We start from the raw sequence: 115,343 nt of genomic DNA, 5'->3' as shown, positions 1-115,343 counted from the left end.
GACGCGGAGACCATCGAGGCACGGCTACTGGACTGTGATCTGAATGTCGCTTTTGTCCTTGCCGTCAAGGCAAATGTAGCCCACGGGTTACCACTGTCCCAGCCGGACCGGATGGCGGCCGCGGGACGGATCATCGCCGCACATCCGCAGTGGTCGGACCGGGCGGTGGCGGCGGCGACCGGTCTGTCGGACAAGACCATCGCGCGGCTCCGGGACCGCACCGGCCAGGGGGCGGCGCAGCCCGCCGCCAGGCTGGGCCGGGACGGCCGGCTCCGCCCGCTCGACAGCGCCGCCAAACGTCGCCGGGCGGCCGCGATGATCAGCGACGAGCCCGACGCGGGGCTGCGCGCGATCGCCCGCGCCACCGGGCTCTCCCTCGCGACGGTGCGCGACGTGCGGCAGCGGGTCGGACGCGGCGAGGATCCCGTACCCGAGCGGTACCGGAACGGTCCGGACGGGCCCGGGCCGTCCGCCGCGTCCCTGTCCTCGTCCCTGTCCTCGTCCCCGGCAGGGTCCGCGCCGGTGCCGTCGTTCGGCGACGAGCTCCGCCCGCCCACCGGCGACGAGACGCACTCGGCCGCGGGGCGTCCCGACCCGCCGGTGCCGAGATCCGACCTGGGCGCCGAGCGGCGGACCGCGTCCGCGCAGGAGCCGCAGCCGGTCATCGACGAGCCGTCGCGCCGCTCCCCGGGCGCGCAGCGACCCCGGCACGCCGACCTCCCGGTCGACCGGCACGAGGTGCTGGCCCGGCTGCGGAACGATCCGTCCCTGCGGTTCAGCGAGACCGGACGGCAGACCCTGCGATGCCTGCACCGCTACACCGTGGACGTCGAGGGCCTGGAGGGGTTGTGCCGCAACCTCCCGGACCACTGCGCGCCGGTCATCGCCGATCTGGCGCTGAGCTGCGCCACCGCGTGGACCACGCTCGCCGAGAGACTCCGCCAGCGAACCGAATGATGAGCGTGATCATGTTGAAGTGCTTATCGTCCCCCCGCGGCGCCGCCCGGCTGCTGCCGTGGGGCGCCGGGGCGGTCGCCCTGACCCTCGTCGCGTCGCTCGCCACACCATTCGCCGCCGCCACGCCGGGATACGCCCAACCTGTCATCGCCCTGGGTCCCCGGGCGGAGCCGACGGCCGTCGGCTACGGCGGGGCCGCCTCGACGGTCGATCTCGACGCGAGCCGCACCGCGATCGGCGTGCTCGAACGCGGCGGCAACGCGATGGACGCCGCTGTCGCCGCGTCCGCGACACTCGGCGTCACCGAACCGTACGTGGCGGGCCTCGGCGGAGGCGGTTTCCTCCTCTACTACGACGCCAAGTCCCACCGCGTGCACACCTACGACGGGCGGGAGACGGCGCCACGGACGATGGGCGAGAAGGCGTTCGTCGACCCCGCGACAGGCCGTCCGCTGCCCTTCCCCGAGGCGGTGACCAGCGGCCTGTCCGTCGGGGTCCCCGGCACCCCCGCCCAATGGGACCGGATGCTGCGCGAGTTCGGCACCCGCCCGCTGCCCGAACTGCTGCGGCCCGCGATCGACGTCGCCGAGCGCGGCTTCACCGTCGACCAGGAGTTCCGCGACCAGACGCAGGCGAACGCCGACCGCTTCCGCGACATCGTCCCGACCCGCAAGCTGTTCCTGCCCGGTGGTGAGCTGCCCGTGGTCGGCTCGACGTTCCGCAACCCCGAACTCGCCGCGACCTACCGGGCGCTGGCGCAGAACGGCGTCGGGTGGTTCTATCGTGGACGGCCCGCCCGCGAAATCGTGGACACGGTGCGGCGGCCGCCGGTCGACCCCGCGTCCAAGCGCGTCGTCCGGCCCGGGCTGATGGGGACGGACGACCTGGCGCGTTACCGGGCGCTGAGCCGCGACCCCGCGCACGTCACCTATCGGGGTGCGCGGGTGTACGGGATGGCGCCGCCCTCGTCCGGTGCTACGACGGTGGGCGAGGCGCTCAACATCATGGAGAACGTGCCGGTGCCGCGCGCCGACCCCGTCCAGGCGACGCACTCGTATCTCGAAGCGTCACGCCTCGCCTTCGCCGACCGTGGACGGTACGTCGGCGATCCCGCGTACACGGACGTGCCGGTCCGCGAGTTGCTGTCCACCGGGTTCGCCAAGGAGCGGGCCTGCCTCGTCGACCCGGCGCGCGCGGCCTCGTCGCCGGTGCCGCCGGGCTCCCCGGACGGCGACTACCAGAAGTGCGAGCCGTCCCGGAGGCCCGGGACCCCGACGACCTACGAGGGGCCGCAGACGACCAACCTCGTGGTCTCCGACAAGCACGGCAACGTCGCGGTCTACACCGTCACGATCGAGCAGGTCGGCGGCAGCGCCCTGACCGTTCCGGGACGGGGGTTCCTGCTGAACAACGAGCTGACCGACTTCAGCCCCGCGCCGCCCGCGGACGGGTCGCCCGACCCGAACCTGCCCGCCGGAGGGAAGCGGCCCCGCAGCAGCATGGCGCCGACCCTGGTGGTGCGGCACGGTCGTCCGGTGCTCGCGCTCGGGTCGCCGGGCGGCTCGACGATCCCGACGACGGTATTGCAGATCCTGATGAACCGGCTCGACCTCGGCATGGACCTGCCCGCCGCGGTGGCCGCGCCCCGCGCCACCCAGCGGAACACGCCCGTCACCTACGCCGAACAGGAGTTCATCGACCAGTACGGCGCCGCGTTGAAGGAGCGCGGGCACACCGTCCAGCTGTTCCTGGAGCACGGCCCGGCGGCGGTGATCGGCGCCGCCACCGGTCTGGAACTGCTGGGTGGCGGCAGGGTCCAGGCGGTGGCGGAACCGGTGCGCAGGCACGGCGGCAGCGCCCTGGTGGTGCGGCCCGCCACCGGCCCGCACTGACACGGCCAAGTCGCGCTAGTCCCGGGGAGTTGGCGCGGAGCCGCTGGACACCGGGTCCCCGGACGGCGCGATCTCGGCGTCCAGGTCGCGCGTCTCGATCCGCCGGGGGATCGCGAACAGCCCCGCGAACACGACGAGCATCATGCCCGCGCCGTAGCCGACGGTGATGGCGAACCCGCGGGCGAAGTTGTGCCCGTTGGCCTGCTCGCCCGTGCTGGTCAGCAGCTCGGCCAGCCGCCGGTCGCCGCTCGGGCTGCCCGTCCGGCAGCTCGCGGGCACCGCCGTCGGGTCGGATGCCCCGGACCGGTCGCGCACACACGTGCGGAACTGGGCCACGACGCGTTCCTGCGCGGCGGGTGGCAGCCCCTCGGCGGTGAGGTCGCGACGCAGGGCGGGGACGGTCTCGTCCACGCCGTGGTCGGCGTTGTCGTCGATCCAGCCGAAGAACAGGACGCCGGACAGCGCGACGCCGAGGGCCATCCCGACCTGCTGGATGGTGTTCAGCACGCCGGACGCCGACCCCGCGTCCCGCCGGGGCACCCCGGTGAGGATGGCGTCGACCATCGGCGCGACGACCAGCCCGAACCCGAAGCCGGAGACGGCCAGGGGCACCAGCATCTGCCACGAGTGGATGGTGAGCTCGCGGTCGGCGATGACCCAGGCGTAGGTGGCGAACCCGATGGCGTTCAGGAGCGCGCCGGTGAGCAGGACGCGGCGTCCGAACCGGGGCGTGAAGACCTGGACCGACAGGCCCGCGCCGGTGGCTCCGCCGAAGGCGAAGGCGAGGGACGTGAGCCCCGCGTGCAGCGGCGTCCAGCCGAGGCCGACCTGCATGTAGAGGGTCCACACGAAGAAGAAGCCGCCGAGCACCGTCCAGAACAGGAGCCACACCGACATCCCGGCGGTGAAGGCGCGCGCCCGGAACAGGCTGAGCACGATCACCGGTGACCCCTTCGTCCGGCCGTGCCAGCGCTCGTACAGCACGAACGCGGCCAGGACGGCGGCGGCCCCGCCCATCAGCGCGAACGACCAGGCGGGCCAGCCGAGGGCGCGCCCCTCCATCAGCGGGTAGACGAGCATGAGGATGCCCGTGACGCTCAGCAGCACCCCGACCAGGTCGAGCTTCGGCGCGGACGGCGACTTCGACTCCGGGACGGTCGCCCACGCCACGATCAGCGCCGCGATGCCGATCGGCACGTTGACCAGGAAGATGGAGCGCCAATCGAGGCCGCCCGGGTTCCACTCCAGGAGCAGCCCGCCCGCGACGAGCCCGGCGGCGGACGCCGACCCGAGGACGCCGCCCCAGATGCCGAGCACCTTGCCCCGCTCCTCGGTCGGGAACGTGGCGTGCATGATCGACAGGATCTGCGGGACCATCAGGCCCGACATGGCGCCCTGGAAGAACCGGGCGCCGATCAGGAAGTCGATGTTCGGGGCGACGCCGCAGAGCAGCGAGGCCACGGTGAACCCGGTGACGCCCACCTGGAACATGCGTTTGCGCCCGTAGGTGTCGCCGAGCCGTCCGCCGGTGATGAGGAGCGCGGCGAAGCCGAGGACGTACCCCGCGATGACCCATTCGACCTTCGCGTACTCGGCGTCGAGGTCTTCGAGGATGGTGGGGATGGTGACGTTGACGATGGTCACGTCGAGCAGGTCCATGAAACCGGCGACCAGGAGCACGCACAGCGCGATCCACCGCCGTGAGTACGGGGCGGAAACGCCCGTCCCGTCAGGGGTCATGGCTGACTACCTCCGGATGTCGTGAGTCGTTGGCCGCTGTCACATCACGCGTCTTCGGTACGTCATAGATGTGACGTCCCGCGACCGAGGAATGTGACCGTGGACCAGAGCGAACGGCTTGCCCATCGGTTCGAGACCCACCGGCCCCATCTGCGGACGGTGGCCTACGGCATTCTCGGGTCGGTCAGTGAGGCCGAGGACGCCGTGCAGGAGGCCTGGTTCAGGCTCAGCCGCACGGACACCGAGGCCGTCGACAACCTGGGCGGATGGCTGACGACCGTCGTCGCGCGGGTGTGCCTGGACATGCTGCGCAGGCGCCGGACGAGGGGCGAGGAGCCGATCGGCCTCGCCGTCCCCGAGCCGATCGTGACGGGGGTGGACGGCGGCACCCCCGAGGAGGAGGCGCTGATGGCCGACTCCGTCGGGCTCGCCCTGATGGTCGTGCTCCACGCGCTCACCCCGGCCGAACGCCTCGCCTACGTGCTGCACGACATGTTCGGCGTGCCGTACGACGAGATCTCCACCATCATCGGACGCACCCCGGGCGCGGCCCGGCAACTCGCCAGCCGCGCACGCCGCCGGATCCAGGAGTCCAGGCTGTCTCCGGGGGAGTGGGGGCCCGTCCCCCGACAGGGGAGGGGCCAGGTCGCCTCGGGTGAGGCGGTGGCCCCGCCGGGCGGCGCGCGGCCCGACCCGGAGCTGTCCCGCCGCCGTGAGGTCGTGGACGCCTTCTTCGCCGCCGCCCGCGACGGTGATTTCGATGCCCTGCTCGGCGTGCTCGATCCTGACGTCGTGCTGTACGCCGACCACGATCCGAACGCCGTGTCGCGGGGCGGGCCGATGAAGCTGTGCGGCGCGGAGGACGTGGCGCGGCGGGCGCTGGGCTTCGCGAGTTTCGCCCAGTTCGCGCACCCGGTGCTCGTCAATGGGGACGTGGGCGTCGTCGTGGCGCCGCATGGAATTCCGTTCTCGGTTCTTGGTTTTACGGTGCGGGAGAGGAGGATCGCGAGAATTCATGTGTTCGCCGAGCCCGCGCGGTTGCGCCGACTCGGTGTGGTCACCTCGATTCCCCGATAGCGAATCGGGGCCGCGCATTTCGGCCGTGCTGAATATGCCGTGCCGAATAGGCCGTGCCGAACATGCCCGGTGTGCGTGGACGGTGTGCTCGCGAAAAGTCGCTCATTGTGACATTCTCTGAGCGGCCCGCACCGTGCGCCCCGAGGTGAAAAGTATTCACCTTGGTGGCGGACGCTCCGTGTTTCTGCCCGGATCGCCCCTGCGCGACTGCGGGGATGGCGCAGTTGAACACCCGTGATATGTCGATCATCGGCGCCCGATCTTCGGGACGGTTCTCTCATCCGGGACATCTCACCCCCTCACCCTCGGCGCCCTCGGCGTCCCGCGAATAAGCGTGCCCGAAGACCCTCGCATGATGTGGACCCTTGCAAGGATGAGCTTCCGTGTCGTACCAAGAAAAGCGCAAAGCAGTAAAAAGTCGGGCTCTGGTCGGTTTGCCGAGACTGGTGGAACTGATCACCGCGGTGAGCGGCCTTCTCGCCGAAGAGCCCGTCCTGACGCCGTCGTGAGTCGGACAGAGGGAACGGTGAAATGCGCGATCTTGATGCGGACGTCATCGTCGTCGGAGCGGGGCCGACCGGGCTCATGCTCGCCGGAGAATTACGTTTGGCAGGCGTGTCCACCATCGTCGTCGAACGGTTGGCCGAACCGATGCGCGAGTCCCGCGCCCTCGGCTTCTCCGCCCGGACGATCGAGGAATTCGACCAGCGCGGACTGTTGCCCCGCTTCGGCGAGTTGCAGACGATTCCGATCGGCCATTTCGGTGGCCTGTCCATCGACTATCGAGTGCTGGAGGGCGGCTCCTACGGCGCGCGGGGAATTCCCCAGTCGCGCACCGCGGCCATCCTCGCCGACTGGGCGACCGGGCTCGGCGCCGAGGTGCGGCGCCGCCACGAGCTGACCGGGCTGGACGCGGGCGACGCCGGAGTCGAGCTGGACCTCGCCACCCCCGACGGCCCGCGTCGCCTGCGCGCCAAGTACGTGGTGGGCTGCGACGGCGCGCGCAGCACCGTCCGCGCGTGCGCCGGGATCGACTTCCCGGGCACCGAACCCGTCATCGAGATGTGGCTCGCCGACGTCGCGGGCCCCCGGCTGCGTCCCCGGTTCTCCGGCGAGCGGGTGCCCGGCGGGATGGTCATGGTCCTGCCGCTCGGCCCGGACGTGAACCGCGTCGTGGTGTACGAGCGGGCCGCCGAGCCGCGCGCCGACCGGACGGCCCCGTCGTTCCCCGAGGTGGCCGCCGCCTGGGAACGGCTCACCGGCGAGGACGTCCACGACGGGAAACCGCTGTGGGTCAGCTCGTTCACCGACTCCAGCCGCCTCGCCGCCGAGTACCGGCGGGGCCGGTTGCTGGTCGCGGGCGACGCCGCCCACGTCCACATGCCGATCGGCGCGCAGGGGATGAGCGGCGGCGTCCAGGACGCGGTGAACCTCGGCTGGAAGCTCGCCGCCGAGATCCACGGGCACGCCCCGCCCGGGCTGCTCGACACCTACCACGCCGAACGGCACCCGGTCGGCGCCCGCGTCGTCGCCAACACCCTCGCCCAGCGGCTGCTCTACCTCGGCGGCGACGACATGGAGCCGGTGCGGGACGTCTTCGCCGAACTGCTGGAGTACGAGGCGGTCCGGCGGCACCTCGTCGGCATGGTGACCGGGCTGGACATCCGCTACGACGTCGGGCCCGGCGACCATCCGCTGCTCGGCCGCCGTGTCCCGGACCGCAAGCTGGTCGGCGCGTTCACCGAGCCGGGCCGCTCTCCTGTGGGGGGACGACCCCCCACACCCCCCGGAACGAACCGGACCTCGATCTTCGAATGCCTGCACGCCGGACGCGGCGTCGTCCTCGACCTGGCGGGCGACGACGCCGTCGGCGCCGCCGCCACGCCCTGGTCCGACCGGGTCGACGTCGTCTCGGCGGCGATCCATCCGGTCGGCGCGGGCGATCCGCTCGCCGCCGCCGACGCCGTGCTCGTCCGCCCAGACGGCCACGCCGCCTGGGTGGCGGCGGCCGGGTCGGGCCCGGACGGCCTGACCGACGCCCTCGCCCGATGGTTCGGGCCCTGCTGACCTGCTGACCCCCCGGACGCTGACTCCCGAGACGCTGACTCCCGAGACGAGGACATCATGCCGATCCTTTCCCCGCGCGACTCCTGCCTGACGGTTCTCAACCTGTTCACCACCGACTCCCGCGACAAGCAGGACCGTCTGCTCCAGGAGATGCGGACGATCGTGAACGCCGCCGCGTACGAGGGCTGGATCTCCAGCACCGTGCACAGCGGCAGCGACAAGCCGGGCACCGCGAACCTCATCCAGTGGCGCGGCGAGGGCGACGTCCACCGCCGGTACGCCGGAGACGAGTTCAGGCACCGGACGGTCCCGCTGTTCGAGGAGATGACGACCTCGATCAGGCTGCTGCGCACCGAGGTGGCCTTCACCGGACGGCACCCGTCGAACGGTGGGGCGACGGAGGTGTCGCCGGACCGCGACGACCACACGGTCATCGAGCTGTTCGGCGTCGAGCGGGAGAACCTGGCCGACCTGGTGTCCGTCCTGGAGCGGTCGCACGACTGGCTGGTGGACGAGCCGGGCTACCGCTCCCTGTCCGTCCTGCGCGGTGTCGGCGCGGTGGGCCTGGACGGCGACTTCGCCGTGCGCTACTCGCAGTGGGACGGCGAGGGTTCCTACGAGGCGTTCCGGTCCCGTCCCGACGCGGAGTGGTCGGCGGCGCGCACGGAGACGCGCGACAAGCTCCGGTCGCTCGCGACGTTCCTGGAATGGAACACCTACCGCGTCGTCCACACCCGCTCGGCCGGGCAGTAGCCCGCGGCCTGGAACGGGAGGAGAAACGCATGCCGCCGAAGGTGCCGCCCGCCCGGGTCGTCCGCGCGGTCGAGGCCGTGAGGGCCGGGGTTCAGGGCGTCGACCGGCGCCTTGTCCCGGGGCCGATCGCGCTGCTGGAACTGGTCATGGGCTCGATGGTCACGCAGGCCGTGTACGTCGCCGCCCGGCTCGGCATCGCCGACGCCGTCGTCGACGGCCCGTTGACCGTGGCCGAGATCGCGCGCCGGGTGGACGCCGACCCGGACGCGACGGGACGCCTGCTCCGGCTGCTCGGGGGCTACTCCGTCTTCGCGGAGCGGCCGGGCGGCCGGTACGGGCAGACCTCGATGTCCGCCGCCCTGCGCGCGGACGCGCCGATGTCGATGCGGGGCATGGCCCTGCTCATGGGCGGCTCCGTCCACTGGGAGGACTGGGGGCACCTGGAGGACGCCGTGCGCACCGGCGAGCCCGTCGTCCCGAAGCTGCGCGGCATGGGCGTCTACGACTACCTGGACGCGAACCCGGAGTTCGCCGAGGTGTTCAACGCCGGGATGGGGAACCTGTCGAACCTGGAGACCGACGCCGTCGCCGCCGCGTACGACTTCACCCGGTTCGGGACGATCGTCGACGTGTTCGGCGGGCGCGGCGCGCTGCTGGCCGCCCTGCTGCGCCGCGCCCCGAAGGCGCGCGGGATCCTCGTCGACGAGCGGGCGCCGGACCTGGCCGCGACCGGCCTGTTCCGCGAGGCCGGGGTCGAGGACCGGTGCGAGATCGACACGACCGGCCTGTTCGAGGTCCCGCCGTCCGGCGGGGACGCCTACGTCCTCAAGCACATCCTGCACGAGTGGCCGGAGCCGAAGGCGCTGGAGATCCTGCGGAACATCCGCGGCGTGATCGGCCCCGACGGACGGCTGCTGATCATGGAGTTCGTCGTGCCGGAGGGTGGCGGACGGCATCCGGCGAAGCTCGTCGACCTGTGGCTGATGCTGCTCATCGGCGGCCGGGAGCGCACGTCCGTCGAGTACGCCGGGTTGCTCGCCGCCGCCGGGTTCACCCTCACCCGCGTCGTCGGCACCGCCTCCACCGTCTCGATCATCGAGGCCCGCCCCTCCGGAAACGGAGCGCCCTGACATGGGCGGTACCGATACGGACGTCATCGTCGTGGGCGCCGGGCCGGTCGGCCTGATGCTGGCCGGTGAGCTGCGGCTCGGCGGCGCGGACGTCGCCGTCTACGAACGGCTGGACGCCCCGAGCGGGCAGTCGCGCGGCCTGGGCGTCACGGCGCGCGCGGCCGAGGTGTTCCGGCAGCGCGGCCTGCTCGCCCGGTTCGGCGAGGTGGAGACGAGCCGCCAGGGCCACTTCGGCGGCATCCCCCTGGACTTCGGGGTGCTCGAAGGGTCGCACTTCGGCGTCCGGGGCCTCCCGCAGGACCGGATCGAGCGAATGCTGGAGGACTGGGCCCTGGAACTCGGCGCCCACGTCCTGCGCGGCCATAACGTCACCGGGCTGCGCGCCACCGACGACGCGGTGACCGCCGTCATCGACGGCCCGGACGGCCGCGTCGAACGGACGGCCCCGTACCTGGTCGGCTGTGACGGCGGGCAGAGCACCGTCCGCCGGGCGGCCGGGTTCACCTTCCCCGGCACCGACGCGACCCGCGAGATGTATCTGGCGGACGTCGCCGGACGCGGCATCCGCCCACGTCCCACCGGTGAGCGGGTCCCGGGCGGCATGGTCATGTCGGCTCCCCTGGGCGACGGCCTGGACCGAATCATCGTCTGCCCGCACGGGACGCCCCCGCCGTCCGCCGGGCAGCGGACTCCCGGCTTCGCCGAGGTCGCCGACGCCTGGGAGCGGCTCACCGGCGAGTCGCTGCACGGCGCCGACGCGCCCTGGGTCAGCTCCTTCACCGACGCCACCCGGCACGTCACCGAGTACCGCCGGGGCCGGGTGCTGCTCGCGGGCGACGCGGCGCACGTCCATCTCCCGGCGGGCGGGCAGGGCATGAGCGTCGGCGTCCAGGACGCGGTGAACCTCGGCTGGAAGCTGGCGGCGACGGTCGCGGGCCACGCCCCGGCGGGCCTCCTCGACACCTACCACGCCGAACGACACCCGGTCGGCGCGCGCCTGCTCCGCAACACCCGGGCGCAGGGAACGCTCTACCTCGGCGACGCGGAGATCGAGCCGCTCAGGACCGTCATGGGCGAACTCATGCGGATCCCGGAGGTGGGACGCCATCTGTCCGGCGTGGTGAGCGGGCTCGACATCCGCCACGACGTCGGACCGGGGGACCATCCGCTGCTCGGGGCGCGGATGCCCGACCGTCCGCTGATCCTGCCGGACGGCCGCCGAACCCGGATCTTCGACCTGCTTCACCAGGCGCGCGGCGTGCTCGTCACCACCGACCGGACGGGACGGGTGAACGCCCAGGCCGCCGCCTGGACGGGCCGCGTCGACATCGTCACCGCGGACTGGCCGGAGACCGACGACGACCCCTGGCCCCGCACCGACTCGGCGCTGATCCGTCCGGACGGGCACCTGGTGTGGGCCGAGCCGGGCGGCGGCGACCTGGACGCGGCGCTGCGCCGCTGGTTCGGATGCGCACCCACATCGCAGAAGGGCGAACGATGCATAGCACTCTGATCGTCGCGCGGATGGACCCACGGCACGGCGACGCGGTCGCGGACCTGTTCGCCGAGTTCGACGGCGGCGAGATGCCGGGGCTCATGGGCACCCGCCGCCGCGAGCTGTTCACCTACAACGGCCTGTACTTCCACCTCCAGGACTTCGACGACGAGCACGGCGGCGACCGCATCGGCACCGTCGCGTCCCACCCGGCGTTCGTGCGGATCAGCGACGACCTCAAGCCGTTCATCGCGGCCTACGACCCGGAGACCTGGCGGTCCCCGGCGGACGCGATGGCGACCCGCTTCTACCACTGGTCCGGGGCGTAGCCGCGCGGCGGCGGCACCGGAAAGGGAGTCCACGCATGACGCGGCGAGTGGTCATCACGGGCAGCGGCGTCGTCGCGCCGGGCGCCATCGGGACGAAGGAGTTCTGGGGCCTGCTCCAGGAGGGCCGCACGGCCACGCGCGGGATCACGTTCTTCGACCCGTCGCCCTTTCGCTCCCGGGTCGCCGCCGAGATCGACTTCGACCCGGCCGCGCAGGGGCTGACCCCGCAGGAGATCCGCCGGACGGACCGGGCCGTGCAGCTCGCGCTCGTCGCGATGCGGGAGGCCGTCACCGCCGGAGCGCCGGTGCTGGAGACCCTGGACCCGGCGCGGCTCGGCGTCACGATCGGCACGGCGGTCGGCGCCACCATGGGCCTGGAGGAGGAGTACCGCGTCGTCAGCGACGACGGCAGGCTCACCCTCGTCGACCACACCTACGCGGTGCCGCACCTGTACGGGTACCTGGTGCCCAGCTCGTTCGCCCGCGAGATCGCCTGGGCGTGCGGCGCGGAGGGGCCCGTCGCCGTGATCTCCACCGGCTGCACCTCGGGCCTGGACGCGGTCGCGCACGCGACGGAGCTGATCCGGGACGGCTCCGCCGACGTCATGGTCGCGGGCGCCACCGACGCCCCGATCTCGCCGATCACCGTGGCGTGCTTCGACGCGATCAAGGCGACCACGCCGCGCGTCGAACATCCCGAGCGGGCGTCCCGGCCGTTCGACCGCACCCGCGACGGGTTCGTGCTCGGTGAGGGCGCCGCGCTGTTCGTGCTGGCGGAGCGGGAGTGGGCGCGCCGCCGGGGCGCGGACATCCTGGCGGAGATCGCCGGGTTCGGGGCGCGCTGCAACGCCTTCCACATGACGGGCCTGCGGCCGGACGGCGCCGAGATGGCGGAGGCGATCCGGTCCGCGCTGGCGGAGGCGCGGATGCCGCCGGACGCCGTCGACTACGTGAACGCGCACGGGTCGGGGACGCGGCAGAACGACCGCCACGAGACGGCGGCGTTCAAGCGGAGCCTCGGCGAGCACGCCTACCGGACGCCCGTCAGCTCCATCAAGTCGATGATCGGCCATTCGCTGGGCGCGATCGGGTCGCTGGAGATCGCCGCGTCGGTGCTGGCGATCCAGCACGACGTCGTCCCGCCGACGGCGAACCTCGAACATCCCGACCCGGAGTGCGACCTGGACTACGTCCCGCGCGTGGCGCGGGAGTGGCCGACCCGCACGGTGCTGAGCGTCGGCAGCGGCTTCGGCGGCTTCCAGAGCGCCATGGTCCTGACCGGCCCGGACTCTTGCGGAGGGACGACCCACCGCACCCCCCGGAAACGCGTGGGCGGCCCGCGATGAACGCCCCCAAAGCCGTCGTTACAGGTATCGGCGTCGCCGCGCCCAACGGCCTCGGGACGGAGCGGTACTGGGCCGCGACCCGCGCCGGGGTGCCCGCGATCGGGGCGGTCGCCGGTTTCGACGCCTCCCACTACCCGAGCCGCCTGGCGGGCGAGGTCCGCGGCTTCGACGCGGCGGCCCACCTGCCGAGCAGGCTGCTCCCGCAGACGGACCGCGTGACGCGGCTCGCGCTGGTGGCGGCGGGCGAGGCGCTGGCCGACGCCGGGGTCGGACCCGATCCGGACGACGCGCTCGACCGCGGCGTCGTCACCGCGATGTCGGCGGGCGGGTTCGCGTTCGGGCAGCGGGAACTGGAGCGGCTGTGGAGCAGGGGCGGCCAGTACGTCAGCGCCTACCAGTCGTTCGCGTGGTTCTACGCGGTGAACTCCGGCCAGATCTCCATCCGGCACGGCCTGAAGGGGCCGAGCGGCGTCGTCGTCACCGACGAGGCGGGCGGGCTCGACGCGATCGCCCAGGCGCGGCGGCTGCTGCGGCGCAGCGGCCTGGTCGTGTGCGGCGCGGTCGACGGGTCCATCTGCCCGTGGGGATGGGTGGCGCGGCTCACCGGCGGGCGGGTCGCCAAGGGCGACGACCCGGCGGAGGCCTACCTGCCGTTCGACGCGCGCGCGGCCGGGCACGTCCCCGCCGAGGGCGGCGCGATGCTCGTGCTGGAGAGCGCCGAGGCGGCGCGGCGTCGGGGCGCGCCCCGCGTCTACGGCGAGGTCGCCGGGTACGCCGCGACGTTCGACCCGGCGCCCGGCAGCGGCCGTCCGCCGACGCTGCGCCGCGCCATCGAGTGCGCGCTGGCCGACGCCGACCTGGACCCCACCGACGTGGACGTCGTGTTCGCCGACGCCGCGGCCGTCCCGCGCCTGGACCGGGCGGAGAGCGAGGCCATCGCCGCCGTGTTCGGCGACCGCGCCGTCCTGGTCACGGCGCCGAAGACGATGGTCGGCCGGATGGACGCGGGGTCGGCCGCACTGGACGTGGCGACCGCGCTGCTGGCGATCCGGGACGGGATCGTCCCGCCCACGATCAACGTGCGACCGGCGCGGCACCACCCGGTCGAGATCGTGACCGGGCCCGCCCGCCGCGCCACGGTGCGCGCCGCGATCGTCATCGCGCGCGGGCACGGCGGGTTCAACTCCGTGCTCGCCGTCCGTGCGCCGCGTAGGGCCCCCGGCGAGGACGGGGGCGGACACAGCCGCAGGGAGGAACACACCATGCCGGACAGAAACCTCGAACTCGACGACCTGCGCAGGCTCCTGCGGGCGGGCGCCGGTCTCGACGAGAGCGTCGAGCTCGACGCCGACACCGCCGACGTCGATCTGGTCGACCTCGGCGTCGACTCGGTGGCGCTGCTGGAGACCGCCGCGCTGATCGGCCGCGAGTACGGGCTGCACCTCGACGACGAGGCGCTGACCAGGGCGACGACGGCCAGGCTCCTGCTGAACCTGGTCAATGACAGTTGAACCGAACGCCGGGAAGAGGGTTGTGAAGGAGAGGGCAGTGCCGCAGGACAATCCGCAGGACAGTGGGAAGGTCGCCCTGGTCACGGGGGCGACGAGCGGGATCGGGTACGCGGTGTGCGCGGCCCTGGCGGCGCGCGGCGACCGGGTGTACATCTGCGCCCGCGACGCCGACGCCGTCCGCGACACCGTGGAGGGCTTCCGCAAGGACGGGCTCGACGTGGACGGGACGGCCTGCGACGTCAGGTCGGGCGACGACGTGCGCGCCCTCGTCGGATCGGCGGTGGAGCGGTTCGGGCCGATCGACGTGCTGGTCAACAACGCGGGCCGCAGCGGCGGCGGCGTCACCGCCGAGATCACCGACGAGGTGTGGTTCGACGTCATCGACACCAACCTCAACAGCGTGTTCCTGGTGACCCGAGAGGTCCTCACCGCCGGTGGGATGACCGACCGGGGACGGGGCCGCATCATCAACATCGCGTCCACCGCGGGCAAGCAGGGCGTGGTGCTGGGCGCGCCGTACTCGGCGTCCAAGCACGGTGTCGTCGGGTTCACCAAGGCGCTCGGCAACGAGCTGGCGCCGACCGGGATCACCGTCAACGCGGTGTGCCCCGGCTATGTGGAGACGCCCATGGCCCGCCGGATCCGGCAGGGCTACGCCGAGGTCTACGGGACGACGGAGGAGTCCATCCTGGCGAAGTTCCAGGCCAAGATCCCCCTCGGTCGCTACAGCACGCCGGAGGAGGTGGCGGGGCTCGTCCGCTACCTGACGACGGAACCGGCCGCGTCCATGACCTCGCAGGCCATCAACGTCTGCGGCGGGCTCGGGAACTTCTAGGAGGCGCCATGCGCGAGGTGGAGCACGAGATCGTCGTCGACGCGCCCGCCGAGGCCGTCTACGGGTTGCTGGCGGCGGTCGGCGACTGGCCACGGCTGTTCCCGCCGACCGTCCACGTCAGCTATCTGGAACGGACGGAGAAGGCGGAGCGGCTGCGGATCTGGGCGAGCGCCAACGACAAGGTCAAGACCTGGACGTCGCGGCGCGAGCTGGACCCCGCCGCGCTGCGCATCGACTTCCGGCAGGAGGTGAGCGCGCCGCCCGTCGGGGAGATGGGCGGGACGTGGCGTGTCGAACGCGTCTCCGACGGACGGTCGCGGGTCGTGCTGTCGCACCGCTACCGCGCGGATGGCGACGACCGGGACGACCTGGCCTGGATCGACCGCGCGGTGGACGGCAACAGCCGCTCCGAACTGGCGGCGCTCAAGGCAGGCGCCGAACGGGCGACCAAGGGCGACGACGGCGACGGATTCCTGTCGTTCGAGGACTCGGTCTTCGTCGCGGGCCCCGCCGAGGAGACCGGCGAGCGCGTCTACGCCTTCCTCGACCGGGCGGACCTGTGGGAGGAACGCCTCCCGCACGTGACCCGCGTCGTCCTCACCGAGGACGACCCCGGCCTCCAGATCCTGGAGATGGACACGCGGGCGAAGGGCGGCTCGACGCACACGACGCGGTCGGTTCGGGTCTGCTTCCCGCACCGGGAGATCGTCTACAAGCAGACGACGCTGCCCGCGCTGCTGACCCTGCACACCGGAGTGTGGCGGACGATGCCGTCCCGCGTCGACGGCGTGGACGGCGTGACCGTCACCTCGCACCACACGGTCTCGATCGCCGAGGAGAACGTCACGGCGGTGCTCGGCGCGGACGCGGGCGTCGCGGACGCGCTCGCCTTCGTCCGCGACGCGCTCGGCACCAACAGCCTGGCGACGCTCCGGCACGCCAAACGACACGCCGAGGACAACGGCTGACCGGCTGGGGGTTCGATGGACGCGGAGGTCATCGTCGTCGGGGCGGGCCCGGTCGGGCTCATGCTCGCCGGTGAGCTGCGGCTCGGCGGCGCCGAGGTCCTGGTACTGGAGAGGCTGGTCACGCCCACCGCCGAGTCGCGCGCGTCCACGCTGCACGCCCGGACGATGGAGATCTTCGAGCAGCGCGGCCTGCTCGCCGAACTCGGCACGCCGCCCCGGCAGGCCATGGGCCACTTCGCGGGCATCCCGCTCGATCTGAGCGGGGCGCCGTCCCCGCACGCCGGGCTGTGGAAGGTGCCGCAGGCGCGCGTCGAGGAGCTGCTCGCCGACTGGGCCCGGGGTCTCGGCGCGGACATCCGGCGTGGCCACGAGGTGGTGGGGCTCACCGCGTCCGGCGACCGGGTGCTGGTCCGTGCCGAGGGGCCGCGCGGGACGGTCGAGTTCGCCGCCCGCCACGTCGCGGGCTGCGACGGGGAGGACGGCGCCGTCCGCGACCTCGCCGGGATCGCGCTGCGTGGCCGGACGGCGGCCCGCGAGCTGCTCCGCGCCGACGTGGCGGGTGTCGGGATCCGCGACCGGCGGTTCGAACGGCTCCCCGGCGGCCTCGCCATCGCGGCGCGACGTCCGGACGGCGTCACCCGCGTCATGGTCGCCGAACACGGCGGTGTCGCTGGTCGGCACCCGGGGCCGGTGACGTTCAAGGACGTCACGGCCGCCTGGGAACGAGTCACCGGAGAGGACGTCGGCGCGGGCGTGCCCCTGTGGGTCGGCGCGTTCGGCGACGCGAGCCTCCAGGCCGAGCGGTACCGGGCCGGGCCGGTGCTGCTGGCGGGCGACGCGGCGCACCGGCAGCTCCCCGTCGGGGGCCAGGCGATCAACCTGGGCCTCCAGGACGCCGTGAACCTGGGCTGGAAGCTCGCGGCGGCGGCGTCCGGCCACGCCCCGGACGGGCTGCTCGACGGCTACCACGACGAACGGCATCCTGCCGGGCACCGCGCGCTGCGCACCATCGAGGCGCAGGCACGGCTGCTGCTCGGCGGCCCCGAGGTCGAGCCGGTCCGCGCCGTGCTGGCCGAGCTGCTGGCGCACGGGGAGGCCCGCGACCGGCTGGCCCGGCAGATCAGCGGCGTCGACGTCCGGTACGGCGACGCCGAGCATCCCCTGGTCGGCGCGCGGATGCCCAACGTCGGCACTGTCGGTGCGCTGGGGCCGCTGCGCTACGGCCGGGGCGTCCTGCTGGACCTGTCCGCCGACACAGAACGCCGCGACCTGCTGCGGGAGTGGGCGCGGGCATGGGCCGGACGGGTCGATCTCGTAGTGTCCGACCAGCCGACAGCGGGGTTGGACACGGCGCTGGTCCGCCCGGACGGTCACGTGGCATGGGTCAGCGACCGGGCCGCCGATCCCCGTCCCGCGCTCGGCCGCTGGTTCGGCCGTACAGATCACGATCACTCGTCGCGTCAGGGAGGCATCGGATGAGCACGCATGATATCGCCGCTGAAAAAGAGTCCGGGTTCGACCCGCTGTACGAGGGACGCGCCCCGATCGAGGGGCTGGGGCTGAGCTTCCGCTTCGCCCCCTGGGACATCGGCGGGCCGCAGCCGGTGGTGATGGAGCTGGAGGCGGCCGCCGGGTTCGGGGACGCGGTGCTCGACGCGGGCTGCGGCCGTGGCGAGCACGCCATCTATCTGGCGGGCCGTGGGCACCGGGTGACCGGGGTCGACAGCTCGTCCGCCGCGATCGAGCAGGCGGGGGAGCGCGCGCGGGCGGCGGGCGCCGACGTCGAGTTCACGGTGGGGGAGGCGACCCGCCTGGACGCCCTGCCCGGCCGCTTCGACACCGTGCTGGACTACGGCCTCTACCACTGCCTGCCCGCCGACGCGGGACGGCAGTACGCGGAGGCCCTGCACCGGATCTGCGAACCGGCCGCCCGCGTCCAGCTGTTCTGCTTCAGCGAGACGGCGCCGCCCGGCATGCCGCCCGCCGCGCTGCGCGTCGCCGAGGACGCCCTGCGCGCCGACCTCGCCGGGCTCTGGACGATCCTCGGCATCGAGGAGAAGAGGTCCGTGACCAGCTTCACCCGGGAGTTCCTGGTGAAGCAGCGCGACAACGCGCCCGGCGGGCTGGAGTTCGACATCGACGCCCTGGAGGAGGACGACACCGGGCGCATCCTGCTGCCGATCTGGCACGTCACCGCCGAAAGGATCTGAACCGGGCGTCTCAGTGGCGCGGCGCGTTGCCCACCCGGGCGGCCGGACGTCCGCCCGGGGTCAGCAGCATCGAGCCCACCGGCGGGACGCCGAGCGCGTCGGCGGTGTCCTCGTCCAGGACGTGCGTCGTGACCGGCGCGTGAAGACCGGCGACGGGCGGTTCCGCTTCGGCGGGGCCGCCCGTTCCCGTGGAGCCACCTGGCCGGATGAGTGCGGTGAGCCCGTCGCCGAGCAGGTCCAGCGTGGACAGTCGCCGCCCGCCGCGCGGCAGCCACCGGTGCGCGACCCGTCCGTGCAGGTCCCAGGGGAGGGCCTCCTCGACGGTGCGGCGGGCACCGTCCGGGTCGGCGGAGCGCAGCACGTTGTGCAGCCCCACCGGACGGCGGTCGGCCTCGTAACCGTCCAGCAGCTCGGGATCCGCCCAGCCGCGCAGCACCCACGCGAGCCGCCACCCCAGGTCGTAGGCGTCGTGGATCGCGGTGTTCATGCCGGTCCCGCCGCGCGGCGTCATCTGGTGGGCGGCGTCGCCGATGAGCAGGCAACGGCCCCGGCGGTACCGGTCGGCGATGCGGGCCGCGAACGCGAACGCGCTGACCCGCTCGATCCGGGGCCGCAGGTCGGCGACGCCCGTCGCGGCGGCGATCAGCTCGGTGACCCGTTCGACGGGCAGGTCGGCCAGCCCCGGTCGTCCCGGGCCGCGCTGCTGCCCGTAGTGCCAGCGGTCGTCCGGGCCGCGCGGCGCCAGGATGCCGCCCGCGTCCCGCTGGGTGATCACGTTGAGACCGCACGGGCGGCCCGGGAGGAACCCGGAGATCGGGGCGCGGAACTGCACGCCGTGGTACTCGCCGTGGACGGACGGCCCGTCCATCCCGATCCCGAGCCGTTCCCGGACGGTGCTGTGCGCCCCGTCCGCGCCGACGACATACCTGGCGGTCGCCTCCCAGCGCCTGCCGTGGGCGGCGTCGCGCAGCACCACCCGCACCCGGTCCCGCTCCGGCAGCAGGTCGACCAGCTCGCAGTTCAGCCGGACGGCGGCCGTCGGATGGGGCCGTAACCGGGCGAGCAGGATCGGTTCGAGGTGCGACTGCGGCACCCACACGGGGCCGGTGGGGCTCACCCGCGCGGCCTGCCGGGCGTCGGGGTAGCCGAGCGGGAACCGCCTGCCGTCCGCGGACAGGAGCGTGGGGGCCAGCCGTCCGGACGGCTCGGCGTCGGCGGACCCGGCGCGCACCGCGTCCTCCAGCCCCCAGGACCGCAGGATCTCCATGGTGCGGGTACTGGCCACCAGCGCGCGGGACACCGTGGACAGCCGGGAACGCTTCTCGACCACCAGGACGCGGACGCCGACGCGGGCCAACGACAACCCGATGACGAGACCCGCCGGACCGGCTCCGGCGATCAGGACGTCGACCAGAACTTCGAAACGCGGATGACCGGGGGCGGACATGAGAACGACCTCCACGTACGTGATATCTCGATTGAACACTTTCGTCCACCCCGGGCTACCCGACCCTGTGTTGTCGGCCGGGATTCGACAAATTAGTCTCCTCATAGCATCGCTGACATCGGGTGTGCCGATGCCGAGGCGGCGCAGAGAATTCAGACCGTGCGGTGATAGGGGGCACACAAATGGCTCGGTTTGCGTTACTCGGCTCGTTCGAAATCTCCAATGGCACAAATGTGTGCGAGTCGATGACTCCGAAAATGCGGCAACTTTTCGCGCTTTTGTTGGCGCGTTCGAACCAGCTGGTCTCCATGGAAACGGTGGTTCAGGAACTTTGGGAGGAGGAGCCGCCGAAGAGCGCGCCCGCCACCGTCCAGACCTACGTGTACCAGCTACGTAAGATCATCGAGGGCGGCCGGCTGGTGCCGGACACCCGGGAGTTCCTCGTCACCAGACCCACCGGCTACCTCGTGCGGGTGCCGCCCTCCGAACTGGACGTGCACGTGTTCGCCGAGGAGGCCAAGCAGGGCCGGGCCCTGCTCGCGGCGGGCCGTGCCGAGGAGGCCTCCCAGCTCCTGCGGCACGCGCTGTCCCTGTGGACGGGGCCGCCGTTCGCCGACGTCAACCGGGGCCCGCTCCTGGAGACCCACGCGCTCGACCTCCGGGAGCAGCGGCTGCACTGCCTGGAGTCGCGGATCCGTGCCGACGTCCAACTCGGCCACGACCGGGAGCTCATCGGCGAACTCCGGTGGCTGGTCGCGGACAATCCGTTCAACGAATGGTTCCACGGTCAGCTCATCATGGCGCTGAGCCGGGCCGGTCGAAGGAACGAGGCGCTCAAGGTGTTCGATAGCCTGCGGCGTTCCCTCGACCGCGAACTCGGGCTGCTGCCCTCCCCGGAGATCCAGGAGATCCATCAGCGGGTGCTGCGGGTCGGCGCCGGGAGATATCCCGTCGCGGCCATCCAGGAAAAGTAGGTCTCCAGCAGCCGACCGTCCAGCGGCGGGCACCGGACCCCGGTGCCCGCCAGCGCCGTCTCGGCCCCGGCCGTGTCGTAGTCGATGGCCTCCTCGCCGCCCACCACGAACTCCTCGACCACGTCCATCACGGGGTGCAGCACGTTGTCCCGCTCGGCGAAGGTCTTCTCCAGCTCCTTCCACCACTGGTCGACCGGGACGACCTCCAGCCGCCACCCGTGCTCGATGACGGTGCGGATGACCTCGGCGAACCGCATCTTCGTCCGGTTCACCAGGTGGTACGTCCGGCCGTCCGCGCGCTGCTGGCGGGACGCCCGGACCAGTGCGGCGCTCACGTAGTCGACCGGGGTCATCTCGACCTCCAGGTCGAGATCGGGCGCCAACCCGAGCTGGACGCAGCCCTTCAGGACGCGGGTGGTGAAGTGCGTCGTCAGGCACGCCCCGCTGCGCGAGTCGCCGAGGACCCGGCCCGGCCGGTAGACGTCCACGGGAATGCCGCGTCCCCGCGCCTCCTCGACCAGCTGCTCGGCCGCCCACTTCGTCTGCACGTAGCCGGTGACGAGACGTCCCGCCGTGCCGATGTCGTCGTGCTCGGTGATGAGCGTCCGCCCGTCGGCGGGGATACCCCAGATCCCGTACGTCGACACGTGGCTGACCGGGGTGAGCGGGCCCTGGCAGGCGAGCCGCAGGATCTCCGCGACGCCGTGCACGTTGGCGGCTTCGAGCTGCTCGTAGGTGTAGGAGAAGTTGACGTGGGCGCCGCAGTGGTAGATGGCGTCGACCTCGTGCGCGAGCGCGTCGAACCGCTCGTCGGACAGGCCGAGCAGGGGTTCGGCCAGGTCACCGCGCAGGACGGTGACGCGGCCCACGGCGTCGTCCCGCCAGGGCAGATACTGCTCGATGTTCTGCCTGATCTTGCCGAGTCCCTCGGTCTCGTCGGCGCACCGGACGAGACAGACCACCGTCGCGCCGGTCGTGGCGAGCAGCTCGTCCAGGAGGTAGCCGCCGACGAACCCGGTCGCCCCGGTCAGCAGCACGCGGCGCGGGTCGCGGTGCCCGTCGCCGAGCGGCCCGCGCGGGCGGATCGCCGGGTCGAGCGCCACTCGCCGTGCCAGGCCCGCCGGTGTCGTCACGTCGTCGCCGGTGACCGTGTCGGTCGCGGATTCGGCGGTGGTAGCGGCGGTGGGCTCGGTGGTGCTGCCGCCGACTTCGGTGTCGAGCAGTTCGACCCATTCGCCGAGGGTGGTGTTGGCGAAGAAGCGGCTTGGGCGGATCTCGACGTCCAGCTCGCGTTTGCAGCGTTTGACGACGTCCATCACCATCAGTGAGTCCATGCCGAACGCGATGACGTCGTCGGCCGCGCCGATGTCCTCGGGCGGGATCCCGAGGACGCCCCCGGCCGCGTCCCGGAGGAACTCGGTGAGCATGCCGGTGCGCTGCCCCGGGTCGGCGGCCGCCAGCTCGCCGAGCAGTGGCGCGGTCGGGCCGTCGGTCGCGTCACCGGCGTCCACCGCCCGGAGCAGGGGCCGGTCGATCCTGGCCTCCATCACGGGCTTGAACGTGGACCAGTCGACCGCGCACACGACGCCGTGCGACGCGCCCTCCGCCAGAAGCGTGCCCAGGAGGGACAGGCACTGCGGCGCCGCGAGCGTGCGCAGGCCGGTGGAGGTCAGGAAGCGCAGCACCTCGTCGTCGAACAGCGCGGACGGCAGGTCCCACGGCCCCCAGGCGATCGTCAGCGCGGCCTCGCCCCGGCCCGCGCGGTAGTCCGCCAGTGCATCCAGGAAGGCGTTACCGGCCGAGTAGGACGCCAGGTGCTGCGAGCCCCAGGTGGCGGCGATCGAGGAGAACCCGACGAAGAAGTCGAGGTCCAGGCCGCGGGTCAGCGTGTGCAGGAGCCATCCGCCGACGACCTTCGGGCGCCAGACGGCGTCGTAGCCGGACGGGTCGTCGACCGGCACGTCCTTCAGGAACTCGGGCCGCGACACACCGGCCGCGTGGACGACGCCGAGCAGGGGCCACGGCCCGTTCCGGGGGGTGTGGGGGGTTGCCCCCCCACAGGCGACGGGGTCGGCGCGCAGCGCGGTCATGACCGGTTCCATCGAGGCGGGGTCGGCGACGTCGGCGGTCACCGGCTCGACCCGCGCGCCGAGATCCTCCAGCGCCCGCACCCACGCGACGCGGTCGGCGGCGTCGGCGGCGAGGTCGGCGGCGTCCCAGTCGGCGCGGGGTGGCAGCGGCGTGCGGCTCAGCAGGACGAGCCGTCCGGCGCCACGCTCGGCCAGCCAGCGGCCGACGGACCGGCCGATCCCGCCGAACGCGCCGGTGATGAGATAGGAGCCGGTGGCGCTGATCGGCGGTTCGCGGCGGGGCACGTTCGGCTCGATGTCGCGGGACGCCAGCCGGGCCGCATACCGGTGGCCGCCGCGTAGCGCCTGCTCGTCCTCGGCCGGGTCGAGCAGGGCCGCGACCAGGGCGCCGGGGTCGGCGTCGGCGGGTGCGGCGGGGTCGAGGTCGACGGCGCCTCCCCAGTGGGCGGGGTCTTCGAGCGCGATGACCCTGGCGAGCCCCCAGATCGTGCCCGCGAACGGCGAGGTGAGGCCGTTCTCGGCCGGGACGGCGCCGCGCGTCACGATCGACAGCTTGGTGTCGGCGCACGCCGGATCCGCCATCAGGCGCTGGATCAGCGCGACGATGGTCAGCTCGCCGTTCCGGTGGTACTCGGTGATCGCGGCGGCGTCGGACGTCTCCGGGTCCGGCGCGTCCAGGCCGGTGAGGACGATGATCCGGCCCGGCGCGGCGGGCCCGTCCCAGCCGCCGGGGTCGGCGACATGGCATCGGGCGCCGCGCCGCCGCAGCTCGTCGGCCAGCGCGGACGCGACGCCGCCCCGGTCCGCGATCAGGAGGACGTCCTCGTCGTGGACGTCAGGCGCCGGGGGCAGCGGACACTGCTCCCACGCGACCTCGTAGAGCAGCTCGGCGGGCGGCCGCCACACCGAGCCCTGCGGCTGGTTCGCCCCCGCGTCGGTGATCTCCAACCCTCGGACGCCGCCGACGCGCGAACCGTCCTCGGCGAGGAACACGACATCGCCCGTGTCCGCGACGGCTTTGACGTGGCGGACGCGGCCGGGGTCGTCCACCGTCGCCTCCGCCAGCGCGCATGCCTTGCCTGACTTCGCGAGTGCCGCGACCGACGCGTCGAGCAGGGCGGCCCAGCCCGCGCCTGCCGTGATGACGGAGCCCTCGGTGTCGTGGTGCGCGTCCCCTGGGGGCTCTTCGGAGGGACGGCGGCGCAGCATGGCGTGCGCGTGTGGCCGCCAAGGGGCACCGGCGGCCTCCTCAGCGGCGGACATCGAGTGGACGTTCACGGCGCAGCCTCCGGGCCCGTCGGACGCGACGGTGAGCTGGAGTGTCCGGCCCTCGCCGTCCACCGGGACGGGCTGGTCGAGCCGCAGGTCTCGGATGGTCCGCCAGGCGCCGCCGAGCGCGTCACGGGCGGCGGTGTCGATCGCTTCGCCGAGCGAGCCCAGGGTGAGGCGGCCGTCCCGGGCACGCTCCGTCCAGTACGGGGGGGTCAGGTCGGCCTGGTAGGTGGGGACGGCGGACCTCAGCCGCCGCAGCCCACCCGGCAGGTGTTGGGACGAATCGTTCACCACAGGCGCGGACGCGGACATGGAAGCAGGTTCAGGTGACGACGCCTGGGTGGGCTGCTTGCTGGTGAACCAGTAGCGGGAGCCCTGCCAGACCGTGGTGGGAAGCGGCACCCGGCCGGGTTTGGTGTCCCCGTGCGCCTTCTCCCAGTTCACCGTGATGCCGCGCAGTGCGGCGGCTCCCAGCGCCAGCCGGACGGAGACACGGGCGTCGAGACTGTCTTGCACCGCCGGTATCCACGCGCAGTCGGGGCCGTCGATCGGCTGCGTCCCCGGGGCGGGGCTCAGTTCCAGGAACGTGCGGAAACCGTCCGCGTGCAGCGATGCGATTCCCGCCTCGAAGCCGGTGCCGGACACGAGCCGGATCGACGTCTCGGCCTTCTCGGCCTTGAACTCTGGTTCGTCCGGGTCGGCGGCCAGACGGATCGCGTCGGACAACGGCAGCGCTCCGGCGACGCAGGCGGCGACTAGTTCACCGACGCCGTCCCCGATGACGGCGCCCGGCGTCACGCCCCAAGACCGCCACAGCGCCGCCATCGCGTACTGGAAGGCGAACAACGTGCACCGGTCGCGGCGCTGGTCGTCGATGAGGGGCTTGAAGAGGGCGGTGCACTCGTCGAAGGCGGTGGCGAACGCGGGTTCGGCGGCGAGTCCGGCCGTGGCGTCGGCGTGCGTTGAGCCCTGGCCGGTGAACGTCCAGACCGGTTTGCGGTGCTTGCGTCCTGGCATCTCCTCGGTGCGCAGGCCCGGGTGCCGCTCGCCTCGGGTGTGCGCCGACAAGGCGTCCGCCAGCCCGGTCAGTGAGTCGGCCGCCACGGCGAGGCCGTGGGGCTGCCGGGCGCGTCCGACCTGGGTGGTGTAGCAGACGTCGGCCAGGTCGAGGTCGGTGGCCTCCCGCAGGTGGGCGGCGTATCGCTCCGACAGGAGGGTCAGCGCCTCCGGGGTGCGCGCGGACAGCAGCAGCACGCCCGGTGCCGAGTCTTCCTGGCGGAACGGACGTGACCCGTTCGGTTCGGGGGTGCGGACGATGCAGTGCGCGTTGGTGCCGCTGACCCCGAAGCTGCTGACCGCGCCCGTGCGCGGCCGTTCCGCCTCCGGCCACGGCGTTCCTTCGGCGGTGACCTGGATGTGCAGCCCGGTCCAGTCGACGTTCGGGTTGGGCGTCGTGAAGTGCAGGTGCGGCGGGATGAAGCCGTGCTGGAGCGACAGCACGAGCTTGAGCAGCCCCGCCACGCCCGCCGCCGGTTCCAGATGCCCGATGTTCGTCTTGACCGACCCGACCAGCAGCGGGGACCCGCCGGGACGGTGCCTGCCGATCACGGCCTCCAGGGCCCGCAGCTCGATCGGGTCGCCGAGCGACGTGCCCGTCCCGTGCACCTCGACGTAGTCGATCTCACCGGGGTCGATGCGCGCCTGCGCGATGGCCGACTCGACGACCTGCCGCTGCGCCGCCGGGTTCGGCACCGTCAGCCCGCTGGACCGGCCGTCGTGGTTGACCGCCGAGCCGTGCACGACCGCGACGACGTGGTCACGGTCGCGGACCGCGTCCGACAGGCGCTTCAGCACCAGGATGCCCGCGCCCTCACCGCGTGCGTAGCCGTCGGCGGACGCGTCGAACGTCTTGCACCGGCCGTCCGGCGACAGCGCGCTGAACTTGCTCATCAGCACGAACCCGTACGGCGACAGCATCATGTTCACGCCGCCCGCGAGCGCCATGTCGCACTCGCCGAGACGCAGCGCCTGGCAGGCGTCGTGCACCGCGACCAGCGAGGATGAGCACGTCGTGTCGATGACCTTGCTCGGTCCGCGCAGCCCGAGCGTGTAGGAGAGCCGTCCGGCGGCGAAGCTGGGTTCGCCGACGAGCTGGTAGGCGTCGACGTCGCGGATGTCGCCCTCGCTCTGCCGCATCCGCACGTAGTCGGTGGTGCTGAGGCCGATGAAGACGCCGACCGGCTTGTCGACGAGACCGTCCGGCGCGTACCCGGCACGCTCCAGCGCCTCCCAGGCCACCTCCAGCGTGAGCCGCTGCTGCGGGTCCATGCCGAGCGCCTCGCGCGGCGAGATCCCGAACGCGGCCGGTTCGAACCGGTCGACCTCCTCCAGGAAGCCGCCGCGGACCGTGTACGCGCGGCCCGGCTCGTCCGGATCCGGATGGTAGAGCGAGGCGGCGTCGCCGCGTTCGGACGGGAACTCGCGGGTGGCGTCCACGCCCTCGGTCAGCATCGTCCAGAAGCGTTCGGGGGAGTCCGCGCCGCCGGGCATGCGGCACCCGAGCCCGACGATCGCGACGGGCTCGTGCGGCGGTTCCTTCCGCAGGTCGTTCAGCCGCCGCTGGAGCCGTTCGATCGTGCGGGCCGCGTCGGCGAGATGGCGGCGGTGGCCGTTGTCGGTCTCGGTCATCGCGGGTCTCCTTCGGTCAGCATCGACTCGGCGCTGTCGATCGCGGCGAGCAGGCGGTCCGTGAGGTCCAGGTCGTCGTCGCCGTCTACGTCGTCTTCGTCGGGGTCTTCGTGGGCGGGGTCTTCAGGGGCGGTGTCCTCGGTGTCGAGGGTGAGGATCTCGGTGAGGATGAAGTCGGCGAAGGACGCGGCGTTCGGGCACTCGAACATGACGGTGCCGGGGAGTTCGCGTCCCAGCCGGTGTTCGGTGTCGGCCTTGAGGCGGGCCGACAGCACCGAGTCCATGCCGAGGTCGAAGAAGCCCTGGTCGGGCTCGATGTCGTCGACCTCGCCGAGCACGGCGCAGGCCATGTCGATCAACGCTTCGATCGTGTGGTCGCGGCGCCGTCCCGCCGACATCGCGGTCAGCTCGGCGGCGAGCATCCCCGTCTCGGGCTCCGGCTCGACCACCGTCGTCGCGGGCTGCCGCTGGACGGCGGGTGCGGCGGACCGGGCGGTGATCCAGTGCGACCGCCGCTGCCACGGATAGCCGGGCAGCGTGACCAGGCGGCGCCGCGACGGCACGGCCAGACCCCAGTCGACGCGGAAACCGCGCGAGTGCAGCAGGGCGGCCATGTCCGGGGGAGGGGTCTCCTGGACGCCGGGCAGCACCAGCAGGTCGCCGTCCTTCACGGGGAGCCCGCCGATGTCCAGGACGGCCTCGATGCCGTCGTCGGTGAGCGGCGCGGCGGTGTCCGGCCAGCTCGGACGGGCCCGGTAGCGGACGATGCCGGTCCGCGCGCCGTCCGCCGGTGCCCGTTGGTCCAGCACGAGCCGGATGGCCTCGGCCACGGTCAGCTCGCCCGCCGCGCACGCGGCCGCGTGCTCCCCGGCGCCCTCGCCCACGACCGCGTCCGGGGTGACTCCGAAGGACGCCCACAGCGCGGTCATGGCCAGGTGTCCGGCGAGGGTCACCAGGTCGGCGGTGGGGGAGCCGGGTTCGGGCCGGTTTCCCGAGAGCCACAGCGCGAAGGGCTCGATCCCGGCCAGGGTCCGCGCCTCGGCGTCGAGCGCCGCCAGCGGCTCCGCGCACCAGGGCCCTGCGGGCGGGTACGCGGGCTCGGCGCCGTAGTAGAACGCCAGCCGCTTGTGTTCGCCTGGACGAGCCGTGCCGACGTGGACGTGGACGCCTCCGTCCGATCCGTCCTGGACGGCGGCCAACCGGGCGACCAGTTCCCGCCGGTCGGCACCGACCACCGTGGCGCGGTGCTCGTGGTGCGTGCGCCGCGCTCCGGACGTCCAGCACAGGTCAGCCAGGTCCGGTTCGGGGACGACGGCGAGTGCCGAGCCAATCCGGGCGGCGACATCCGCCAGGGCCTCGCGGGAGGCGGCGGAGACGGTGAGCAACAGGGGGCGCCCACCGCCTCGCGCCTCCCCCTCGGACGGCTCCTGGACGGGTGGTTCCTGGACGATGACATGCGCGTTCGTCCCGGTGAACCCGAACGCGCTCACCCCGGCCGTCCGCGTACCGCCGCCGCCGCGTCGCCACGGCACGGGCGCGGTGGCCACGCGGAGCGGCAGCTCGTCCCAGTCCATCTGCCGTGTGGGCGTCGTCACGTGCAGATGCGCCGGGATCTCCTCGTGCTGGAGCGCCAGCACTGTCTTGATCAGTCCGGTGATGCCCGCCGCGGCCTCAAGGTGGCCCACGTTGGTCTTGACCGAGCCGACCAGCAGCGGGTCGTCCGGGCCCCGGCCCTGCCCGAGTTCGGCGGCGAGGGCGCGGAGTTCGATCGCGTCGCCGAGGCGGGTGCCGGTGCCGTGGGCCTCGACGTAGCCGACCTGTCCGGGGGCGACGCCCGCCTGGTCCAGTGCCGTCCGGACGACGTCGCGCTGCGCCTCGCCGTTCGGCACGGTGAAGCCGCCGCTCGCGCCGTCCTGGTTCACGGCGCTGCCGCGGATCACCGCGTACACCCGGTCGCCGTCCCGCAGGGCCCGCGACAGCGTCTTCAGGACCACGACCCCGCTTCCCTCGCCTCGGCCGTAGCCGTCGGCGGAGTCGTCGAAGGTCTTGCAGCGGCCGTCGGGGGCCAGCGCCCCGGCCGCCGACATGGACAGGAAGACCGTCGGCGTGCACATCACGTTCGCGCCGCCCGCGACGGCCGTCTCGCTCTCACCGGCCCGCAGGCTCTGGCAGGCCAAATGCACGGCGGTCAGCGACGACGAGCAGGCGGTGTCCACGGCGATGCTCGGGCCGCGCAGCCCGAGGAAGTAGGACAGGCGCCCGGCGGTGCCGCTGAAAGAGTTGCCGGTGCCGTAGTAGAGGTCGATGTCGGACGCCCGCGCGGTGACGAGCTGCTGGTAGTCGGTCGTGTTCAGGCCGACGAAGACGCCCGTCCGTCCGCCGCGCAGCCGCTCGGCCGCGAGGCCCGCGTCCTCCAGCGCCTCCCAGGCGACCTCAAGGAACAGCCGCTGCTGTGGGTCCATGCTCCGCGACTCGACGGGCGAGATCTTGAAGAAGGCGTGGTCGAAGCCGTCGACCGCGTCGAGGAACGAGCCCCTGGACGTCGCGGTCGCGCCCGGCTTCACCTTGCCGTTCGCGGCGCGAAGGGCGGCGCCGTCCCAGCGGTCGGCGGGCACCTCCGTCGTGGCGTCCACCCGGCCGGACAGCAGCCGCCAGAACCCGGCCGGATCGTGCACCCCGCCCGGCAGACGGCAGCCGATCCCGATGATCGCGACCGGTTCGGGCCCGGTGGGCGGGGCCTCCTCGACCACCTTCGGCGCCTCGTGCCTCTTGGGGGCCGCCTTTCGAGGCGCCGCCGTTCTCGCGGTCCAGTCCTTCGGGTCGAGGGAGAGGACGTGGTCGGTGAGGGCGTCGATGGAGGCGTGGGACAGCACGTCCGCCGCCGCCACCCGGCAGCCGAGCGCCTCGCCCAGCTCGCGGGCGAACTCGACGGTCGACACCGAGTCCAGGCCGAGATCGAAGAAGCCGCCCGTGCGGGGCAGCCGGTGGCCCGGCGGAAGCTCCAGCATCGCGAGCAGCGTCCGGTGGACGACCACCGCGACACGTTCCCGATCCGGCGGACCGGCCGCCGCCACGTTCGCGACGACCGCGCGCTCGGGTTCCGGGGCCTTGGCGGGCGAGCTGGCCGGGGTGTTCGAGGTGGCCGGGGTGTTCGTCCGCCCGCCTCGGGGCACGCCGGGGAGCCAGAACCGGTCGTCCGCCCAGCGCGGCGGCGGGAGGTGGACGGCGCGGACGGGCCCGCCCGCGATCGACGCCCAGTCGACGCCGACGCCTTGGACGTGCAGCCGCGCCCGCGCCTGGGCCAACGTCATACGGCCCGGACGCCCGCGCGACAGCGAACCGGCCACCGGCCCGCGCCGATGCCGATGGGCGAGCGCCGCCTGGAGCGGACGGGTCAGCACCGGATGGGCGCCGATCTCGACGAAGGCCGCGTCCCGCTCGGCCAGGAAGGCGTCGACGGCGGGCCACAGCAGCACGGCGTCGCGCAGGTTCCGGCCCCAGTACGCGGCGTCCATCACCGGGGACGTCTCACCCGGGACGACCGTGGACAGCACCGGCAGGTCCGGCTCCGCCGCGACGAGGTCCGCCGACAGGCGCTCCAGCTCGTCGCCGTACGGGCGCATCAGCGGGCTGTGGAAGGCGTAGTCGACACCGAGCGGCAGCACGGTCGTCCCGTCCCGTTCCAGCTCGGACACCGCGCGTTCGATCGGCTCCGCCGGTCCGGCCAGCACCACCGACCGGGGCCCGTTGACGGTCGCCACGCACACGTCGGGATGGCGTCCGGCCAGCCGGTCGGCGACCTCGTCGGGGCCGAGTTCGACCGCGACCATCCGGCCCGTCCCGGCGGCCCGCTGCATCAGCCTGCCCCGGTCGACGATGAGCCGCGCCGCGTCCCGCGTGGTCAGCGCGCCCGCCACGCACGCGGCGGCGACCTCCCCGACGCTGTGCCCGGCGACCGCGTCCGGCCGGACGCCCCAGGAACTCCACAGCCGGGCGAGGGCGAGCTGCACGGCGAAGATGGCGGGCTGCGCGACCTCGGTGGCGCGCAGCCGGGCCGGGTCCTCGTCGCGCAGCGCGTCGATCAGCGACCAGCCCGCGTGTTCGGCGATCAGCGCGTCGCACTCGTCGAGCGTCTCGGTGACGACGGGCTCCGAGCCGTAGAGGTCCATGCCCATGCGGGGCCACTGGGATCCCTGGCCCGAGCAGACGTACACGATCGGGATCGGCTCGTCCTCGTACGGCTCGTCGGTGGACGTCCCGGAGAACGCCGCCGGATGGCGCCGCCCGTCATGGAACGCGCCGAGCGCCGTGTCGAGCCCGGCGGGGTCGTCCGCGACGACGGCGAGCCGGTGGGCGAGGTGCGTCCGGCGGACGGTGCTGGCCGCCGCGATGTCGCCGACCTGAGCCCCGGCGTCCCGGAGCAGGCGCAGGTGGTCCGCCGCGAGCTCGCGCAGCCCCGCCTCCGTCGACGACGAGAGCGCCAAGGTGTAAGGAGCGTCCGCGCCCCGATCTGGAAGCGCCGCCGTCTCCGGCGCCCCGGACAGGACGACGTGCGCGTTCGTCCCCGACAGGCCGAAGGCGCTGACACCCGCCGTCAACGGCCCGGACCCGGGAAGCGGCAGCGGACGTGTCGGCACCGTCAGCCCCGACGCCGCCCAGTCGACGTGCGGGGACGGGTCGCTCAGCCCGGCCTGCGGCGGGACGGAGCGCCACCGCAGCACGGCCAGCACCTTGAGCAGCCCGGCGATGCCCGCCGCGGAGTCCATGTGCCCGAAGTTGGCCTTGTGCGACCCCACCGGCAGCGGCCGGTCGGCGGGGCGTCCGGCGCCGATGACGGACGCGAGCGCCGACAGCTCCAGCGGGTCGCCGAGCGGCGTCCCCGTCCCGTGCGCCTCCACGTAGCAGAGGTCCTCCGGGTCGACCCGCGCGGAGCGCAGCGCCGTACGCAGCAGCGCCTCCTGGGCGGGCGCGCTCGGCGCGGTCAGGCCCGCGCTGTGCCCGTCGTGGTTGACGGCGGAGCCGCGGATGACCCCGTAGATCTGGTCGTGGTCGCGCACCGCGTCGGCGAGGCGTTTCAGCACGACGACGCCGCAGCCCTCGCCCCTGACCACGCCGTCGGCCGACGCGTCGAACGGGCGGCACCGGCCGTTCGGGGACAGCGCGCCGACCTTGTCCATGTACACCGACAGCTCCGGCGCGACGATCGCGTTGACGCCCCCGGCGAGAGCGGTGTCCGCCTCCCCTGACCGCAGCCCCTGGCAGGCCAGGTGCACGGCCACCAGCGACGAGGAGCAGGCCGTGTTCAGCGCCATGCACGGGCCGTGCAGGCCGAAGGTGTAGGCGACCCTGCCCGCGGCGAAGCTGAACTCCTTCCCGCTGGCGAAGTACGGGTCGATGCCGCCGGGCCCGGTGTTCCTGGCGTGCAGCACCAGATAGTCGGAGCCGAGGATGCCGAAATGGACGCTGGTGGACGACCGGTACCAGCGGTCGCGCGGCACCCCGGCGTCCTGCATGGCCTCCCAGGTGACCTCCATGAGAAGCCGCTGCTGCGGGTCCATCTGGCGCGCCTCGCGCGGCGTGATGCCGAAGAACCCCGCGTCGAAACGGTCGATGTCCGGCAGATAGCAGCCGCGAAAACCCTGGTCTCCTTCGCCGTCCCAGCGGTCCGCCGGAAGCGGGCCGATCACGTCGAGTCCGCCGTCCAGGATCCGCCACAGCGACTCCAGATCGCGGACTCCGCCGGGCAGCCGGCAACCGACACCGACGACGGCGATATCGGTCAGCTGGTCTTCCGCCATTCCGCCCACCTCCCGACGAGGCCCGGATTCGTCAAAGGCCGAATTGGTTCGGGGGTCAGCCCCGACCCGTCACACGATGGGGTCGCGCGCTCTCGGCTCGCTCAAATTTCACTCTTTTTGCCCGTCGTCGGCCGCGGCGGCAGACGCCTGACCAGTTGTGGAGCGCTTGTAGAGCGGGCTTCGACCAGGCTTTCAGCGTCGGCGGTAATGGTGTCTTCGGAAGCCGGCCGCCACGGCACCGGCGAAAAGCCAATCGAAGGGATCCACCCGATGGCGCCCAGCGCTCAGGAGATCTACACGGAGCTCCGCGCGTATATCGCGGAGAATTTCCTGGACGGCAAGGAGAACGGCGAGTTCACCCGGGACACCCCGTTACTGGAGTGGGGGGTCCTCAACTCCATGAACACGGCGGTCCTGATCTCGCACATCCGGGAGCGGTTCGGGGTCGAGATCCCGCCGTCCCACATCACCGGTAAACGATTCCGGAACCTGCATTCGATCACCGAAATGGTGCGCGAGTTGTACGTGCAGGCGGCCTGAGAGCGAATTCAGTCCATTGCTGAATCGCAGAATCGGTGGCTCGGAAACCGGGCCGGAAGGGAAGTTCCTCGTGCGCGCAGAGTTCGATGTCGGCATCATCGGGGGCGGGCCCGCGGGCTCGACGGCGGCCGCCTACCTCGCCAAGGCGGGTCTGAAGGTAGCGGTCTTCGAGGCCGAGAACTTCCCCCGCGAGCACGTGGGCGAGTCGCTCGTCCCGGCGACGACCCCGGTCCTGCTGGAGACCGGGGCGATGGCGAAGGTGGAGGCGGCGGGCTTCCCCAAGAAGTACGGCGCCGCGTGGACGTCGGCGGAGAACCGCGACATCGACCACATGGGGTTCAGCGGCCTCACCCACGACTTCCGGGCCGCCGAGATCCTGTTCAGCGAGCGCGACCAGCCCGGCGTGGACCGCGACTACACCTTCCACGTCGACCGCGGCAAGCTCGACCTGATCCTCCTCAAGCACGCCGAGGAGCTCGGCGCGACCGTCCACCAGGGCGTGCACGTCCGCTCGGTCGACTTCTCCGGTGAGAACGCCGTCCTCAGCGTGCGGATGGCGGGCCGGACGATCGACGTGCCCGTCGGCATGGTCGTCGACGCCAGCGGCAGGCGCACCCACCTCGGCGGGCAGCTGAAGCTCAAGGTGCCCGACCCGGTGTTCAACCAGTACGCCGTGCACGCCTGGTTCGACGGGTTCGACCGCACCGCCCTCGCGGTCGACAAGTCCAAGGCCGACTACATCTTCATCCACTTCCTGCCGGTGTCCGACACGTGGGTCTGGCAGATCCCGATCACCGACACCATCACGTCGGTCGGCGTGGTCAGCCAGAAGTCGCGGTTCAAGGAGTACGGCGGCGACCGCGAGCGGTTCTTCTGGGACACCGTCGCCAGCCGTCCCGAGCTGCTGGACGCGCTCAAGAACTCCGACCAGGTCCGCCCGCTGAAGACCGAGGGCGACTACAGCTACGGCATGAAGGAGATCTGCGGCGACCGGTTCGTCCTCATCGGGGACGCCGCCCGGTTCGTCGACCCGATCTTCTCCAGCGGCGTCAGCGTGGCGATGAACAGCGCCAGGCTCGCCTGCCAGGACATCGTCGAGGCGGCGAAGGCCGGCGACTACGGCCGCGAGCGGTTCGCGACCTACGAGACGAAGATCCGCCGGGGCGTGTCGAACTGGTACGAGTTCATCACGATCTACTACCGGCTCAACATCCTCTTCACCGCGTTCGTGCAGGACGAGCGGTACCGGATCGACGTCCTGAAGATGCTCCAGGGCGACGTCTACGAGGACGACGAGCCCGCCGCGCTCAGCCGGATGCGAGAGATCGTCAAGGCGGTCGAAGAGGACCCCGACCATCTGTGGCACCCCTACCTGGGCACCCTCAAGTCACCGTCTGTGGCCGCCGGAAACTGAGCGTTCCGCGGCGGCGCGGAGGAGGAGAACATGGTCAAGGACAGCGGGCGGCCGGGAGCGTATTCCGCGGACCGCGCGGACGACCGGGACGGATTCGATGTCGCGATCATCGGCTCCGGCGTGGCGGGGGCCGTCCTCGCCGCGTGCCTGGCGCGCAACGGCGCCGCCGTGGTGCTGGTCGACGCGGGCACCCATCCGAAGTTCACCATCGGCGAGTCGACGATCCCGTTCACCTCGATGATGCTGCGGCTCATCGCCGAACGGTACGACGTCCCCGAGATCAAGCACCTGTCGACGTTCGAGGGCGTGTACGCCAACGTCACGACGCAGTGCGGGATCAAGAAGAACTTCGGGTTCGTCCACCACGAGGAGGGCGAGCGGCAGGATCCGAAGCACCGGACGCACTTCCAGATCCCCAAGATCCTCAACACCGAGAACCACTACTTCCGCCAGGACGTCGACTCCTGGATGGCGTCGATCGCCGCGAAGTACGGGGCGCAGCTGCGCCAGCAGCAGCCCGTCGTCGACGTCGACATCGACGACGCGGGCGCGACCCTGAGCCTCGCGACCGGCGCGACGCTGCGCGCGAAGTTCGTCGTGGATGCCAGCGGGCACCGGTCCGTGCTGGCCGAGAAGTTCGCGCTCCGCGAGGACCCGTGCCGGTTCCGGCACCACTCGCGGTCGATGTTCAACCACTTCATCGGCGTCCGGCCGTTCGACGACGTCGCGCGGCCGGACGGCGGTTTCCCGACCCGCTGGCACGAGGGCACCCTGCATCACATGTTCCGTGGCGGATGGATGTGGATCATCCCGTTCGACAACCATCCGCGGGCGACGAACCCGCTGTGCAGCGTCGGCCTCCTCATGGACCCGAGGCTGCACCCCCAGCCGGACTGCTCGCCCGAGCAGGAGTTCGAGGACTTCCTCGCGAAGTACCCCGACATCGCCGCCCAGTTCGCGGGCGCCCGGCCGGTGCGCAGCTGGGTGCGCACCGGCCGGCTCCAGTACTCGCCGAGGCAGACCGTCGGGTACCGGTGGTGCCTGACGTCCCACGCCGCCGGGTTCATCGACCCGCTGTTCTCCCGCGGCATGTCCAACACGATGGAGACCGTCCACGCGCTGACGCACCGGCTCCTGGACGCCATCCGCGACGACGACTTCTCCGTCGAGCGGTTCTCCTTCATGCAGGACCTGGAACAGGGCCTGCTCGACTTCAACGACGACCTGTGCGCGAACGCCTACGCGTCGTTCGGCGACTGGCGGCTGTGGAACGCCTGGTTCCGCATCTGGGCGCTCGGCCAGATCATCGCGACGTTCGAGGTCAACCGGGCCTACGCCCAGTACCTGAACACCCGCGACACGGCCGTGCTCACCCGTCTCGAACACGCCTGGTGGCGCGGACGGACACCGGACGACTCGGCGTTCGCGCCGCTCGTGCAGCTGCTGCGCGACGTCGGCGACGAGTGCGAGGGCGTCCGGCAGGGCACGCGGGACGCGGGCGACGCCGCCGACGCCATCTTCGCGCGGCTGCGCGACGCGGACTTCGTGCCGCCGGGGTTCGGCCTCACCGACCCCGGTGTCGCGTGCCTGGACCTGCCGTTCACGGGCGTCCTGCGGGCGCTGCGGTGGGCGCGCAAGGACGCGCCGCCGCAGATCGGGGAGCTGACACGCGAGGGGCTGACGCTCTTCATGCGCAAGCGCTTCGCCAAGGGCGAGTTCGAGCTGGGCGAGGAGTTCAGGCAGATGCTCGCCGGCCGGGCGGTCCTCGGCCGCAACCTGCGGGTCCCCGACCCGCTGAAGTACTAGCGGCCCTCGACCGGAAGCGGAGAGATACCGATGACCGCCAACGACCAGAAGCTGTACGACGTCGCGATCCTGGGTTCCGGGTTCGCCGGGTCCATGCTCGGCGCCATCCTGGCGCGCAACGGCGCCAAGGTGCTCCTGCTGGACGCCAAGTCCCACCCGAAGTTCGCCATCGGCGAGTCCACCATCCCCAACATGCTGGTGACGCTGCGGACGATGGCGCTCCGCTACGACGTGCCGGAACTGATGACGCTGTCGACCTTCACCGGCTGCCAGAAGATCATCTCGGCGTCGCACGGGCAGAAGCTCCACTTCGGGTTCATGAACCACCAGGAGGGCCAACCGCAGGACCCGCGGCAGCTCACGATGTTCAACTTCCCGAAGCTGCTGCTGCACCCGGCGGCGCACATGCTGCGCCAGGACACCGACGCCTACCTCTACAACGTCGCCGTCAAGTACGGCTGCGCGACCCGCACCGACTTCACCGCCGACGACATCGACGTCGACGGCTCGGGCGTGACGATCGGCTCGTCCCGCGGTGAGGAGCTGCGCGCCCGTTACCTCGTGGACGCCAGCGGGTTCAAGTCGGTGGTGGCGAACAAGTTCGGGCTCCGCGAGGACCCGTGCCGCTACCGGCACCACTCGCGGTCCATGTGGAACCATATGCTCGACACCCCGAAGACCGACGACGTGTTCCGCCGCCGCCGGGCCGACACGCCGCCCGTGCCCTGGTACGACGGCACCGTCCACCACCTGTTCGACCACGGCTGGTTCTGGCTGATCGCCTTCGACAACCACTCGTCGTCGCGGAACCCGCTGTGCAGCGTCGGGCTCACGCTCGACGAGCGGACGTACCCGAGGCCGAAGGACATGACGGCCGAAGAGGACTTCTGGCATCACGTCAACCGGTTCCCCGACCTGCGACGGCAGTTCGAGGGCGTGAAACCCGTCCGGGAGTGGGTCTCGACGGACCGGATCCAGTACTCGTCGTCCCGCACGGTCGGCGACCGCTGGATGCTGCTCGCGCACGCGGCCGCGTTCATCGACCCGCTGTTCTCGCGCGGCCTGCACAACACGTGCGAGGCCATCAACATCGTCGCCTGGCGCATCCTGCGCGCCGTCACCGACGACGACTTCTCCGCCGAGCGGTTCGACGTGGTCGACCGCCGCCAGCAGGCGCTGTTCGACGGCAACGACAAGCTCGTCAACGCCGCCTACCAGTCGTTCTCCAGCCACGAGCTGTGGTCGGCCGTCTTCCGCGTCTGGGCCTGGGGCTCCAACGCCGGGACGTTCCGCGCGCTGGAGGCGCTCCGGCGCTGGCGCAAGGACGGCGGCTCCAACCACCTCCTCGAACTGGAGGAGGTCGAGAACCCCGGCCTGCACTGGTCCGACCACGAGGGCTACGCCGAGCTGTTCGACGAGATGGTCGCCCAGTGCGACGCCTACGACGCCGGCAAGATCAGCGGCCTGGAGGCCGCCGACGCGGTGTACGACCACATGGAGAACGCGTCGTTCGTCCCCCGGCACTGGGGCTGGACGGAACGCGAGCTGCGGTTCATCAACCCGACCCTGCCGCGGGTCGCGCGAACGATGTGGTGGGCCGCGCGGAAGGCGCCGCCGGACGTCCGCCGCCTGATGCTCGGCTTCCTGCGCGAGAGCACCCGAGAGATGGTCCGGGGCCGCCGCGTCCTGTAGCCGGCGCCGCGACCCCCTCCCCGAAAGGCGGTGAAACCGATGATCTCAAGGAACGCGCTGTACATCGCGGACCGGATGCTCCGGGAGCTCAAGAGAGACGTCAGGACGATGTTCCTGTTCATCGTCTCCCCGGCGTTCGTGATGGTCCTGACCAAGGGCATCCTGTACGACCACCCGGAGACGTTCGACCGGGTGGGGCTCATCACCATGGGGCTGTTCCCGACCGCCCCCGCATTCCTGTTCGTCGCGTTCGCGGTGCAGCGCGAACGGTACCGGGGAACCCTGGAGTACCTGATGACGGCGCCGGTGCGGCGCCTGGACGTGTACGTGGGCTACGTGATCGCGTTCACGCTGCCCGCGTTCGTCCAGATCGCCGGGATGCTGGCGGTCACCTACGGGTTCCTCGACCTGAACATCGCGGGCGCGTGGTGGCAGGTCGCCCTGTTCGCCCTGCTCAGCTGCGTGCTCGGGGTGGGCCTCGGGCTCTTCTCGGCGAATTTGGCGCACAACGAGCTCCAGCTCACCAAGGTCCTGGCCGCGATGGCCGCGCCCCATCTCATGCTCTCCGGGATCTTCCAGCCCTTCGACGACATGGACGGCTGGATGAAGGTCCTCGCGAGCGTCGCGCCCTGGCGCTACGCCGTCGGCGCGGTGTCCGGCCTGCACGAGAACGCCTCGATGACCGCGGGGATGTGGGGCGACCTCGGCGCGACCCTCCTCATCGTCGCCCTGCTGTCGGCGGTGAGCGTCATCACCATCTTCCGCCGCAGAACCGCCTAGACCACGTCACCCCTGGAGGTACGACATGTTCTCCCCACACAGGACGGGTGTGGTCACGCACCGCATCGTCAAGGAGTTCCTACGAGATCCGAGGTCACGGGTGGTGCTCGTCGTCACCCCCGGGCTGCTGCTGGTCATCGTGCCCGCGCTGTTCGAGTCCGCCACCGCGTTCAATCCGTCGGGCGTGATGATGATCGGCCTGTTCCCGGCCATGACGATGACGCTGGTGGGCAGCGCGTCGATCGTCCGGGAGCGCACCCGGGGGTCGCTGGAGTCGATCCTCGCCACGCCGGTGACCCGGCCGGAGCTCGTGCTCGGCTATGTCTGCGCGGGCGCCGTCCTCGCCGCCGCCCAGTCGGTGGTGACGACGGCCGTCGCGTACTGGGTCAGCGACATCTCGACGGCGAGCCCGCCGTGGCTGCTGGGCCTGCTGGCCATGTGCAGCGGGATGTTCGGGATGTGCCTCGGCCTGCTCATCAGCGCCGCGTGCGCGAACGAGGGCCAGGCGTTCCAGTTCATGCCCGGCGTGATGATCCCGCAGATGCTGGTGACCGGCATCGTCTGGCCGGTCGCGCAGATGGCCGACTGGGTCCAGTGGCTGGAGCGGGCGTTGCCGCTGTCCACCGTGACCCGCGCGATGACCGCCGCGCGCGAACACTCCTATGGCGGAACCTCCCTGGTCACGAACCTCATCGCGATGCTCGCGGTCGCCGCGGGCGCGCTGGCGTTCGCCTCTCTGTTCATCCGCCGTCGGACGGCGTGACAGCTCCCCGGGTCCGGTAGCGGACCCGCCCGACAGAAGGGTCGTCATCCATGCTCTCTGGGAGATCGCTGCTCATCGCGGGGCGGGTGCTCCGGGGTCTGAGGCGTGACCACAGGACGCTGTTCCTGTTCATCGGGTCACCGGCGTTCGTCATGATCCTCTGTGCGGAGATGCTCACCCGCCACCCCCAGATGTTCGACCGAGTCGGGCTGCTGATCATGGGGATGTTCCCCACGGCCCCCGGGTTCCTGTTCGCCGCGTTCAGCCTCCAGAGGGAACGTCACCAGGGCTCGCTGGAGTACCTGCTCACCGCGCCCGTCAGCCGGATGGACGTGCTCGTCGGCTACGTCATGGCCTTCTGCGTGCCCGCGTTGGCGCAGGTCGCGCTCATGGTCTCGGTGAGCTACGGCCTGCTCGGGCTCGACAGCGCCGGGGCGTGGTGGGCGGTGAGCCTCATGTCGCTGTTCAGCTGCGTGCTGGGCGTGCTGCTCGGCATGTTCGCCATCAACCTCGCGGGCAACGAGTTCGAACTCACCAAGATGCTGCCCGCCACCGCCGTGCCGCACGTCATGGTGAGCGGGCTGTTCCAGCCCGTCAAGGATCTGCCGGAGTGGATGCAGGCCATCGCCCTCGTCGCGCCGTGGCGCTACCTGGTCGGCGCGGTCGGCGAGTTCCAGACGCACTCCAGGATCACGGCCACCTTCGCGCGGAACCTGGGCGTCACGCTCGGGATCGTGCTCCTGGCGTCCGTCATGACGCTGCTCACCGTCCTGAACCGCCGGACCGCCTGACCGGACGAGCTGGAAAGGAAGTGACATGTTCTCCCCACGGATCACCGCCGCGATCACCCACCGCGTCCTGCGTGAGATCTTCCGCGACGCGCGCTCGCTCCTCTTCCTGCTGGTCGCGCCCGGCGTCCTCATCATCTTCGTCCGCTACCTGTTCGACACGCCCGAGCAGTTCGCCCCGACCGGCGCCATGATGCTCGGGACGTTCCCGATGCTGACGCTGTACCTGGTCGGCAGCACCATGGTCATCCGGGAACGGCTCCGGGGCACGTTGGAGACGGTCCTCGCCTCGCCCGCGAGCAGGCTCGACCTGGTCGCCGGGTACCTGTGCGCCGCGGTGACCGTCTCGGTCGTCCAGGCCGTGATCACCGTTCCGCTGGGGCTGCGGCTCAGCGACATCGAGATGGCGGCCTCGCCCTGGCTGCTGTTCCCCGTCATCGCGCTCTGCGGGGTGTTCGGGATGAGCCTCGGCCTGGCGTTCAGCGCCGTCTGCCGGACGGAGGAGCAGGCCGCCCAGATGCTGCCCGGCCTCATGGTGCCGCAGCTGATGATCTGCGGCGTGCCCTGGCCGGTGGCGGAGATGGCCGACTGGCTCCAGAGCGTCGAACGGTACGTGCCCCTGTCCACCGTCACCCGCTCGATGACGGCGACCCGCGAACACGCCGACGGAGGAACCGCCCTGATCGGCAACGGCATCGGCATGGTCGCGATCAGCGTCGTCGCGCTGGTGTGCGTCGCCATGGTCGTCCGCCGCCGCACCGCCTAGCCCCGCCGCGACCCGTGCAAGCCCCGACCCATCTCAGCTCCGACCCCCGAAATGGAGATGACCATGACCAGTTCGGCCGTGCAGATCCGAAATCTCGTCGTGCACCGAGGCGGCCGCCCGATCCTGAACGACGTCGAGTTGACCGTCGGCACCGGGACCGTGACGGGCCTGGTCGGCCCGAGCGGCAGCGGCAAGACCACGCTGATGCGGTGCGTCGTCGGCGTACAGAAGATCAAGAGCGGTCAGGTGACCGTGCTGGGACGTCCGGCCGGTACCGCCTCGCTGCGCCGCGAGGTCGCCTACCTGACCCAGTCCCCGAGCGTGTACGCCGACCTGACCGTGCAGGAGAACGTCCGGCACTTCGCGGCGCTGCACCGCAAGTCCAAGCGGGACGCCGCCGCCGCGATCGAGCGGGTGTCCCTGGGCCCGCAGGCCAAACAGCTCGTCCGGACCCTGTCCGGCGGGCAGCACACCCGGGCCAACCTGGCCTGTGCCCTCGTCGCCGAACCGCGAATGCTCGTCCTGGACGAACCCACCGTCGGGCAGGACCCGCTGCTGCGCCGCGAGCTGTGGGAGTACTTCCACGACCTCGCGCGCGTCGACGGTGTGACCATCCTCGTGTCCAGCCACGTCATGGACGAGGCCGCCCGCTGCGACCGGATCCTGCTGATGCGCGACGGCCGGATCATCGCCGACGACACTCCGGAGAAGATCCGCGCGGTGACCGGGACGGCCGACCTCGACGACGCCTTCCTGCGCCTCATCGAGGCCCCGCGGATCATCGCCTGAACCCGCCCGCGCCGCCCGGCGCCCGGCCCGGTGACGTCTGCGATAGGGAGTGAAGTGAAAGGCGCCGAGCATCTGGAGTGGATCCACTCCACGTCCATCAGCGGCATCGCGCTGCTGCTGGTGACATCGACGGTGTTCATCGCGTTGACCGCGCGGCTGCGGCAGCCGCCGGTCGTCGGCGAGATCCTCGCCGGTGTCTGCCTCGGGCCGAGCCTGCTCGGCCTGTTGCCCGGCGACCTGTCGGACCGGGCGTTCCCCGTCGAGATCAGGCCGTATCTGAGCGCCGTCGCCCAGGTCGGCCTGTTGCTGTTCATGTTCATCGTCGGGTGGGAGCTCGACGGGGGGGTGCTGGACGGCAGGCGGAAGCGGACGTTCCTGCTGTGGCTCGGCGGCGTGACGGTGCCGCTCACGCTCGGGCTGGGGCTCGCGGCCGTCCTGCACCAGGGGCACGACACCGTCAACGGGCGGCACGTCGAGCTCCTGGACTTCGCGCTGTTCATCGGGGTGGCGGTGTCGGTCGCCGCCTTCCCCGTCCTGGCCCGGCTGCTCACCGAACACGGCATCCACCGCACCCCGCTCGGCTCGCTGTCGCTGGCCGTCGCGGCGCTCGACGACATCTACGCGTGGACGATGCTCGCGTTCGTCTCCGCGCTGGTGACGTCAGGCGACGGCGGCGACCTCGGGGGGATGCTGCTCTGGAGCATCGTGTACTTCGCGGCGATGTGGTGGCTCGCGCGGCCGCTGCTGGCCTGGCTGGTGGCGCGGCCGGGCCTCGCCACCTCCGCGCAGTTGCCCGCCCTCATCGCGGCGGGCGTGTTCGGGTCCGCGTACGCGACGTCCACCATCGGGATCCACGCCATCTTCGGCGCGTTCGTGTTCGGCGCGATCATGCCGCGCGGCGGCCGCGAGTGCGCCAAGCGCACCGTGCTGATCCCGCTGGAGAACGCCGCGAAACTGCTGTTACCCGTGTACTTCGTCGTCACGGGCCTGTCGGTCGACCTCACCTCGATCACGGTGGGCGGGCTGGCCCAGCTGCTGCTGATCATCCTGGTCGCGTGCGCGGGCAAGCTCGGCGGCGTCACACTGTCGGCCCGGCTCACCGGCATGAGCTGGCGGGACTCGTCCTCGCTGGGGGTCCTGCTCAACACGCGGGGGCTCACGGAGCTGGTCGTGCTGAACATCGGATACGGGCTGGGGCTGCTGAGCACCGAGCTGTTCACGCTGATGGTCCTGATGGCGCTGCTCACCACGGGCATGACGTCGCCGCTCATCACCGGGCTGCTGCGCGGCGGGAACGCCTCGCTCGCGCCCGGACCGCAACTCCAGGGGACCGCGGCCGGAACCGGACGGCCCCGCCCCGACCAGTGACGCTGGAGGAACGATGGATTTCGGCTGGTGCGACCGGCAACGCGAGCTGTACCGGCGAACCCTGGACGAAGTACGCGAGGTCTTCGCGGACGGCGAGCCCGTCCCCGAGGGCTTCTTCGGCCCGAAGGAGTGGCGCGCCCTCGGCGCGCTGGGCCTGCTCGGCGCGAGCGTCCCGCGCGAGTTCGGCGGCGGCGGCCTCGGCGCCCTCGACACCGCCCTCGCGATGGAGGCGCTCGGCCGCGGCTGCCCGCGCACCGGGCTCGTGTTCGCGGCGGGCGCCCACCTGTTCGCCTGCGCGATGCCGATCGCCGACTTCGGCGCCGACGAGCTGCGGAACCGGGTGCTGCCCGGCATGTGCGACGGGCAACTCGTCGCGGGCAACGCCATGACCGAAACCGGCGCGGGCTCGGACGTCGCGCGCCTGTCCGTCACCGCCGAGCGGGCCGAGGGCGGCTGGATCCTCAACGGCGACAAGAGCTTCGTCAGCAACGGGCCCGTCGCCGACCTGCTCGTCACCTACGCCACCACCGACCCGAAGGCCGGGCACCTCGGCGTCACCGCGTTCGTCGTCGAGGCGGGGACGGCCGGGCTCACGGTGAGCGCGCCGCTGGAGAAGATGGGGCTGCTCGCATGCCCCGCCGGGAGCGTCCGCTTCACCGACTGTTTCGTGCCGGACGGCGACGTCCTCGGCGAGCCCGGCCAGGGCGGCGGGATCTTCCAGCACTCCATGGGCTGGGAACGGACCTGCCTGTTCGCCGGGTATGTGGGCCTCGCCGACCGGATCCTCGACCAGTGCGTCGAGCACGCGCGGGAACGCCGCCAGTTCGGCCGTCCGATCGCGTCGTTCCAGGCCGTGTCGCACCGGCTCGCCGAGATGAAGCTGCGCGTCGAGTCGGCCCGCCTGCTGCTCTACCGCGCCTGCTGGGAGCTGGACCGCAACGGGCGGGCCACGGTGTTCACCCCGCTGTCCAAGCTGGCCGTGTCCGAGGGGGTCCTGTCCAGCGTCGTTGACGCGGTGCGCCTGTTCGGCGGCCGGGGCTACCTGCGGCCGGACGGCGTCGAGGCGGCGCTGCGGGACGCGGTGCCGTCCGTCGTCTTCTCCGGGACCTCCGACATCCAACGTGAACTGATCGCGAAGGAGATGGGGCTGTGAACCTGCACGAACTGCTCGCGGAGTCGGCGCGGCGCCATCCGGACGCCGTCGCCGTCCACGACGCCTCCGGGCCCACGACCTACCGGGAGCTGGACGCGCTCGCCGGACGCTACGCCGCCGCCCTGCGGCACAGGGGCGTCGAGCCCGGCGACAGGGTGGTGATCTGGGCGGGGAAGACCGTGCACACCATCGCGGTGATGCAGGCGGCGCTGCAGATCGGCGCCGTCTACGTCCCGGTCGCGGCGGCCAACCCCCCGGCCCGAGTGCGGCTCATCGTGCGCGACTCGACGCCGCGCCTGGTCGTGATGGGCCCTGATGTGATGGGCGGGGACGTCGCGGGCGGAAACCACGACGCGCCGTGGGACGGGCCGCGGCCGACGACCTTCACCGAGCTGTACGACGCGGGCGCGGACCCTCCGGAACCACATCCCACGGGGCCCGACGATCCCGCGTACATCCTGTACACGTCCGGGTCGACGGGTGAGCCCAAAGGGGTGTGCCTGAGCTCGCGCAACGCGCTCGCGTTCGTGGAGTGGGCGGCGGGCGAGTTGGAGATCGGGCCGGACGACCGGCTGTCCAACCACGCGCCGTTCAACTTCGACCTGTCGGTCTTCGACATCTACGCGGCGTTCGTCGGGGGCGCTTCGGTCCATCTGGTCCCGGACGACATGTCCTACGCGCCGGAGCGGCTGGTCGGTTTCCTGCGGGAACGGCGGATCACCGTCTGGTACTCGGTGCCGTCCGCGCTGAGCCTGATGCTCCGGCAGGGCGGGCTGCTCGACGGTCCGCCGCCGCCGGATCTGCGCGCCTGCGTGTTCGCGGGGGAGGCGTTCGCCGTCCACCACGTCCAAGCGCTGCGCAAGGCATGGCCGCAGGTCAGGTTGCTCAACTGGTACGGCCCGACCGAGACCAACGTCTGCACCAGCTACGAGGTCACCGAGGCCGACCTCGCGCGGACGGACCCGCTGCCGATCGGCCGGGAGTGCTCCGGCGACACGATCACCCTCGACCCGGACGGCGAGTCCTTAACGGACGGCACTCCACTGAACGACACCGGTGAGGTCGTCGTCACGGGCCCGACCGTGATGCTCGGCTACTGGGGGCAGGAGCCGCACTCCGGCCCCTACCGGACCGGTGACCTGGCCCGCCGCGACGAGCACGGCGACCTGCACTACCTGGGACGCCGCGACGGCATGGTCAAGCTTCGCGGACACCGCGTGGAGCTGGGAGAGGTCGAGGCCGCGCTCGCCGCGATGGACTCCGTCGCCGAGGCCGCCGTGGTGGTGGCCGGTTCGGGGACGCGCGCACGGCTGCACGCCTTCGTCGTCCCCGCCGGGGGGCCCGCGCCGTCGCTGCTGGCGGTCAAGCGGCACTGCGCGGAGCGGCTCCCCGCGTACATGACGGTCGACCGCGTGCGGAGCGTGGCGGAGCTCCCGAGGACGCCGAACGGCAAGCTGGACCGTGCCCGCCTGCGGGCGGTCGTCGAAGGGGACGGACCGAGGTGACTGCGAGGACGCCGAGTCAGGACCTGCACGCCCCGTCCACCGGATGCTCGGCTCTGCCGTCGGTGGACTCGATGACGTTCCGGAGGGTGATGGGCTCGTTCGCGAGCGGTGTCTCCGTGGTGACCACGCTGGACGACGGCGGGAAACCGCGCGGGTTCACCTGTTCCGCGCTGTGCAGCGTGTCCAGTTCCCCTCCGCTGCTCCTGACGTGCGTCAGCTCCCTGAGCGGGACGATGCGCGCGATCGTCGGGCAGGGACGCTTCGCGGTGAACATCCTGGGCGTGCGCGGCCAGGAGATCTCGCAGCTGTTCGCGTCCCGGGAGGGTCAGGGCAAGTTCGACCAGGTGGGCTGGGAGCCGGGCGAGGTCACCGGGATGCCGCTCCTCCAGGCGACCGTCGCGCACGCCGAGTGCGAGCTGACGGGCACGGTGGAGGCGGGCGACCACACCGTCCTGCTGGGACGGATCGTCGGCGGCGCCGTCTCGGAGCAGTCGCCGCTGGCGTACTGGCGGGGCGACTACGCCCGGCTGACACCCTGAGCGGCCGGTGAAAGGGCGACGGCCCGGCGCGGATGGGAATCCGCGCCGGGCCGCCTCCTTTGGGGGGTATCCAGTGTGGTTCTGTCGTCCGCTACCGGACGGACCTGGAGCTGACGGACGTGACGTTGTCGCGGGTCAGCAGGCGCCGGAAGTCGTGCGGCGCCTTCGTCTTCACCCACCACAGCATCTGGAGGCGCTTGCGGAAGGTGAAGCGGTAGATCCGGGCGTCCGGGTCGCCGAAGGCGTACAGCGGCGGGACGAACGGCTCCCGGCGCAGCAACGCGAACAGCTCGTCGGCGGCGGACCGCGGCGTGAGCGTGCCCGACCGGACCCGGGCGAGCGTGCCCATCGTGTGGTCGATCACCTCGCGCAGCCCGGCGGGCACCGGGAACCAGATGCCGCCGAGGTCGAACCGCTCGACGGGCGACCAGTCCGCCCGCCCGGCCCCGTCGCCGTCGGCGGCGGCGCGGCAGTCGAGCCGCGCCCGCTTCAGCGACAGGTCGGCGAGGATCTGCCAGAGCAGCCACACTCGGCTGAAGGCGTTCAGGAGCGCGAAGTCGGCGCTCGCGGTGCGCGCGCCGTCCAGCCACAGGTCGTGGAACGCGCCGAGTTCGCGCTGGAACTCGGCGATCCGGGCGAACCGCTCGTCGGCGAAGTCGCCGTCCAGCGCGGCCGGGATCAGCGCGCCCGCGACCGCGTGCACGATCTCGGCGGTCATCGTGACGTCGCGGGCGAGCAGCAGGTCGTTGCGGCCCGCCGAGCGTTCCATCGCGAACCAGCCGGGGCCGTGCGTCCGCACGGCGGTGCGCTGCACGAGCGTCTCGCCGCGCCACGCCTCGGCCTTGGCCGCGCGGAACTGCTTGCCGAGGTCGGGGAAGCGCGCGAGGACGGCCCGGAACGCCTGGTCCGGGTCGTCGGGCAGGTCGCCGAAGGCGTACGGGCTGACGCTGAGCGTCACGCCGACGGTGTCGTTGTCGCTCTGCCCGTGGTTGCCGAAGTCGGCGAGTTGCAGCCAGCCGCCGTCGAACAGGTGGTGCACCGTCCCGCCGGACCAGGCCGACGCCCCGGAGTACCGGGACGTGTCGAACACGTCCTCGGTGCGGGAGACGCCGCTCATCCGGGCCGACAGCACCCGGGCCCGGTGCCGGAGCCGCGGCTCGGCGTCGTCGCCTCCGGCGCGCCGCACCAGCGGCGAAGCGGCGCCGACGCAGTCGACGATGAACCGTGCCCGGTAGTCGTTGCCGTCGGTGGCCCGGATCCGGCCCTCGGGACGGCCCGAGTGGCTCTCCACCCAGGCGTCGGCGACCTCGACCCCGGGTTCGGCGACGGCGGCGCCGTACCGTTCGGCGAGCTGGACGGCGTACCGGTCGACGTCCGGCCGGTACGGGTGCCATTCGGTGTGCTCGCCCGGCACGTTGAACTGGACGCTCTCCTGCGGGTCCTGCCGCGCGCCCCGCCGGTGGTAGAGGAAGCCGAGGCTGCGCTTGACCCCGCTGCTGCGGCGCACCGGGAGGGGAAGGTCGGCGAAGCGGGCGAACTCCGCGATCTCCGGGACCCCGAACCGGCGGGCCAGCAGCAGGAACACCTCGGCGGTGTAGGGCACCGTGGTCTCGCCGGACAGCTCGTCGGCGTCGGCGGCGGACCGGACCAGCAGGACCCGCAGGCCCTGCCCGGCGAGGATCGCGCCGAGCAGCCCGGTGGCGAGGTGCGCGCCCAGCAGCGCGACGTCGTAGGTCTCCGCCGGGTCGGGACGCCGCCGGACGTTTCCGTTCGCGGCGGGAACCGCGCTCCCGGCGCTCACTGGACCGGGCACCCGTACATCGGCTCATAGCTGTCGAAGAGCCGCCATCTCGGTTCTTCTCTGAGCCGGGTGAAGAAACGGTTCTCCTTCGTCCAGAAGTCGCCGTTGAGTGCGCGGACGAGCCACTTGTGCTCGATGGCCTCTTTGGTGTCGAATGGGCCACCGGAGGTGGCCTGGAGCCTCTCCTGGATGCCCCACCAGCCGACGCCGGCGAGCCGCTTCTCATCCGTTTCGGGCATGAACCGCATCGTCTTCCCCGACGCCGGATAACGGTTGTCATAGACCGCCCGAATGAGACGGTAATAACTCTCATATCCGGTCTTGTAGAAGTCCTGATATCGCCGTCCGGCCTCGGCCTCGGAGATTTCTCCCCGTAGGCGGCGCGCGGTCTCTTCGGCCGCCCTGCGGCCGGTGGTGAGCGCGAGCAGGACGCCACCGGAGAAGACCGGGTCGGTGAAGCATCCCGCGTCCCCGACGATCATGTAGCCGGGTCCGGCGAGGGTGTCGCAGTGGTACTCGAAATTGTTCTCGCCGGTGAGATCGCGCACCACCGTCGTGCCGCGGATCCGCTCGCGGATCCGGGGGATGCGGCTCACGTGCTCCTCGAACAGCTCGGCCGGACGGGACGCGCGCAGCACCGACGCCGGGGCCATCGTGCCGATGCTGATGGCGTCCGGCCGGATCGGGATGGCCCACACCCAGCCGTCCTCGTGCAGCCCGAGTTGGATGTCGCCCGCGGTGCCCGGGTTGTTGCTCTCGTCCAGGCCGCCGAGGTGCTTGAAGACGGCCGCCATCTTGAGCTGGTCGTCGGTCTTGCGGAGGTGCAGGGAGCGGGCGATCACGCCCGCGCGACCGCTGGCGTCGATGACCGCGCTGGCCGTGACCTCGCGGCCCTCGCCGTCACTGTTCCCGTCGTCGTAGCGGACGCCGGTGACGCGCTCGCCGTCGCGGAGGAGCCCGGTCACGCGCGTGCCCTGGAGGACGGTGACGCCGGGCTCGGCTGCGGCCGCGTCCAGCAGGATCTCGTCGAACTGGGCCCGCTCGACATGGAAGGTCGAGGTGCGCAGGTCGTCGCCGACCTGGGCGAGGTCGAGCCGCCGGAACGTCCCCTCGGGGCCGGTCAGCTCGATGCCGTGCTTGACGACGAAGCCGCCGCCGCCGACCCGGTCGAGGACGCCGAGCTGGTCGAGCACGTCCGCGGTGTAGGTGAGCAGCGACTCGCCGATGTGGAACCTCGGGAACTCCTCCCTGTCCAGGACGAGCACGCTGTGCCCCTCCCGGGCGAGGGTCATTGCGTAGCTGGATCCTGCCGGTCCGCCACCGATGACGATCGCATCGTACGCGCCGGCGCGAGTCTCGCTCATCCTCCGGCTCCTTCCATGAATTCTCGCACAGGGGTGATCGCTTTAACTTTGGCTACCTCCGGTAATGACTATGGGCCCCGTTCCGCGCCTGTCGCAATATGTACGGCGACGCCCGACGTGTGATTCAGTGGCATTCGACACGTTCGCCGCCGGAACCGTGCAGAACGGCACGGCGCGGGAGAACGCGGGCGTTCGACTGCGGAGCTCCGCGGTTGAACGCCCGCCTTCGGCATGCCGCCGCCGTCTTCGCGAAAATGTGGATGGGGAGTTCCGGATGCCCTGGAAAAAGGAGACGCCCGCCGGTCGTCCGGCCGCGCGTTCCACCCGGATCGAGTCGCGGTCCCGAAGCGAGGTCTGGCGTAAACCGCCAAGGCGCATCGAACCGTCGGAATGCATTCAGTGCGACATGTGCGTGCGCAACTGCCCACCGGAGTTCGGTGCCATATTCGACCGCGGCCTCGACGTGGTCATCGTGCCCGAACTGTGCTCGGGATGCCCGGTGTGCGTGCTGGTGTGCCCGGTCGACTGCATCTACGTCGACGCGGAGTGGGCGCCGACGGGCGGCGTCATGTGGAACCACGTCGCGCTGACGGCCGGGGGGTAGGACCATGTCGTCGGCCGCCGAGCCCGGTCGATCGTCGCGCCGGGCGGAGCTGGCCGGGATGCGGCTCAGCCGCCGTCCGAGCCGTCTCGGCACGCGCGCGGGCGCCGCGCCGGGCCCCGACCGCGTGCTTCCGGACGAGGCCGGGTTCCCCGGTCTCCTCGCGCGGGTCGTGGACGCGGCGTCCGCGGCGCCCACCCTGCACGCGGCGGTGCGGGTGCTGCTCACGCTCGACGGCCATGTTCCCGCCGACGTCCAGCTGCGGGCGCTCCGGATCGAGGACGAGGCCGCGCTCGCCGTCCTCGGCGGCGTGTCGTGGCGCGAGGGCGACCGGCCCGCCGCGTCCCCGCTCGCCCCCGGCGACCGTCCCGCCTTCGTGGGCGAGCTGGGCCTGACCTCGGCCGGACGGGTCGTGGCGCGCGTCCCCTCGGGCGCGCCGCTGGACGTCGAGGAGGACCTCGCGGGCGCCGCCCTCCGTGTGCCCTGGTCGTCGGCGGCGCTGCTGGACTACGGCCGCCGGGGCCGCCGCGCCCGGGAACGCGCGTCCCGCGCCGCCGCCGACTGCCGCCGCTGGCTCGCCGACGCGGGCGCGCCCGGCCGGGACGACCTGGTTGAACAGCTCCAAGAGGCCGCTCTGCGGACGGCTCCGTTCGTCTTCTACCAGGGCAGCCGGATGTACACGAACTTCCGCGACCGGAACACGCTCACGGGGAAGACGTTGTGGCCCGGCCATCCGGACTGCGCCCTGAGCGTCCTCCTGGGCCTGCCGCTGGAGCTGTGGTCGGACGCCGACGCCGTCATGGTCGTGTGCCTCACCCTGCTGATCCGGTCGGCGGGGTTCGCCCGGATCGAGGAGGCCAACGGCACGCAGCTCAGCGTCGACCACGTCGCGTACCTGCTCGAACGGACGCGGCGCGAGTACAACCGCGTGCCGGGCGGACGTCCCGTCCCGCCCGCCCTCACGACCCGCGTCGAGGAGCTGGACGGCCTCGCCGAGGCGCTCCGCACGCGCCGCCGCCACGTCGGCGAACGCGTCCAGCTGTACCGCGAGATCCACAGCGCGCTGATGCACAAGACCGAGCGCACCGCCGGACGGCTCGGGGCCGTGGCCCGGCGGCGCCACGACGCGCTCCGCGCCCGGCTGCGGGGGCGGCTGCCCGTCGCGGACGGCGCCCCGGACGACCTGGAGTCCTGCCTCGCGGAGGCCCCGGAATGGCTGGCGCGTCCGCATGACGGCTTCGGCACGGGGCTGGAGGCGCTGGTGCACGCGGCCGTGACCGAGGCCGCCGACGTCGCGGACGCCGACTTCGCCATGAGCCGTGGCATGCGGTCGCTGCCCGCCCTGGTCAGGGCGTTACGGGCGCGCGACTATGCCGAGATCACCCGCTGGGGCATCGCGGAGTACTTCTGCTGCGTCGTGCCGTCGCCGGGTGCCCACGAGCTGTTCGACGGGTCCACCGCGCGCCTCGCCGACGTCGCGTGGGCCATCTCCGCGCGGATGCAGTACAACTCGTGGCATTTCATCGCGGGCAATCTGCCCGGCGTCCCGGCGGTGCGGGCCCGCGACTACTTCGTGCCGCCCACGATCCCCGACCTGGCGTACCACTCCGACCTGCACCATCGCGGGCATGTGGCGTCCCGGGTGCGGTACAGCATCCGCAGCCCGCAACCCGTCCGCGTGCTGGACACGACGTTCGACGGCTTCGTCGACCTGCGGCTGATGCGCTGCTCGGGACCGCCCTTCGACGAGCAGGACCTGCTCCTCGCCCAGCGCGTCTCCGCCTGCGTCGCGACCGCCACGAGCCTCGCGGCCGCCCTGGTCGCCGACGGCACCGCCGTCGAGGTGACCGCGTTCGACCCCCAATGGCACTGGAAGACGATCACCGGCGCCAAGCCCCCGACCGCGCCCCCGGACGGGGAGGGCCGGTGATTCGGGGTGGGATTCGTGAGACGCGTGCGTGTCTGTTTCGGCGCGAGACCACCGTCACCGAGCACATCGACGGGGTGCTGGCCGAGATCCGCCGGGTGGACGCGGATCTCGGCGCGTTCTTCACCGTCGCGGACGCGGAGGCGCTGCGCGCGGCGGAGGCCGCCGACGCCCGGGTCCGCGCGCTCGGCTCCGAGGCGTGGTGGAACCGTCCGCTGCTGGGCGTCGCGGTGGCGGTGAAGGATCTGATTCAGACCGCGGAATTGCCCACCACGCGCGGGTCCCTGCTGCCGAACCGGCGTCCCCGGGTGGACGCGCCCGCCGTGGCGCGGCTGCGCGCCGCCGGTGCCATCGTGGTCGGGAAGACCGCCACGTCGGAGTACGGCTGGAGTGCCAGCACGGTCGGCGGGATCGCGCCGCCGACCCGCAACCCGCGCGCGCCGGAGCGGTCCGCGGGCGGGTCCAGCGGCGGTTCGGCCGCCGCCGTCGCGGCCGGGCTGTGCCCGGCGGCGCTCGGCACCGACGGCGCCGGGTCCATCCGCATTCCGGCCGCGTACTGCGGGGTCGTCGGGTTCAAGCCGTCGTTCGGGCGCGTTCCCTACGTTCCGCCGTGCCCGGACGGCCTGTCGCACCTCGGCCCGATCGCGGGCACCGTCGCGGACGTCATCGAGCTGATGGCGGTCCTGTCCGGCCCGCACCGAGACGACCCCGGCTCGTGGACGGAGCCCATCCGGGCGCCCGGCATGTCGTCCCGTCCCGCGCCGCCACGGATCGGCTGGATCGAGTTCCCCGGGACGTCCGCCGAGGTCCGGGACGTCAGCGAGCGCGTCCTGCCGATCCTCGAAGGGCAGGGCGCCAGGGTCGACCGGTTACCGGTCCCGTTCGGCGACACCTATCCGGCGCTCGTCGACGTGCTCAGCGCGGGGGAGGCGGCGGCGACCGAGCCGGGCGACGAAAGCCGGTGCGACCCGGGCAGGCTCGCCGTCGTCCGGCACGGCCGGACGGTGGGCGGCGCGGCGCTCGTCCGGGCCGAGGAGGCGCGGCTGGCGCTGTGCGCCGAACTGCACGCGGTGATGGAACGCCACGACCTGCTCGCGATGGCGACGGTGCCGGTCGAGCCCGCCGGGGTCGACGCGATCGGCCCAGACTGGGCGGCCGACCCGGCTGACCTGCTGTGGCTGGCGTGGGCGCCCGCCTGCCACCCGTTCAACATGACCGGCCAGCCCGCCGTGTCGCTGCCCGCGGGGCTGACCCGCGCGGGGCTCCCGGTGGGCGTCCAGTTCGTGGGCCGCGTCGGCGCGGACGACCTGGTCCTGTCGGTGGCCCGCCGCGTCGAGGCGGACCTCGGACCGTTGCCCCCGCCGCCCCCGCTGCCCGCCCGAGCCCCCGAAAGGACGCGCTGAACGATGTACTCGCGGTCTTGGCCCCGGTCGCGCCCGCAGGACAGTGTGGGACGTCCGGGCTTCGTCACCGGGCTGTGGGACGACCGGCAGTCCGCCGCCGCCGAGCAGATCGAGGCGGGCCTGGACGAGATCGACCTCGTCCGGGTGGCGTTCTGCGACCCGCACGGCCTGGCCAGGTCGAAGACGCTGACCGTGGACACGTTCCGGACGGTTCTGCGCAACGGCATGGACTTCAGCCCCGGGCCGTTCCTGTTCGATACCGGTCATGCGGTCGCGGTCGATTTCCTCGCCGAGCCGGGCGTCGGCGTCGACGAGATCGCGGGCGCGGGTGACTTCGTCGTGGTGCCCGATCCGCTGACGTTCCAGTTCCTCCCGCGTAACGGCCCCCGCACGGCGTGGATCCTGGGGGAGGAGTTCCTGCGGGACGGCTCGCCGCATCCGCTCGGCGCGCGCGACGTCCTGCGCCGGGTCTGCACGTCCTACGCGGTGCGCGGGCTGGCCCCGGTCGTCGGCCTGGAGGTCGAGTGGTACCTGACCCGCCGCCTCCCCGGGGCGCCCGGAAACGTCGGAAACGGCTTCGGTTCCCAGGGCGCGGCCCCGGCGGTGGAGGCCGTGAACTCCGGCTACCAGTTCAACCTCGACACGTTCTACGACTCGGTCGCGGACGTCACCGACCCGCTCGCGATGCTGCTGGTCGGGCTCGGGTTGCCGCTGCGGACGATGGAGCACGAGTCCGGTCCCGGCCAGGTCGAGACGACGTTCGCGCCCATGCCCGCGCTTGAGGCGGCGGACGCGATGCTGCTGTTCCGGACGATCGTCAAACAGGACTGCGCGCGTCGCGGATTCCACGCCTCGTTCATGTCGCTGCCCGCGCTCGACGGCTTCGACCCGAGCGGCTGGCACGTCCACCAGTCGGTCACGGACGTCCACACCGGCCGCGACCTGTTCACGCCGGACGGCGCGTCGTCGGAACGCATGTCGCCGGACGGCATGGCCTACGTCGAAGGGCTGCTGGACGCCGCCCGCGATCTCTGCCTGCTGTCGGTGCCGACCGTCAACGGCTACCGCCGCCTCGGCCCGGGGTACACGCTGTCGCCGACCCGCACCGGCTGGAGCTTCGAGGACCGCGCCGCGATGGTCCGCGTCGTCGGCGGCGACGGCGGCTGCCATGTGGAGAACCGGGTGGGGGAGCCGTGCGCGAACCCGTACCTCGCGATCGCCGCGCAACTGTCGGCCGGGCTGGACGGTCTCGACCGGCGAAACGGGCGCGCCGCCACACCCGCGCGGCCACCGTCCACCGAAGGCCCCGGCGACCTGCTCCCGCAGTCGCTCGGCGAGGCCCTGGAGGCGTTCCGGACCGGCGGCGCGGCCCGCGCCGAGCGGCTCCTCGGCGCGCCGCTCACCGCGTGCCTCACCAAGCTCAAGCGGAGCGAGCTCGCGCGTTTCGACACGTGGTGCGCCAAGGAGCGGCCGTCCGGCGACGGCGTCACCGAATGGGAGCACCGCGAGTACTTCGAGGTCTACTGACGACGGGCAGGGAGGAACCGGAGTGATCGCCAGATATTCGCTTCCCGAGATGGCGGAGCTGTGGTCGGACGAGGCGCGCTACACGACGTGGGCCAGGGTCGAGGCGCTCGCGGCACGGGGGCAGTCGTGCCTCGGACGGGTCCCCGAGGACTCGGCCGAGGACATCGAGCGGGCGAAGGCGCCGTCCCCGGAGCGCGTCCGGGAGCTGGAGCGGGACCGCGACCACGAGGTGCTGTCCTTCCTCGCCGCGTTCTGCGAGAACGTCCCGGCCGAGTCGGCGCGCTGGGTCCATCTCGGCATGACCAGCTACGACCTGGTCGACACGGCGCTCGGCGCGACGCTGGCCCGCGCGTCCGACGTGCTGGTCGACGCCGGGGCGAGGCTGCGCCGCGTCCTGGTGGCGAAGGCGTTCGAGCACCGGCGCACCGTCTGCGTCGGGCGGACGCACGGCGTGCACGCCGAACCCACCACGTTCGGCCACAAGCTCGCCGTCTTCGCGTTCGCCGCCGACCGTTCGCTGCGGCGGCTCCGCGCGGCGCGCGAGGCCGTCGCGGTCGGCACGATCTCCGGCTCGGTCGGCACCTACTCCCAGATCGACCCGCTCGTCGAGGCCTACGTGTGCGGTGAGCTGGGCCTCGGTGTCGAACCGGCGCCCACCCAGGTCGTGGCCCGCGACCGGCACGCCGAACTGGTGCTGGCCGTGGCGTCGCTAGGCGCGTGCGTGGAGCAGATCGCCGTCGAGTTCAGGCTGCTGCAACGCACCGAGGTGCGGGAGGTGGAGGAGCCTCGCACCGGCGCCTACCAGGGGTCCAGCGCCATGCCCCACAAGCGCAACCCGACCACGAGCGAACGCCTGTGCGGCCTGGCCCGGCTGCTGCGCGGCCACGCGACGACCGTGCTGGAGGACGTCGCCCTCTGGCACGAACGCGACCTCGCCCACTCCCCGGTCGAGCGGGTCGTGCTGCCCGACAGCCTGACCGTCGGCCACTACCAGGTGTCGGCGGCGGCCGACCTCGTCGAGGGCCTGGAGGTGTTCCCCGACCGCATGCGCGCCGCCGTCGACGCCACGTCCGGCCTGGTCTACAGCTCGGCCGTGCTGACCGACCTGCTGGAAGCGGGTACGGAACGGGAACGGGCCTACCGCCTGGTGCAGGCCGCGGCGGACCGCTCCGCCCGGACGGGCGTCGACCTCACCACCGCCCTAGGTGAGGCGGGCGTGGAGGTGGCCGGGTTCGTCACACCGGAGCGGTCGCTGGTCCGCGATGACGTGATCTTCGAACGGCTGGAGGGGCTTGATGAGATGGAAGGTTGAGCGGGTCGACGGCGCGCTCCTGGACGTGGACGAGGTCCTGGGGGTGTACCGCGCCTCGGGGCTCGGGAAGCGCCGTCCCATCGACGACAGGGCCCGTTTCGCCGCGATGCTGCGCAACGCCAACCTCGTCGTCGTCTGCCGGGTGGACGGGGCCATGGCGGGAATCGCGAGATGCGTCTCCGATTTCTCGTACGTCACGTACCTGTCCGACATCGCGGTCACGGAGGCGTGGCAGCGCCGGGGCATCGGCCGCGCGCTGATAGACGCGATCCGCGCGGAGACGCCCACCGCGAAGATCATTCTGCTCTCGGCACCCGCCGCCACCGAGTACTACCCGCACATCGGCTTCACTCGCCACGAATCCGCCTGGGTCCTCAACCCGGACCCCCAATGAGGGAGGTCATCATGCTCGCGCTCACCGACGGGGCCGTCGCCGCGATCCGCACCATGACGAGCAGGCCGGGTCTGGCGCCCGGGACCGGCCTGCGTATCGCCCCCGAACCGGACGATCCGGCCTCGCTCGTCCTGCGGTTGGCGGACGCGCCCGAGCCGGGCGACGAGCTGCTCGACGACGGCGGCGCACGGCTCTTCCTGGCGCCGCGCGCCGCCCGCGAACTGGCCGGGCGGACGCTGGACGTCCGCGCCGACGTCAGCGGCAGCGTCACCTTCCACCTGAACGGCGCCGCCGCCCCATGACAGGCGAGGTCAGCGGGCCAGCGAGGACTTGAGGAAGTCCACCTGGAGGAGCATCAGGTTCTCGGCGACGACCTCCTGCGGCGTCATGTGGGTGACGCCCGACAGCGGCAGGACGGTGTGGGGGCGACCCGACGCCAGCAGCGCCGACGACAGGCGCAGCGTGTGGGCCGCCACCACGTTGTCGTCCGCCAGCCCATGGATGATCATGAGGGGGCGTTTCAGCTCCGCCGCCCGCTCGATGAGGGAGTGGGCGGTGTAGTTCTCCGGCTCCTCGTCGGGATGGCCCAGGTAGCGCTCGGTGTAGTGGGTGTCGTACAGGGTCCAGTCGGTGACCGGCGCCCCCGCGATCCCGGCGTGGAACACGTCGGGGCGGCGCAGCACGGCGAGGGCCGCGAGCCAGCCGCCGAAAGACCAGCCGCGGATGCCTACCCGGTCCAGGTCGAACGCGGCGGGATGGCGCCGCGCCGCCTCGATCAGCGCCGTGACCTGGTCCTCCAGGACGGGTTCGACGAAGTCGCCCCGGACGGCGCGGTCCCAGTCGGGGCCGCGTCCCGGGGTGCCCCGGCCGTCGGCGATCACGACGGCGAAGCCCTGGTCGGCGAGCCACTGCGCCTCGCAGTACATCCGCTGGACGGCGAGGACCCGCTGCGCGTGCGGCCCGCCGTAGGGGTCCATCAGGACGGGCAGGCGCCCGTCGCCCGGCTTCCATCCGGTGGGCAGCAGCACCGCCGTCCTGATCTCGCGGTCGCCGGACCGCAGCAGCTCCACCCGTGGGGTGATCACCGGTGTCTCGGCGAACGACACGACCGGATGGGTGCCCGACGGCGTCCGCACCTCCGCCTGCGAGCCGGGACGGTCCAGCCGCGCGCCCACGACGACGGTGGTCTCGCCCAGCGCGACGCCGCCGAAGACGCCCTGCCCCTCGGTGTGCCGCATCACCTCGCCGCCGGTGACCGAGTACAGGTGGATCTCGGTCGGTTCCTCGGAGCCGGTGAACAGGATCGAGTCGCCGTCCACCCCGGCCACCGACCGGACCTGGAGGCCGCCGGGCGTGACCGGCTCGCCCGCGACGGTGATCCGCCGCGTGCCGGTGCCCCGGTCCTCGGTGACCCAGACGAGGGCGCCGCCGTCGGTCCGGACGGGCACGCCGGGCACGATGTCCGTCCACACAGGGTCGTGCTCGGTGTGCAGGATCGTCGTCTCGCCGCTCGCCGGGTCGACGCCCAGCACCCGCTGGGACCGCTGGTCGCGCGGCTGGACGACGATCATCAGCCCGTGCCGGTCCCAGCAGGCCGTCACGACGTAGGGGAAGGTGCCGCGGTCCCACGCCACGGCCGTCCGCGCGTCGGCGCGTCCGCCGTCGACGCTGAACAGCACCAGCGACACCAGCGCGTTCGGGGTGCCCGCCGCCGGGTAGGCGATCTCGGTGGGCGGCGACTCCGGGTTCGCGGGGTCGGCGATGTGCCAGCGCTGCACGGGCGTCTCGTCGACGCGGGCGGCCAGCAGCGTCCCGCCGTCCGGGGACCACCAGTGGCCCCGCATCCGGTCCATCTCCTCCGCCGCGACGAACTCGGCGAGGCCGTAGGACACCTGGGCGGTCTCCGGCTGGACGAGCGCCCGGTCGTCGGTGCCGTCGATCTCGATCAGCCGCAGCGTCCGGCCGGACACGTACGCGATCCGCCGCCCGGCCGGGTCGGGACGCGCGTCGAACACCGGCGCCTGGGCGGGCAGCTCCCGGACCAGCGCCGTGTCGAGGTCGGCGACGTACAGACGCCCGCCCAGGGTGAACGCGGCCTGCCGCATGCCCCGGTCGGTCGCGTAGCCGACGATGCCGCCCGCCTGTTCGCGGGCGCGCTCGCGCCGGGCCCGTTCCTCGGCGGGCAGGTTCTCCTCGCCGGGCACGTCGAGCGCCGCAGGGTCGGCGACGCACCGCTCCTCGCCGGTGGCGGTGTCCAGCGTCCACAGGCAGGTGACGGGGTCGTCGCCCGCCCGCGTCCGCAGGAAGGCGACGCGTGACTCGTCCGGTGCGATCTGGAAGGCGCGGGGGACGCCGAGGCTGAACCTGCGCGTGCGTGCGCTCTGCCGCGGATAGCTGATGCTCATGTCATCCGAGTCTGCCAGGCGGGCGATCTCCCCTATGATCACGGGTCGTCGCGTGGGGGGGAATGGCACGTGCCCGTGCCTGGCCTCGCGTAAGCTCAAAGCTTCCCCAAGCAGTGTCGTCGTAGCGGGCTGAGGAGTGGTCAATGCCGGAGCTGCAGCCGGGTGATCCCCGGCGGCTTGGCTCGTACGAGATCGTCGAGCGGCTCGGCGAGGGCGGCCAGGGGGTCGTCTACGCCGGGGTCGACGCCTCCGGGAACAGGGCCGCCATCAAGCTGCTGCGCGCCGACCTGGCCGCCGACGCGATGGCCCGCAACCGGTTCGTCCGCGAGGCGCAGGCCGCCAAGCAGGTCGCGCGGTTCTGCACCGCGCAGGTCCTGGAGGCCGACGTCGCGGGCGACCAGCCCTACATCGCCAGCGAGTACGTGCCGGGCCCGTCGCTGTACAAGCAGGTCACCGACGGCGGCCCGATCGCCGGGGCGGCGCTGGAGCGGCTCGCCATCGGCACCGCGACCGCGCTGGTCGCGATCCACCAGGCCGGGATCGTGCACCGCGACTTCAAGCCGCACAACGTGATCATGGCGCCGGACGGCCCCCGGGTGATCGACTTCGGCATCGCGCGGGCCTTCGACACCGACCAGACCAACGCGACCAAGGCGATCGGCACACCGTCCTACATGGCGCCCGAGCAGGTGGCGGGCGCCACGCTCAGCGAGGCCGTGGACGTGTGGGCGTGGGCGACCACGATCGTGTTCGCCGCGACCGGCCGCCCGCCGTTCGGCGACGACACCGTCGTCGCGGTGATCAACCGGGTGATGCACGAGCCGCCGTCGCTGGACGGCGTCCCCGCCGACCTGCACCGGCTGATCTCGGCGTGCCTGGTCAAGGAGCCGGAACGGCGGCCCACCGCGCAGCAGCTGATGATGGCGCTGATCGGCAGCGGCCCCGGCGGCGCCGGACAGACCCGCATGGACGACCCCGCGCAGGCCAACACGATGCTCGCGGAGGGCTCCACGCTCGCGGCGGGCGGTCTGGCCGCCGCCGGGATGGCGGGCGCGGGCATGGCGGGCGCGGGCATGGCGGGCGCGACCCGTCCCGGTGGCGCGACCCAGCGCGTGTCGCCCGCCGACTACACCGGACGGATCCCGCCCGCGGGCCCGCCGACCGGGGCCCGGCGCGGCCGGTACGACGACTGGGAGCCGGAGCGCAAGTCGAAGCTGCCCGTCCTCGCGGCCGTCGCCGCCATCGTCGTCCTCGCCGTGGTGGTGGGGCTGTACATGGCGACGCGCGGCGACAACTCGCCGTCCGCGCCGGTCTCGCCGTCGGTCACCGACTCCCAGTCGGTGTCGGACACGCCGACGTCCGAGGACGAGGACGAACCGACGCCGACCCGCAGCCGCACCCACGAGAACACCCCCACGCAGGACACCGAGACGCCCACGAGCACCCCGACGCGCACCCAGCCGACGCGCACCCCGACCCAGGACGACACGCCGACGAACACCCCGACGAGCACCCCGACCGACGATGACGGCGGCGGCGGTGGCGGCGGAGTTGGCGGCGGTCAGCCCGCCGGTGGTTGATGACCTGGGGTAACCCGCCCGGGCAGGGCGGTCATCCACCGGGCGTCCCGCGCTGAGTAGGCTCGTTTCCTATGAAGGAGCCGCGGATCCTGTTCGTCCACGCCCATCCGGACGACGAGTCCATCGGGACCGGGGCGACCATGGCCAAGTACGCCGCCGAGGGGGCCCACGTCTGCCTCGTCACCTGCACGCTGGGTGAGGAGGGCGAGGTCATCCCCGAGGGGCTGCGCCATCTGGCGTCCGACAAGGAGGACCGCCTCGGCGAGCACCGGATCGGGGAGCTGGCCGCCGCCTGCGAGGCGCTCGGCGTCGCCGACCACCGCTTCCTCGGCGGTGCGGGACGCTGGCGCGACTCGGGGATGATGGGCGCGCCCACCAACGACGATCCGCGCTGTTTCTGGCGCGCCGACGTCGACACCGCGGCGTTCGACCTCGTCACCGTCATTCGGGAGGTCCGGCCGCAGGTGATCGTCACCTATGACGAGCGCGGCAACTACGGGCACCCCGACCACATCCAGGCGCACCGCGTCACGCGGCGGGCGGCCGAACTGGCCGCCGACCCGTCCCACGTCGACGGCGCCGAACCGTGGCGGGCCGCCAAGTTCTACGCCTACGCCACGCCCCGGACGGTCCTCGCCCGCGCCATCGCGGTGATGCGGGAGGCGCGGCTGCCGTTCGCGCGCGTCGCCGGGCTCGACGAGCTGGGCTCCGGCGTCCCGGACGGGCAGGTCACCACGGTCGTGGACGCCCGCGCGCACCTGCCCGCCAAGCTGGCCGCGCTGCGCGCCCACCGCACCCAGATCGTCGTCGCGCCCGAGCAGATCGGGCCGTTCTTCGCGCTGTCGAACAATCTGGGTCAGCAGGCGTTCGGCACCGAGTACTTCATCCTCCAGGACGGCGAGCGCGGCCCGGTCGGTCCGGGACGCCGTGAACTCGACCTGTTCGCGGGCCTGACGGTCGGCGCGGACCACCGGCCCGGCGGGGCGCCCGGCGCGCCGGAGGGGTCCCGGTAACCTGACCTCCGTGGAAGACGACGACGAGACCAGGGTGAGCCTCGCCAAGCAGGGCGTTCTCGCGGGTGATGGGCCGGGCCGTCCGGGCGGCGAGGCGCTCGACGCGGTGGTGTCCGGGGCGTCCTACGCGGTCCTCGGTCTCTTCGGCGCCCTGTACGGCCTGGTCGGCTCGTTCCTCCAGGGCTGGACGGTGAACCGGTTCCCGGTCGCGGCGATCGTGCTCGTCCTGCTGCTGTTCGCGGCGGTGCGGCTCGCGGGCTGGGGGATGGGCGGCCGGGCCGGGCCCACGATCATCGCGCTGACGTGGCTGGTCGTCGTGTTCATCATGTCGAACAACGGTCCCGGCGGCGATCTCGTCATGCCCGCCGAACTGGGCGGAAAGACCGACTACGCCGGATACGTCTACATCATCGGCGGGCTGGCGGCGGCCGTGCTCGCGGTGCTGCGCGTCCGCCCGTCCGGTTCGTCGGGGCAGTGGCTGCTCGGCCGGGCGGGCCGCACCCCTCGGTAGCTGCCCGCCCGTCCGCACGTCCTCAGGTGGTGACGCGCTCCGGCTCCGCCGCCTTGACGTCGCCCGGCGCCCCGGCCTTGCGGCCCTTCAGGGTCAGGCAGGCCGCCGCGCTGAGGAACATCACGGCGATCGGCAGCGCCATCGTCGGCTTCATCGCGTGGACGAAGCCGTGCGAGAACACCTGCGAGGCCAGTTCGTGCACCCGGTTCGCCACCGCCGGGGGGATGCCCGGCGGGAGCTGCTCCTTCGCGCCGGTCTGCCCGGCGCCGACCTCCAGGCCGCCCTTGGCCGCGTTCGCGAAGCCGTCCACGAACCCGGGCCGCACGTTCTCGGGCAGGGTGGACGCGCGGTTGGTCGCCTCGTCCCGCAGCGACGACGAGAGCTGGTTCTGCAGGATGGCGCCGACCGCCGCCGTGCCGAGCACGGAGCCGACCTGCCGGACCGTGTTGTTCACGCCGGACGCGGCGCCCGCGAGCCGGGGCGGCACGTTCCGGGTCGCCTCGGTGGCCATCGGCGCGAACACGCCGCCGACGCCGATCCCGGCGACGGTCAGCGGGGCGATGAACGTGGGCCAGTCGCTGCCGACCTGGGCGATGGCCGCGAGCCACAGCATCCCGATGCCGTACAGGGCGAGGCCCGCCATCAGGATGTACTTGCCGCCGATGCGGTCGGACAGCCGCCCGGCGACGGGCGCGAGGAACATCGACATGATCGAGATCGGGGCCAGCACGAGCCCCGCCTTGAGCGCGCTGAACCCGAGCACCGACTGCATGTAGATCGTCAGCGGGAAGATCATGCCGACCATGCCGATCGACACGGCCGCGCCGACGAGGCTGAGGATCGTGAAGTTACGGTCCTTGAGCAGCGAGAACGGGACGAGCGGCTCGGAGTCCTGCCGGGTGCGCTGCTGGACGGCGAACACCACCAGCAGGACGACGCCCGCCGCGATCAGACCCCAGATCGTCGCGTTCCACTCGTACTTCTGGCCCTCGGTGAGCGCGAACGTCAGGCAGAACAGACCGGCGGACGCGAGCAGCACGCCGAGCACGTCGAACCGGTGCCGGACGCCGCCGGTGTGACCGGGCAGGATCGGCACGGCCATGGCCAGCACGATCGCGCCGATCGGGAGGTTCACGAAGAAGATCCACCGCCAGTCGAGGTGGGTGACCAGCAGGCCGCCGAGCGTCGGCCCGGCGATGGTGGACACCCCGGCGACCGCGCCCCAGATGCCGAGGGCGGTGCCGCGCCGTTCCGGCGGGAACACGGCGATCAGGATCGACATGGTCTGCGGCATCAGCAGCGCGGCGCCGAGCCCCTGCACGGCGCGGGCCGCGATCAGCTGCGTCGGGTCCTGCGCGAGCCCGCACACCAGGCTGGACAGCGTGAACAACGCCACACCGGCGATGAACAGGTTCTTCTTCCCCCACAGGTCACCGAGCCTGCCCGCGGTGATCAGCAGGACGGCCAGCACCAGGATGTAGGCGTTGGAGACCCACAGCACCTGGTCGAGCGAGGCGTCCAACTTGTCGATCATGCTCGGGATCGCGATGTTCACGATCGTCAGGTCGAGCAGCGTCATGAAGAATCCGAGCGAGAGTGTCAGCAGGATCGCCCACGGATTTCCGCGCCATCTGCTCATGTGGTCCCCCTGTTTTCGGTGCGCGCGTCGATGCGTGCGCCAGTACGTGAATCAGTGTGTGAATCGGCTTGTGAGGCGGCTTGTGAGTCGTAGTCGTCGCGAAGCTCGTGTTCGCGGGGCGGGTGGCAGGTCGTCACTCCCTCGCGGTCCTGCCAGGTGAGGCGTCCCGACTCCAGGTCGTCCGCCATGCTCAGCGTGAACTCCAGCTCGGCCCGGGCCCGCGCGATGTGCCACTCCAGGTCGAGCAGTTTGTAGCGCTCGATGCCCGCCTTCTGGAGCGAGTCGTCGGCCGTCCGCTGCCCGGCGAGCAGCGACTCCAGCGCGACGGCGCGGCGACGCAGCTGCCTGGCGACCTCGAGTTCGGGCAGCAGGTTGATGAACGCCAGGGCGGTGCCGAACAGCGGGAACTCCTCGGCCGGACGCGAGAGCAGCTCGGCGAGGCGGGTGTGCGCCGCGTCGCGTCCCGCGCTCGTCACCGCGTAGACGGTGCGTTCGGGCCGGCGGCCCTCCCGGCTCGTCTCCAGCGGCTCGATCAGCTCGCCGCTCGCGAGCCGCTCCACCGAGTGGTAGAGCGCGCCGTGCGTGATCTTGACGGCGTGGTCGTAGGCGTGGTCGCGGATGCGCTGCTGCATCTCGTACGGGTGCATGGGCCCGTCGCACAGCATGCGCAGCACGGTCAGCGCCAGCGGCGTGAGGGGGCGGGACATGGGGCGACCTAACGATCGACTTGGATTAGTCCACTTAGACTAATCCAGATAGATGGTTTGCCGCCACTTCATTATATGTCCGACATGTCACACCGCAGGATCGGCGGGTCAGCGGACGGCGTCCACCGAGTTCTTGGCGTTGGCGCGGTTCACATAGTCGACGACCCGGTCGTCCCGGACGGCGGTGAACAGGGCCCGCACACCAGCATCGTCGAGGAGTACGACACTTTGGTCGCCCCGGGACGCCGTCCCCGCGACCGGGGCGGTCACGTACTCCATCTGGGACGTCTTCAGCAGCCGGTGCGCCAGCCCGCGCAGCGCGCCGGACGACACCGAGTCGTCCACCGTCATCGAGCGCGTCGCGGCCCGGATGAACCGGTCGATCTTGATCGGGTTGCGGGTGTCGCGCGCCTTGGCCTCCAGCGCGTGCAGGAACGCCTGCTGCCGCTTGATCCGGTCGAGGTCGCCCGCCGGGAGGTTCCAGCGCTGCCGGACGAAGTCCAGCGCCTCGACGCCGTTCAGATGCTGGTGCCCCGCCTCCCAGGTGCGGTCGTGCTTGGGATCGTGGGTCCGCTTGGTGATGGTGACGTCCACGCCGCCGAGCGCGTCGGTCATCTGCACGAACCCGTTGAAGTCGAGCGCGGCGTAGTGGTCGACGCGGACGTTCGTGAGCTGCTCCACCGTCCTGATCAGCAGCCGCGGCCCACCGTAGGCGAACGCCGCGTTGATCTTCGACGTGCCGTGCCCGGGGATCGGCACCCAGCCGTCCCGGGGGATCGCGATCACCGAGAGCCGGTCGCCGCGCCGGGACAGGTGCACCAGCATGATCGCGTCGGCCCGCGCGCCCATCGACGGGATGTCCTCCCGCCGGTCGGACCCGATCAGCAGCCAGTTCTCGCCGCTCCCGGTGGACGGCCGGTCCTGGGTCGGCAGCGCCCCGGCGACGCGCCGCACGTCCCCGTCGTACTTGCGCTGCAACAGGTACAGACCGCCCCCGACCAGCACCAACATGCCCAGCGCCAGCGCGCCGCATCCGACGACCACCCGGCGCCTGTTCTTGATCCGCAGCATGCGCCCACCCTGCCCGGCGACCCGCTCCGTCCCCGCCACGCCATGCGGCCGAATGATGACTCTTTGACGAGATTCGGGTTTGCAGTGAACAAAATCGGCGGGTCGCCTGGGGCGGGACGCCGTCAGCTCGTGAGTGCCGGTCAGCCCATGAGCGGGTCAGCCCTTGAGTGCGATGTCCAGCTGGTCCAGGGCCCAGTCGAGGTCGTCGCGTTCGATGGTCAGGGGCGGGGCCAGGCGCAGGGTGGTCTCGTGCGTCTCCTTGACGAGGACGCCGAGGTCCATGAGGCGCTCGCTGACCGGACGGGCCTTGCCGTGCAGTTCGACGCCCGCCCACAGCCCCCGGCCGCGCACCTCGCGCGCGACGCCCGCGGGCAGGCCGCCGAGCCGTTCGTGCAGGTGGGCGCCGAGCGTCCTGGAGCGTTCCTGATATTCGCCGGTCTTCAGCATCGCGACGACCTCGCGTCCGATGGCGCAGGCGAGCGGGTTGCCGCCGAACGTGGAGCCGTGCTGGCCGGGCCTGAACACGCCGAGGATGTCGGCGTCCGCGACGACGGCGGAGACGGGGATGATCCCGCCGCCGAGCGCCTTGCCGAGGATGTAGACGTCGGGGACGACGTCCTCGTGCTCGCACGCGAACGTGGCGCCGGTGCGTCCGAGGCCCGACTGGATCTCGTCCGCGATCATCAGGGTGCCGTTCGCCGTGCACAGGTCACGGACGGCGCGCAGGAACCCGCTCGGCGGCACGTTGACCCCGGCCTCGCCCTGGATCGGCTCGATCAGCACGCCGACCGTGGCGCCGTCCATCGCGGCCTTCAACGCCTCGACGTCCCCGTACGGGATGGTGCGGAAGCCCGGCGTGTAGGGGCCGTAGGAGTCCTTGGCGTCGGGGTCGGTGGAGAAGCTGACGATCGTGGTGGTGCGGCCGTGGAAGTTGCCCTCGAACGTGATGATGTTCGCCTGCCCGGCCGGGACGCCCTTGACCTCGTACCCCCACTTGCGGGCCGTCTTCAAGGCCGTCTCGACGGCCTCGGCGCCGCTGTTCATCGGCAGCACCATGTCCTTGCCGCACAGCTCGGCGAGCTCGGTGACGAACGGACCGAAGTTGTCGTGGTCGAACGCGCGGCTGACCAGGGTGACGCGGTCCAGCTGGCGCTTGGCGGCGGCGGTGAGGCGCGGGTTGCGGTGCCCGAAGTTGACGGCCGAGTAGGCGGCCAGCATGTCGAGGTAGCGGCGTCCCTCGACGTCGGTGAGCCAGACGCCGTCCGCCTCGGCGACCACGATGGGGAGCGGGTGGTAGTTGTGCGCGCTGTGCTCGTCGGACATCGCCCGCAGCCTCTGGGTGGTCGTCACGGCGCTCCTTCGCGGCTCGGCCCGGCCGGATGCGTCCGGGCATGACGGGGACACCGGACCGGGGTCCGGTGCCGACGGGGAAGTGGCCGGGCGGGCGAGTGGCCGCCGGTCCACTGTCCAGCGTATGTTCGGGATCGACCGTCGCCCAATGACGAAAACCGACTTTGGGGGTGTTGTTTGTTGCGTCTTGATGAGCTTGACCGTCGAATCGTTGCGCGGCTCCTGGAGGACGGTCGCGCCTCCTTCGCGCAGATCGGCACCGCGGTCGGACTGTCGGCCCCGGCGGTGAAACGGCGCGTCGACCGGCTCCGCGCGGACGGCGTCATCACCGGCTTCGCGGCCGTCGTCGACCCGGCCGCGCTCGGCTGGACGACCGAGGCGTTCATCGAGATCTTCTGCACGGGCGCGACGTCCCCCGAGGAGATCCACTCCAGCGTCCGGGGCCATCCCGAGGTCGTCGCGGCGTACACGATCAGCGGGGACGCCAGCGCGCTGGTGCACGTCCGGGCCCGCGACATCCGGCATCTGGAGCAGGCGCTGGAACGGCTGCGCCGCGAGGACAACATCACGGCGACGAAGACGTCGATCGTGCTGTCCCGGCTGATCGGCCGTCCCATCGACGCGCCGGACGGCCGTGGTGCCGCCCCGGACGGCGGTGGTGACCTGGGCGCATCGTCCGACATGCCAGGGCAAACAGCACGAGATCGGCTAAGTCGGCCCTAGCGGGACGTATCCCCCCTTCTTTACCTTTCTCCCCGCAACCCACCAGAGGTAGGGGAGACATGCCCGCCAAGAAGATGCTGTTGGTGCCCGCGGCGGCACTGGGGCTGGTCGTGGCCCTCGCGGTCGCACCGGCGTCCGCGCAGCCGAGCCCGACGATTCCGAAACCGACCGCCAACCCCTGGCAGATGCGGCACTGGCCGCAGACGCAGCCCTGGCAGCGCGCGCAGCCGTCCCCGCGCCGCTTCGCGCCGGGGGAGCCGAGCCCCATCGACCCGCAGAACTACGAGCTCCCGGAAACGATGACCTGGGACGACTACAAGTCGATCCCCGACGCGACCTGGGCCGACCCGTCCCGCAAGGGGTCGGTGAAGAACTTCAAGGGCGCCGTCGTCATGGTCGACTACTCCAACCAGCCGTTCGTCGTGACCCAGCCGAAGAACTCCACCATCTTCGGCAACCCCGTCGAGGTCAGCGACGTGCCGCGCGCCCAGGTTCCCAAGTTCTACCAGGACTTCCTCAACACGCCGGGCAAGCTCAACCACGGCCACACCATCCACGAGTACTGGATGGAGGACTCCGGCGGCCGCTACGGCGTCGACCTCACCGGCTTCGGCGTCTACAAGATGCCCGGCAAGGACCACGAGTACGGCGTCGACGGCATGCAGGGCGGAACCGGCTGCCCGTCCGGCGACAGGTGCAACCGGGACCTGCGCGGCGACGCCCGCTCGGCGTGGGTCGCCGACGTCGGCGAGGAGACGGCGAGCAAGTACGACTTCGTCTTCTACCTCAGCGCCGGGCAGGACGAGTCGTCCACCTGGCAGGAGTTCGGCGAGATGAAGTTCGGCACCAAGGAGAAGGTGCCCGCCGAATGGGGCCCCGGCGACTCGAGGCTGACCAACTGGGTGAAGACCCGGTACGTCCCGTGGACGTCCTGGCAGGCCGGATCCACTCTCTGGCCGAACGCCAACCCCGGTGAGTCGTCCATCCAGGCGGAGAGCTCGGGCATGTCGGTGTTCGCCCACGAGTTCAGCCACATCATCGGTGTCGGCGACAACTACAACAACCCGTACAGCGACCCGGCGCGCCGCGCCTACAGCGGACCCTGGGACATGCTGAGCCGCGGCACCTTCAACGGTCCGGGCGGCCCGCACAGCCGGTGGACGATCCCGGCGTCCGGCGGCGGCTCCATGGGCGCGCAGCACATGCTGCGCAACAAGCTGAAGCTCGAAATGGTCGACCCGAACAACGTGCTCCAGGTCACCAGGGACGGGCTCGCCTCGTCCGGCACGCTCGTCGCGCGGGTGACGGCCCGGTCCGTCGAGCCGGGGAAGGGCGGCCTGTCGGGCGTCAACCTGAAGCTCGGCGCGGGCGGCGACAAGAGCCCGCGGTGCAACACCCAGACCGACCCGCTCTGCGACGGCGGCGGTTACAACAACTACACCCTCGAAGTCGTCGACCGGATGGGCACCGACTCCTTCACCCCGGACTCCGGTGTCCTGCTGTCGAAGACCAAGGACCAGGACGACGCCCCGTTCATCTGGGTCGAGGACGCCAACCCGCAGGACATCGACAAGGTCGACTTCGTCCTGCCGAACGGCACCCCGGTGAAGATGACGATCGGCGACTACCGCCAGCTGTCGGACGCCCTGTACCACGCGGGCACGAACTCGGGCAGCGAGTACGAGTACGTCGACAAGGCCAACAAGCTGCACTTCTACGTGCTCGACCTCCAGCGTGACGCCAAGGGCGTCCTGTCGTACACCGTCGCGATCCGGTCGCTGGACGGCGCCGGGACGCAGCAGCGCGGCGTGCAGGTCGATGACGGCAAGGCCGAGCAGACCAGCGCGGGCTGGAAGAAGTGCACGGTGACGCTCCAGAACACCGGCAAGGGCGGCACCGGCTACTACGGCTCCGACGTGTTCCGGCTCAAGGCCGCGGTGCCGGGCGGCGGCTGGAAGACCTGGCTGCCGAACGACCTCGCCACGGCGCAGGCCGGAGCCGGGACGAAGGTCGAGGTCTGGGCGAAGGCCGAGCCCGGTGCCAACCGGCTCGCGAGCCTCCAGTTGACGGGAACCTCGGAGAGTGACCCGTCGAAGTCCGACACCGGGTCGTGTGACCTGAACTGACCCGATCGCGTGGACGGGGCGGCCGGTGGGCCGTCCCGTCCATGACGTCCGGGTCTGGCCGAGGGTTCACCTCCCCGGGCGTAATGATCTACGAAAACTAAGTTGTACCTACCGAGACCTACTCTTCACTATGAGTGATCCTCGGCCGGGATACGTTGCGAATTGTGATCATCTCGCAGCGCACAGTGACCGGAACCCGAAAGCGGACTATCGCGGCCGTCGCGGTCGCCGTCCCGCTGGCCGCGCTCTCCCCGGGCGCCGTCCACCCCACGCCCGCGACCGCCGCTCCCGTCGCGATGTCGGCGGCGAAGGCGCCGAACCTGAGCGACTTCGATCTGCGGCGCGGCTCGGACCGCGGCCCGGCGTTGCGCGCGCTCGGCGGCAGACTCCAGCGCAGCAGCGTCAGCGGGCTGCTCACCTCGTCGGGGCTCGGCAGGTTCGGACGCGGCTGCGGGAAACCGGCCGCCGTGCCCGCCCACTCGCTCGTGTACTGCTTCGACAAGCAGGACTCCGCGACCAACGCGTGGGTCCCGCAGGGCGTCTCGACCGTTTCGGACGCGACGGAGGGCGAGCGGTGGGCCGGCGGCGTCCGGCCCATGCTGGTGTCCTGGCACGACAGCGGCCGCATCCGGCTCACGTTCGTCGACCCCGACCGGCACTCGTACCGGCACGTCCTGCTCGTCGCGCCGACCGTGAAGAACGGCCGGGCCACCTATTCCGACATCGGGGTCCACGCGGGTGGGATCGCCTGGTACGGCGACAAGCTGTACGTGGCCGACACCAGGCATGGACTGCGCGAATTCGACATGCGGCAGATCTACGACCTCGGCCGGAGCAAGGCGGGCTCCACCGGCCACGCCTCCTGGGTCGGGCTGCACGGCAAGAAGTACTACGGCCACGGCTTCCGCTACGTGATGCCGCAGACGGGCAGCTGGCACTTCGTCGGCGGCGCGACCGGCGGCACCTGCCGGGGCTCCGGCCCGCTCCGCATGTCCTGGGTCGCGGTCGACCGCACCACCTGGCACCACGTCCTCATCGCCGGGGAGTACTGCCGCCCGAAGGCGCCGCAGGGCCGCGTCGTCACCTGGCCGGTGGGAGCGCTGTCCGAGGGCGGAACGGTCCACGCCGACTGGGCGGCCGAACTGCCCGGCGACCGGATCCAGGGCGGTGTCAGGACGAACGGCCACTGGTGGTTCACCCAGAGCCGCAACAAGAAGCGGGGCCACCTTCTCAGCACGTCCCGCAGCCTGTTCGACTGGAACCGCGTCACCCACCGCACCATCTCGCACGGCCCCGAGGACCTGTCGTGCTTCCGCGGACAGCACCGCGTCTGGACGGTCGCCGAGTACGCCCGCAAGCGCGCCCTGTGGTCCTTCCGCACCGACTCCTGCGCCTGACCTTTCGTCACGCGGCGACCGTTGTCACACGGCGACCTTCGTCCTTTCCTTGGCCGGGGCCGCCGCCCGCGAACGGCCCTGCCCGACGGCGACGATCCCCATCGCCTTCCCGCGCGCCGTCGCCGGGACGAGACTCACCGTCGTCGCCGCGGCCACCGCCCAGAACCCGGCGTACACGAACGCGCCCACGACCCGCGTGGCGAACAACACCCCGTAATCCGACGTCAACGCACCGACCGTGTGCGTCACGGCGAACACTCCGAGAAACGCGAGCAGCGCCCGCCGACGCGGTCAACGCGACGTGACCACGGCCAGCACCGGCGCGCCGACGAGCATCCCGATCGCGAACGCCGAGATCAGCAACCCGGCGTCCGGCACGGACACCCCGAGATCGTCCGCCATGCCGGGCAACAGACCCGCCAGCATCAACTCCGACGTCCCCTGCGCGAAGATCGCCGCCCCCAGCACGTACACGGCCACCGGCATCGTGCCGCCTCCTATTGTATTGATCAGTCCAAAATAGGGTCATGGCTGGACGAGGTCGAGCGATGTCATGCCTCAGATGGCCTGCATGGCCGTGTCGGCGATCGAGGTCAGCGTCCGCCGGTCGGCACCCCCACGCGCCGCGACGCGCATGCCGCTAACGGTCGAGATGACGTAGTGCGCCAGCGCTCGCGCGTCCCTGCCCGGCTCGATCTCCCCGGCGCGCACGCCTTCCTCGATGGCGGCCACCAGCGCGTCCAGCCGCCGCGCCTGATCCTTGCCGAGCCGCTCGGCGGTCACCGCGTCGCGCGGCGCCAACTCCACCATCGCGTTGACGACCAGACACCCGGCCGGATCATCGGCCCCGGGTTCGGCGGCCCAGCCCAGGACCGTCCGCAGCCGCTCCCGCACCGGCCGCGAACCGTCCGCCAGGACCTCGATGATGTTGGCCGTCTTGACGTCCATGTACCGGGTCAGCGCCTTCTTGAACAGGTCGTGCTTGCTCCGGAACGTGTTGTAGATGCTGCTGCGCCCAAGCCCCGTCGCCTCGCACAACGCCTGCGTCGAGGTCGCCTCGTACCCGTCCGCCCAGAACGCCCGCATGGCGGCCTCCACCGCCCGCTCCTCCTCGAACTTCCTCGGCCGCGCCATCCCCGCACCGTAACACGTTATGGACCATCCGATCCAATATAGTCGGCGGGCCCCAGCAGCCGGATGTACCGCCGACGTCCGGGGTGTGCCAACAGAGCAAGGCCCTCTGGTAGTGCACCTCGCAGCGAAGGCGGCACGTCCCACAGGTCCACCTCTTGTCCGGACGCCTCGCTGGTGAGCAGGACCGGGGTGCCGAACTCGCGCATGGCGGCCACCACGGGGTCGGGCGGGTCGCCAAAGGAGATCAGCCTCCGTGTCAGGATGAGGTGCAGGCCGTGTTCGTGGAGCGTCCTCAACTCCGGAAGGATCTGCGCCAGAGGGTCCTGAGAGAGGAAACGGCGTCGGTCGGCGACGAAAAGGTAGACCTCAGGTCTCGTGTCGTCGAACTCGCGAACTTTGGCGTTCTGGATCGCCTTGTTCAGCAGCTGTCCGAAGTCGTCGGGGGAAGAGGAGTGGTGGATGCCCAACCGCTCCCAGAGTTCGACGCGAGATGGCTTGCACAGATTGCCCTGCCCGTCGAGGACGTAGATGAGCGCTTTGGCGCCGTGGTCGGGGTCGGGGCGCGCGGCCAGCTGCTCGATGATCATGCGCGTCACGAACCTTTTTCCCGTGCCGTGCGGCCCCGATATCAGCAGGTGCCGATCGGTGCCGAAGTCGGCGAACACCCTCTCACGGGTGCCGCTCTCGAACCCGATCGGGATGCGCGCGTCCGTGACCGCGGGCGACTGGCCGACATGCGCGCTCGTGGGCGGGTCGGCCCCGCTGGTGTCGGCGCTGGGCTCCGATGGCGATGGCGTCTCCCCGAAATCTACGATCGTCCGGAACCGTGTCGCGAAGAAAGGGTCGCTCTCGCGGAGGGCGAGCAGGCGATCGGCATCTCCGCAGAAGACGACGACGGGGTCGTCGCCGTGCTCTTCCATCAACCTGCGGATCACTCCGGGCAGCTGTGGGTCGAGACCATCGTCGAGATCGTGGGCAAGCTCGTTCAGATCGAAGAGGAGCACACCGCCGCGACTTCTTCGGAACAAGCTGTGAAGCTGCGTCGCGAGGTCTGGAGCGCGACCGACCGTGTCCCGATACCGGGGCACCTCGTGCACGTTCCCATTGGCCACCGCCCCTAGGGTCTGGAGCATCCGCCCATACATGTGCGCCGTTCTGACCATTTCGTTCCGGTCCGAGCCTTGGATGAACACGTGACGATCCACCGGCGACAGGGCGGTTACGGCCTCTGCCTCGTCTTCGACGTTCTCGTCGAGCGGAAGGGCAGTGGACGCGTTTTCCGTCCTTGTCGTCTGGCTTTCGTTGGTTCGGTGGACGAAGTCGTTGATGACCGCGTCCGGAGGTGCGTGCGTGACGCTGAAGCGGCGTGGCGCGTCGCCTTTGGCGAGCAGGTACGCCGTCCGGCTGTCCGGGAATGGCAGGCTCGCCCGTTTGAGGACGCGTTGTAGTTCGGCGGGTGCCAGGCCGCCTGCCGCGATGCGCCAGTCGAGGTACGGCAGGAACCGGTTCCACATCGTGGTGTTCTCCACCATCGACGAGGTGAGGATGAGCTGAATGCCGCGAGACTTTCCGCGTTGGGCCAGTGAGAGGAGCATCTCGCCCACCTCGCGTCTGCTGGACGGGAACGTCAGCGAGATGTCCACCACGATCAGGAGTCGTGGCAGGCTCTCAGGCGACTTGACGTTGACGCGAGAGTTCGAGAAGTACTCGATGAATTGCTGGAGCGCGTCCGGCCGTCCGAGCAGTTCTTCTTCGGAGTAGCGGACGTGCGGCAGATCGAGGGGTTCGCCGAGCGGGTGCTCGCCCAGGCCAGCGAAGGCGAAGGTGACATCTGGGGGTGAGTAGACCGCGGCCACCGCGAGGGTGATGGCTCGGACGATCCGCTGGCGCGCCTCGGTCTCGCCCGCGATCAGGCCGTGCGAGATCTCGGCCGAAACGTCGAGCGAGTCGAGGGTGACGACGTTTCCATCGCGGCTGTACCCGATCGCGGGGTGGCGAGGCGTCGATGTGGGCTGCGCCCACGTTCCTTCGAACATCCCACTGGTACCGGAGCCGTTCAACATGAGCACGTCGATGTTCGACGCTGTGACGGGCTCCAGTTCGGGCATGACGGCGGATGGCTCGCGGTCACTCATCTGGAGAAGCAGCCAGTCGGTGGCTTCGGAGTCGATCCGCACAGGGCGGAAGCGAGTCGTTCTCCGTCTCGTTCGGAGGGTGGCATGGGCGCCGTCCGATGAACCGGTGAAATGGACCTCCCACCCGCTGGGATCATCGAGATGCTCGATTTCCGCGGGCGTCTCCTTGAGATAGAAGATGAAGATGATGCCTTGGCCGGAGGCCTCGGAGCTCAGCTGGGTAACACGGTCTTTCAGGCCAAGGTCTACTTTGGTGGACCGGCCGTCCATTCCCAGGATGATGACCAGGGCGGGGAGTGGGCTGAGTTCCCGTCCGTCGGCGATGGCCTTTTGGTAGTCGCCCCAGGTCCGTACACCAGCCTCGCGGAGCGTGGCCGCGCGCCGCCACAGTTCGTTCGTGAGCCTCGACATCGTGCCGGAGTCGGACACGAGCTCCATCGGATCCTTGACCACCGTGTGGGGGAGGCGATCCAAACCGACCTGGGGCTGGCTCTCGTAAAAGTCGGAGCAGTTGAACAGAGCGAAAGCGACCCTGTTCGGCGAGTGGCTTACGGCAAGGCTGAGTATGAGGGTCTTGAGCATTTCGTGACGCGCGGGAGCCGAACCGAGAATCGTGCCGTGTTGTGCGTCCCCGGCGCTGCCAAGGACGTCGAGCCAGACCGTTTCGCCATTGCCGTCCACGCCGAGGGGGACAGGCCGTGGGGGACCGTGGCTCCAGTTGTCCCCGAGCAGTTCTTCGACTGGTGCGCCGAGGAGGGGCAAGAGGTCGAGAGTGGGGAGCGGCGGGCTTGGGGCGAGGTGGGAGCGGGTTTTGGGGGTGAGGAGGGCGAAGTGGTCGGTGTCGGTGGTGAGGGTGATCGGGCCGCCGTCGGTGGGGAGGAGGGCGCGGAAGCGGTCGGCGGACGTGCCCGCGCGGCGTTCGATCTCGGCGGAGACCGCTTCGAGGACGCTGCGCGTGTGCAGTGCCTCGGGGCGCGGGAGTGTGTCCAGGAGGGCCTCGCGGGCACCCGGCACGAATTCGTAGCGGACGCCGCCGACGGGGCGCAGCAGGCCGCTCAGCAGCACCTCGGCGAGCTGGCCCGGGCCAGAACCGCCGAGGATGCGGTGTTGGATCAGCCGCATCACCGGCAGGGACGGGACGGACACCGCGACGTGCGCGGCGAGTTCGGCGGCGTCCGGGGAGGCCGTGGTGAGGAACCGGCGGACGCGCTCGGCGATCGGCAGTTCGCGTTCGCGGCGCAGCGGCGCCGTCCCGGACGGGTGCGCGGGGAACGTGGCGACGGCGGTGGGCTGGGGCCCGGAGGCCGACACGAGCCGGGCCCACGTGCCGAACCAGCGGGGCGCGACCTCCAGGACGGGGACGGGCAGGCCGTTCCCCTCCGGGCCGTCGTAGGGGGTGAAGCGCAGGTCGGTGTTCGGGGCGGCCGGGCGGGGCAGGGCGGCGAGGCCGGGGACGGCGGGCGCGGCGGTGCGTCGCCACAGACGTTCGGCGAGGGGTTGCAGGATCGCGGTCGGCCCGGTGCGCGCCCAGCGGCGGACAGCTTGCGCGGCGCGTCCGTCCCACCAGTGCGGGCCCGAGCAGTCGGACAGGACGAGCACGGCGTGCCGTCCGGACGCGTCCAGAAGCGTGCCGGGGTCCTGGAGCGGGGCGCCGGGGGCCGAGAAGACGCGGCCCGTGGTGTCGAGATGGCTGAGGTGAACGTCCTGAAATGCCCCCTGGCGCAGCAGGACCTCGGCGAGTTCGCGGGCCAGTGGTTGCCAGAGCCGCATCGTCGGGCCCGTGTCGACGACCAGGCTCAGCGTCAGCCAGCGTTCGGCCGCCGGGACGAGGACCGGCGTCCACATCCGGGTGTCGGCGATGCGGGCGGCCGTCGCGTCCTCGTCCAGTTCGAAACGGTGCCTGGACGGGACGCGCCGCTTCAACGGACGCAGCGCCCGCTGCACGCCGAGCGGGTCCGCGAGCATCGGCGCCGTGGGCAGGAGCACCTCGGACGCTTCGCCGACCGGCGCATCGGTGGGTCCGCGATGCGGATGAACACGGGTGAGCGGCGCGGACGGTGGCGACGGAACGGCGGGGGCGGGCGGCCCGGGGGTGGTGGGCTCTGCGGGTTCCTCGACGGTTCTCGGCACATCCGGCGGGTGAGAGGGCTCTTGCCGCTCGGGAGGGGAGATGTGGCAGGCGAGCCACAGCATCTCGCTGAGTTCCCGGGCGTCCGGCGGCGGGCCGATGGCCGACAGCGCCTCGCGGAGGCGGTCAATCGTCATCAATGGGCTCCGACAGGTACGGCATGACGCGGTCGGCCAGGGCCCGGCGGTCGTGGGCGTCGGCGTGACGGCACAGGAAGACGGCGTTGAGGAGCTGGTCGGTCGCGAGGGTGCCCGCCGAGGAGCGCTCGAAGAACCGGCGCACCAGGTCGTCACTCTCGTCGGCGAGAGTCCCCAGATGCTCCCGGACGATCGCCGCCAGCTCCGCCTCGCCGGACGGCTGCCGCAGCTCGACGGTGACGCAGCGCCGCAGGAACGCGGGCGGGAACTCCCGTTCGCCGTTGCTGGTCAGCACGACCAGCGGGAACGCGCGGCAGCGCACCGTCCCGGCGGTGACGGTGACGCGGGAGCCGGGCCCGTCGGCGGTCATGACGTCGGCGGACGGATCGGCACGCCGGGTCAGCTCCGGCAGCTCGTACTCGCCCTTCTCGAAGATCGTGAGCAGGTCGTTGGGCAGGTCGATGTCGCTCTTGTCGATCTCGTCCACCAGCAGGACGCGCGGCCGTTCATAGGGGAGCAGCGCGGTACCGAGCGGCCCGAGCCGGATATATCGGCCGATGTCCTCGTCGGCGGGCGCGTCGTCCCGTCCGGCCGCGTAGAGGCGGGTCAGCGGGTCGTACTGGTAGAGGCCGTCGCGCAGGGTCGTCCGGCTGGTGATGGGCCAGTGCAGGACGGGTCCGAGCCCCAGTTCGTGGGCCACCGCGTAGGCGAGCGTGGACTTCCCCGTACCGGGAGGCCCCGTCACCAGCAGCGGACGACGCAGATACAACGCTGCGTTCACCTGCTGTACGGCGTCGTCCGACGGCCGGTACGTCGTCGCCTGGTGCTCGTTACCCGAAGAACCCTCCGGGGAGTGCAAGGCGGGCTCGCCGTCGAACGCGCGCCAAGGCGGCGGTGGAGGAAGCCGTGTGATGCCGTCGTGTGGGCGACGGCTCCCTGTGTAGAGCAGCCAGTCGGGCACCTAAACCTCCATGGCGAGCGGGGGATCGGGAAGCCGGGACGGATCGTCCCACAGCAGAGTCAGGTCGCGTCCGCAATGCGGTTTGTCTTTGGGAGCAAGCAGCGCTTCTTTACGCAAGGCGAGCGCTACTCGGGGGAGGTCGCCGGGGTGGGTCTCGTCCACGGCGGCGGTCAGCGCGTCAAGGACGTGGTGTCCACGGCAGTCGTCGTGGGACGGCCCCTCGCACGGAGTACGCGCCCACAGCATGACGGGGATGCCGTTGTTCAGCGCGGCCGTCAACCGGCTCTTGACCGGACGCGACCCGTACACGAGCACGCAGAAATCGACGTGCGCCTCCAACCAGTCCTGAAATTCGCTCCCTCTGCGCGGCTCGTCGCACGGAATCGGACGCGGTTCGCTGCGCCCGCGCGCGTTCAGCAGCCGCCAGCGGTGGTGGGCCTGGTCGCGGCGGATCGAGTCGGGGCGCAGCCGGTCCACGTCCCGCACCACGACGGGACGCTGCCGCATCCGGATCTTGTTGCGGGCGTCGAGGTACCACTGCTCGAACGGCTTGCCGAGCCAGCTCTCCGGCACCGCGAACTCGATCATCCAGTCCCGCGCGTACAGGGTGGACACCATCGCGGAGACGCCCTCCTCGACCACCGTCCGCACCCGCCGCTCCGGCACCCGCATCGTCGGCCGGGACGGTCCCTCGGCGCCGTCGATCCAGGTGTGCACGGTGACGTCGAAGGCGTTGTCGAACGTCACCCGCTCCAACCGCACGATCACCGACGCGGGCGCGGGCCCAGACGTTCCGGATGTTCCGGGCGCCGCGGCGGGCATCCGCCGCGCCGACCATCCGGCGAGCCGCTGCCGCCGCTCCTCCGGCAGATGCCGCCCGAGCGTCGCCAGATACCGGACGAGCCGCTCCTCCGCCAACCCTTCGGCGACATACCGCACAGACGCCCAAACAGACCGGAAACCGGCGGAGACCGGACGGCCGACGGCCCGTTCCAGGTCGGCGCCGATCGGTTCGGTGAAGCGCACGCCGTCCAGAAGTTCCCGCAGCTCGCGTCGTGCTTCCGCGGACGCCCACCGCAGTGGCAGCAGGTCGTCCAGCTCCTCCCAGTACTTCCGGATGTTGGTGAGGGGGAGCATCCAGCCGAGTTCCGCACGGTCGCCATCCCGGAGTTCGGCGTTCGTCACCATGCCGATGACCTCACCGGTAGCCGTGTCGTACACGGCGGAACCGCTGTAACCCTCTTCAAGCCACTCGCCCCGCGCGGTCCTGATTTCCAGCCACTCCTGCCGCATCACGCGGGACGGGGACGTCGTCACGGTCGCGTGCCGCTCGTTCTCGTCGAACCGCCTGGGAAAGCCACACACACCGAACGTCCGACCACGCGAGGAATACTCGTGCAACTCGTCGGGCGCGGCTAGCCGTGCGGGCGCGTACGGAACCGGCTCGCGCAGTTCGAGGACGGCGATGTCCCCCATGTCGCCCTCCCGCCGCCAGTCGCCGCACCGGACGACCCGCGCGGGCAGACCCTCGCTGAGCCCCGGGAACCCGATTCGCGCCTCGTCCAGCCCCTGGACGGTGTGCGCGCACGTCAGCAGCCGTGTCGGGGTGACGAGGAACGCGGCACCCAGCTTGCCGCCCTCCGGCGGACCGACCCAGGCGCGCCACTGCCAGCCGTCCACCCGGCTACCCCTCCTCCGGGGCCGCCTCGATTCCTGGCCGTCCCCAGACCAGCTTGACCTTGAGCTGCCCCTCGATGGACGTCTTGGCGATGACGGCCCCGGCGGCGGCGTTCAGCTTGACGCCGAACTCCAGCTCCACCGCGTCCGGGTTCAGCTCACCGCCGCGCAGCGCCGCCAGCGCCGACTCCGCCGCGTTCCGAACGTTCTGAAAGGCGTCCTCGAACCGTTCGGCGGCGTCGTGGATGATCCCGTTTCCCCGGGACACCGACCGGAATCCGGGTTCCCGGTCGTCGGTCTCCACGATGACGGTCCCGTGCTCGGTCTGCCAGCGCACCAGTTCGTTCACTACCGCCCCCTCGTCACGGAAATCTATCAAGATCATGCAATGTGTGATGCTTGAACCGGACGGACCGGCGGCCACGCGAACACGGCCACAGGAGGACACGGTGATCACTGTTGACCAGGTGCGGGAGCTCACGCGGACGCTTCCGCGCACGTCCGAGCACCTGATCAGGGACCGGGTGAAGTTCCGCGTCGGCTCGATCGTCTACGTCGCATTCTCCCAGGACGAGACCATGATGGGGTTCGCCTTTCCCAAGGAGGAACGCGCCGCCCTCATCGAATCGGAACCGGAGAAATTCGTCCTTCCACGCGAATCCGACCTGCGTTTCAACTGGGTTGAGGCCCGGACGGCGGCGCTCGACGAACCGGAAATGCGCGAACTGGTCATGGAGGCGTGGCGCATGGTCGTCCCGAAGAAGGTCGCCGCCGCCCGCCTCGGCCCGTCCTAGTGCGGCGGCGCCATCGGATGCAGGGCGTTGACCACCGTGCACCCGCCCTCGCCGGGCATGCGCTGGATCGTGGACGGCACCCACACGGTCGTCCTGCCCGGCTCCACCCGCGCCAGAACGCAGTCGAGCGCCTCCGACAGATACGGCTTGACCCACAGAGCCAGGCCCACCTTGGCGCCCTCAGTCCTGAACTCGCTCCGGATGGCCGGGTCTAGACGCAGTGACGCGACGACCGCACGAATCTTGGTCTCGTCCGCCCTGCCCTTGGCCGGAACGTGCGGAAGCGCCTTCTCAAGTCGTTCATACGGGATATCCGGTGTCTTCGGCCAAGGCTTGAACGTCAGGGGGCTCCCGGAAGGGCAGGTCACGTCGGACGGCTTGATGTCGTCCCAGCCGATGCTCGTCGCGATCCGCAATTCGAAACACCGCTTCACGCTGACCCGCTCGCCGGACCACCCGTCTTCCACCGCCGTCCCGGCCACCCGGACGACGACCCGCACCCCATCTCCCACGGTCGTGCGTCCGCTGAAGCGCATGACCTCCACCCCATCAAGGTCTGCCGCGCGGTGCGCCACGTCCTGGGCGGGCCAAACCCGGGCCGAGTCGAGACGCTGGCCCACCTTGCGCGCGTTGTCCCGCGCGTCATCGGTGGCCCGATCCTCGGCCGAGACGCTCGGCATGCACCCCGTCACCAGCAGCCCGGCCAGCACGATCACGATCCGTCGCATACGGCCATGATCGACGCAGCCGCCACCTGGCGGTATCCGCGTTCGTACTCAGTTCGCCGAGGCGGGCTGCGGTTCTTTCCCGTCCGGGACGTCCTCGACTGGCGCCGCCTTCCGGTCGGACGGGATCCGGCGCCCCCACGCCATAGCCGCCGCGAAACACGCGAATGGCAACGCGGGCAGCATGTAGCGGTAGTCGAAATCCACCGTGACGGGCGGAATCGCCAGCAGCATCACGCCGGTCGTCCAGAACAGCGCCGTCCGCGCACGCGCACGCCGCCAAACGATCCCGGCGGCCCCGGCCAGCAGAACGACCCCCAACACCGTGCCGGGCACGCTCACATGCTCCTGGTAACCGCGCATGACACCGGCGAACGGACCCACGATGTGAGTGCGTCCCGTGCCGTGCGCGTATTCACGTACAACCGTCCGCCTGTCACCCCCACCGAGCACGGGCAGTTCAGGCTTCTGCGCAGTGGGCCGAGTCGGGAAGTGATACCGAGCCTCTGTACCCACGGTCGGATACCGGCTGCGGTGCCACGAGAACGTCCGGACGAAGAAGTCGTACGACACGACCCGCGCATAGTCGAGCGGTTGGTTCCGGATCGCCCACAACGCGAACCGCTGCGCGTCCGCGTTCGTCTTCGCGTCGAACGCCTCACCGTTGGACCACCCGGTCGGCGACCCCTCCTGCCAGATCTGGTGGGACGAGGACGGCCGATGGTTCTTCGGCCCATGCGGGCACAACCTGGCCAGGTCGGGGGGCGGCTTGAAGGAGTCGCAGTCGGCGAACGCGGCCGTCCGCCCCCACAGGAAGATGCCGTCCACCCCGGTCATCGCGAACCGGCCATTCTCCTGCTGGAACCACGTCGCGTACGCCCCCACGGGCAGGACGAACGTCACCGCGAGAGCCACGTACACGGGCCACCGCGTCCGCCGCACCAGCAGATACAGCACGGCGATGAGGAACAGCGGCACCCCGACCGTCCGCGTGACCGACGCCACCCCGAGCAACGCCCCGACCAGCGCGGCCCGCTGCCACCCCGTCGCCCCTGGCTTCGCCAGTAGGAGCATCGCGCCGAGCGCCAGAACAGTGAACAGTGTGTCCGACAGAAGCAGTTGCTCAAGCTCGATCTGGTAGGCGTCCAGCAGAACCGGCGCGACGGCCACCGCCGCCCACGCCCGCCGCACGTCGAAGTCGCGCACCAGCATCCGGTACCCGACCACCGCCATCCCGACGATCGCCGCGTGATGCAGCGCCGTCACCAACGCCAGACTGTGGAACGGCTTCAGCACCCACAGAAACAACCCGTAACCAGATGGTCGCAGCGGATGCGGAAACGGATCGTTAGCGATTCGCAGGAAGTCGTAACTGTCGTTGAACCACAGCACGCCCCGGAACCCCAGCATCGTGATGACCCGCAGAACGACCCCGGCCAGCAGCACCACGCAGAAGAGCCGGTTACCCCTGACCACACCCATCACCCCACGCACCGTGGGAAGGCGACCGACCAGAGGGGAGAGCAACACCGGGACCCTAACTGTGGACGTGCGGGCGGACATCAATCCTGCGCCGACCGGGGCTCGGCCGCGCCACACCCGGGGCGGGGACCTGGGCTCGTCACCCCTACCGCCCACTCATCGGCCGAGATCTTACCAGCGCCCCCCAACCCCCACCCGGACGATGCGGCGGCGCCCGCCCCCTCAGACCAGGCCCCACCGCCCGCGACCAGCCGTCCCACGGGCCGGTCGCGGGCGGGCCGCATCACTTGTAGGCGCTGATCCCGTCGTGGTTGTAGATGACGATGTGCCCGGCCGCCGCGGCGACCAGCCCACCTCCACGGTTGGTCTCCTGGGTGAAGATCTTCTTGCCGTTGGTCGCGTCAAGGATGTTGATCCCGTGTCCCTGTGCGATCAACGTTCCGTCCACGATGCCGACCTTGTAGGTGTCCGTCTTGAACTCGTCGTTCCACCCGCGTGAGTTCGTGAGCCAGAGCTGGTTTCCGCTGAGGAGGTCGTAACCGAGGAACTTCTTGTTGTCGTTGACCCGCATGTCCTGCGCGACGATGACCGTGCCCAGCACGCCGGAGACCTCCACCAGGGTGTCGGGCAGGCCCTTGACCCACAGACCGCGACCGGTGCGGACGTCCGTCGCCCACATCTTCTCGTAGCCCAGGCTGACGACGATGTCGCCACTGGACATGATCGTGTCCACCTTCTCCAGCCGGGGGAAGTCCCACGAGACCGGAGCCTTCAGCTCGGGAGTGAACGCCCATGCCGTCTGGACTTGCGAGCCTATTTCCCTGTAGTTGGTGGGCTCCTTGGTGACCACGACGATGCGTCCCCCGGCCACGATGGGCCCGGCGACGATGACCTTCTTCTTGCCCACCGTCTGATAGCGGACACGACCGGTCGCCGGATCCACGCCGACTATCTTCGCGCCGTCGCCGTAGTAGAACACGCCCTTGTAGAAGACACCAGGAGCCTCTTTCACGCGAGCGTGGATCTGCGGATAGTTCTTCCGCGCCTTCACCTTGACCTGCCACCGCTGGGCCCCGGTCGCCGAGTCGAGGGCGGTGTACACGGCGGGCTGCACATCGAGAGCGGTGTCGTCGGTCTTGCCGCCCGCCACGACGACGATTCCGTTGCCTCCCACCGGTGACGAGTTGATGAGCCAGGGAACCATCTTCCGCCAGAGCCGCTTGCCGGTCGCCCCGTCGAAGGCGGTCATCTCCCCGTTGGGGCCCTTCTCCGCATTCCCGAGCGGACCGTTGAAATTCTTACGCAGGGTGAACGCCCGTTGCCCATCGGAGGTCATGCCGTAGATGTGGGGGACTTCGTCCTCCTGCGGCACTCTCCAGTCTTCGTTGAAGCCCGCCCAGCGGTGGCTCGGCACGTCCCACTTCGGCGACCCGGCACCGGGCGTTGGCACGCCCGCGGCCACCTGGTGGGGCCCGTTGTAACCACGGCCCATCAGGACGAACACTCCGACCCTGGCGACAACCGCCCCTAAGACCACGACGGCGACGAGAACCCACGGCCATTTCCGCTTACGTCGCTTCGCGGGCGGCCCCGGCGGCACCCCGAACGGCGGCCCGGGAGGCCCCATCCCCGGGTTCGGCGGGGGCCCGGGATACGGACCGCCCTGATGCGGCGAAGGCTGCCAGGGACCCCCACCTTGCGGCGGCACTGGCTGGGGCCCCGGCGGCGCCTGCCCAGGCCAGGGTCCCCCCGGCGGAGGCCCCCCGGGCCCCTGCGGAAAATGGCTCTGACCGCCCCCGGGATATGCACCCTGCGGTGGAAAATTCTCTGACATAGGTCAATCCTAGTAGCGCTTCTAACGGCCCGAAGAGTAAACGATGACTGTCCCAGCCGCCCGTGCAATCCCTTCGATCAAGATCATCAAAAGTACGCTGGTCAGGAGACAGAACAAACAACACGACACTCCACGCTGCACGCGAGCCCAAGCGCGGCAGCAAGATTCACTGGCGCGAAATCGCCCGGAGAGAATCGACGACCACACCGAGATACAACGGAGCCCCGGCCGGAAAGCCGGGGCTCTGTCAGCCGATACGGCGAACGCGGAACGTGGCTACCCTGCGGCCTGAGTCGCGCACTCCTGAGAGTCCTTGTTGAGCTTGTCGGCGTCCAGGCTGTTGGCGTTTTTCGGCCGGATGACGGGCGACGTGGGCTCCGGCATGTCATAGCCCTTCTGCCGCATGCACTCCACGACCTTCATCAGCGACTTCTTCTGCGCATCAGTGAGCTCACTCCCGTTGGTGCCGCCGCCCCCGTTCATGGAGCCGCCGCCACCACCATTGCCGGTGATCGTGCCGCCCCCGTCGGGATTCGCCGAGGTGCTGGCTCCGGCCACCGGCGCCGGGCCGGGCCCGTCATCCGAGTCTCCACAGGCGCTCACGCTGACCGTGAGCGCGGCGGCCATGGCGGGGATTACCAGGAGCTTCTTCATCACAACTCTCTCTTTTGTTTGACCGTGTACAGGGGGAGCGGCCTTGTGGCGTCTTCCGCTCGGCTGTGGACGATCCGCGTCGACCGTGCCGGCGACGACCGCACCTCGCACCCCAGGTCGGCATCCCCCCGGAGCCGCGCCCCCCTGAAGAATGCCGATCCCGACCTCACGACACGGAACACGGCGTGATCGTCCAAAGAGGCCGATGTGCCACGCCGTCCCCAGACCGAGCAGCAGTCAGCCAATCATGAGAAGGATGGTTTCGTCATCGTTTTCGCCATAAACGCTCACATCTTCAGCGCATCAGACGGAAGCGCAGGTGATCATCGCCACCATCACTGTGCAGCCAAAAACCGCCGACCAACGAACCAAGACACTTTTGCTGCCCGACGACCCCACCACCCAACGCTCAGCATCGCCCCGCCCGCCTTTGTCACCAGACCACCATTTACCGTCCTCGCCCCAAGACCAGAAGGCTCCGCCCCCACCTCTCCAACCGCGTCGCCGAAGGCCGAGCCGTTCCCCGCGCTGGGCAACCCGGGGATCCAGCACGCCTACGACAGCGGCCCATCGCAGGAGTCGGCGGACACAAAAATGCGTCGAACACGGAGTCGATCTTTGGGAGGGTCGTGAGCGTCCCGGATCTACCGCGAAAGGAAGCCCGTGCCGAGTGCCGTCACGTTGATTCGCTCCGCGTCCCTGTCCGATATCGCTGAGTACGCCTACGCGGCCACGGCCCCGGCCGAGTCGCGGCTGATCTTCCTGGCCGGAGCATGCCCGCTGAATGAGGACGGCTCCACCGCGGCGATCGGAGACGTCGCGGGGCAGGCGGCCAAGGCCGTGGAGAACATGCGGACCGCGCTGGCGGACTCCGGCGCGTCCCTGCACGATGTCATCAGCACCCGCGTTCTCGTCGCCTCCCCACCGGCGGGAGGACCTGGTGACGGCGTGGGGGGTCGTCCGGACCGCGTTCGGCGACCACGACGTGCCCTCCACGCTGATGGGCGTCACCGTGCTCGGCTACGACGGCCAGCTCGTAGAGATCGAAGCCACCGCCGCCGTACTCGACTCCTAAGCCAGCGAACACCGCGTCACCGGAAGGCGGCCTGTCGCGTACGTGGCTGGCTTATCTGCTCGCCTTCCACCGGACCCACGTGGCGAACCCGTCGCGTGGGTCGGGGGCAGCCGGGCCGGACCGCCACTCGGCCAGGAACTGCCGAGCGTCGTCCGGCACCTCACGGTGTGGTGCGAGTAACGACGTCAGTTCGTCATACCGCGCGTCGACCCCTCCGTACCCTGGATGCTTGATCAGCCCGGCTTCATAGCGCCGGTAGATCGCGCATTGCTCTCGCTCCATCGTCACAGCGTCATCGCTCGCGGGCCACACGTGGTACTCGACTTCATCAACCAGGTCGACATAGTTGAGGCTCTCGAAGTAGTGCACGATGCCATCGACCTCAGCAAGACCCCCGCGTATGCCGTCCCACCAGTCCGGCTCGAAAAGGACGGGCCCGAAGCCTTCGGCGATGAGTCGATCTCTGCTCCAGACCTCAGCCACATCACCAGAGTAGACCGCGTCGTGTTGCCCGGTCGGCCACCGGCTCCATGCAGCCCGACTACTCCTGAGGCGAGATCTTGGCGGCTATCTCGGGGATCGGCTTCCAGCGGGGGCCCCGTCGCTTCTCCCGGATCTCGCGGAGGACGCGAACCTCTTTGTCGTCGTCGACCTCGTTGGAGATCAGGTGAGGTCGATAAATTCTTCGGCCCTCAAAATCGTAGATCACCACGAACCGGTATCTGGGGAACGCCTTGATCTCGATGCCCTGGACCGCCTGCCATGGTGTCGCGATGGTCCGGAACAGTCCGTGCTTCAGGACGTGGTCGCGCGACACATAGGTTCGCGTCCATACCTCGGCCACCAGATGAAAGACAAGGCCCCCGACCAGTTCCCGGGCAACGCCCGCCCAAGAGCCATCACGCAGACCCCCAGCTGATCGACAGAGTCCTCTGCCGAGTCGACAACAGCCTTCGATGCGGAAGCCGCCACTCTTGGTGAGGGTCGTCGTCCCGAAGACGAGCAGCTAGGCGCCTTCGGTCCAGTACCTTTGCAGCCTCGCGACGGCGTCTTGCTTGTTCATGGCCGCCACTTCGGCCTCGTCGAGTCCCACCCGCGTGATCAACAGGTGGACGAGGTCGGCGGGCAGTGCCTCTGCGGGCGGCTCGGGCATCCCGCGATCGGGTACAACACCGTCCTTGACGCAGGACCAGAAGGCATCCTCGCCCACCAACAGTTGATCGCGGAGAATGTGACTCCAGATGGCGGCGCCGTAGGTGCTTCGATCGACTGGATGGGAGATCCGCGTCCTCAGGATTCGGCCATCAAGAAGCCCCAGTTCATAGGTGACATGGTGGGTGCCGGTTCTCCCACGGGCGTCACGTACAGGTTGCCAGCCTTCAGTGCGGCAGAAACGATCATGGTCTTGGCGGGTGGGCTGGGGCCAGGTCACCGAGTCTGTCCCACCAACCACTCACGCAACTGGTCATCGTCGCTGAGGCTGATCAACTGGACCAGCCCCCAGTTTTCCCGATGGTTAGGCGCATCAAGCAGATGATCCTGCCAGTCTTCCGCGTACTCGCGGAGCGCATCGGCCATCTCCAAGACCGCCTCGTCGAAGGTCGCGCCGTCTGCGGCTACGGGCAACCCGGGGATGAAGATCGACCAGCCACCGCCTTCCGAGACCACCTGAGCGCGAGAGGGAGTGACCATCGCGAGGTAGTGTCGCAGCCTCTCAACGTCAACGAGTGCTGTCGTGGCTGAATCGCGACGCACCGTGGCCACATGCCCTCTCTCGGCTGCGTCCAGGAGCGCCTTGAGGTGCCCCCGGGCCTCGGTGTAGCTGTCATAGTGAACGGCGGCCATGGCAGTACCTCCCATCGAACTCGCCTCCCAGTGTCGCGCACGTACGTCAAGTACGTCAAGTACGTGACGTACGCGGCAGTGTGTTGTCTGGTCGGCTTGCGTGTCCTGATGCGGACGTGAGGGAGCCCCGGCTGGTAGACCGGGGCTCTGCGGCTTGCCGGGGGCTATTGCTGCTTGAGATGGGTCAGGAGGGCACGGAAGGCGGTCGGGTCGAGAAGGAGCTTGGGTCCGTCTGGGTCCTTGGAGTCCCGCACGTGGACGCTCTTGGTCAGCGTTGCCACCTCCACGCAGTTGCCGCCGAGGTTGTCGCTGTGGCTAGACCTTCGCCAGGTCAGCTCCATCGTTCCTTCAGAACCTTTCGAATGAGAGTCCGGGATTCTGCCACCGTAAGGGCATTCGCTTGAAGGGTGGCAAAAGCCTTGCTTGCGTAGAGCGTATCGGCGGGGTCCCTGGACGTGTGCCCACCGTTGAGGTTGGCCATGTGGACGACCTCGTCACCGTTGTCCTGGGTAGCCAACGTGAAGGGTGCGTGCACGCCGGGGTAGTAGGCGATGGGCGCGATCTGGAGGTTCACGTGCTCCAATTCAGACATGGCCAGGAGGCGTTCACACTGGGTCCGCATCACTTCGGGTCCCCCGGACAGCCCGATGCAGGACGCTCTCGTCAAGGACCACGCACAGGGTGGGTGGGTTGTCGCCGCTCAGGATCGACTGTCGGCGCATGCGTGCGGTGACCGCCTCTTCACCGGATAGTAGTGCTCTGATGTAGTCCTCGTGTTGCAGAAGGCCGTAGACCTGCGGGGAGTAACGAGAATTCAGGAGGTGATCGTTTATGCAGGTCCCCGCGATGATCGTCGTTCCGGTGGAGGGCGAGTCCGTGAAGGTGGCACGGGACTGGGTGGAGGGTGTTCTGGAGAGGCTGGGGCGGGAAGCCTATGTCGCGAAGGTCGTGGTGTCGGAGCTGGTGACGAATGTTCTCCAGCACACCGACAGCGTGGAGGTGACCGTGCGGATCGTCGAGGCGGATCAGGGGGCGGTCGTTGAGGTGCTCGACTCGTCCGATGCGATACCCGCTGTCGGGACGGCCGGTCCGCTGAGTGAGGAAGGACGGGGGCTCGCCATGTTGGGGGCGCTCGTCAAGGAGTGGGGTGCCCAGCCGCTCGGCGGCGGTGGGAAAGCCGTCTGGGCGCTGCTTCGCGATCCGGCCGCGTGAGCAGGGGCTCAGCCGTCCAGCACCTCAAGTACGGGCAGGGTGCCGTTGATGGTGGCGCCTGCTGATTCTGGTGGGATCGCGGTCTGTTCGCGCAAGGTGGTCGTGATCTTCATGGGCACGCGCGGGGTCACCAGGTATTTGCCCGGTGGCAGCAGGTCGTGATCTGGGAGGACGATCCTGTACGTCGTCGTCCAGCTGCTCATGGTGGCGCACTCGGCCTGGACGAATGGCTGACGCTCGCCGGTGGTGTCGCCCGAAACGGGGAGCGTGATCGCGTTCGTCGTCTTCTGAGGAATGTCCTTCCGCTTGAGCGGAGGCATCCGGTAGAAGCCGAGTTTCTCGCCGTGCTTGGAAGCATCGTCGAGGCCGATGCTCCACTTGTAGAAGTGGGTCTTCGGTGACTTCGTTCCCTGGCCGAAGCATTGGCGTCCGCCGCCCGGCGGGTAGTAGACGCCTTCCGGTGTGCGTGCGTGGAACTGTTCGATGAGGCGAACCTCTGTCCCGACCTTCGCTTTGGCTGGTCTGAGCGTGTACTTGAGGTCGATGTACGGGGTCTCGGCGGCGGGCATATTGGCCTGGCTGAGGAGGACACCGGGTTTCTTGAAGTACGAGTGGACACCGGCGTGACTCGTCCCGCCGACGCTCGGGCCTGGCCAGAAGAACCAGCCAGCGATCACGGCGCCTGCTCCCACGGCCCCGATGCTGACCGCTCCCTTGGCTCCACCGATCTTGGTCAGGAAGCCCTTTGACGCCGACATGCCGGTGTGGGCCAGGCCCGAGGTGCCGGGTGTCAGGAGTGCGCTTCCCAACGTTGCCAGCGGGATCGCGGTCGCGACTGTCGCGGCGACGGCGCCGAGTGCGATGAGACCCCGTCGCTCCCAATTGGGTCCGTAGTTCTGGACGGCGATGGCCTCTAGTTCGTTGACGAATTCGAAGGCGTTCCACACGCGATCGGACGGGCGTTTGGCCAGCCCACGTCTGACTAATGGGTGCAGGTGCTCGGGCACCTGGTCCAATGGCACAGGACGTTCGGTGTGCGCGGTTCTCAACTCGTCCAGTGTCGACCCTTGGAACGGCTTTCGGCCCGTGATGGATTCGACGAAGACGCAGGTGGCCGCGTACAGGTCGGTGGCGGGGGTGGCGGGCTCGCCGGTCCACTGCTCGGGTGACATGTAGGCGGGAGTTCCGGCTTGGCCGCCCTGTCCGATGAGGACGGCGATGCCGAAGTCGATGAGTTTGCTCTGCCCGTCGTCCTGGACGAGGACGTTTCCAGGCTTGTAGTCGCGATGCACTACCCCGACTGCGTGGGCCGCGGCCAGGCCGAGCAGTGAGCCTTTCAACGTCGCGAGAGCGGCCTCTGGTGCGAGTGGCCCGTCGTGTTCGTCCAGCATCTTGCGGAGCGGGCGTCCGGGCACCGCCTCCAAGATGATCGCCGCACCCCAGGGGGACTCCCGGTAGTCCAGCAGCCGCGCGACGTGCGGATCGACCACGCGTTTGAGGAGCTGTGCCTCGTCCCGGAAAGTGTTGCGCGCTGTTGTGTCGCCGAGCAGCTCCGCGGCGAGGTACTTGATCGCCACAGGCGGGCCACCTGATTCGTGTCGCGCGAGCACGACCTCGCCTTGCGACCCCGTCCCGAGTTCCGCCAGTTCGACGAATCCGGGCAGTCGATGCTCGCGCGCTATCACTGGCCAGTGTTCGTCTGGATCTCACCGACGATGAACGGTGTCGGCGCGGACGACACGGTGTTGGGATCGAGATCGCCTTCCTGCGCGTCGCATCCGGCGCCTCTGCACGTCCAGCTGACGTCCCATGTGATGGTCGCGGTGATCTTGTACGATCCGCCGGGTTGTGAGGCGGACGATCGCGCGTAGCGATAGGTGCAGGTCTTGCCGTTCTTGCTGCCCCCGTCCTCGCACGTGATCTTCTTCTCGCCGAGATCCCAGGTCACGGACTTGGGTGTCGCCACGAGTTGGACGAGTTGCCCGTCCCCCTCGATCGGTTCCGTCTGCACATTGCCGAAGCCTTCGACCCACAGAGACGTCCGCAGCCCCACATAGGTCTTGTCCGCTGGGGCCGTGTGCACGATCGGCACGGGGAAAGCGGTCGCCGCGCGGGCGGTGGCGACCAGATCGGCCGTGCTGGCGGGTGCGGCGCCGAGCGGTGCCGCGCCGCCGGGCACCGAGACGAAGCCCTGTGCCTCGTTGGCGGTCAGGCCCTCCGGGGGTGGAGGGAGGATGGGGCCGCTGGCGCCGCCGCCGCCGTTTCCACCTCCGCCGCCGCCCTTCCCGGGTTTGTGGGACGTGACATTGCAGGTTCCCGTTCTCGGGTTCGTCAGGTGGCAGGGCGCGGCCTGCGCGGGAACGGCCGCCACCAAGGGCGTCATCAGTGCTGTCGCCGTGATCGCGGCGGTGGCGACGCGGCGTCCGGTGGGAGTGTGAGGAGACATCGAGTGTCCTTCCCTGCTGCTCGTCAGCATGGGCGATCCCGAACAGTCGCGGCGACCTTCCAGGTGCCGGAGTCGTACTGGACCGTGGCCCGGTACACGAAGGCCCCGCCGGGAACCGAACCCGTCCGTTTGCCGGTTTTCGCGGAGTAGCGGTAGGCGGCGAGGGTGCGGACGCAGTCGATGACGTAGATCTTCGTGCTGTCCTTGGCGCGGGCGTAGACGCGGGGGTTGAGCGTGTTGGTGAAACGCCAGATTTCGCCCTTGGCCTTGGTCGCTTCGAGGTCGTTGGAGACCTGGCTCAGGAGGGGGTCCATGGTGACGGCGGGGAGCTCGGCGGGGTCGTTGGTCTCGTAGGCCTTCTTGTAGGCGGCCTGGTAGGCGCGGTAGCGGTCGAGGACCGTTTTGTAGAGCTGCTCTGGTGGGATGCCGGACGGTGGGGCGGCGGCGGGCGTGGCGGCGGGGACGTCGTCGTTGAGGGAGCCGTTGGGGGCCAGTTCGCCGCTGGAGGACGAGCCGGACGTGCCGCACCCGGCGACCAGGCAGACGGTCAGGACGAACCCTGCGGCGGGGGTACTGACCAACCGGGCGCGCATCGCTATCCCTGGCAGCTGACTACGGGGCGGAATACGCGCAGAAGCTTACAGAGGCCGGTGTGGCGAGAAAAGAGATTCGTTCGGAACGGATTGACCTGCACTGCGCTTGAGGTAGCACGCTGCTGGTGAAGGACGTGATGGGAGGGATTTTCGTGCGTGCTGTGTGGTTGAAGGAGTTTGGCGGGCCGGGAGTGTTGGCCGTTGGGGAGGCTCCGGATCCGGTGCCGGGGGACGGGCAGGCGCTCGTCGCGGTCGAGTTTGTCAACATCACGTTCGTGGAGACGCAGCTGCGGTCGGGCACCGGTCCGGCTCCGGTGCGGTGGGAGCTGCCAGTCATTCCCGGCAATGGGGTCGGTGGTGTGGTGGCGGCGGTCGGGCCGGGTGTCGATGCGCGGCTGGTCGGACGCCGGGTCGTGAGTAGCACCGGCGGGACGGGTGGGTACGCGGAGCTGGCAGCCGTGGACGCCAGCGGGCTGTTCGAGGTGCCGGACGGTCTGGCGCTCGACGACGCGGTGGCGCTGCTCGCGGACGGGCGGACGGCGACGATGATGCTGCGCGCCGTGAAGCCGCGTCCGGGGGAGCGGGTGTTGGTGGAGGCCGCGGCCGGTGGGGTCGGGACGTTGCTCGTCCAGTTGGCGAAGGCGGCGGGTGCCGTGGTCGTCGCGGCGGCCGGTGGGGAGCGGAAGCTGAAGGTGCCGGTGGGGTTGGGTGCGGACGAGGCCGTCGACTACCGCGAGCCCGGCTGGGCCGGTGCCGTGGGTGGCGTTGACGTGGTGTTCGACGGTGTCGGCGGCGAAGTGGCGCGGGAGGCGTTCACGCTGCTCAGGCCGGGTGGGCGGATGGTCAGTTTCGGGCTGGCCAGTGGTGAGTGGGCCGCCGTTCCGGAGGCGGAGGCGGCCGAGCGGGGCGTGACGCTGGTGCGGCCGCAGGCGACCCCGGAGACGTTGCGGGAGTTCACCCAGAGCGCCCTTGCGGAGGCGGCGGCCGGGCGGTTGAGGCCGGTGATCGGGCAGCGTTTCCCGTTGGACGGGGCGGCCGACGCGCATCGGGCCATCGAGTCGCGGGCCACGGTCGGTAAGACGCTGCTGGAGGTCAGGCGACCTTCTTGAGGAAGGTGCCGAGGTTGTTCTCGTAGGCGGGTGGGTTCACGTTCCACGCTTCGGTGTGGCCGCCCGCTGTGCGGACGTGGGTGACCATGCCCGGTGGGGCCGTCCTAGCGAAGGTGTAAGAGGGGCCGTTGGCGACGGTCTCGTCGTCGTTGGTGGTGAACAGGAGCACCGGTGTGCTCAGTTCGGGCGCGTACCGGCGTTGGTCGTAGTCGGACAGGTCTATTCCGATGCGCTGCTCCAGGACGGTCTTGGCGGTGCCGGTGAGGAAACGCGGCAGGTGGCGTTCGTCGCCCTGCTTGTTCAGGGTGGCGTTCCAGTCCATGACGGGGGAGTCGAGGACGACGCCGCGTACGAACGACGTAAGCCCGGGTAGGACTCTCATGGTCATCGCACCGCCCATCGACCATCCGTACAGGACGACGCCTGTCGCTCCATGTGCGCGGGCGTAGCCCACGGCAGAGTTGACGTCGTGCCATTCGGTGTCGCCGAGATGGTTCTTTCCGTCGTCGGACGGTGGCGCGCCTACATCGTTCCTATACGCGATGGACAGCATCGGTAGGCCCTGGGCATGGACGGCCTTCATGGCGCGGAACGTCTCGGCCTTGTCGGCGTTCCGTCCGTGGATGGCGATGACCCAGGTCCTCTTGGGTGAGGCACCCGGCAGCAGCCAGGCGGGCATTGGGCCAACCTGGGTCATGTACGTGACGTTCTGAAAGTCGAGACCCAGAGCCTTCTTGGGGTCGCCGTCGTAGACCCAGTGGTCGATGGCGGCGTGGGCGCCCTTCACCAGCGTCCCTTCGACGACGGAGGTGACCTTCCGCTCGACGTGCTCGTCGTTTCCGCCGACGACGGGACCCAGCAGCGCGCGCCCGTTCTTCCAGATGAGCGCCCACGTTCCGGGACGCGCCGTCGCCGCGTCGCGGGGCAGCGTCACCGTGCCCGGGGACTGGCCGGGCCCGGCGACGTTCTCGATGGTGAGCGGAAAGTCGATCGACTGATCGACCCTCAACGCGACACTTGAGAAGTGCCAGCTGATGCTGCCGACGGCCCCGATCAGCAGACTGACGACGAGAACGGGGGTGCCGACCAGCAGGAGCGCGCGTCGGCGCCACGCGTGCCGGACGGGTGGTTCGGAGGCGGCGGGAGCGGGCGTCTCTGGAACGGTGGTCGACACAACATGGAAGGTAACCCGGTTCGGGCCTTTGGGGTGACCGCCACTCCGCAAATGGTGATCATCCCGGTTAACCTGCCGGAAAGGTGCCATCGACCGGACGCATGGAGGGCTCGCGGCGTGACGGTTCAGAACGATCGCATCGCGGAGATCGAAGGCCGGGTCATCGCGTTCGCGCGGGGGACGGCGCCGTCCGGGTGGCGGCGGATCGACCTGCACTGCATCGCGACCGTCGCCGTCAACGACGTCGCTTTGACCGTGCTGACCGGCGAGGGTGAAACGGTCACGGCCGAGACCGTCCCGCAAGAGCTGACCGGTCTGCTGATGGACCTGCGCCGTGCGCACTACCTGTCCGAGCAGGGAACCTGGTTTTCGATGGTCGCCGTCATAGAGCCCGAGTCTGCACGGCCTCTGTACAACTACGACTTCGATCCGCTGTGGGATCCGCCGATCCCGGTGGAGTACTGGCGGCGCGACCAGATCGTCATGCCGCGTGATGGCGCGAACGTGCCGGGCTGGCTGCGTGACCGGCTGGAGGGGCGTGAACCCGAGGGTGGCCCCGCGCCCGACCCCGGTCCGTTGAACCCAGTCGAGCAGATGGAGTTGCTGTCGAACCAGGTCACGCTGGTGATCGCCGACCACGCACCGCCACTGTGGCGGACGGTCTCCGGGCACTACCAGGCGGTCGGCGGGCAGGTGGAGTTCCCCGCGATGACGTGCCACCGGGAGGACGGCGCCGTGACGCCGTGGACGCCGCCCGCCACCGCCGCGAGCCTCTTCGACCGGCTCCGCGCCGGGACGCACGCCTTCCAGGGTTCCACCTGGTCCCGTATCGACGTCGAGGTCGTCTACGAGGGCGGGCAGGTGCGCTGCGAGGCGAGCTTCACGAACGACGAGGAGCCCCGGTGGGACGTGGCGCCGTCCGCCGCCGACGTGCGGCGCGAGCTGGAGCGGTTCCCGCGCGACGACGTTCCGGAGTGGATGACGCGGCTGCTCGGTACCCGTCCGCAGCCCGTGACGGTCGCCGACGAGCCGATTCCGCCGCCCGGCGGGCTGCGCAAGGCCCGCATCTTCGACCACGCGGGGCCGGACGGAGGCCCTCCCGGCGTGTCGCGCCCGGACGTCCCGCCGGACGAGGTCGAGCGCGTCACCGCGTACCTGCGGGAGGGGCCGATCGTGATGGCGGCCCGTTCCAACGCCCCTGACAGGCTCGATCGGTCACGTGGCAAGGCCGTCCCGTTGACGTTCCACACAGACGGGACTTGGGTCTGGTCAGGAGCGGTGGCTTACTACCTGAGCGAGCATGGTGTCGCCCCAGAGGCCGACCTGGTCGCGCACATACGCGCCAACGGTTTCCAGGTGCCCGAGGTGGATGAGGACACCATGAACGCCGCCAACGCCGTGGTGACAGGACGAGACGTCCCCGAACGCATCCTCCCCGAAGAACCACAACCAGACTGGACGACCACACTCCAACACCGTCTCGACCAGCTCCGCGTGGATCGTGCCGCGTACCGCATCGACGGCACGGCAGAAGGCGCCTGGTGCCTCGTCCCAGAAAAGGACCGCTGGACGGTGTTCCAGTGGCGAAACGGTGAGCGGCACAAGGAAATCTCGTTCGACGACACCGAGCAGGCAGCCGCGCACCTTCTCGGACAGCTCCTTCTCCAACCGGGCAACACAGTCCCGGCCGAGCGGTTCGAGCCCCTCCAGGGCGAACCCCCGCTTTCCCTCCTCCGCGACCGGCACGTGACGGAACTGCCCACGGGAACAGAAGTGGACCGGTACGGCGACCCCGACGGCAACGTGGCGTACACGGCGCGCACCCCGTATCCGTACCGTTCGCTGCCCCGCGAATGGCAGGACCGTCCGTACCACGTCTACCGCCTGCGACGGCCCGTGGACGCGCTGACCGGCACAGCCGTTCCGTGGTTCGGGCAGCCCGGCGGCGGCAAGGCGTACGTGTTCGGTCGTTCGATCGCCGAACTGCTTGCCGACGGCGTCCTCACCGAGGTGGAGAACTAGGTCAAGCGCTGCCGATCGCCGCGACGAGACCGAGCGCCAGCAGCAGGTCGAGGTGGATGAACGTTTCCAGCTTCGCGCCCGGCGGCACGTCCGCGTCGTCGGCGAGGCGGTCGAGGGTGGCGAGCGCGGACGGCGCGTCCAGGTCGTCGGCCAGCGCGCCCTCGGCCCGCGTCGCGTACTCGCGGTTCATGGGGCGTCCCGGCGCCGTCGCCCACTCCGCGACATTGCTGCGCCACCGTGCCAGCCGCTCCCCGGCCCCCGCCAGCCTGGCCGCCGACAACTCCAGCGGCACCCGATAGGGGACCTCCAGCATCGCGAGACGCACCACGAGGGCGTCGGCCGTCCCAGGGTCGCCGGTCTCGCGCGGCACGGTCAGACACAGCCCGTCAGCACGGCCCTCGGATATCTCGACGTCCGCGTCCGCCAGCGGGGTGTCGACGACCTCGAACGGCGCGATGTTGTAGTCGGTCCAGTCGTCCGCCATGGGGAACGCCGCCGTGCACGCGACCGCGACATGGCCCCGGGCCCGTTCGGCGACGCGGCGCAGCAGGTCGGCGACCACCGGAATGCGGTACCCGGCGCCGTCCAGGATCTGCACGCGCAGGCCAGGTCCAGTTGGAAGCGGCTCAGGCCGCCCGGTGCGATGGTCGTACAGCCGCAGCATGCCCCCAACCCTAGTTCGGGGGTTTCGGTCTAGAGCGGCGGCCCTGACGGGGCGGGCCCGAACGGCATCGACCCGGGGAGCGGCGCGGCACCGTCTGGTTTACGGACGGCCGCGAACCGCAGCCGCACATAGTCCGCGACCCACCCCGACTCGCGGCGCAGCGCCGGGGCGGCCAGATCGTTCACCCGGGAGAGCAACGGGTCCACCAGTTCGGGCGGGACGTCCGCGAGCGCGCGGGCCGCGTAGGCACGAACCCAGTCGGCGGCCCCGTTCGGCCCCTCCGTCATCCGGGTCGGACGGTCGGCGTGCTCCAGCAGCCGCAGCGTGAAACCCGCGTCCTCCAGCTTCGTCGCGTACTCGGCGGGGCTCGGAAAGTACCAGGGCAGTTCCGGCTCGCCGAGGCCGAACACCCGCCACGCGGTCTGCATCGCGACGATCAGCTCGGCGCAGTTCCCGGCGCCGCCCAACTCGCCGACGAACCGGCCGCCGGGGCGCAGCGCCGCGTGGACGCGCACGATCACCGCGTCGGGGTCGCGGGTCATCCAGTGCAGCGCGGCGTTCGAGGCGACCCCGTCGAACGACTCGCCCACGGTGAAGTCGTGGGCGTCGCCGTGCACGAACGACAGCCCCGGGTGCGTCGTGGTCGCCTGCGCGACCATGTCCGGGTTGCCGTCGATGCCCAGCACCTCGGCGCCGCGCTCGGCGATCTCCGCGCTGAACGCCCCGGTGCCGCACCCGAGGTCGATGATCCGTTCGCCGGGCTGGGGGTCGAGCAGGTCGACCAGGGGCGCGCCGTGCGCGGAGACGTACCCGAAGGCGGAGTCGTACGTCGTCACGGCCCAATTCACTGTCCCAATTTATCGGACAATCCTCCGACGCGAGGCGTTCCCGGGGGCATGCGGGACCACCGTCCCGGCCGCCCCGACGTCCGTCCCGAAGAACCCGGCTTTGACGGCATGTGTTGCGATTGTGACGGAGGGTATGGAGCGCCCCAAGATCGTCCATTTCGGGGGTGCACCGTGCGGATCAGGACAATCGCCGTCATCGGGGCAGGAATTCTGCTGGTCGCCGGGTGCGGCGGCGGCCCGGACGAGAAGCAGGCCAGGACCGCCGGGAACAACGCCGAGCTGCGACAGAAGGCCCAGGCCCGGCGCCCACCGGCGCCGCCTCCACCACGAAAGATCAACTGCGACCGGGTGAAATGCGTCTCGCTGACGTTCGACGACGGGCCCGGCCCCTACACGGCGCGGCTGCTCGACACGCTCAAGGGCCGTGGCGTCCGTGCCACGTTCTTCATGCTGGGCGAGAACGTCCACGCGCATCGGAACCTGGTCCGGCGGATGGTGATGGAGGGGCACGAGGTCGCCAACCACACCTGGTCGCACCCGGACCTCACCGGGTTGCCGCCCGCAGAGGTCCGCTCGCAAGTGCAACAGACCCAGAAGGCCATCAAGGACGCCTCCGGCGTAGCGCCGACGCTCCTGCGTCCCCCATATGGGGCCACGGACAAGACGGTGGGAAGCGCCACCGGCATGCCTCTGATCCTCTGGAGTGTGGACACGCTCGACTGGCGCTACCGCAGCGTCACCCGCGACACCAGGGTCGGGATCAAGGAACCCCAGAGCGGCGGCGTCGTCCTGTTCCACGACATCCACAAGCCGAGCGTCGAGTCCATCCCCAAGGTGGTGGACGGCCTGAGAAAGCGCGGCTTCACCCTCGTGACCGTGTCGGAGCTGTTCCAGGGCCAGCCCCTCAAGCCCGGCCAGACCTACACCGAACGCGCTCAGAAGGCCAAGGCCGTGACCGCGAGCCCGCCGCCACCCGCGCCGTCCGCCAGCCCCACGTCGAGCCCGTGAGAGCGCCCTGACGGCCGTCCCGGCGGAATCCCTGCTCCGGCCGGGTGTCTCCGGTACTTTGCGCGATCAAGAAGTATCGCCACAAAGCTCCCTCCGGAGGCACGCATGTCGTTACCACCCGCGGACTCGCGTCCCCGCACGGACGACCCGGCGCGGACGGTCGTCCGACGGCTGACCTGGCGGCGGCAGCCCCGTCTCCTTGTCGTCGCCCCGCTGTTCACCGGGATGGTCCTGAGTCTGCTTCTGCTGAACAGCCCGGCGCCGGTCTTCTACGGCGCCGTGACGGTGGTGCTGGCCGTCGTCGCGTACTACGTGCTGGTCGTCACACGCGCCCGCACCGAGATCGGCCCGGACGGCGTCAGGAACCGCGTCCTCGGCAAGGAGACCTTCGTCCCGTGGGGCGACATCCAGGACATCGCCCACGTCACCCTTCCCCGCAGGATCCGACTGGTGCGCCACAGCGGACGTCCCGTGACGCTCATGGCCATCCGCGACGATGTCGTCCCCGATCCGGACGGCCTCCGGATCGCCGACTTCGTCGCGATCATCCGGGAGCGCGCTGGTCGAGAGTCTGCGCGTGACGGGCACGCCGTTCGGCCGCATCACAGTGGTGCGCCTGGAGAGCGGCAAGAAGCTCCACTTGGCCGCGCCCCGCAGCGGCCTTCTGGGCGTGGACCACAAGTTCGACGCGACGGTGGACGCGATCGCCGCGCACGCCGCCCCCAAGCGCGTCCCGGTCGACCGCGAGCTGGTCGGGACGGCCAGGCTGGTCCTGTGGGTGGCGATGATCATCCCGCTCGTCGTCGGGGTGGGGTTGTGGCGTCCCTGGCTGGCTCCGCCGGACGGCATCGTCCAGCGGCCCCGACGAGGCCCGCGCGGAGTACGAGAGCGCCAAGGAGGTCGCCACGAACATCACCGAGCAGGGTTCGCCCGAAGGGCGTCAGATCACCAAGGGGACGTGCGTGGGCTGGGCGACCGCGCCTGGCGGATCGTCGAGGTCGACACGCGCTACAAGAACGAGGTCGACGTCCGGCTGCTGGTGCTGCGCGCCAACGTGTTCGTCGAAGTCCACTTTGAGGCGCGGCGTCCGGTCAAGGAGACCGTGGACGCCGCCGACGCCCTCGCCCGCAAGGCCCTGACCATGACCACCTTTCACTGACGGCCAGAACACCGTGACCACCGGAGCACAGGGTCAGGCCGCGGGGTCAGGTCGTGTCGCGGGGACGGCGGCGCGGCGGCGGGCGCGGCGGGACGACCTTCGCCGCGACCATCGCGGCCTCCGGCACCTCTACCAGCTCCCCGTCCCTGCGGCGCACTGACAAGATGTTGTCGGACCACGATTCGAGGACGCCCACGACGTCGCTGTACTCTCCCGTTGGCAGACGACGGCGCAGCGAGATCCGCCGGCCCACGTCGGCGGCGCTGATGGTCACCACCAGCCGTGCCACGAATCGGCCGGACACGTGTGCACCCCCAGTGTCGAATCGACGGCGCCGTGGTGGCCATACTATTCACAGCGAGCTTGCGGTGAGCCGTGACGTGCGGTGGGGCCGGAGATCCGAGAGGAGTCACTGACGTGACCTACGTCATTGCGCAGCCCTGCGTTGACCTACTCGACAAGGCATGCATCGAGGAGTGCCCGGTCGACTGCATATACGAGGGCAAGCGCATGCTGTACATCCACCCGGACGAGTGCGTCGACTGCGGTGCGTGCGAGCCGGTCTGCCCGGTGGAAGCGATCTACTACGAGGACGACACGCCCGAGCAGTGGAAGGACTTCTACAAGGCCAACGTGGAGTTCTTCGACGATCTCGGCTCGCCGGGTGGCGCCGCCAAGGTCGGGAAGATCGACAAGGATCACCCGATCGTCGCCGCGTTGCCTCCGCAGAGCCAGGAGGACTGAGCCGGGACGCGCGTCCCCCCGAGGGCCGCGCGGACAGCTTTCGGGCCGCGGCTTCCTCGCTCAGGAGGCCGCGGCCCTGCCAGATCTAGGACGAGGGGCTGGGACGTGTTCACGCTGCCTGACTTTCCGTGGGACCGGCTGGCGCCGTACAAGGAGCGGGCGCTGACCCATCCGGGCGGCATCGTCGACCTGTCGGTCGGGACGCCCGTGGACCCGACGCCCGAACCCGTCAGGGCCGCCCTCGCGGCCGCGTCCGACGCGCCCGGCTACCCGCAGACCTACGGGACGCCCCGGCTCCGCGAGTCGGTCGCCGGATGGCTGCGCCGCCGCGCCGGGGTGTCCGGCGCCGACCCGGCCGCCGTGCTCCCCGTGATCGGCACGAAGGAACTGGTCGCGCTGCTCCCGACGCTGCTCGGCGCCGGGCCCGGCGACAAGATCGTCTTCCCGGCGCTGGCGTACCCGACCTACGACGTCGGCACGCGGATCGCCGGGGCCACGTCCATCTCGACGGACGGGACGCTGACGCTCGGCCCCGTCTCGCCCAAGATCGTGTGGGTGAACTCGCCGTCCAACCCGACCGGGAAGGTGCTGCCCACCGAGCACCTGCGCAAGGTCGTCGCGTGGGCGCGCGGGCGCGGCGCGATCCTCGTCAGCGACGAGTGCTACCTGGAGTTCGGCTGGGACGCGGAGAAGCCGCCGATCTCGATCCTGCACCCGGACGTGTGCGACGGCTCCCACGAGGGGATCCTCGCGATCAACTCGCTGTCCAAACGGTCGAACATGGCGGGCTACCGGGCCGGGTTCATCACCGGCGACCCCGCGCTCGTCGCGCGGCTGCTGGAGGTCCGCAAGCACGCCGGGATGATCGTCCCGGCGCCGGTGCAGGCCGCGATGGCGGTGGCGTTCGACGACGACGCGCACGTCGACGAGCAGCGGGCCCGGTACGCGCGGCGCCGCGCCGACCTGCGCGCCGCGTTCGAGAAGCACGGCTTCCGGATCGACCACTCCGAGGCGTCGCTCTACCTGTGGGCCACGCGGGACGAGCCGTGCTGGGACACCGTCGCGCACCTGGCGTCCCTCGGCGTCCTCGTCGGCCCGGGCGAGTTCTACGGCCCGGCGGGCGCCCGGCATGTCCGGATCGCGTTCACCGCCACGGACGAGCGCGTCGCCGCCGCCGTCTCCCGGCTCTAGACCCCGGGCCGCCAGGCCTAGACCCTGGGCAAAGCCGCGTCCATCGGTTCCAGTCCGATTTCGTTGCGGTTCCGCCGTTTTTGCATGCAACCAAAGTTTCATTTGATACGTCTGAACGCGGTATGGGCATGAGAGGCCACAGTCGGTAGGATCCCGCTGGCCCTGGCCGTGCGACAGACGAAACGATGGAGGTGCCCGTGGGCGGAGCGGCGATAGTGATCCTGCTGGCGCTGATCCTGGTCGCCCTGATCGCGCTGATCGTCGTCCTGCTGCGGCGCCGTTCTCCCAAGGCGCCCGCGGCCCCGCCGCCCGTCCCGCGCGACCCGTTCGCGCCGGAGGACCAGGTGGCGGGCGATCCGCGGACCCTCAAGGCCGGTGACATGGTCGAGTACCTCGGCACCCGCTACTTCGTGCGCGGTTCGCTGCGGTTGCGGGAGGGCGGCTACACCTGGAGCGAGCACCTCCTGGACGCCGACACCATCGAGGGCACCAAGGTGTGGGTCTCCGTCGAGGAGGATCCCGACCTTGAGGTCGTCTGGTGGACGGAGTACGACATCGGCGACCTGTCACCCAACGAACGCACCCTGACCGTCGAGGGCGTGGAGTATCGCCGCGACGAACATGGAACCGCCGACTACACCAGCGAAGGCACGACCGGCGTAGGCGTCCAGGGGCGGGTCGAGTACGTCGACTTCGAAGGCCCGCGCGGCAAGTACCTGTCGTTCGAGCAGTATGGCGGCGGGCAATGGGAGGCGGGTCTCGGCGAGCGCGTCCCCACCGGCTCGATGACGATCTACCCGGGCAGCGGTGGCTGAACGGTGCGCACGACCCTCGACACCCCCTACGCGGACGCGCGCGCCGACGCCCTGTCCTTCGCCCTCGGACTGCCGCCGCTGGACGCGCTCGCCGTCCTGCCGCTGGAACGCGCGGGGCTGACCGTCGAGCTGAGGCTGCTGGGCGCGTCCCACCAGATCATCGCCGGACCGCTCAGCGAGACCGTGGCGTGCCTGCCCGGCGGCGCCGAGCCGCTGCCCGGCCGCGCCAGCACCGACGTGCCCGGCTGGACGTACGAGTTCGCCGCGACGACCGCGGCCCTCAGCGACGACACGGCGTTCTGCCGCGCCGTCGAGGCGGTGTGCGCGCGGCTCGCCGATCGCGGTGACGCCCTGACTGGCGCGTTCCCCGGGTCGCGGCACGCCGTGACCGCGCTCGCCCTGGAACAGACCGTCCACGAACGCGCCAACGCGGCGCGAACCCGTCCCGCACAGAGCAACCCCACACAGAACAACCCCGCCCAGACCCCCCCACGGGAGGAGACCGGGATCGGCTGGCGAACATGGCACGCCTACCCGCAGACCCGGGAGATCGTGATGACGCGGAGCCGACTGGTGAGACCAACGTGAACAGCAGACATCGGATGATCGGCGGCGCCTGCGCGGCCGCCCTCGCCGTCCTGGCGCTCGGGGGCTGCGGCACCTCGAAGGAGTCCTGGATCGGCGACAAGTACAAGAAGGACGGAGCGGGCTCCTACCGGTCCTCGAAGGCGCCCCCCGTGGTGGCGACGGAGATCAACAAGAAGTTCAAGGCGATCGACCGGGTGGACGACCTGGCGACCCGGGGCGCGGCGGGCGGCATCTTCCTGCGCTACCCGAAGCTGGTCGTCGGCGTCCTGCCGAACGGGCCGGGCAGCCGGATCACCCTGTCCACCCCGAGCAGTGGTTACAACCGCTACTACTCCCATGTCAGCGGGCGCTGGGCCAGGCCCGGCAGCAACGGCTGGACCAACGGCGGAATCGCCTCGTTCCGCGGCGGCGGGCCAGGGTCGGGCAAATAAGGAGCATTTCGATGGACGACCTCTTGGACGAGATCGGCGCCACCTTCGCCTACGGCGCCGTCGGCATCGCGCTGATGGCGATCGGCTACCTGGTGGTGGAGGTGACGACCCCCGGCCGGCTCGGCAAACAGATCTGGACGGACGGCAACCGCGGCGCGGCGCTGCTGCTGTCGGCCAAACTGCTCGGCATCGGCGCGATCGTCACCACAGCGATCGTCACCAGTGACAACGACCTCGGCGACGGCATCGTCGACACGGCGGTCTTCGGCGGCATCGGCGTCGTGCTGATGGTCGTCGCGTTCTTCCTCCTCGACGTGATGACGCCGGGCAAGCTCGGCGCGACCCTCGTCGACACGGGCGGCGGCACCGCGATCCACCCGGCCGGCTGGGTGGTCGCCGCCGCCGACCTGGGCGTCGCCGCGATCGTGGCCGGGGCGGTCTCCTGACGTCCCGCGAACTCGCCGAGGCCGCGCCGGCCGGTCCCGCGGAGACGGCTCCGCCGGACGGGCCGGTGCGGCTCGGCGTCCCGGCCCGGGTGGCGCGGGCGCTGATCCTCGCCGCCGTGTTCACCTGCGCGGCCTGCGGCCTCGTCTACGAACTGGCGCTGGTCGCGCTCGGCAGCTACCTCGTCGGCAACTCCGTCACCCAGGCGTCGATCGTGCTGTCGGTCATGGTGTTCGCCATGGGCATCGGCTCGCTGCTGGCCAAACCGCTGCAAAGCCGCGCGGTCGTGGCGTTCGCCGTCGTGGAGGGCGTGCTCGCCCTGGTCGGCGGGCTCTCCGTCCTGGCGCTGTACGCGGCGTTCGCGTGGCTCAACCTGTACGTCCCGGCGCTGGTGGTCGTGTCGTTCGCGGTCGGTGCGCTGATCGGCGCCGAGATCCCGCTGCTGATGACCCTGCTGCAACGCATCCGCAGGCAGGACGCGGGCAGCGCCGTCGCCGACCTGTTCGCCGCCGACTACGTCGGAGCCCTGATCGGCGGGCTGGCGTTCCCGTTCCTGCTGCTCCCCGCGTTCGGGCACATCAAGGGCGCGCTGCTCGTCGGCGTCGTCAACGCGGTCGCCGGGGTCGCGGTCGTGCTGTGGCTGTTCCGCCGCGAGATCGGCCGCCTGGCCCAAGCCGCGCTCGCCCTCGGCATGGTCGCCGTCCTCACCGTCCTCTGCGGGACGTTCGTGCTGGCGGACGGCTTCGAGGTGTCGGCGCGGCAGGCCCTGTACGCCGACCCGATCGCCCTGTCGAAACGCACCAAGTACCAGGAGATCGTGATCACGCGGGCGGTGTCGCTGTCGGGGAACCCCGACGTTCGCCTGTTTCTGAACGGCGACCTCCAGTTCTCGTCGGTGGACGAGTACCGGTACCACGAGTCGCTCGTCCACCCGCTGATGTCGGGCCCGCACCGCCGGGTGCTCATTCTTGGCGGCGGGGACGGGCTCGCGTTGCGTGAGGTGCTCCGCTACAAGGACGTGGCGAGCGCGACCCTGGTCGAGCTCGACCCGGAGATGCTGCACCTGGCCCGCGCCTACGGGCCGATCGCCTCCCTCAACCACCACTCGTTCAACGACCCGCGCGCGCACGCCGTCGCCGCCGACGCCTTCTCGTGGCTGCGCGGCCTCAACCAGCAGTACGACGCGGTGGTCGTCGACATGCCGGACCCCGATGACGTATCCACCGCCAAGCTGTACTCGGTGGAGTTCTACGGCCTGGTGAAGCGCGCGCTGGCGCCCGGTGGACGGATGGTCGTCCAGTCGGGTTCGCCGTACTTCGCGCCGAAGTCGTTCTGGAGCATCGAGAAGTCGATCGCCGCCGCCGGTTTCGCGACGACCCCGTACCACGTGGACGTGCCGAGCTTCGGCGACTGGGGCTTCACCCTGGCGTCGCCCACGACGAAACCGGCACTGCGACTCGCGCCCGACGCGCCGTCACTCCGCTTCCTGGACGCCCCCCTCCTCCAGGCCGCGACGGTGTTCCCCAAGGACCGCCGCGTCCGGGACGTTGAAGTCAACACGCTCGTCCACCCGCGCCTGGTCGACTACGAGCGCCAGGAGTGGAAGGACTCCTGACCTTCCGACCTGTCGTTAGATTTATCAGGCGACACTGACAAAGGGGGACCGCCGGATGGGCCGCGACATCTACACCGACGACCACGAGGCGTTCCGCGAGCTGGTGCGCTCCTTCATCGCGAAGGAGGCCGCCCCCCACCACGCGCAGTGGGAGAAGGACGGCATCGTCTCCCGCGAGGTCTGGCTGGCGGCGGGCCGCGCGGGCCTTCTCGGCATCGAGATGCCGGAGGAACACGGCGGCGGCGGCAACCCCGACTACCGCTACTACGTGATCCTGGGCGAGGAGCTGGCCCGCGCCGGGATCCACGGCCCGGGGTTCGCCGTCCACAACGACATCAACGGCGGCTACCTGCGTCGCCTCTGCACCGACGAGCAGAAGGCCCGCTGGCTCCCCGGCTACTGCTCCGGCGAACTCATCACCGCCATCGCGATGACGGAACCGGCCGCTGGTTCCGACCTCCAGGGCATCAAGAGCACCGCCATCAAGGACGGCGACCACTACGTTCTGAACGGTTCAAAAACGTTCATCTCCAACGGCATCCTCGCGGACCTGGTGATCGTGGCCGCCAAGACCGACCCGTCCGCCGGCGCCAAGGGCGTCAGCCTCCTGGTCGTCGAGCGCGGCATGGACGGTTTTGAACGCGGCCGCAATCTCGACAAGATCGGCCTGCACGCCCAGGACACCGCCGAACTGTTCTTCAAGGACGTCCGCGTCCCCGCGACGAACCTGCTCGGTGAAGAGGGCGAGGGCTTCATCTACCTCATGCAGAACCTGGCCCGCGAACGCCTCTCCATCGGCGTCACCGCGCAGGCCGCCGCCGAGGCCGCCTTCGAGCACACCCTCGCCTACTGCAAGTCGCGCGAGGCGTTCGGCCGTCCGATCGGCAGGTTCCAGCACAACCGCTTCACCCTCGCCGAAATGAAGACGGAACTCACCATCGCGCGCACCTTCACCGACCAGTGCGTCCTCAAGGAGAGCGAGAACGACCTCACCGCGGAAGAGGCCGCGATGCTCAAATACTGGAACACCGAACTCCTCAAGACGGTCGTCGACCGGTGCGTCCAACTCCACGGCGGCTACGGCTACATGACCGAATACCCCATCGCCCGGGCCTACCAGGACGTCCGCGTCCACACCATCTTCGGCGGCACCACCGAAATAATGAAGGAAATAATAGGCCGCAGTATGGGCATATAGCCCGACCTGGCACGCGGTGGCCTGCTCGAGCGCGGAGATCGAGCCCCGCAGTACGCCACGATCCGACTGCCCGGGATGACCACACCGGTAGGTACCGGACCATAGGATTGGGGGAACCTGCGGAGGGCGGGAGTTGATGAAGGAGCCAGTGCGTCGCTCGGACGTGGTCGAAGAGCATTACCTGGACAGACCGCTGGATGTCGAGGCTGATCTCGACGAAGGCGAGGGGGACTACGGCTTGCCGTGGCAGCCCGAGGACATCCGGGTCAGCTCACGCAACTTCTCCCTGCGCAACGTGATCGACATGATCGAGGAGAGGGAGCTGGAACTCGCCCCGGACTTCCAACGCAACCGGGTTTGGAAGCTCAAACAGAAGTCCGGGCTGATCGAGTCGATCCTTCTGCAAATACCCCTGCCAGCCTTTTACTTCGCCCAGGACAAGGACGGCAGTATGAAGGTGATCGACGGGTTGCAGCGCCTGTCGACTGCCTATGGTTTCCGTAAAGGAGAATTCGCGCTGGGGCCGCTGGAGTATCTCGACTTGGAGGGGCGGCGCTTCGATGACCTGTCACCCCTCTGGCGGCGGCGATTCAACCAGACGCAGCTTTCGGTTCATGTGATCGATCCGCAGACGCCGAGTCAGATCAGGTACGACATCTTCAAACGCATCAACACCGGTGGGACGCCGCTCAACGCCCAGGAGATCAGGCATTGCCTGACCACCGACCGGTGCCGGGAGTTTCTCCAGCGTTGTGCCGCGCGGCCCGAGTTCCTCACCGCGGTCGGGAAGACGTTCCGCGATCACGTGCGGATGGCCGATCGTGAGCTGGTCCTGCGGTTCTGCGCCTTCCGCCTGCAAAGCCTGGAGGAATACCGGGCCATGGACCCTTTCCTGGACGATGCGGCTGCGCTCCTCGATGATGTGGAGCGGCTGACGGCCAAGGACCTGAACATCCTGGAACGTGACTTCGCCAGGGCGATGGCGACCGCGACCGAGATCTTTGGGCCACGTCCGTTCCGTAAGAGCCAGAGTTCCCCGCTCAACCGTCCGATGTTCGAGAGCCTCTCGGTCACGCTGGCGAAGGCCGCCGACAAACGGCGACGGCCGGACGCGGCGCATGTCGCCGAAGGCGTGCAGCACCTGGTCGAGTACGACCGCACCTACTACGACGCCATCAGCTCGTCGACCGGAGGCCGGACCAAGGTCCATTATCGGTTCGCGGCGGCGCGCAAACTGGTGTTCGAGCCGTGATCACTTCGTTGGGCGTACGGAATTTCAAGAGTTTTCTTGAATGCTCTGTACCGCTGCGGCCGTTGACTGTGCTCACCGGATTGAACGGGGCGGGCAAAAGCACTCTGATCCAGGCGCTTCTGCTGGCGCGTCAGGCGGTCTACCGAGTTGAGAACGACGTGGTCGCGCTCAACGGGGTGTTCGGCTTGGCACTGGGCGAGGCCGAGGATATCCAGCATCCCGAAGCGGAGGAGTCCGCCGAGGTGGTGATCGAACTGGAAGCCGGAGGGGCTGGGCGGGTCCGTCTCGGCCTCCAGTCATCCGGTCCCCGTGCGCTCAACCTCGCCATCCGCTCCCCTCGGCCGTCCGGGCCCGCGATCCTTCAAGGCCATGGCACGGCGTTCACCTACCTCTGCGCCGAACGTCTGGGCCCCCGTGATCAGCTCGAGGTCACGGCCGACGACACCGCGCAACTGGGGATCGGGGAGCGGGGGCAGTTCACCGGGCAGCTGCTCGCTCTACACGAGAACGACGTGGTTCGTGAACCGTTGCGGCATCCGCGTACCGCTGAACACGGCGTCACCACGGTGCGTACGCAGGTTGAGGAATGGACCGGGGATATCGTGCGTCCGATCCGGGTGAGCGCCCAGTGGCCACCCGGAATCGCCGCCAGTGTGATCCGATTCGCGGAGCCGGGATCTCTACTCGATGGCATCCGGCCACCGAACATGGGATTCGGGGTGTCCTACGCCCTGCCGATCATCGTCGCCGGGCTGCTCTGTCCGGAGGGAGGGCTGTTCATCGTCGAGAACCCCGAGGCACATCTACATCCGGCGGGGCAGAGCCGGATCGGACGCTTCCTCGGACGCCTCGCCGGTAGCGGTGTCCAAGTCATCGTGGAGACCCACAGCGACCACGTGTTGAACGGGATCAGGCTGGCCGCCATGGACGACCGCAGCGTCCCCTTCTCAGATGTTGTCGTGCACTACTTCGAGGGCGGCGCCCCGATCGCCATCGAGATGACCGAGCGTGGTGGCCTTAGCCAATGGCCTGTCGGTTTCTTCGACCAACTGGAGACGGACCTGGGAGGGCTGGCCCGTGCCCAGCGGCGCTGACCTACCCCGCGTCGTGATCGATGAGACGAGTTTCGACTTTCGGGAGCTGCCTCCCGGGCAGCTTTCCGCCTGTCTGGACCGATTCAATGACGTGCTTGATGATCTGCGTGCCCAGGGCAGCTCGGCGCATAAGCCACCGTGCTTCGAGTCGATGTCCTGCGATGACGAGCTCGGGCTCTACGAATACCTGTCCTCCGAGCCTGGTCAGAGCGTTGACCGGGACATACGCAACCGCTTCTACACGCTCGTCGACCGCTGCCCGGAATGGGACGCGGCGGTGCCCGAGACCCAAAACGTGTCGGTGGATGACGGCGAACCATTCGAGGCATGGTCGGTCGCTTACGCGTTGACCATGGTTCTCGGCGGCATCGGTGTGTGTTGCCTCGTCCTTGCCGCCCACGAACGTCGGGGCTTCGTGTCCGCCGCGGCAGCGGCGGAGGCCGAGATCTACTTCTTCGCGGATTCCAGCGAACTGCCACCCTTCTGGAGATCGCTCTTTACTCTGGAGAATGTACCCGAGCCCGACTTCTTTCCCTTAGCGCAGAAGGCGTTTCCGCAACTGATTTTGCATGAGGAACTCGCCTTTCGGAGGTTCCAGGGCGGCTACCGTGATCTCCGTGCATTGGTCGTGACTCATTTGGCCGTATTGAACGACCATTTCCTCGGAGTCTACGCCGAGCGCCACGGAATCGCCCGGGAAGTGGCGATGGCCCTGGCAGAGCATGGCTGCGACGGAGTCTCCCCGGAAAGTCCGGGTACCAGAGGGAATCCTGCCGCCATGAGGCATCGTGACGTTGAATACGCCGGAAAAGTGGTTCGGTGTGAATGGCATATGAAGCTCAGGCCCAACGTGAACCGGATCCACTTCGCCTTCGGGATGGAACTCCAGCCACGTATCCTCGTCGGGATCTTCGTTGACCATCTGCCAACCTGACACGGCGGGCTGGGTGTGCAGCGTCAGTTGGGCTTCGAGTGGGATCGCGAAGTGATCGCCGATGCTCTGGGCGCGCTCACGGTGCACCGCCAGAGCGTGTCCTCTGGTGGTACCGCAGGTCTCTGCCCGAGTTCGTGTGGGATAACGTCCTGCGGGCGAGTTCTGAGCTGATCAGCCGGCCAACTGGCCGATCGTGGCGACCATCGTGGTGGCGAGTTCGGTCGTGCCGGGCCGGTTCAGCAGGTTGACGAGTCGCCCGAGTAAGCCGCGAACCTCGGTTTCGTCAGGGTTCGCCCGTCCGGCGGCACCCTCGAGGTCGGCGGCCGTCTGTACGAGTGCCGACCGTTCGGCCTCCGAGAGCCCGAGCAGACCGCTGCTCCGCTGTAGCGCTCGTGCGACCTGGAGCATTTGGTCGACCGGTAGGCCAGCGGTCATCTGGATCTGCTGGACGCTGTCGCCGCCCTGGTTGATCTGCGGGTTGCCCGCACCGTAGAAGTTGTTGAACGTGTTCATCGTGGTCCTTCGCGTGGTGTCTTCGTAGGTGTGAACCGCCCCGGCGTGCTTCTCGACACAGTCGACCCCTTCACGAGTGAGGCGTAGGGGATTCAGATCTACGAGGCCGCGGTCAACGAGATACTCGAGGGCGTTGATCAGGTCTTCGCGTGTGAGGAAGAGCCCTTCGTACGTGCCCCAGGGGCTGTCCCTGATGACCTGGATCTCGGGGTGATAGTCGAGGTCGGCGGACAGCTCTCCGAGCCAGTTGAGGATGTTGGCGCGGCTCGCTTGGCGGCGCAGCACGGTGCACTTTCGCCTCCGCTCGCGTTCGTGGACGTCCCGCAAGCCGGTGCCCGTGAGGCGGATGCCGTAGCCGAGGTAGGAGCCGGAGACCCGAAGCAGCTCCACGTGGCCGTCGGTTTCGAGAACCGTCAGGACTTCAGGAAGCCACCGCGGCGCGACGTCCTCGTCGTCCACCGCTGGTTTGCCCATGGTTGGGAGGAAGTCCTTGACGTCTGGTATGACCGTGGGCTCGCGGGAGGAGAAAGACCGAAGCCAGTCCAGCAGGCGGATGGCATGGAACCCGATCTCGGTGGTGGAATCCAGCACGATCATGAGACGTCCAAGAACCGTGAACGGTTCAGGTGGCCGACCGCTGTTTGAGGAGAGAGTTCCCTTGGGGGCCGGTGTGCATCGCGAAGACCAGGGAGCCACGGCCGCTGAGGCTGGCCTTCATCTGGTCCCGGACGAAACTGCTTCCGACTCCGCAGCTTCCGATCCAGCCGTCGCTCAGGAGCTGGGTGAAGGTCGTTGAGTTCAGGTGGCGGGGAAGGTCGCCTGTTCCGACCCGGTAGCGGCTGTACTGAGGGGGTTGCGGAGGCGGGCTGGTGAGCGCGGTTCGAAAATGCGGGAGCGGAAGGTACGCCCCTCGGATGGGCTCCGACGACGAGTGTCGGAATGGAGAGGGCTCGCACAGCTTGAGGAAGACCGGTTGAGCGTGGAGGCGCAAATGCGCGAGATCCGTCGAATCCTTGCACTGGTCATCGATCGCTTGTAGACGGGCCAGTTCCTCGTCGAGTCCGGGTTCTGGTTCGTACGCCAGCAGGCTTCCACCTTGGGTGAACTCCTTGTATTGGACGATGACGAACGAACTGTGTACGGGGTTGTAGTAGACGAGGTCGACTCCTGAGACGTCCTCTGCCCGCCGCTTCGCCATGTTGACGAGTAGGAGCTTCTGGTCGGCTTCCCGCCCTTCGTAGAACCGGGCGGCATAGCCGACGTCGCGCAGATCCCAGTCGTCGAGTTGCAGCCAGTCGAGATCGGCGGGCGATCTGGTGTCGGGGAGACAACTCACGAACGGCTCTTCGAAGTTCACTTTCGCGGGGACGCCGTCCGCGATCACGCGGTTGCCGAACACTGCCTGGTAGGCCATGTAGGCGGCGTCTCGCTCGAATCCACGAATCAGCGCGTTCCTCCCCTCGATGGCCTGGTCTTTGATGGCCGCGATCAGCAGGTCAACGCGCCGTGCGAGGTTCCCGTCAAGCTGCAGCAGGGCCTCGAGTAGGCGCCTGCCCCGGGCATCGGAGAGACGCTGGCCCGGAGCGGCGGCATCGGCGTACGCCTTGCCGAGGACGTCAGTGACGAGGGACGTCGGCACGGGTTCCGAGAGCGCGTGGGACTCTTTGATTACGATCTTTTCCTCGTAGGTTCCGGATCTTCCTTCGGAGTAGACGATGCCGATGCCGAACACGCAGTGCGCAGCCTCGATTGGGCCGACGAAGACCGCGAGGTGGCGCTGCTTGTACGCGAGCTGATCCTGGTCCCACCTCTCGAACGAGAAGCTGGGCGAGTCTCTCCAGGTGAGGTCCTCCTGGAGGTAGCGCATGCGCCGCGTCGCGTCGATGACTGTGACCGGCACGCCTGGCCAGTCGGCAGGACGCTCCTCGTCCACCCGGAACCTCCGATGGATACCCGCTGATCGTCTTCGGGAGCCTACAGCTGGAAGGCCGTCAATGTTCGAGTCCGCGGTCACGCTCTCGCCTGCTACGCCGCTGCCGTTCTTGGGAAGCAGATACAGACTGCACAGCACCTCGGGTGGCCGCTGCCATGTCTCCGGTGGTGAGCGTTCCATGACGGAGGACGGGAGCTCTGCCAGACCCTCGCCCCAGTCTGGGACAGGCGCATGAGGAGAGCTACGGGTGCTCGTTCTGGGTCTGGGGGCCTTGATCACCTTGTCGGCAGAACGCCCAGCATTGTTGCGGCAGGATGCCCACCCCATCGTCGGCAAAACGCCCACGACGACAACGCTCACGCGCTATCGTCGCTGGTATGGAAGGCGAGTTTCTCTATTCCCGGCACGCCGAGCGGATGGCCCAGGAGGCTCTCGCGGATACCCGAGTCGTGGTGGTGAACGGTGCCAGGCAGGTGGGCAAGAGCACGCTGGCGAAGCTGATCGTCGAACGTTCGGCGGGGGCGCGCGAGCTGTATCTGGATGATCCTGCGGTGCGGTCGGCGGCGGAGACGGATCCGAGTGCGTTCGTGCGTCATGACGGGTTGTTGTTGATCGATGAGATTCAGCGGGTGCCTGAGCTGCTGTTGTCGATCAAGCGGGAGGTCGATCGGGATACTCGTCCGGGCCGGTTTCTGTTGACGGGCTCGGCACGGTTGTTGGGGTTGCGGGATCTGCCCGACGCGCTCCCGGGACGGACTGAGACGATCGAGCTGTGGCCGCTGTCTCAGGGAGAGATCGATTCGGCTCCTGACGGGTTTGTTGACGCGCTGTTCCAGCAGGACGGCCAGGTGACGGTGGGGCCGTCTGGTCTGACCAAACCGGATTATGTGGCCAGGGCGTTGCGGGGCGGGTATCCGGAGGCCGTGCGTCGTGATCCGGGCCGTCGGCGTGCTCGGTTCTTCGACTCCTACGTTACAGATCTGATCACTCGGGACGTGCGTCAGATCTCCGACATCGAGCGGCCGGCTGAGATGCGTCGTCTGCTGAGCGTGGTGGCGGCACGGATGGGGACTCTGGCCGTCGTCCAGTCGATGGCCAATGACGTCAGCCTGCCCAGGATGACCCTTACCCGCTATCTGGACCTGCTGGAACTGGTCTTTGTGATCAAGCGGGTACCCGCTTGGTCTTCCAATCTCACGACCCGAGCGATCTCCACACCGAAGCTGTTCGTCACGGACTCGGGCCTGGGCGGCAGGCTCATCGGCCTGTCGGAGGAACGGGCGAAGGACCCGACCGCTCTTGTGGGGCCGTTGCTGGAGAACTTTGTCATTGGGGAGGTCGCCAGGCAGCTCACCTGGGCGGAAGAACCCGTGCAGCTGTTCCATTACCGAGATCGCGACAAGGTCGAGGTCGACATCGTTCTGGAGCATGCGTCAGGCAGTGTCATCGGCATCGAGGTCAAGGCCGCGGAGACGGTGCGCCGCGACGACTTCCGGGGGCTGCGCCATCTGGGGGATCGGCTCGGGGACCGGTTCCTCGCCGGCATCGTCTTGTATGCGGGAGAACAACAACTCTCCTTCGGGGAGCGGTTCTCGGCACTACCGATCTCCGCTCTCTGGGCGCTGGATCCCCACGACTGAGCCGCCTACGTCCAGCTGCCTGGCCTCGGGTGGCCCTGCCTGCCTGTGGTGTTACATTAATGGATAGTGCGGGAAATAATAGGCCGCTCGCTCGGCGCCCGAGGACGGGCTCCGGCAGCGCCGCCGAGAGGGACGGCGCTGCCGGGACGGTCAACGAATGCGCTTGGCCATCGCTGCCCGCCAGCCGTTGAGGAAAGGCCACTTGTAGTCGAGGGTGGCCAGTTCCATGATGTTTCCGTGACTGTCGAATATGATGCGTTCATTGTCCTGATAGAAGCTGTACTTCGCCCCTATCGACTCGTATTCGAGAGACACGTCGTCGAGGTCGTGCTGGAAGCGTTCGGGAAGGAACCTGAAGTCGGACAGCGGGGTCGTCGGCAACGCGTAGTCGTAGCCCCAGAAGGTGGTGTAGTTGCCGCCTCGCACCGCGAAGTGGAAGATGCGCGAGTCGTCGCTGCGGTTGACGTCGCTGAGCCCGTCGTAGGGACTGGGTATCGAGGTGGGCCCGGAGACGATACCGGTGTCCTCGAAGACGATCGCCAGGGAGCCCTTGGTGAACGTGTTCCGCCAGCGGAACCCCGGGCCGCTGAAGGAGACCGCGGCCGAGTCGACGTCATGGGTGAACTGTTCGGGCAAGAAGGGCCATTTGCCCCTGATCGACGCCGGCCCCTGGATGATCCCGGAGTCGTTGAAGATCACGTACTGGTCGCCGATCAGCGCCATGTGCTTCCACACATTGAGCCTTTTTCGCTTGCGGTGAGGACGGCTCTGATCACGTCATGATCGCTGGCGGTGTGTCGGG

General features: G+C 70.4%; 100 protein-coding genes and 1 pseudogene (1 of these 101 running past the window's edge). 61 read left to right on the top strand and 40 right to left on the bottom strand.

Annotation, left to right across the window (positions count from 1 at the left end):
- Positions 1-957, top strand: the 3' portion of a protein-coding gene (locus tag ABD808_RS02075) for a ParB/RepB/Spo0J family partition protein (protein ID WP_344888673.1). Its footprint begins 285 nt before the window's first position; only the last 957 of its 1,242 coding nucleotides appear in the window; its start codon lies off the left edge, out of view; its stop codon occupies positions 955-957.
- Between the two features lie 11 nt (positions 958-968).
- Positions 969-2,849 carry a gamma-glutamyltransferase gene (gene ggt / locus ABD808_RS02070; RefSeq protein ID WP_344888670.1) on the top strand — a complete coding sequence of 627 codons (1,881 nt, stop codon included), beginning with the start codon at positions 969-971 and terminating at the stop codon, positions 2,847-2,849.
- A 15-nt stretch (positions 2,850-2,864) separates the two neighbouring features.
- Here ggt and ABD808_RS02065 read toward each other — a convergent pair whose 3' ends face one another.
- Positions 2,865-4,589, bottom strand: a complete 1,725-nt coding sequence (locus tag ABD808_RS02065; protein WP_344888665.1) for an MFS transporter — start codon at positions 4,587-4,589, stop codon at positions 2,865-2,867.
- 99 nt (positions 4,590-4,688) lie between these two features.
- Between ABD808_RS02065 and ABD808_RS02060 the strand changes: the two genes are divergently transcribed.
- From ABD808_RS02060 to ABD808_RS02000, 13 genes are all read left to right on the top strand, one after another.
- Positions 4,689-5,666: a sigma-70 family RNA polymerase sigma factor gene (locus ABD808_RS02060; RefSeq protein ID WP_344888661.1), complete on the top strand. Its 978-nt coding sequence runs from the start codon at positions 4,689-4,691 to the stop codon at positions 5,664-5,666.
- Positions 5,667-6,049: 383 nt separating this feature from the next.
- The gene (locus tag ABD808_RS02055) at positions 6,050-6,175 is read left to right on the top strand and encodes a hypothetical protein (RefSeq protein ID WP_344888658.1); all 126 of its coding nucleotides are present in this window, start codon (positions 6,050-6,052) and stop codon (positions 6,173-6,175) included.
- Positions 6,176-6,197: 22 nt separating this feature from the next.
- The gene (locus ABD808_RS02050; protein WP_344888655.1) at positions 6,198-7,733 is read left to right on the top strand and encodes an FAD-dependent monooxygenase; all 1,536 of its coding nucleotides are present in this window, start codon (positions 6,198-6,200) and stop codon (positions 7,731-7,733) included.
- A gap of 57 nt (positions 7,734-7,790) precedes the next feature.
- Positions 7,791-8,486, top strand: coding sequence for a hypothetical protein (locus tag ABD808_RS02045; RefSeq protein ID WP_344888652.1), 696 nt, complete (start codon positions 7,791-7,793; stop codon positions 8,484-8,486).
- 29 nt (positions 8,487-8,515) lie between these two features.
- Positions 8,516-9,616: a methyltransferase gene (locus tag ABD808_RS02040; RefSeq protein WP_344888650.1), complete on the top strand. Its 1,101-nt coding sequence runs from the start codon at positions 8,516-8,518 to the stop codon at positions 9,614-9,616.
- A 1-nt stretch (position 9,617) separates the two neighbouring features.
- Positions 9,618-11,129, top strand: a complete 1,512-nt coding sequence (locus ABD808_RS02035) for an FAD-dependent monooxygenase (RefSeq protein WP_344888647.1) — start codon at positions 9,618-9,620, stop codon at positions 11,127-11,129.
- The gene (locus ABD808_RS02030; RefSeq protein WP_344888644.1) at positions 11,114-11,440 is read left to right on the top strand and encodes a TcmI family type II polyketide cyclase; all 327 of its coding nucleotides are present in this window, start codon (positions 11,114-11,116) and stop codon (positions 11,438-11,440) included. The genes ABD808_RS02035 and ABD808_RS02030 overlap by 16 nt, the downstream gene beginning before the upstream one ends.
- 35 nt (positions 11,441-11,475) lie before the next feature.
- Positions 11,476-12,786: a beta-ketoacyl-[acyl-carrier-protein] synthase family protein gene (locus tag ABD808_RS02025; RefSeq protein ID WP_344888641.1), complete on the top strand. Its 1,311-nt coding sequence runs from the start codon at positions 11,476-11,478 to the stop codon at positions 12,784-12,786.
- Positions 12,783-14,297: a beta-ketoacyl synthase N-terminal-like domain-containing protein gene (locus tag ABD808_RS02020; protein WP_344888638.1), complete on the top strand. Its 1,515-nt coding sequence runs from the start codon at positions 12,783-12,785 to the stop codon at positions 14,295-14,297. Before ABD808_RS02025 ends, ABD808_RS02020 begins: the two co-directional genes overlap by 4 nt.
- 37 nt (positions 14,298-14,334) lie before the next feature.
- Complete coding sequence (gene fabG, locus ABD808_RS02015; protein ID WP_344888635.1) at positions 14,335-15,132, top strand: 3-oxoacyl-ACP reductase FabG; 798 nt, start codon at positions 14,335-14,337, stop codon at positions 15,130-15,132.
- 8 nt (positions 15,133-15,140) lie between these two features.
- Positions 15,141-16,100: an aromatase/cyclase gene (locus tag ABD808_RS02010; RefSeq protein WP_344888632.1), complete on the top strand. Its 960-nt coding sequence runs from the start codon at positions 15,141-15,143 to the stop codon at positions 16,098-16,100.
- Between the two features lie 15 nt (positions 16,101-16,115).
- Positions 16,116-17,579 carry an FAD-dependent monooxygenase gene (locus ABD808_RS02005; RefSeq protein WP_344888629.1) on the top strand — a complete coding sequence of 488 codons (1,464 nt, stop codon included), beginning with the start codon at positions 16,116-16,118 and terminating at the stop codon, positions 17,577-17,579.
- Positions 17,576-18,310, top strand: coding sequence for a class I SAM-dependent methyltransferase (locus ABD808_RS02000; protein WP_344888626.1), 735 nt, complete (start codon positions 17,576-17,578; stop codon positions 18,308-18,310). Before ABD808_RS02005 ends, ABD808_RS02000 begins: the two co-directional genes overlap by 4 nt.
- Positions 18,311-18,320: 10 nt before the next feature.
- Here ABD808_RS02000 and ABD808_RS01995 read toward each other — a convergent pair whose 3' ends face one another.
- Positions 18,321-19,757 (bottom strand): FAD-dependent monooxygenase, encoded by a 1,437-nt coding sequence (locus ABD808_RS01995; protein ID WP_344888624.1) that lies wholly within the window; start codon positions 19,755-19,757, stop codon positions 18,321-18,323.
- Positions 19,758-19,939: 182 nt separating this feature from the next.
- On the opposite strand from ABD808_RS01995, the gene ABD808_RS01990 reads away from it, so the two are divergent.
- Positions 19,940-20,731: an AfsR/SARP family transcriptional regulator gene (locus tag ABD808_RS01990; RefSeq protein WP_344888622.1), complete on the top strand. Its 792-nt coding sequence runs from the start codon at positions 19,940-19,942 to the stop codon at positions 20,729-20,731.
- Here ABD808_RS01990 and ABD808_RS01985 read toward each other — a convergent pair.
- Together ABD808_RS01985 and ABD808_RS01980 are read right to left on the bottom strand one after the other, a co-directional pair.
- A complete protein-coding gene (locus tag ABD808_RS01985; protein WP_344888619.1) occupies positions 20,671-26,781 on the bottom strand; it encodes a thioester reductase domain-containing protein in 6,111 nt (2,036 codons plus the stop codon). The two genes, ABD808_RS01990 and ABD808_RS01985, sit on opposite strands and share 61 nt — an antisense overlap.
- Positions 26,778-32,579, bottom strand: a complete 5,802-nt coding sequence (locus ABD808_RS01980; RefSeq protein ID WP_344888616.1) for a beta-ketoacyl synthase N-terminal-like domain-containing protein — start codon at positions 32,577-32,579, stop codon at positions 26,778-26,780. Before ABD808_RS01980 ends, ABD808_RS01985 begins: the two co-directional genes overlap by 4 nt.
- A gap of 270 nt (positions 32,580-32,849) precedes the next feature.
- Here ABD808_RS01980 and ABD808_RS01975 point away from each other — a divergent pair, with 270 nt between their 5' ends.
- The 13 genes from ABD808_RS01975 to ABD808_RS01915 all read left to right on the top strand — a co-directional run bounded on the left by ABD808_RS01975 (position 32,850) and on the right by ABD808_RS01915 (position 46,482).
- Positions 32,850-33,119: an acyl carrier protein gene (locus ABD808_RS01975; protein WP_344888613.1), complete on the top strand. Its 270-nt coding sequence runs from the start codon at positions 32,850-32,852 to the stop codon at positions 33,117-33,119.
- Positions 33,120-33,189: 70 nt separating this feature from the next.
- On the top strand, positions 33,190-34,533 hold the full coding sequence (locus tag ABD808_RS01970) for an NAD(P)/FAD-dependent oxidoreductase (protein WP_344888610.1): 1,344 nt from the start codon (positions 33,190-33,192) through the stop codon (positions 34,531-34,533).
- 30 nt (positions 34,534-34,563) lie between these two features.
- Positions 34,564-36,339 carry an NAD(P)/FAD-dependent oxidoreductase gene (locus tag ABD808_RS01965; RefSeq protein WP_344888607.1) on the top strand — a complete coding sequence of 592 codons (1,776 nt, stop codon included), beginning with the start codon at positions 34,564-34,566 and terminating at the stop codon, positions 36,337-36,339.
- A gap of 30 nt (positions 36,340-36,369) precedes the next feature.
- Positions 36,370-38,031, top strand: coding sequence for an NAD(P)/FAD-dependent oxidoreductase (locus ABD808_RS01960; RefSeq protein ID WP_344888604.1), 1,662 nt, complete (start codon positions 36,370-36,372; stop codon positions 38,029-38,031).
- Between the two features lie 39 nt (positions 38,032-38,070).
- A complete protein-coding gene (locus ABD808_RS01955) occupies positions 38,071-38,811 on the top strand; it encodes an ABC transporter permease (protein ID WP_344888601.1) in 741 nt (246 codons plus the stop codon).
- A gap of 25 nt (positions 38,812-38,836) precedes the next feature.
- Complete coding sequence (locus tag ABD808_RS01950; protein WP_344888599.1) at positions 38,837-39,574, top strand: ABC transporter permease; 738 nt, start codon at positions 38,837-38,839, stop codon at positions 39,572-39,574.
- A 50-nt stretch (positions 39,575-39,624) separates the two neighbouring features.
- Positions 39,625-40,365: an ABC transporter permease gene (locus ABD808_RS01945; protein WP_344888597.1), complete on the top strand. Its 741-nt coding sequence runs from the start codon at positions 39,625-39,627 to the stop codon at positions 40,363-40,365.
- Positions 40,366-40,390: 25 nt separating this feature from the next.
- A complete protein-coding gene (locus ABD808_RS01940; protein WP_344888595.1) occupies positions 40,391-41,128 on the top strand; it encodes an ABC transporter permease in 738 nt (245 codons plus the stop codon).
- Positions 41,129-41,191: 63 nt separating this feature from the next.
- A complete protein-coding gene (locus tag ABD808_RS01935; RefSeq protein WP_344888593.1) occupies positions 41,192-41,917 on the top strand; it encodes an ABC transporter ATP-binding protein in 726 nt (241 codons plus the stop codon).
- A 54-nt stretch (positions 41,918-41,971) separates the two neighbouring features.
- Positions 41,972-43,285, top strand: coding sequence for a cation:proton antiporter domain-containing protein (locus tag ABD808_RS01930; RefSeq protein WP_344888590.1), 1,314 nt, complete (start codon positions 41,972-41,974; stop codon positions 43,283-43,285).
- A gap of 13 nt (positions 43,286-43,298) precedes the next feature.
- Positions 43,299-44,438, top strand: coding sequence for an acyl-CoA dehydrogenase family protein (locus ABD808_RS01925; protein WP_344888587.1), 1,140 nt, complete (start codon positions 43,299-43,301; stop codon positions 44,436-44,438).
- Positions 44,435-45,943, top strand: a complete 1,509-nt coding sequence (locus ABD808_RS01920) for an amino acid adenylation domain-containing protein (protein ID WP_344888584.1) — start codon at positions 44,435-44,437, stop codon at positions 45,941-45,943. Before ABD808_RS01925 ends, ABD808_RS01920 begins: the two co-directional genes overlap by 4 nt.
- A gap of 71 nt (positions 45,944-46,014) precedes the next feature.
- Positions 46,015-46,482, top strand: a complete 468-nt coding sequence (locus tag ABD808_RS01915; protein WP_344888581.1) for a flavin reductase family protein — start codon at positions 46,015-46,017, stop codon at positions 46,480-46,482.
- 91 nt (positions 46,483-46,573) lie between these two features.
- On the opposite strand, the gene ABD808_RS01910 is transcribed toward ABD808_RS01915, so the two are convergent.
- Together ABD808_RS01910 and ABD808_RS01905 are read right to left on the bottom strand one after the other, a co-directional pair.
- Complete coding sequence (locus ABD808_RS01910; protein ID WP_344888578.1) at positions 46,574-48,283, bottom strand: NAD(P)/FAD-dependent oxidoreductase; 1,710 nt, start codon at positions 48,281-48,283, stop codon at positions 46,574-46,576.
- Positions 48,280-49,647 (bottom strand): NAD(P)/FAD-dependent oxidoreductase, encoded by a 1,368-nt coding sequence (locus tag ABD808_RS01905; RefSeq protein WP_344888575.1) that lies wholly within the window; start codon positions 49,645-49,647, stop codon positions 48,280-48,282. Before ABD808_RS01905 ends, ABD808_RS01910 begins: the two co-directional genes overlap by 4 nt.
- A 274-nt stretch (positions 49,648-49,921) precedes the next feature.
- Here ABD808_RS01905 and ABD808_RS01900 point away from each other — a divergent pair, with 274 nt between their 5' ends.
- The 7 genes from ABD808_RS01900 to ABD808_RS01870 are packed head-to-tail and all read left to right on the top strand — an operon-like array spanning position 49,922 to position 57,113.
- A complete protein-coding gene (locus ABD808_RS01900; RefSeq protein WP_344888572.1) occupies positions 49,922-50,251 on the top strand; it encodes an ATP-binding protein in 330 nt (109 codons plus the stop codon).
- Positions 50,252-50,255: 4 nt separating this feature from the next.
- Positions 50,256-52,178 carry a hypothetical protein gene (locus tag ABD808_RS01895; protein ID WP_344888569.1) on the top strand — a complete coding sequence of 641 codons (1,923 nt, stop codon included), beginning with the start codon at positions 50,256-50,258 and terminating at the stop codon, positions 52,176-52,178.
- The gene (locus ABD808_RS01890) at positions 52,175-53,578 is read left to right on the top strand and encodes an amidase (protein ID WP_344888566.1); all 1,404 of its coding nucleotides are present in this window, start codon (positions 52,175-52,177) and stop codon (positions 53,576-53,578) included. The genes ABD808_RS01895 and ABD808_RS01890 overlap by 4 nt, the downstream gene beginning before the upstream one ends.
- A gap of 3 nt (positions 53,579-53,581) precedes the next feature.
- Positions 53,582-55,105 (top strand): type I glutamate--ammonia ligase, encoded by a 1,524-nt coding sequence (locus ABD808_RS01885; protein ID WP_344888563.1) that lies wholly within the window; start codon positions 53,582-53,584, stop codon positions 55,103-55,105.
- Positions 55,106-55,127: 22 nt separating this feature from the next.
- On the top strand, positions 55,128-56,417 hold the full coding sequence (gene purB / locus ABD808_RS01880) for an adenylosuccinate lyase (RefSeq protein ID WP_344888560.1): 1,290 nt from the start codon (positions 55,128-55,130) through the stop codon (positions 56,415-56,417).
- Positions 56,401-56,811, top strand: coding sequence for a GNAT family N-acetyltransferase (locus ABD808_RS01875; RefSeq protein ID WP_344888557.1), 411 nt, complete (start codon positions 56,401-56,403; stop codon positions 56,809-56,811). The genes purB and ABD808_RS01875 overlap by 17 nt, the downstream gene beginning before the upstream one ends.
- Positions 56,808-57,113, top strand: coding sequence for a Fe-S cluster assembly protein HesB (locus tag ABD808_RS01870; RefSeq protein WP_344888554.1), 306 nt, complete (start codon positions 56,808-56,810; stop codon positions 57,111-57,113). The genes ABD808_RS01875 and ABD808_RS01870 overlap by 4 nt, the downstream gene beginning before the upstream one ends.
- A gap of 9 nt (positions 57,114-57,122) precedes the next feature.
- Here ABD808_RS01870 and ABD808_RS01865 read toward each other — a convergent pair whose 3' ends face one another.
- Positions 57,123-59,216 carry a S9 family peptidase gene (locus tag ABD808_RS01865; RefSeq protein ID WP_344888552.1) on the bottom strand — a complete coding sequence of 698 codons (2,094 nt, stop codon included), beginning with the start codon at positions 59,214-59,216 and terminating at the stop codon, positions 57,123-57,125.
- Positions 59,217-59,359: 143 nt separating this feature from the next.
- Between ABD808_RS01865 and ABD808_RS01860 the strand changes: the two genes are divergently transcribed.
- The 3 genes from ABD808_RS01860 to ABD808_RS01850 all read left to right on the top strand — a co-directional run bounded on the left by ABD808_RS01860 (position 59,360) and on the right by ABD808_RS01850 (position 62,320).
- Positions 59,360-60,796: a serine/threonine-protein kinase gene (locus ABD808_RS01860; RefSeq protein WP_344888549.1), complete on the top strand. Its 1,437-nt coding sequence runs from the start codon at positions 59,360-59,362 to the stop codon at positions 60,794-60,796.
- Between the two features lie 71 nt (positions 60,797-60,867).
- The gene (gene mshB / locus ABD808_RS01855; RefSeq protein WP_344888546.1) at positions 60,868-61,809 is read left to right on the top strand and encodes an N-acetyl-1-D-myo-inositol-2-amino-2-deoxy-alpha-D-glucopyranoside deacetylase; all 942 of its coding nucleotides are present in this window, start codon (positions 60,868-60,870) and stop codon (positions 61,807-61,809) included.
- Positions 61,810-61,819: 10 nt separating this feature from the next.
- Positions 61,820-62,320, top strand: coding sequence for a DUF6113 family protein (locus tag ABD808_RS01850; RefSeq protein ID WP_344888543.1), 501 nt, complete (start codon positions 61,820-61,822; stop codon positions 62,318-62,320).
- A 22-nt stretch (positions 62,321-62,342) separates the two neighbouring features.
- Here ABD808_RS01850 and ABD808_RS01845 read toward each other — a convergent pair whose 3' ends face one another.
- The 4 genes from ABD808_RS01845 to rocD all read right to left on the bottom strand — a co-directional run bounded on the left by ABD808_RS01845 (position 62,343) and on the right by rocD (position 67,060).
- Positions 62,343-63,959, bottom strand: coding sequence for a DHA2 family efflux MFS transporter permease subunit (locus ABD808_RS01845; protein WP_344888540.1), 1,617 nt, complete (start codon positions 63,957-63,959; stop codon positions 62,343-62,345).
- Positions 63,956-64,666, bottom strand: a complete 711-nt coding sequence (locus tag ABD808_RS01840; protein WP_344888537.1) for a PadR family transcriptional regulator — start codon at positions 64,664-64,666, stop codon at positions 63,956-63,958. Before ABD808_RS01840 ends, ABD808_RS01845 begins: the two co-directional genes overlap by 4 nt.
- Before the next feature lie 108 nt (positions 64,667-64,774).
- Positions 64,775-65,737 carry an LCP family protein gene (locus ABD808_RS01835; RefSeq protein ID WP_344888534.1) on the bottom strand — a complete coding sequence of 321 codons (963 nt, stop codon included), beginning with the start codon at positions 65,735-65,737 and terminating at the stop codon, positions 64,775-64,777.
- Positions 65,738-65,893: 156 nt separating this feature from the next.
- Positions 65,894-67,060, bottom strand: a complete 1,167-nt coding sequence (gene rocD / locus ABD808_RS01830; RefSeq protein WP_344889550.1) for an ornithine--oxo-acid transaminase — start codon at positions 67,058-67,060, stop codon at positions 65,894-65,896.
- Between the two features lie 207 nt (positions 67,061-67,267).
- Here rocD and ABD808_RS01825 point away from each other — a divergent pair, with 207 nt between their 5' ends.
- The 3 genes from ABD808_RS01825 to ABD808_RS01815 all read left to right on the top strand — a co-directional run bounded on the left by ABD808_RS01825 (position 67,268) and on the right by ABD808_RS01815 (position 71,333).
- The gene (locus tag ABD808_RS01825) at positions 67,268-67,810 is read left to right on the top strand and encodes an Lrp/AsnC family transcriptional regulator (protein WP_344888531.1); all 543 of its coding nucleotides are present in this window, start codon (positions 67,268-67,270) and stop codon (positions 67,808-67,810) included.
- A gap of 59 nt (positions 67,811-67,869) precedes the next feature.
- On the top strand, positions 67,870-69,936 hold the full coding sequence (locus ABD808_RS01820) for a M6 family metalloprotease domain-containing protein (protein ID WP_344888528.1): 2,067 nt from the start codon (positions 67,870-67,872) through the stop codon (positions 69,934-69,936).
- 164 nt (positions 69,937-70,100) lie between these two features.
- Positions 70,101-71,333, top strand: a complete 1,233-nt coding sequence (locus ABD808_RS01815; protein ID WP_344888525.1) for a hypothetical protein — start codon at positions 70,101-70,103, stop codon at positions 71,331-71,333.
- 24 nt (positions 71,334-71,357) lie between these two features.
- Here ABD808_RS01815 and ABD808_RS01810 read toward each other — a convergent pair whose 3' ends face one another.
- The 7 genes from ABD808_RS01810 to ABD808_RS01780 all read right to left on the bottom strand — a co-directional run bounded on the left by ABD808_RS01810 (position 71,358) and on the right by ABD808_RS01780 (position 79,854).
- Positions 71,358-71,609 carry a hypothetical protein gene (locus ABD808_RS01810; protein ID WP_344889547.1) on the bottom strand — a complete coding sequence of 84 codons (252 nt, stop codon included), beginning with the start codon at positions 71,607-71,609 and terminating at the stop codon, positions 71,358-71,360.
- A gap of 15 nt (positions 71,610-71,624) precedes the next feature.
- A complete protein-coding gene (locus ABD808_RS01805; RefSeq protein WP_344888522.1) occupies positions 71,625-71,819 on the bottom strand; it encodes a hypothetical protein in 195 nt (64 codons plus the stop codon).
- 72 nt (positions 71,820-71,891) lie between these two features.
- Positions 71,892-72,467, bottom strand: a complete 576-nt coding sequence (locus ABD808_RS01800) for a TetR/AcrR family transcriptional regulator (RefSeq protein WP_344888519.1) — start codon at positions 72,465-72,467, stop codon at positions 71,892-71,894.
- A 17-nt stretch (positions 72,468-72,484) separates the two neighbouring features.
- The gene (locus ABD808_RS01795) at positions 72,485-76,867 is read right to left on the bottom strand and encodes an SAV_2336 N-terminal domain-related protein (protein WP_344888517.1); all 4,383 of its coding nucleotides are present in this window, start codon (positions 76,865-76,867) and stop codon (positions 72,485-72,487) included.
- Positions 76,857-77,828, bottom strand: a complete 972-nt coding sequence (locus tag ABD808_RS01790) for an AAA family ATPase (protein ID WP_344888514.1) — start codon at positions 77,826-77,828, stop codon at positions 76,857-76,859. The genes ABD808_RS01795 and ABD808_RS01790 overlap by 11 nt, the downstream gene beginning before the upstream one ends.
- Positions 77,829-79,508 carry a VMAP-C domain-containing protein gene (locus tag ABD808_RS01785; protein WP_344888511.1) on the bottom strand — a complete coding sequence of 560 codons (1,680 nt, stop codon included), beginning with the start codon at positions 79,506-79,508 and terminating at the stop codon, positions 77,829-77,831. It abuts the gene before it with no gap.
- Between the two features lie 4 nt (positions 79,509-79,512).
- Positions 79,513-79,854, bottom strand: coding sequence for a CU044_2847 family protein (locus ABD808_RS01780; RefSeq protein ID WP_344888508.1), 342 nt, complete (start codon positions 79,852-79,854; stop codon positions 79,513-79,515).
- 100 nt (positions 79,855-79,954) lie between these two features.
- Between ABD808_RS01780 and ABD808_RS01775 the strand changes: the two genes are divergently transcribed.
- Positions 79,955-80,299, top strand: coding sequence for an MmcQ/YjbR family DNA-binding protein (locus ABD808_RS01775; RefSeq protein WP_344888505.1), 345 nt, complete (start codon positions 79,955-79,957; stop codon positions 80,297-80,299).
- Here ABD808_RS01775 and ABD808_RS01770 read toward each other — a convergent pair.
- The 4 genes from ABD808_RS01770 to ABD808_RS01755 all read right to left on the bottom strand — a co-directional run bounded on the left by ABD808_RS01770 (position 80,296) and on the right by ABD808_RS01755 (position 84,994).
- Positions 80,296-81,027: a hypothetical protein gene (locus ABD808_RS01770; protein ID WP_344888502.1), complete on the bottom strand. Its 732-nt coding sequence runs from the start codon at positions 81,025-81,027 to the stop codon at positions 80,296-80,298. The genes ABD808_RS01775 and ABD808_RS01770 overlap by 4 nt on opposite strands.
- Before the next feature lie 48 nt (positions 81,028-81,075).
- Complete coding sequence (locus ABD808_RS01765) at positions 81,076-82,506, bottom strand: hypothetical protein (RefSeq protein ID WP_344888499.1); 1,431 nt, start codon at positions 82,504-82,506, stop codon at positions 81,076-81,078.
- A gap of 283 nt (positions 82,507-82,789) precedes the next feature.
- Positions 82,790-83,956 carry an outer membrane protein assembly factor BamB family protein gene (locus tag ABD808_RS01760; RefSeq protein ID WP_344888496.1) on the bottom strand — a complete coding sequence of 389 codons (1,167 nt, stop codon included), beginning with the start codon at positions 83,954-83,956 and terminating at the stop codon, positions 82,790-82,792.
- 660 nt (positions 83,957-84,616) lie between these two features.
- The gene (locus tag ABD808_RS01755; protein WP_344888493.1) at positions 84,617-84,994 is read right to left on the bottom strand and encodes a hypothetical protein; all 378 of its coding nucleotides are present in this window, start codon (positions 84,992-84,994) and stop codon (positions 84,617-84,619) included.
- Between the two features lie 663 nt (positions 84,995-85,657).
- Between ABD808_RS01755 and ABD808_RS01750 the strand changes: the two are divergent.
- Positions 85,658-86,069: pseudogene (locus tag ABD808_RS01750) on the top strand (RidA family protein).
- A gap of 51 nt (positions 86,070-86,120) precedes the next feature.
- On the opposite strand, the gene ABD808_RS01745 reads toward ABD808_RS01750, so the two are convergent.
- The 7 genes from ABD808_RS01745 to ABD808_RS38420 form a co-directional block, all read right to left on the bottom strand.
- Positions 86,121-86,552 (bottom strand): hypothetical protein, encoded by a 432-nt coding sequence (locus ABD808_RS01745; RefSeq protein ID WP_344888490.1) that lies wholly within the window; start codon positions 86,550-86,552, stop codon positions 86,121-86,123.
- Positions 86,553-86,610: 58 nt separating this feature from the next.
- Positions 86,611-86,913 carry a hypothetical protein gene (locus tag ABD808_RS01740; protein ID WP_344888487.1) on the bottom strand — a complete coding sequence of 101 codons (303 nt, stop codon included), beginning with the start codon at positions 86,911-86,913 and terminating at the stop codon, positions 86,611-86,613.
- 162 nt (positions 86,914-87,075) lie between these two features.
- A complete protein-coding gene (locus tag ABD808_RS01735; protein WP_344888484.1) occupies positions 87,076-87,501 on the bottom strand; it encodes a cytotoxic translational repressor of toxin-antitoxin stability system in 426 nt (141 codons plus the stop codon).
- Positions 87,498-87,914 carry a prevent-host-death protein gene (locus tag ABD808_RS01730; protein WP_344888481.1) on the bottom strand — a complete coding sequence of 139 codons (417 nt, stop codon included), beginning with the start codon at positions 87,912-87,914 and terminating at the stop codon, positions 87,498-87,500. The genes ABD808_RS01735 and ABD808_RS01730 overlap by 4 nt, the downstream gene beginning before the upstream one ends.
- Before the next feature lie 164 nt (positions 87,915-88,078).
- Positions 88,079-88,255 carry a DUF397 domain-containing protein gene (locus tag ABD808_RS01725; protein ID WP_344888478.1) on the bottom strand — a complete coding sequence of 59 codons (177 nt, stop codon included), beginning with the start codon at positions 88,253-88,255 and terminating at the stop codon, positions 88,079-88,081.
- On the bottom strand, positions 88,246-88,506 hold the full coding sequence (locus ABD808_RS01720; RefSeq protein WP_425548873.1) for a Scr1 family TA system antitoxin-like transcriptional regulator: 261 nt from the start codon (positions 88,504-88,506) through the stop codon (positions 88,246-88,248). Before ABD808_RS01720 ends, ABD808_RS01725 begins: the two co-directional genes overlap by 10 nt.
- Before the next feature lie 13 nt (positions 88,507-88,519).
- Entirely contained in the window at positions 88,520-88,696 is a 177-nt protein-coding gene (locus tag ABD808_RS38420; RefSeq protein ID WP_425548881.1) for a Scr1 family TA system antitoxin-like transcriptional regulator, read from the bottom strand.
- Positions 88,697-88,745: 49 nt separating this feature from the next.
- Here ABD808_RS38420 and ABD808_RS01715 point away from each other — a divergent pair, with 49 nt between their 5' ends.
- Positions 88,746-89,126 (top strand): ATP-binding protein, encoded by a 381-nt coding sequence (locus tag ABD808_RS01715; RefSeq protein WP_344888472.1) that lies wholly within the window; start codon positions 88,746-88,748, stop codon positions 89,124-89,126.
- Between the two features lie 8 nt (positions 89,127-89,134).
- On the opposite strand, the gene ABD808_RS01710 is transcribed toward ABD808_RS01715, so the two are convergent.
- Genes ABD808_RS01710 through ABD808_RS01700 form a run of 3 tightly spaced genes read right to left on the bottom strand, consistent with a single transcriptional unit; the run spans position 89,135 to position 92,165 of the window.
- Entirely contained in the window at positions 89,135-90,811 is a 1,677-nt protein-coding gene (locus tag ABD808_RS01710; protein WP_344888469.1) for a serine/threonine-protein kinase, read from the bottom strand.
- Positions 90,808-91,572: a hypothetical protein gene (locus ABD808_RS01705; protein ID WP_344888466.1), complete on the bottom strand. Its 765-nt coding sequence runs from the start codon at positions 91,570-91,572 to the stop codon at positions 90,808-90,810. Before ABD808_RS01705 ends, ABD808_RS01710 begins: the two co-directional genes overlap by 4 nt.
- Positions 91,573-91,595: 23 nt before the next feature.
- Positions 91,596-92,165 carry a hypothetical protein gene (locus ABD808_RS01700; protein WP_344888463.1) on the bottom strand — a complete coding sequence of 190 codons (570 nt, stop codon included), beginning with the start codon at positions 92,163-92,165 and terminating at the stop codon, positions 91,596-91,598.
- Positions 92,166-92,356: 191 nt separating this feature from the next.
- Between ABD808_RS01700 and ABD808_RS01695 the strand changes: the two genes are divergently transcribed.
- Positions 92,357-93,274, top strand: a complete 918-nt coding sequence (locus tag ABD808_RS01695; RefSeq protein ID WP_344889543.1) for a zinc-binding dehydrogenase — start codon at positions 92,357-92,359, stop codon at positions 93,272-93,274.
- Here the strand turns inward: ABD808_RS01695 and ABD808_RS01690 are convergent.
- A complete protein-coding gene (locus ABD808_RS01690) occupies positions 93,258-94,448 on the bottom strand; it encodes an alpha/beta hydrolase family protein (protein WP_344888460.1) in 1,191 nt (396 codons plus the stop codon). The genes ABD808_RS01695 and ABD808_RS01690 overlap by 17 nt on opposite strands.
- A gap of 117 nt (positions 94,449-94,565) precedes the next feature.
- Between ABD808_RS01690 and ABD808_RS01685 the strand changes: the two genes are divergently transcribed.
- Positions 94,566-96,470, top strand: a complete 1,905-nt coding sequence (locus tag ABD808_RS01685; RefSeq protein WP_344888457.1) for a TNT domain-containing protein — start codon at positions 94,566-94,568, stop codon at positions 96,468-96,470.
- Position 96,471: 1 nt separating this feature from the next.
- Here ABD808_RS01685 and ABD808_RS01680 read toward each other — a convergent pair whose 3' ends face one another.
- Positions 96,472-97,134, bottom strand: coding sequence for a hypothetical protein (locus ABD808_RS01680; protein WP_344888454.1), 663 nt, complete (start codon positions 97,132-97,134; stop codon positions 96,472-96,474).
- A 29-nt stretch (positions 97,135-97,163) separates the two neighbouring features.
- Positions 97,164-97,970, bottom strand: coding sequence for a class I SAM-dependent methyltransferase (locus tag ABD808_RS01675; protein ID WP_344888451.1), 807 nt, complete (start codon positions 97,968-97,970; stop codon positions 97,164-97,166).
- Positions 97,971-98,153: 183 nt separating this feature from the next.
- On the opposite strand from ABD808_RS01675, the gene ABD808_RS01670 reads away from it, so the two are divergent.
- The gene (locus ABD808_RS01670) at positions 98,154-98,990 is read left to right on the top strand and encodes a polysaccharide deacetylase family protein (protein WP_344888448.1); all 837 of its coding nucleotides are present in this window, start codon (positions 98,154-98,156) and stop codon (positions 98,988-98,990) included.
- 111 nt (positions 98,991-99,101) lie between these two features.
- On the opposite strand, the gene ABD808_RS01665 is transcribed toward ABD808_RS01670, so the two are convergent.
- Positions 99,102-99,413, bottom strand: coding sequence for a hypothetical protein (locus tag ABD808_RS01665; RefSeq protein WP_344888445.1), 312 nt, complete (start codon positions 99,411-99,413; stop codon positions 99,102-99,104).
- 154 nt (positions 99,414-99,567) lie between these two features.
- On the opposite strand from ABD808_RS01665, the gene ABD808_RS01660 reads away from it, so the two are divergent.
- Positions 99,568-100,149: a hypothetical protein gene (locus ABD808_RS01660; protein ID WP_344888442.1), complete on the top strand. Its 582-nt coding sequence runs from the start codon at positions 99,568-99,570 to the stop codon at positions 100,147-100,149.
- 46 nt (positions 100,150-100,195) lie between these two features.
- Here ABD808_RS01660 and ABD808_RS01655 read toward each other — a convergent pair whose 3' ends face one another.
- A complete protein-coding gene (locus ABD808_RS01655) occupies positions 100,196-100,453 on the bottom strand; it encodes a putative acetyltransferase (RefSeq protein ID WP_344888439.1) in 258 nt (85 codons plus the stop codon).
- 113 nt (positions 100,454-100,566) lie between these two features.
- On the opposite strand from ABD808_RS01655, the gene fdxA reads away from it, so the two are divergent.
- The 11 genes from fdxA to ABD808_RS01600 all read left to right on the top strand — a co-directional run bounded on the left by fdxA (position 100,567) and on the right by ABD808_RS01600 (position 110,455).
- Positions 100,567-100,893: a ferredoxin gene (gene fdxA, locus ABD808_RS01650; protein ID WP_344888436.1), complete on the top strand. Its 327-nt coding sequence runs from the start codon at positions 100,567-100,569 to the stop codon at positions 100,891-100,893.
- Between the two features lie 105 nt (positions 100,894-100,998).
- The gene (gene dapC, locus ABD808_RS01645; protein ID WP_344888433.1) at positions 100,999-102,084 is read left to right on the top strand and encodes a succinyldiaminopimelate transaminase; all 1,086 of its coding nucleotides are present in this window, start codon (positions 100,999-101,001) and stop codon (positions 102,082-102,084) included.
- 185 nt (positions 102,085-102,269) lie between these two features.
- Positions 102,270-102,899 (top strand): DUF4178 domain-containing protein, encoded by a 630-nt coding sequence (locus tag ABD808_RS01640; protein WP_344888431.1) that lies wholly within the window; start codon positions 102,270-102,272, stop codon positions 102,897-102,899.
- 3 nt (positions 102,900-102,902) lie between these two features.
- Positions 102,903-103,487 carry a DUF2617 family protein gene (locus ABD808_RS01635; protein WP_344888428.1) on the top strand — a complete coding sequence of 195 codons (585 nt, stop codon included), beginning with the start codon at positions 102,903-102,905 and terminating at the stop codon, positions 103,485-103,487.
- On the top strand, positions 103,484-103,918 hold the full coding sequence (locus ABD808_RS01630; RefSeq protein WP_344888425.1) for a DUF4247 domain-containing protein: 435 nt from the start codon (positions 103,484-103,486) through the stop codon (positions 103,916-103,918). The genes ABD808_RS01635 and ABD808_RS01630 overlap by 4 nt, the downstream gene beginning before the upstream one ends.
- An 11-nt stretch (positions 103,919-103,929) precedes the next feature.
- Positions 103,930-104,364: a DUF350 domain-containing protein gene (locus tag ABD808_RS01625; protein WP_344888422.1), complete on the top strand. Its 435-nt coding sequence runs from the start codon at positions 103,930-103,932 to the stop codon at positions 104,362-104,364.
- 65 nt (positions 104,365-104,429) lie between these two features.
- Entirely contained in the window at positions 104,430-105,977 is a 1,548-nt protein-coding gene (locus tag ABD808_RS01620) for a polyamine aminopropyltransferase (protein ID WP_344888419.1), read from the top strand.
- A 55-nt stretch (positions 105,978-106,032) separates the two neighbouring features.
- Entirely contained in the window at positions 106,033-107,175 is a 1,143-nt protein-coding gene (locus ABD808_RS01615) for an acyl-CoA dehydrogenase family protein (protein WP_344888416.1), read from the top strand.
- 136 nt (positions 107,176-107,311) lie between these two features.
- A complete protein-coding gene (locus ABD808_RS01610; RefSeq protein ID WP_344888413.1) occupies positions 107,312-108,427 on the top strand; it encodes a GmrSD restriction endonuclease domain-containing protein in 1,116 nt (371 codons plus the stop codon).
- The gene (locus ABD808_RS01605) at positions 108,424-109,521 is read left to right on the top strand and encodes a DUF3696 domain-containing protein (RefSeq protein ID WP_344888410.1); all 1,098 of its coding nucleotides are present in this window, start codon (positions 108,424-108,426) and stop codon (positions 109,519-109,521) included. Before ABD808_RS01610 ends, ABD808_RS01605 begins: the two co-directional genes overlap by 4 nt.
- Entirely contained in the window at positions 109,505-110,455 is a 951-nt protein-coding gene (locus ABD808_RS01600) for a hypothetical protein (RefSeq protein WP_344888407.1), read from the top strand. The genes ABD808_RS01605 and ABD808_RS01600 overlap by 17 nt, the downstream gene beginning before the upstream one ends.
- A 171-nt stretch (positions 110,456-110,626) precedes the next feature.
- Here ABD808_RS01600 and ABD808_RS01595 read toward each other — a convergent pair whose 3' ends face one another.
- Both ABD808_RS01595 and ABD808_RS01590 read right to left on the bottom strand, forming a co-directional pair.
- Complete coding sequence (locus tag ABD808_RS01595; RefSeq protein ID WP_344888404.1) at positions 110,627-111,565, bottom strand: hypothetical protein; 939 nt, start codon at positions 111,563-111,565, stop codon at positions 110,627-110,629.
- Positions 111,566-111,590: 25 nt separating this feature from the next.
- Entirely contained in the window at positions 111,591-112,901 is a 1,311-nt protein-coding gene (locus tag ABD808_RS01590) for a hypothetical protein (protein WP_344888400.1), read from the bottom strand.
- 377 nt (positions 112,902-113,278) lie between these two features.
- On the opposite strand from ABD808_RS01590, the gene ABD808_RS01585 reads away from it, so the two are divergent.
- Complete coding sequence (locus ABD808_RS01585; RefSeq protein ID WP_344888397.1) at positions 113,279-114,541, top strand: ATP-binding protein; 1,263 nt, start codon at positions 113,279-113,281, stop codon at positions 114,539-114,541.
- A gap of 150 nt (positions 114,542-114,691) precedes the next feature.
- Here ABD808_RS01585 and ABD808_RS01580 read toward each other — a convergent pair whose 3' ends face one another.
- Positions 114,692-115,264 carry a hypothetical protein gene (locus ABD808_RS01580; RefSeq protein WP_344888389.1) on the bottom strand — a complete coding sequence of 191 codons (573 nt, stop codon included), beginning with the start codon at positions 115,262-115,264 and terminating at the stop codon, positions 114,692-114,694.
- Positions 115,265-115,343: the final 79 nt, after the last annotated feature.

This window comes from Actinomadura meridiana (assembly GCF_039537545.1).
Lineage (GTDB): Bacteria > Actinomycetota > Actinomycetes > Streptosporangiales > Streptosporangiaceae > Spirillospora > Spirillospora meridiana.
This window is presented reverse-complemented; position numbering and strand designations above follow the sequence as displayed.

Excerpts from the sequence above, each read along its gene's own strand:
- ggt (WP_344888670.1), top strand. The coding sequence starts at position 969 with ATGTTGAAGTGCTTATCGTCCCCCCGCGGCGCCGCCCGGCTGCTGCCG.
- ABD808_RS02065 (WP_344888665.1), bottom strand. The coding sequence starts at position 4,589 with ATGACCCCTGACGGGACGGGCGTTTCCGCCCCGTACTCACGGCGGTGG.
- ABD808_RS02050 (WP_344888655.1), top strand. The coding sequence starts at position 6,198 with ATGCGCGATCTTGATGCGGACGTCATCGTCGTCGGAGCGGGGCCGACC.
- ABD808_RS02045 (WP_344888652.1), top strand. The coding sequence starts at position 7,791 with ATGCCGATCCTTTCCCCGCGCGACTCCTGCCTGACGGTTCTCAACCTG.
- ABD808_RS02040 (WP_344888650.1), top strand. The coding sequence starts at position 8,516 with ATGCCGCCGAAGGTGCCGCCCGCCCGGGTCGTCCGCGCGGTCGAGGCC.
- ABD808_RS02035 (WP_344888647.1), top strand. The coding sequence starts at position 9,618 with ATGGGCGGTACCGATACGGACGTCATCGTCGTGGGCGCCGGGCCGGTC.
- ABD808_RS02030 (WP_344888644.1), top strand. The coding sequence starts at position 11,114 with ATGCATAGCACTCTGATCGTCGCGCGGATGGACCCACGGCACGGCGAC.
- ABD808_RS02025 (WP_344888641.1), top strand. The coding sequence starts at position 11,476 with ATGACGCGGCGAGTGGTCATCACGGGCAGCGGCGTCGTCGCGCCGGGC.
- ABD808_RS02020 (WP_344888638.1), top strand. The coding sequence starts at position 12,783 with ATGAACGCCCCCAAAGCCGTCGTTACAGGTATCGGCGTCGCCGCGCCC.
- ABD808_RS02010 (WP_344888632.1), top strand. The coding sequence starts at position 15,141 with ATGCGCGAGGTGGAGCACGAGATCGTCGTCGACGCGCCCGCCGAGGCC.
- ABD808_RS02005 (WP_344888629.1), top strand. The coding sequence starts at position 16,116 with ATGGACGCGGAGGTCATCGTCGTCGGGGCGGGCCCGGTCGGGCTCATG.
- ABD808_RS02000 (WP_344888626.1), top strand. The coding sequence starts at position 17,576 with ATGAGCACGCATGATATCGCCGCTGAAAAAGAGTCCGGGTTCGACCCG.
- ABD808_RS01995 (WP_344888624.1), bottom strand. The coding sequence starts at position 19,757 with ATGTCCGCCCCCGGTCATCCGCGTTTCGAAGTTCTGGTCGACGTCCTG.
- ABD808_RS01990 (WP_344888622.1), top strand. The coding sequence starts at position 19,940 with ATGGCTCGGTTTGCGTTACTCGGCTCGTTCGAAATCTCCAATGGCACA.
- ABD808_RS01985 (WP_344888619.1), bottom strand. The coding sequence starts at position 26,781 with ATGACCGAGACCGACAACGGCCACCGCCGCCATCTCGCCGACGCGGCC.
- ABD808_RS01980 (WP_344888616.1), bottom strand. The coding sequence starts at position 32,579 with ATGGCGGAAGACCAGCTGACCGATATCGCCGTCGTCGGTGTCGGTTGC.
- ABD808_RS01975 (WP_344888613.1), top strand. The coding sequence starts at position 32,850 with ATGGCGCCCAGCGCTCAGGAGATCTACACGGAGCTCCGCGCGTATATC.
- ABD808_RS01965 (WP_344888607.1), top strand. The coding sequence starts at position 34,564 with ATGGTCAAGGACAGCGGGCGGCCGGGAGCGTATTCCGCGGACCGCGCG.
- ABD808_RS01960 (WP_344888604.1), top strand. The coding sequence starts at position 36,370 with ATGACCGCCAACGACCAGAAGCTGTACGACGTCGCGATCCTGGGTTCC.
- ABD808_RS01955 (WP_344888601.1), top strand. The coding sequence starts at position 38,071 with ATGATCTCAAGGAACGCGCTGTACATCGCGGACCGGATGCTCCGGGAG.
- ABD808_RS01950 (WP_344888599.1), top strand. The coding sequence starts at position 38,837 with ATGTTCTCCCCACACAGGACGGGTGTGGTCACGCACCGCATCGTCAAG.
- ABD808_RS01945 (WP_344888597.1), top strand. The coding sequence starts at position 39,625 with ATGCTCTCTGGGAGATCGCTGCTCATCGCGGGGCGGGTGCTCCGGGGT.
- ABD808_RS01940 (WP_344888595.1), top strand. The coding sequence starts at position 40,391 with ATGTTCTCCCCACGGATCACCGCCGCGATCACCCACCGCGTCCTGCGT.
- ABD808_RS01935 (WP_344888593.1), top strand. The coding sequence starts at position 41,192 with ATGACCAGTTCGGCCGTGCAGATCCGAAATCTCGTCGTGCACCGAGGC.
- ABD808_RS01925 (WP_344888587.1), top strand. The coding sequence starts at position 43,299 with ATGGATTTCGGCTGGTGCGACCGGCAACGCGAGCTGTACCGGCGAACC.
- ABD808_RS01915 (WP_344888581.1), top strand. The coding sequence starts at position 46,015 with ATGACGTTCCGGAGGGTGATGGGCTCGTTCGCGAGCGGTGTCTCCGTG.
- ABD808_RS01905 (WP_344888575.1), bottom strand. The coding sequence starts at position 49,647 with ATGAGCGAGACTCGCGCCGGCGCGTACGATGCGATCGTCATCGGTGGC.
- ABD808_RS01900 (WP_344888572.1), top strand. The coding sequence starts at position 49,922 with ATGCCCTGGAAAAAGGAGACGCCCGCCGGTCGTCCGGCCGCGCGTTCC.
- ABD808_RS01895 (WP_344888569.1), top strand. The coding sequence starts at position 50,256 with ATGTCGTCGGCCGCCGAGCCCGGTCGATCGTCGCGCCGGGCGGAGCTG.
- ABD808_RS01885 (WP_344888563.1), top strand. The coding sequence starts at position 53,582 with ATGTACTCGCGGTCTTGGCCCCGGTCGCGCCCGCAGGACAGTGTGGGA.
- ABD808_RS01875 (WP_344888557.1), top strand. The coding sequence starts at position 56,401 with ATGAGATGGAAGGTTGAGCGGGTCGACGGCGCGCTCCTGGACGTGGAC.
- ABD808_RS01870 (WP_344888554.1), top strand. The coding sequence starts at position 56,808 with ATGAGGGAGGTCATCATGCTCGCGCTCACCGACGGGGCCGTCGCCGCG.
- ABD808_RS01865 (WP_344888552.1), bottom strand. The coding sequence starts at position 59,216 with ATGAGCATCAGCTATCCGCGGCAGAGCGCACGCACGCGCAGGTTCAGC.
- ABD808_RS01860 (WP_344888549.1), top strand. The coding sequence starts at position 59,360 with ATGCCGGAGCTGCAGCCGGGTGATCCCCGGCGGCTTGGCTCGTACGAG.
- mshB (WP_344888546.1), top strand. The coding sequence starts at position 60,868 with ATGAAGGAGCCGCGGATCCTGTTCGTCCACGCCCATCCGGACGACGAG.
- ABD808_RS01845 (WP_344888540.1), bottom strand. The coding sequence starts at position 63,959 with ATGAGCAGATGGCGCGGAAATCCGTGGGCGATCCTGCTGACACTCTCG.
- ABD808_RS01840 (WP_344888537.1), bottom strand. The coding sequence starts at position 64,666 with ATGTCCCGCCCCCTCACGCCGCTGGCGCTGACCGTGCTGCGCATGCTG.
- ABD808_RS01835 (WP_344888534.1), bottom strand. The coding sequence starts at position 65,737 with ATGCTGCGGATCAAGAACAGGCGCCGGGTGGTCGTCGGATGCGGCGCG.
- rocD (WP_344889550.1), bottom strand. The coding sequence starts at position 67,060 with ATGTCCGACGAGCACAGCGCGCACAACTACCACCCGCTCCCCATCGTG.
- ABD808_RS01820 (WP_344888528.1), top strand. The coding sequence starts at position 67,870 with ATGCCCGCCAAGAAGATGCTGTTGGTGCCCGCGGCGGCACTGGGGCTG.
- ABD808_RS01805 (WP_344888522.1), bottom strand. The coding sequence starts at position 71,819 with ATGCCGGTGGCCGTGTACGTGCTGGGGGCGGCGATCTTCGCGCAGGGG.
- ABD808_RS01800 (WP_344888519.1), bottom strand. The coding sequence starts at position 72,467 with ATGGCGCGGCCGAGGAAGTTCGAGGAGGAGCGGGCGGTGGAGGCCGCC.
- ABD808_RS01795 (WP_344888517.1), bottom strand. The coding sequence starts at position 76,867 with ATGACGATTGACCGCCTCCGCGAGGCGCTGTCGGCCATCGGCCCGCCG.
- ABD808_RS01770 (WP_344888502.1), bottom strand. The coding sequence starts at position 81,027 with ATGCGACGGATCGTGATCGTGCTGGCCGGGCTGCTGGTGACGGGGTGC.
- ABD808_RS01765 (WP_344888499.1), bottom strand. The coding sequence starts at position 82,506 with ATGGGTGTGGTCAGGGGTAACCGGCTCTTCTGCGTGGTGCTGCTGGCC.
- ABD808_RS01755 (WP_344888493.1), bottom strand. The coding sequence starts at position 84,994 with ATGAAGAAGCTCCTGGTAATCCCCGCCATGGCCGCCGCGCTCACGGTC.
- ABD808_RS01730 (WP_344888481.1), bottom strand. The coding sequence starts at position 87,914 with ATGGCCGCCGTTCACTATGACAGCTACACCGAGGCCCGGGGGCACCTC.
- ABD808_RS01725 (WP_344888478.1), bottom strand. The coding sequence starts at position 88,255 with ATGGAGCTGACCTGGCGAAGGTCTAGCCACAGCGACAACCTCGGCGGC.
- ABD808_RS01720 (WP_425548873.1), bottom strand. The coding sequence starts at position 88,506 with ATGTCTGAATTGGAGCACGTGAACCTCCAGATCGCGCCCATCGCCTAC.
- ABD808_RS01715 (WP_344888472.1), top strand. The coding sequence starts at position 88,746 with ATGCAGGTCCCCGCGATGATCGTCGTTCCGGTGGAGGGCGAGTCCGTG.
- ABD808_RS01705 (WP_344888466.1), bottom strand. The coding sequence starts at position 91,572 with ATGTCTCCTCACACTCCCACCGGACGCCGCGTCGCCACCGCCGCGATC.
- ABD808_RS01700 (WP_344888463.1), bottom strand. The coding sequence starts at position 92,165 with ATGCGCGCCCGGTTGGTCAGTACCCCCGCCGCAGGGTTCGTCCTGACC.
- ABD808_RS01680 (WP_344888454.1), bottom strand. The coding sequence starts at position 97,134 with ATGCTGCGGCTGTACGACCATCGCACCGGGCGGCCTGAGCCGCTTCCA.
- ABD808_RS01640 (WP_344888431.1), top strand. The coding sequence starts at position 102,270 with ATGGAGGTGCCCGTGGGCGGAGCGGCGATAGTGATCCTGCTGGCGCTG.
- ABD808_RS01625 (WP_344888422.1), top strand. The coding sequence starts at position 103,930 with ATGGACGACCTCTTGGACGAGATCGGCGCCACCTTCGCCTACGGCGCC.
- ABD808_RS01615 (WP_344888416.1), top strand. The coding sequence starts at position 106,033 with ATGGGCCGCGACATCTACACCGACGACCACGAGGCGTTCCGCGAGCTG.
- ABD808_RS01610 (WP_344888413.1), top strand. The coding sequence starts at position 107,312 with ATGAAGGAGCCAGTGCGTCGCTCGGACGTGGTCGAAGAGCATTACCTG.
- ABD808_RS01595 (WP_344888404.1), bottom strand. The coding sequence starts at position 111,565 with ATGATCGTGCTGGATTCCACCACCGAGATCGGGTTCCATGCCATCCGC.
- ABD808_RS01585 (WP_344888397.1), top strand. The coding sequence starts at position 113,279 with ATGGAAGGCGAGTTTCTCTATTCCCGGCACGCCGAGCGGATGGCCCAG.
- ABD808_RS01580 (WP_344888389.1), bottom strand. The coding sequence starts at position 115,264 with ATGGCGCTGATCGGCGACCAGTACGTGATCTTCAACGACTCCGGGATC.